We start from the raw sequence: 112175 nt of genomic DNA on the forward strand, positions 1-112175 counted from the left end.
GCTGCCACTGAGCGTCGGTCAGGTCGTGCCGCCTCGTCACCGCTAAGGTGGCCACGAGGTCTCCGGTATGAAGTTCTTGCTTGGTCGCAGAACCAGATACCGGAGACCTCTTCAGTTGTCGATCACCGCCACGCCGGGACCTTCATCGGCCACCACGACTTCTGAAACACGCCTTAGTCGGGTTCGGTGCGTGCCGCTCGTAGCGCGTGGGCGCGCCGACGGGTAGGGCTGGCGAACGCGGCGACGCCGGCGAGTAGGAACGCGATGCTGATGGCCCAGGACGTCGGCTCACTGTCGTGGCGGGCTAGCCAGTCCAGCGGGGGAAGGTCGGTGCCGGTGCCGGCGGCGACCAGCCCGGTGGTGAACAGGGTGGTGGGTATCGTCCAGCCCATGCTGAGGCGGAAGGCGGCGGCTCCAAGGAGGGAGTAGCCGAGCAGGCCGAGGTAGTTGCGTATTGCGCCGGGCTCGGTGATGGTGCCAGTAAGTGGCTGTGCTGCCCATGCGACCAGTCCGGTGCTGATCAGGACGGCCACGGTGAGGTAGAGCAGGTCGTAGAGGTCGATGCGGTGGACGGCGAGGCGCTCATCCAGGGGCAGTGCCGACCATGCCGCGGCGGTGGTGAGGTAGGCGGTGATCGCGGGCAGGACCGCCGCCCACGGTAGCGGGATCGGCTGGGTGGCGCCGATGAACAGGTACTGGCCTCCGAGTTCGCGGGAGGCAACCGCGACAGCGATGAGGGCCAGCAGCAGCGGTGCCACTCGTCGGGACTTCAGTAGTAGGCGGGGGCCGATCACGTGAATGACTGTGGGGTCAGGGAGCAGGTTCGCACGGCGTCGGCGTGGTCGGTGAGCCACTGATGCTGACTTGTCAGAGGCAGGTTGAAGAAACTGACCTTGGCCTGCTGGTGTCCGGGGTCGCGTGGTAGGAACAGCTTCTCGTCGGCGACGGCCCAGGCGACGAGGATCTGGGCCATAGCGTGAGCGGTTCTGTCACGTTGAGGGCCATGGCCACAGGAGTCGACGCCGAGAGCGGCGATGGCGATGTCGAGGCTTGCCCGGTCGTAGTGATCGGTGGTGGGTGTGTCGAGGGCGTACGCGATCGCGCCGGGCGTGGGCTGGCCGCCCACGCCTCGGGGCCGCTGCTCGACCCGGCTGATGGCAAACGGCGTGGAGGCCAAACGTTGGCTGATCGCCTGCGCCCGCTGACTGATCGGGGTGAGGCTGGTGGCGAAGGCAGGGTGGATACACACCTGGGGTGAGTTGCCCGAGCAGGACCATACGATGTGCCGGTTCACGTCGACGTAGCGGCCATTCTCGCCGATCACTATCGCTGCACCGCTGGCGGCCAGGGCCAGAGACGCTCCGATCGCCGGGATCACCACCCGAGCGGGGGAATGCACCTTCACGGCGACTAGCGCCAGGGCTAGAAGCCCCAGGCCGGTGAACCACAGCAACTGTCCCTGCATGGTCGGGGTGTGCGGTGTGCTGAATGGCAGGATCAGCTCGATAGTGAATGGAAACAACGCAAACCAGGTGCCGTACTGCCCTAGGTTCCAGGTCGCGGCCAGGTAGGTGAGCAGCGCAACGATGAACGGGGTGAACCGCCCTGGCAACAGCACGCCGACGCCATAGGCGACCGAGACGGTGGCTGCGAACCCGACCCCGGCCGAGATCAGCCACCACCAAAGGGGGCCGCCCCACGTGGCGACTGTGGCCGTGGGCAGCAGCGTCACCGCTGCGACTAGGGCGTACGCCACACCGGCACAGGCCACCAGCACGCCGGCCTCGACCAGAGGTGCCTGCGCAGGATTTCGTCCCGCCAACAGCCAGGCATGGCGTGCGCCGCGTCGCTGTGATCGGCCTCCCGCCCACGCGGCCGTGCCCACCGCCAGCGGGGCCATCAGCATAGGAGCGCTCGTTACCGCACCGGTGGCGTACGACCAGACCGTGTCTGTGTCCAACTGGGCGCGGGACATGAATACGCCGACCCCTACCAAGACAGGCAGGGTCCACAAGCCCGGCCCTCGGCGCAGCTCGATGCGGAGCGGGGTCACGCGGGCACCACTGGCTGTCGCAGCGCGGTGAGGTAGCCGCGCTCCAGATCACTATCCCCATCCACCCCCGGCTGGGCGAGGTCCTCCAGCCCGGCGACCGTCCCGGTGTACACCACCGCACCCTCGTTGAGAAGGATGATGGTATCCGCGACGTGCCGGGCATCGTCCACCACGTGCGTGCTGACCAGCACGGTGGCCGAGCCGGCGACCTTTCGCAGGACGCGCCGCAGCTCGATGCGCTGCTCGGGATCCAAGCCGGCCGCTGGCTCATCGAGAATGACCAGATCAGGCTCGTGCACGAGTGCCTGCGCGACACCGGCCCGGCGCAGCAACCCGCCGGACAGGCTACCCATCCGTGACTCGGCTCGGCCGGACAGGCTCATCACCCGCAGAGCCCGATCCACCTTCAGACTGATGTCTCGCTCCGGTACACCTTTGAGCCATGCGGCGTAGGAGACGGACTCCCGAACCGTGTAACCGGGATAGTGAGACACGACCTGCGGCAGGAAACCGATCCGCGCCGCGACAGCCCGAAGACCGCCGCGGCGCAGCACATCTCGGCCGAGAACGTGAAGGCTCCCCGCCTCGGGGCGCTTGAGGCCCACGATGGTGTGTAGCAGCGTTGTCTTCCCAGCGCCATTCGGCCCTAACAGAACCGTCACGCCAGCTGGGACGACGACATCGAGGCCGCGGAAAACACTCCGCTTCCCGTACTGCTGCGTCAATCCGTGTCCCATGATCGGATCGCCCATCGCGGTCTCCCGATTTGCGTCAGGTCAGCAGGTAGTTATCGTGATTTTTCCGGTGTCTTCGTAGGTGGGGTTGGACGTGAAGAATGATCGTCCATAGTATTTCGCGGACCTCCCACCGTCACAGCTATAGGTCTCAGCAAAGTACTGCGTGCCCGTCCAGTAGTCGTCGTAGCTCGAGACTACAGGGTCGGGCAGAGCGCTGACATCCCTCTTGATCTCGACACGGAAGGTGCGGGTCACGGCCGTGCCGCATGTGGCATCGTTCCACGCGTTCATGTAGCCAGAGCTGTGAGAAAACTCCGGGTTGCCCTGACTGCAACCTGTCGGGTTCGCCCATGCCGGACTTCCGACCGCGAGAGGGGACAGTCCCAGGACGACCGCAATCACGGCCGCCGTCGATCGTCTCATGCCATTCTCCGATCTCGTTGACGAAGCAACACACGCGTGGCGCTAACGATGACTAGTCGAGCTCACTCAATCATCCACAGTCGTGACCGTCAATATCGGAAAACATTTTTCCTGCCGTTCATACGCAGCGGGGAACGAGTTCAGCCAAGTCGTAGCGTTTGATCTTGATGGTTCGGTGGGACAGGATTCCCGCCGTGCGCTAAATGTTGAGCTTGGCTGATCGTGAAAAGAAATCCCGTGGCTTGGCTGAGGGCCTGCGATACAAGGAGATCGCCCGGCTGATCGACCGGAACCCGTCGGTGGTCTACCGGGATGTGGCCCGCCATGGTGGTCGTGCGCAGTACCGGGCCGTGACCGCCGACGAGTCGGCCGAGGCCGGCCGGCGACGCCCGAAGGCAAACGCGGTCGACCGGTCGCCACGGCTGGGGGCGGTGGTCAAGGAGCTACTCATGGGTGGCTGACCGCCCGCGTCGATCGCCGGCCGGTTGCCGCGACTACCGCGACGATCAGGCTGTACGGGTGTCTCACGAAGCGATCTACCAGTGGATCTACGCTCAGCCGGTGTCCACCCTGGCTCGGGAGCTGATTCAGCTGCGCACCGCCCCGCCCGGCCGCCGCTCGGGCCCGCGCCCTGCCCAGGCGCCTCGGATCCGGGAGCCTCGCTACCTCGACGAACGTCCCGCTGAGGTCGAGGGCCGGCAGGTGCCGGGCCACTGGGAGGGCGACCTCGTGATCGGCAAGGGCGGCAAGTCCGCGGTCGCGACGCTGGTCGAGCGGACCTCACGGATGCTGATCCTGGTCCCGCTGTCCGGCCGCGACGCGTTGACCGTGGGCGACGCGGTGGTCGCCGCCGCCGGGACGCTGCCGCCGCAGATCGCCCGCTCGCTGACCTGGAACTGCGGCTCACAGATGGCCGGCCACGCCCGGATCAACGCAGCCGGGCTGCCGGCGTACTTCGCCCGCCCGCACTCGCCGTGGCAGTGCGGCAGCAACGCGCGAACCACATCCTGCGCGAACACTTCCCGAAAGGCGTCCCGATCACGTCCGATCCGAAATATTTGGCGATGGTCGCTTCCGAGATCAACGACCGACCCCGTAAGATCCACAAGTGGAAGAAGCCCTCCGACGAATTCGCCGAAATCGTAGAGGCAAATGCTTCGATTGCTGCCGATCACCGTCCTGGGTGATGATCACCTGGTGGGTGCCTGTGACGTCTTCCTCTTGGCTGGTTGAGAAGCCGTCGTATCGGCTGAACCAGGCGCCCGAGTAGTCGTATCTTTCACTCATGCAATGCTTCCCCTTGGGCGCGTACCCGTTTGGAGGCTGCCAGCGCCTGAAATAGTTCCTCGAACTCGTCCGGGCGCAGCTGAGTCAAGTCGAAGCGCACTGTCTGCTCCCGGGCGTTGGCAGTCCACGCCGGCGATGCTTTGTCGTGAACGAGCTGCATGCGACCCTAACGTGCACCGATACGAGTCATCGTGGGTGGCGCGCTGAGGAACTGATAGCCGATCATCCGGTATCCACACTCTCTGTAGGTCACCACGCTGAAACGACCAACAGCGAGAAGGGTTTGCTGGTGATTGACAGATCACAGGGACGGCCTGGCTCACGCAGCGCTGGTCGGTTAGTGGGGTTGGCCGGGGCGGCGCTCCTGGTGGCCGGCCCCAAACACCCCGACGCCCTGAGCACCCGCCAAAACCAGGCAACCGTCCTGTTTCAACAGGGTCGTTACGACGAGGCAGCCGGCGAGTTTCAATCGGTGTTGGCCACTAAAGTCGAGGTACTCGGCCCCAATCACCGCGACACCCTGCGCACCCGCCGCAGCCTGGCCGCCGTGCTCCCCGTCCAGGACAGCAGCAGGTGACCCGGCCCGTCTGCGTCGACGTGGCTGCCGGCCGGTGGTCGCGCTGGTTAGGAGGCGCAGGTATTCAGCATGCTCTGCAGCGCGGACTTCTCCGCGGCCTGCAAATTGAGGCTCCAGCTGTACTTCACGGTGATCCATATTTTGCTGTAGGTGCACCGGTACGAGGACAGGGGCGGCTGCCAGGTAGAGGGGTCCTGGTCGCCCTTGGCCTGGTTGACGTTGTCCGTCACCGCGATCAGCTGCGGGCGGGTGAGGTCGTTGGCGAAGCTCTGCCGGCGGCTGGTGGTCCAGGAGTTGGCGCCGGAGCGCCACGCCTCGGCCAGGGGCACGACGTGGTCGATGTCGACGTCGGAGGCCGCCGTCCAGGTCGCCCCGTCATACGGGCTGTACCAGCGGCCCGAGGTGGCAGCGCAGGAGCTGTCGACGACGACGGAGGTGCCGTCGCGCTTGAGGACCTGCTCGCGGGTGTTGCAGCTACCGCTGACCGTGATCCAGTGCGGGAACAGGTCCCGGGAGTAGCCGCTGGTCGAGCCTTGTGACGCCACGGTCAGGGCGTTGAGCTGCGACTGCGCCGTCGCCTTCGACGGGATCCCGGGAGGCGTGGCGGAGGCCGGCTGTGCGGTCACGGCTGCCAGGCAGGTCCCCGCGAGGGCGGCGACCGCGAGGACGGCGACGCGGTGCATGACACGGGGGAGGAAAGTGCTACAGGACGCGATCGGCATGAGCGGCGACCTTTCGTCATCGGATGGACGGCAACCATCCCTGACGATCATGTCAATCGACAGTCATGCGCGTAAAGGATGCCAGACAGGTCATTGACCATCCGGCATCTCCTCGCGCCCGCACTCCTCAGGACCCATGACAGTCCTATCCAACGTTCTGCTCGCCCGTGTCGCTGTCGGTAGCGGCTGGTCATCGCTGGTCAGTGTTCGTCGGCCCCGACGGCCCAACCAGCCCGGGCCGAACCTTCGAGGCGTCACCGCCGAGCGCGTCATTGGGTGGCCGCAGGGCCTCTCAGAACTCCAGGGTTATGTCCGGTTGACTTGTCAGCACCCAGACAGAACTACCCGCAACACTCACGGTGCGCGAAATGTGCGGTGCGGCGATTTTGCGACGAGGCGAACAAGCTGATGCAAACCGCCGCCGACACATAGGCCGCACAACTACTCACGTCGATGGCGATCGTGATCCACTCCGCCGCCGCCGCCCGGGATCAGACCGGACGCCAAGGGAGCCACGTGGACGCAGCGGGACGGAGGGGATGCTCGTCGGACGAGCAGCCACCGAGCAGCCAAGCCTCCACAAGGGACAGTAAGCAAGAGAGCCGGACCCACGTTTCCGCAGGTCAGGCTCTCTTGATCTTGTGCGCCCGAAGGGACTCGAACCCCTAACCTTCTGATCCGTAGTCAGATGCTCTATCCATTGAGCTACGGGCGCTCGTGCTCAGCCAGTCTACACAACCAGCTTTCGCGCGGAGACTCCGGGATTCGAACCCGGGAGGGGCTTTAAGACCCCAACCGCATTAGCAGTGCGGCGCCATAGACCAGACTAGGCGAAGTCTCCCCGGTGATCCGCAGACCACCGCGCCCGAGGATACAGGTCGCCACCCGCCGGGAGCAAAACGACTTCCGGGGTACGCCGACCAGGGCCACCTCGCCTCCGTGTTTCAGCGGTGTGCGGCGGCGTGATCGGGACTACGCTCCATCGATATGCAGGAGCAGCCGCCCAGCGAGCCGACCCGTCGAGAGCCTGCTGAAAGAGCGCGCCGGCGCTCCCCGCGGCCCACCTTCACACCGCCGACCGCCGCTGAGCAGCCCGGAGAGACGGTGCCACCGCCGGCAGCCGCGCCGGTCAACCCGCGTCCTCGGCAGGCCAAGGCCGCCCCGGCGGTGCTCTTCCAGCCTCCGGAACCGGACCGCCCCCTGCCTCGGCAGCCGCTCCGCTCGTCCCCCGCACCGAGCGCACCGCCCGAGGACGCAGCACCCACCACCGACCCGGCCGGCCCACCCGCGAAGGCTCGGCGCGCCGCGGACCAAGCCACCCATTCCGCGAAGGCCCGGCCCAACCCGGACCAAGCCGACCCACCCGACAAAGCGGCACCCGCCGCCGACCAAGCCAGTCCACCCGCTTTAGCCGCACCCGCCGCCGACCAGGCCGGCCAACCGGGGAAGCCCACCGCGGACCAGACCGGCCAACCCGAGCCCGTGCCCGCCGCGAACCTGACCGGCCAACCCGAGCCCGCAGCGGCCGCTGACCAGGCCAACCCACCCGCAGGCGGCCGGCAATCACCCGCCGCGGCGTCGGTGCGCACGCCGACGGCTCGCGCCACCCCCCGTAAGACCAACGCCCGCAAGGCCACGAAACCGACCGCCACGGCCCCGGCCGTACCCGCCGCGGCCACCACGACCGACAGCCCGACCAGCCAGGCGCCAACCCCGGCCACGACGACCGCACCGCCCGAGAAGGCCACCCCGGCCAGCACGACGACCGCGCCGACCAAGAAAGCCACCCCGGCCAGCACGACGACCGCGCCAACCAGGAAAGCCGCCCCGGCCAGCAGGACGGCCGCGTCGCCCAGGAAAGCCACGCCCAGTAAGGCGGCCACCCCGACCACCCAACCCGCCACCCCCGCCAGACGAGCCGCCTCTCCGGCCAAGCGGGCGGCGACCCCACCCGAGAGCGCCCCACCCCAGAGCGCCCCACCCACCGAGGCCACCCCGGCATCGCAGCCCACGGCGACCCCGGCGCTGGTCGGTGACCTGGTGCCGGCCCTGGGGCGTACCCCGGAGTCGGAGCTGCGGGCGGTCGCCGCGCGCGTACTCGATCACCCGGGCTTCGCGCCGGAGCTGTTGGCGCTGGCCGCGGTACGGTCTCTCGGACCCGGCGCGGGCGAGTGGGCCGCGCGGCTGCGGGACAGGTATCCGGACGCTCCGGCGGACGGCCTGGCCCGGCTGGTGACCCGGCGGTACGTGCGGGCGGCGGGCGCGGGTGGGGCAACCGCGGCGCTTGCTGGTTTCTTCGCGCCGCTCGCCGAGCTGGCCTCGGTGCTGTGGACGCAGGCGAACCTGGTGTTGCACCTGGCGGCGGTGTACGGCAAGGATCCGGCGCATCCCGACCGGGCCGTCGAGCTGCTGGTGCTGACTCAGGTACACCCGGACGAGGCGAGCGCGCGGGAGGCCCTGACTGCCGCGCAGTCGACGGGCGACCCGGTCGAGGGGGCCTGGCCACGGGCGGCGGAGGCGGCCTGGCGGCTGGCCGCGCCGCTCACCGCGCAGGCCGGCGGTTGGGTGGCGTTGCGGCTGGTGGCTCGGCTGCTGCCCGGGGCGGCGGTGCTGGCGGCGGCGCTGGGGGACGCGGCGGCGGCCGATCGGCTCGCCGCACGGGCGGTGGCCGTCTACCGGCGCTGACCCGTCAGAGCCAGTCGAACCACTCCCGGGGCAGCGACGCGTAGCCCACGAAGGCGACCACGTCGAGCAGGGTGTGGGCGATGATCAGCGGCAGCACCCGCCGGGTACGCAGGTAGAAGAGGCTGAAGATCACGCCCATCACCGCGTTGCCGACGAACGCGCCGAAGCCCTGGTAGAGGTGGTACGAGCCGCGGAGCAGCGCACTGGCCGCGATGATCGCGGCGAGCCGCCACTGGAGCTGGCGCAGCCGGGTGACCAGGTAGCCGACCACGATCACCTCTTCCAGCACGGCGTTCTGCACGGCGGCGAGGATCAGCACGGGGATCGCCCACCAGACCGGCGGCAGCGCGGCCGGCACCAGCGTGGCGTTGAGGCCGAGCTGGGCCGCGACGAAGAACAGGGCAAGTCCGGGCAGGCCGATCAGCGCGGCCAGACCGGCGCCGCGGGCCAGGTCCTGGCCGGGCCGCCGGGCGTCGACGCCGAGGGCCCGCGCCGGGTCGCCGGGGTCGCGGCTGAGCAGGTGTACGGCGAGCAGCACCGGCAGCAGCGCGAACACGATGCCGAGCAACTGGTAGGTGAGGTCCAGCCACGGCCGGGCCGATGCCGAGGTGTTCAGTGAGGCGGTCTGTTTCGAGAGCGGACCCTCGGCGGTCAGCTTGGCGATGATCGAGACCACCGCGTAGACCGCCGACTGGCCGAGGGACAGGCCGAGGACCAGCAACGTTTCGGTGCCCAGCAGGCGGCGGGACACCGGTCGGGTCAGCTCAACTGTCACCGCACCACTCTGCCCGACGGGCGGCACCGGTGGCACGGCCGACCGGTCAGCATGAGCCGATCGCACATTCTGTGCGACCAGTGGACACTCTCCGTGGAGATTCTATGGGCGCCCGATCCGCTGTCGACTGGAGGAGGAGCGCCCCGTGGACAACCTCGCACGGTTGCTGAAGGAGAGCTGGACCTTGGTCGAGGACGATCGGGCCCGACTGACCGAGCACTTCTACGCCCGGGTGTTCCTGCTCGACCCCGCCCTGCGGCACCTCTTCCCGGTGCAGATGACCGGCCAGGGCGACCGGCTGCTGGAAGCGATCATCAGGGCGATCCACACGGTCGACGACCCGGAGAGTTTCGCCGAGTTCCTCCGGGGGTTGGGTCGCGACCACCGGAAGTACCACGTCGACGAGAGGCACTACGCGACGATGGGCACCGCGTTGCTGGACGCACTGCGCCGGATCGCCGGCGACGGCTGGAACCTGGAGTACGACCAGGCGTGGCGGGAGGCGTACGAGGCGGTCACCGCCCTGATGGTCGCCGGGGCGGCGGATGACGACGGCCCGCCGTTCTGGCACGCCGAGGTGCTGACCCACGAGCGCTACGGTCCGGACACCGCCGTGTTGACCTGCCAGGCGTTACAGCACCCACTGCGTTGGCAGGCTGGGCAGTACGTCAGCCTGGAGGTGCCGCGCCACCACCCCCGGGAGTGGCGGAACTACTCGGTGGCGAACGCCCCCAACGACGACAGCGTGCTGGAGTTCCACGTGCGGTCGCCGGGAGCCGGTTGGGTGTCCGGTGCGTTGGTGCGTCGGGTGCGGCCGGGCGACCTGCTCCGCCTGGCGGCGCCGATGGGGTCGATGACCCTGGACCGCACCTCGGAGCGGGACATCCTCTGTGTGGCCGGCGGTGTCGGCCTGGCGCCGATCAAGGCGCTCGTGGAGGATCTCGCCACCTTCAACCGCACCCGGTGGGTGCACGTCTTCTACGGCGCCCAGCAGGCAGCGGACCTGTACGGCCTGGCCGGGTTGCAGGAGTTGGTCGCCGTACACCCGTGGTTGTCGGTGACCGCGGCGTGCAGCGACGACCCGGACTTCGACGGTGAGCTGGGCGACATCCCGGAGGTGGTGGCCCGGTACGGCCCGTGGACCGCGCACGACTGCTACGTCTCCGGCTCGGCCCGGATGGTCCGGTCCACGCTGCGGGTGCTCGCCGCGGACGAGGTGCCGCCGCCGCGCATCCGCTACGACACCTTCGGTGACCTCTAGACGTTCCTCCCCCCACACCGGGGCGCGTGCCCCTGCCCCCTGGGGCACGCGCCCCGGTCCCCTCGCCTGTCAGTAGCGCCAGGGGTGCCCGGTCTCGCGGTATTCCTCGACCGGCACCAGCGGCACGCCCGGTGCCATCCGGTCGACGTAGAGCCGGCCCTCCAGGTGGTCGATCTCGTGGGCCACCAGCCGGGCCATGCCGAACTCGAACGAGGTGATGATCCGGCTGCCGTCCCACTGGGCGTGTTCCACGTCCAGGCGCAGCGGCCGGGACACCAGACCTCGGTGATCGAAGAAGGACAGGCAGCCCTCGTACTGCTCGTCGGTCTCCGGGTCGGCGTCGACCACCCGGGGGTTGAGCAGTACGACCGGCTCCGCCGACCGGTCGGGGGGCCGCACCACGGCAGCCGCGCGGCCGATGCCGAACTGCGGCGCGGCGACGCCCACCCCCTTGCTGAACGGGTGCAGCTCGTCGAGCCGGGCCAGGGCCATGGTGAGCCGGTCGACCACATCCCGGGCGACGTGTTCCTCGCCGGGCAGGTCGAACGGGCGGGCGCGTTGCCGGAGCAGGTCGTCCCCGCGTTGCACGATGCCGAGGCCGCGCATCCGGTCGCTGGGTCGGACCCGGGTGCCACCGGGGCCGATGTCCGGTTCGGTGTCCGGGCGGGCGCGGAACCGCCACTGCATCCGGTAGCGCGCGTTCAGCGGGGGGTCGTCGGTCTGCCAGTCGTAGATCACCCGGTCGCCCTCGTCGTGGCGTTGCGGCGCCGTCCGCAGCGGGCCCTCCTCCGCGCTGAGCGAGGTCTCCACGCCCCAGACCTGCGGGTCGAGCGCCACGGGCAGGTCCAGGCGTACGGCGAGCTGCCGGGTGGGCAGTCGGACGGCTCGTTGGAACCAGGGACCCCACTTCTCGTGCCCGACGCTGTAGGCGTACTCGATGGTGGCCCGGTCGCCCGGGTAGAGGGGGAAACGTCGCTCCCCGTTCTCGAAGAGCAGCCAGATCTCCTTGAACGCGTCCCGATCGTGCTTGGCTCGCCAGTGCATCGGCTCCGGGTCGCCGCCGCCGTCGTCTCGGCGGGCCTGTAGTTGCAGCTCGGCGAAGGTGAGCGGGTGTTCCCGATGGTGCCGGTTGGAGCGGCCGGGGTCGTTCGGGAAGCGGTCGACGGCGACCCGGACCAGGTAGCGGGTGACCGGCTCGGTACCGGCGTTGTACAGCTCACGGTGGATGACGCAGCGGTAGCCGTCGTCGGTGTGGGTGAGGGTGGCCAGCTCCCGTTCCACGACCAGGCCGGTGCCGGGTGGCAGCCACTGGCCGGGCAGGTGCGACTCGCGGTGCGGCTGACCTGCCCGGGCGTGCCGCAGGTCGTCGTACTCCCGGAAGCGCTGCCAGATCGCGCCGCTGGCCTCCAGGACGGCCTCCGCGCGGCGGGCGAAGTCCTCGGTCGGGCGGTGCCGACGCCCCTCGACGTGGCTCACGTAGGACGGGTCGAACCCCATCAGGACGGCCAGTTGCTTCTTGGACAGCCCGCGCCCGGTCCGTTGCCTGGCGAGTTCGGCCGCGAAGGAGTCGGCAGCCCGTTCGAGGGGTGAGGTCGTCATCGGCTTCCTCGTGGCCGGGGCTATAAGTTTCACGTTCCGTACGCGAGCACACACGCAACTGGCATCTTTTCGACACTCTGCTTGACAATCCACCGATGGTCATCGATCGTGCGGCGGTGTTTCCCAGCACTGACTCCGGGTAGTACGCGAAGCGCTACTCCCGTCGAATACGGATTGACCTGGGCGTCTGGGATGTGACCAAGGTGAGGCTTCCCTTACGGTCAGGGGCTTGGTTAGGCTAGCCTTAGCTCAGGACGGCACTGGTTCGTCCGCCGGGGCGCACTCCTCGGTCACACAGACAGGGGACGACTCAGGTGACAGCGGTGATGCCACGGCGAGAGGTCTCCACCACGCCGCTCGCCCCCGTCACCGCGGCGCTCCGGGCCATGTTCGGCACCGACGACGTTCCCGGGCTCGCCCGGGGCCTCGTCGTCGACGACGAGTTCGGCTGGGCGCCCGCCACCACCCTGATCGACGGCAGTCGGCTGCCGGAGTTGCTGCGCGGCGCCGCCGTCCGCTGGGGTGGCACCCCGCACGCGTGTGCGGCGCTGGCCTGGAAGTCGTACAGCTACTGGACGGCGCTGCCGGTCGTGCTCGGTTGGGCCTCCGCCCGCCGGGTGCCGCTCGTCGATCCGGCCGACGTGCTGATCCACTTCGAGGACCACCGGCAGCTGCTCACCATGGGTCTACGTCGTGGGACCACCGTCGCGGTGCTGCCGAACGACCCGTTGGCTCTCGCCGGCCTGCCGGAGGTGCGGGTCGTCGCCGACGAGACGGAGCTGCTGGCCGCGCTGCGCGCGGCACTGCTCGACGCGCACCTCGCACCGCTCATCACGGCGATCCAGTCGGAGGTCCGGGTGGGCACCCGGACGCTGCTCGGCTCGGTCGCCTCCGGCATCGCCCACGGCATCCTGCGGGCCGCCGACGGGCTGCCCGGCTCGACGGTGCAGAGCATCGACACGCTGCTCGGCGCGCTCGACCTGGCCGACCTGATCGAGCTGGTGCCGGGGCCGACCGGCGAGCCGAGCGTGCAGCGGCGCACCTGCTGCCTCGCGTTCACCCTGCCCCGCCCCAAGGTCTGCCAGGGCTGCTGCGTCCGCTAGGCCGGAGCTGGGCCGCACTGCTCAATCAGTCGGTCAGCGACCGGACGTCCCACACCCACACGTCCCCGGTACGGACCGGCTGGATCCCGGTCAGCTCGGTCATCCCCCGACGCAGCGCGGTCTCGTGCTCGTGCGGCCCGAGGATGACCACCCCGGCCCGCCAGAAGCGCAGATCGTCGACCGCTCGGACCCGTGCCTGCGGGGTGATCGGCGGCACCGCCCCGGTACGCCTGATGGTGGCGAAGAAGCTGCTGGTGGGGCGGGGCGTGGCACCGAACAACGCGACGCGCGGCGGGTCGGCGCTCGGGCGGGTGTCCGGACCGAGGAAGTAGCCACGGGCCAGGGGCATGTCCAGCCGGGTCTCCGCAGCCCATCGCAGCGGCTCCGCGTAGGTGCTGTCCGGCAGCGGCAGGGTCACCACGCTGCGCCCACCTGTCACGTACGGACGCCAGGCCCCACTTGTCACGAACGTGGGAACCGGGTCGAGGTGGGTCACGGGTAGCGGAGTGGGGACGATCGGCAACAGCGCCATGGTGAGCACGGTTGCGGTGACGAAACGGACCTGCCCCCTGGCGGCCGGGTGCGAGCCGGCCAGCTCGCGGGCACGTTCGGCGCCGTAGGCGAGGAGCAGCCCGATGATCGGGGTGATCGCCAACGCCCACCGGGTCGGCACCACCGAGTGCAGGATGGGCAGGTTCTCCAGCGCCGCCCAGGGTCCCGGCACCCCCGTACCCCGGTTGTCGAAGCGGACCTCCCGACCCAGCGAGAGCACCGCGAAGAGCAGCCCGAGCGCGGCGAGCGCGAGCACCACGACCGAGCGCCGCAACCACCAGACCAGGGCGATCACCAACACCAGCAACGCCCAGCCGAAGAAGCTGTTCTCCTCGGTCGGGTTCTTGGCCAGACCGGCGGCGGTGCGCGGGCTGCCGGCGAGCGCCTCCCGGGAGTACGCGACGAACGACGCCAGGTCGCTGGAGTAGCCGCGGATCAGCCGGGACAGCCCGGAGTACGCGTCCGGTCCGAAGAACTGCACGTACAGGGGGTACGCCAGCAGCAGCGCGGCGAGGCCGGCCGCGACGGCGAGGCCGGCGAGGAAGGACCGGGTACGCGAGCGTAGTTCGGCACGACCGAGGGCGAGTACGCCGATGACCAGGCCCAGCCCGATCGCGGTCATCAGCAGGATCTCCAGGTTGAGGAAGGCCTGCCAGACGATCACGAGCGCGAGGAGGATCCCGTTGCGGAGCCAGCGGCCCGGTTCGCCGAGTCGCAGGGTCCGCCAGATGATCAACGGGACGACGAACTGGGACACGATGTTCGGGTGCCCGTTGGCGTGCGACACCATGGCCGGCGCGAACGCGCAGAAGCCACCACCCAGCCACGCCGGCCCGCGGCTGCCGATCAGGACCCGGGAGAGCAGGAAATACCAGGCGGTGGCGGTGGCAATCATGCCGACGGCGAGAAAGACCAGGAATGCCACTCTCGGCCCCAGCAGCAGGGTGACAGGCGTCAGTGGGAGCGAAACGGATAAGACGGACGTATTGGCCATCAGATTCACGCCGTCCGGGACGTTCATCTGATTGGAATGGAACGGATACGCAAAGTGCGTGACGACTCGCGCACCGTGGGCCATCATCCATTCGAACTGCGACTGATCGGACTGGTTGTCCCGTACGCCACTGCCGGGGTCCAACCAGAGCCGGGCGGTCACCCACAGGCCGAGAACCACGAAGCTCAGTACGGCGACCAGATCCGTCCACTTCCCCCTGCGGGGAGGCCGAGCGCGACCCGGCTCCCCCTGCACCGACGGCGCGACAGTCGGACCGTCGCTGTCGCTGGGCGCGTCCGGCTCAGGAGTAGTCATGACAATTCTCAGAGTAGTCAGGGCATGGCGCTGCCGTGACATGTTTCGGGGTACTGCCGTACTATGTGCCGGGTTCGCCGACCGCCGATCACGAACCCACCCCCGACCATAATTCGGCCACCCCCGATGCCCCGATTCTTCTGCCGTCCCAGCGGATGATTCACTCTGTCGGTCCAGGCACGGGTCGAGTTCATATCGTGAGGAATCGACGCATGGCAGAAATCACTGGGGATCAGCGCGTTCAGTCCGAGGTGTTGGAAGGCCTGGCGACCGCTGTCAACCACCGTCGCTGGTTCATCGAGCTGGCCCTGCCGTACCTCGGCGACGACCCGATCGAGATCGGCAGCGGCCTCGGTGACTACGCGCTGGAGTGGTCCGAGCTGCTGCCCCGGTTCACCGCGACCGAGGCCGACCCGGACCGGCTGGTGCAGCTCAAGGAGCGCCTCGCCGACCGGCCGAACATCGACGTCCGGCAGATGCTGCTGCCCCACAACGACCGGGGCGACTACAGCGCCGCGGTCTCGTACAACGTCCTGGAGCACATCGAGGACCACGTGGGCGCGCTGAGCAGCATGCGCGACCTGGTCCGACCCGGCGGCGCCGTGATCATCATCGTGCCGGCGTTCCAGTTCGCGATGGGCCCGGCCGACGTCGCCACCGGGCACGTCCGCCGCTACACGAAGAAGACGCTCGGTGCGGCGATGACCGAGGCCGGGCTGACCATCGAGAAGATGCACTACGCCAACGCGCTGGGGCTGATCGGCTACTTCATGGCCACCAAGGTCTTCCGGCTGATGCCGAAGGAGGGCCCGATGGTCAAGGTGTACGACACGCTCGTCCTGCCCGCCACCAAGGCCGCCGAGCAGCTCGTCCGCCCTCCGTTCGGCCAGTCGGTCTTCGCGGTGGCCCGCGTCCCCTCCTGACCCGCCCACCCCCGTCGCGTCGGGGCAGACGGGGCACCTCATGCGGCAGCCCGCCTGGCGTGTGCGCGACGCCCCGTCGGAGCGGTGCCACTCCGGTGAGCGGTATACCTCTGGGGTATGAATATGACTCCTTGGTATACGGCTCACCAGCAACACGCCCAGCCCAGGAGGCACCAAGGCCGCCACACCCCGGCGGGCGGGTCGAGGAGCAGCAGCGACACCTGACGCGACGTGCCGCTCACCCGTCCTCCCGCGATCTTGCACCTCGGTCACCCTCACATCCCGTGCGGCGGAAATGTCGGGTTAGAGAAGTGCAAGATCACGGGGGCGGAGGGTTACTCCTTGATCTGGTACGTCGGGCGGATCACCGCTCTTGCCAGGGTGTGGAACGTGAGGTTGAAGCCGACGTAGGCGGGGCTGGCGTCCGGGGTCAGGTCCAGCCGGTCGACGTCCACGGCGTGCACCGCGAAGACGTACCGGTGCGGGCGGTCGCCGGCCGGCGGGGCCGCACCGCCGTAACCCTGCTCGCCGTAGTCGTTGCGGACCGAGAACGCCCCACCGAGGTCGGTGCCGGCCGCGCCACCGGCGCCGCTGGGCAACTGCGTGACCTCGACCGGCACGTTCACGAGCACCCAGTGCCAGAAACCGCTGCCGGTCGGTGCGTCGGGGTCGTAGCAGGTCACCGCGAAACTCTTCGTCTCGGCCGGGAAATCCGACCAGGCGAGCTGCGGCGAGACGTTGTCACCCCCGGTGCTGCCATGCGCGTGCCGGGCATCCATCGGCTCACCGTTCTGCACGTCGTCACTTGTCAGCGTGAACGAAGGCAGGGTCGGCAGCAGCTCGTACGGGTCCGGGGCGATCGGTCGTTCCAGGGTCATCAGAACGCGTCCTTCCGGTGTGCGGAGATATCAGCCCCTTCTTACCCCGTTCCAGGGCCGCCAACGACCGGTTGGGGCACTGTCGGGACCACCCGCGCGGATACGATCATCGCCGCAACGTCCACGGGGGAACTTCTTGAGCATCTGGCGTGACTTCCTGGTCGCCGTCGTCACCGCGCTCCGCAAGCCGGACGAGCAGTCACTTGCCCGGGAACGCCGACGCGCGGTCGAACGACTGGCCGAAGAGACCATCCGCGAGGATCGACGGGCCGCAGACCCGCCGGAGTGACCGGGGTGCCGGGTGCCGGACTCACCACCGGGCAACCGGTGAAGATGACCCGATGGGGTGGATCGTCCGGTCGCGGCCGGTAGTCACGTCGGAGACACACCGCCCGACGCTGTTCGAGGTCTTCTTCGACCTGGTGCTGGTCTTTGGCCTCATCCGGGTCACCACGTTCATGAGTGAGCGGCCCTCGTCGGTGGCCCTGGCGCAGGGACTGCCCGTCCTCGTGCTGCTGTGGAACTCCTGGTTGGTCTACGCCTGGCTGGGCAACTACGTCCGGCTCGACGTCGGGCTGATCCGGGGCGGCATCGCCGTGGCGATGGCAGCCGTCTTCCTCATCGGGCTGGTGCTCCCCGAAGTCTGGGAAACCGGCCCGGGTACAGGGACACCCCGGCTGATCCTGGTACTGGCGTACGTCGTGGTGCGGTCGACCCAGTTCGCCCTCTTCTACTGGGTGTCGGTGGACGACCCCCGGCGACTCAGAACCGTTCGGCTCTACGCCCTCACCACCGCGCTGTCCGGGATTCCGCTCGTCCTCGGTGCGGTATTCGGCGGCACCGCGCAGATCCTGCTCTGGGCGGCGGCGCTCATCATCGACATGGGCGGTGGTGTGCTCGCCCTGCTGCTGGGCGGGTGGCCGGTACGTAGCCCCGGCCACTTCGCGGAGCGGCACGGCCTGGTGGTGATCATCGCTCTCGGAGAGTCCCTGATCTCGGTCGGCGCCGGGGTCGGAACCCGGATGGTCCACTGGCCGACCCTGGCGGCGGCGCTGCTCACCCTGACCGTCACGGGTTGCCTGTACTGGCTGTACTCCCCAAGCGCGGCGAGCGCCGGGAACGCACTGACGACGGATTCCGGGCTGCGTGGACCAGGCGATCCGCGACGTAGATGATCCACTCGGGTTCAGTGGCGTCGGGGCATCCCTGAGCATGGGACACCCCGACATCCTGAAACCCGAGTGGATCACGCTCGGCGTCCGGGTTGGCGGAGGGTGTGGGATTCGAACCCACGAAGACATCGCTGCCTTACCGGTTTTCAAGACCAGCGCCATCGGCCACTAGGCGAACCCTCCTGGGCCGCCACCCGCGGGCGTACGGCCACGCACAGTCTGCCACGGCTCCCGCCGGACGGCCCGGCGTCCCTCCCCGAACGCGGCGACCAGCCCGTCCGGGCCGTCCACTGTGGCCTTGCGGTTGCGCCTGCGACACCGGCGGAGATCGGGAAGACTGGGTTCATGCGAGCCATCACCATTCCGCAGCCCGGTGGACCCGACGCGCTGGTCTGGACCGAGGTGCCCGACCCGGAGCCGGGCCCCGACGAGGTGATCGTGGATGTGCGGGCCAGCGGGGTCAACCGCGCTGACCTGCTGCAACGGCAGGGGCACTACCCGCCGCCGGCGGGCGCGTCCGCGTACCCCGGGTTGGAATGCTCCGGGGTGATCACGGAGGTCGGGTCGGAGGTCGCCGGGTGGGCGGTCGGGCAGCAGGTGTGCGCGCTGCTGGCCGGCGGGGGGTACGCCGAGCGGGTCGCGGTCCCCGCCGGGCAGTTGCTGCCGGTGCCGGCCTGCGACCCGGTGGACGCCGGGGCGCTGCCGGAGGTGGCCTGTACGGTCTGGTCGAACCTGATCCAGGTGGGTCGGCTCGGCGCGGGTGACACGCTGCTGGTGCACGGCGGGGGCAGTGGAATCGGCACCTTCGCGGTCCAGTTCGGGGCGGCCCTCGGCGCGACGGTCCTGACCACCGCCCGGGAGGCCAAGCACTCCCGGCTGCGTGAGCTGGGCGCGTCCCACACGATCGACTACCGGGAGCAGGACTTCGTCGAGGAGGTCCGGCAGGCGACCGACGGTCGGGGCGCGGACGTCATCCTGGACATCATGGGCGCGTCCTACCTGGGCCGGAACGTCTCCGCGCTGGCCAGCGGCGGCCGGCTGGTGGTGATCGGAATGCAGGGTGGACGCAAGGCCGAGTTGGATCTCGGCGCGCTGGTGGCGAAGCGGGCCAGTGTCGCCGCGACGTCGCTGCGCTCCCGACCGCCTGCCGAGAAGGCGGAGATCGTCCAGGGCGTACGGGACGAGGTGTGGCCGTTGATCGAGGCCGGCACGGTCCGACCGATCGTGGACCGGCGGGTGCCGATGAGCGAGGCGGCGACGGCGCACCGGCTGGTCGAGTCGAGCGACCACTTCGGCAAGGTGCTGCTCACGCGCGGATGACGCGGCGAGCACCCGCCGAGCGGCGGGCCGGGCCGAGCAGCCGCCGAGCGCACCGACGGTCAGACGAGCGTGTCGTCCGTCGGTCGGGGCAGCATCAGGCGGGCGCCCGGCCCCTCGCCGGCCAGCGCGTCACCCGGGTTGTTGAGCGTGCAGCGTTGCAGGGACAGGCAGCCACAGCCGATGCAGCCGTCCAGGTCGTCGCGGAGGTTGGTGAGCAGGCGGATCTTCTCGTCCAACCGGCCCCGCCAGCTCGCGGAGAGCCGCGCCCAGTCCTGCGGGCTGGGCGTGCGGGCCTCGGGGAGTGACTCCAACGCCGCCCGGATCTCGTCGAGCGAGACGCCGACCTGCTGGGAGATCCGGATGAAGGCGACCCGGCGCAGCTCGGCGCGGGCGTAGCGGCGCTGGTTGCCGCCAGTGCGGTCGGCGCGGATCAGCCCGAGCCGCTCGTAGTAGCGCAGCGCCGACGGCGCCACGCCGGAGCGGGCGGACAACTCGCCGATCGTCAGCAGATCCTGCATCACCAGGTCCTTGAGTTGAAGTGCACTTCAAGTCACACAGTAGTGGCATGACCACCACACTGCCCACCGACACCGGGTCCCGGCTCCCCGGGCTCATCCGACGGCTGACCGGCGACGAGAAGCACGCACCCAGTGCGCACTCCACCATCGACGTACTCCAGGTGCTCTACGACCGGGTGCTGCGGGTCACCCCCGACACCGTCGACGACCCGGATCGGGACCGGTTCCTGCTCTCCAAGGGGCACGGGCCGGCCGCCTACTACGCGGTGCTCGCCGCGCACGGCTTCATCCCGGACGCCTGGCTCGACGACCTGGCCGGGCCGCACAGCCGGCTCGGCCACCACCCGGACCGACTGCTGGTGCCCGGGGTCGAGATCGGCTCCGGCTCGCTCGGCCACGGCCTCGGGCTGGCCGTCGGCACCGCCCTCGGCCTGCGGGCCCAAGGGCTGCACACACCCCGGGTGTACGTGCTGCTCGGCGACGCCGAACTGGACGAGGGTTCCAACCACGAGGCGATCGCGTACGCGGGAGCGACCGGCCTGGATCGCCTCACCGCGATCGTGGTCGACAACTCGTCGGCAACCCACGGCTGGTCGGGTGGCATCGCCAGCCGTTTCACGGTCAACGGCTGGACCGCCGACACCGTCGACGGCCGGGACCACACCGCCCTCTACCGGGCGCTGACCGGGCACCGCCCACAACGGCCACACCTGGTGGTCGCCCGCATCGAGAGCAAGGGATGACCGCCATGCGCGCCGCCTTCATCGACAGCACCGACACGCTCCTCGACGAGGATCCGCGTACCGCACTCGTCGTGGCCGACATCTCGGCCAGCCAGTTCGCTCCGGCCGCTCGACGGCACCCGGATCGGGTGCTCAACGTCGGCATCCGGGAGCAGCTCATGATCGGCGTGGCCGGCGGGCTCGCCCTGACCGGGCTCCGCCCGATCGTGCACTCGTACGCGACGTTCCTGGTGGACCGGGCGTACGAGCAGATCAAGTTGGATCTGGACCACCAAGGCGTGGGCGCGGTCCTGGTCAGCATCGGCGCGTCGTACGACGGCTCGGCCGAGGGCCGGACCCACCAGTCACCGGGGGACGTGGCCCTCTTCGACTCTCTTGGCGACGGCTGGACGGTGCGGGTGCCCGGCCACCCGGACGAGGTCGCCCCACTGCTCCGGCACGCCACGGCCAGTGACGACCCGGTCTACCTGCGGCTCAGTGAGCAGCGCAACGCCGAGGCGCACCCGAACGCGGACCGGTTGCGGGTGCTGCGGCAGGGCGGGACGAACGCGCCGCTGGTGGTGGCCGTCGGGCCGATGCTCGATGCCACGTTGGCGGCGACCGAGGCGATGGACGTGACCGTCGCGTACACCCACACGCCCCGGCCGTTCGACACCCAAGGGCTGCGGGCGCTCGCCGGGACCGAGGTGGTGCTCGTCGAGCCGTACCTGGCGGGCACGTCGAGCGCGGTCGTCAGCCGGGCGATGGCGGACGTGCCGCACCGGCTGCTCGCGCTCGGGGTGGGTCAGACCGACCTGCGGCGCTACGGAAGCCCGGCCGACCACACCCGGTGGCACGGCCTGGACGCCGCCGGTCTGCGGCTGTCGATCAGCGCGTTCCTGGGCTCAACGCGCGGCTGAGGTGGCGGGACGGCGGCGTGCGCGCTCGCGACCGAGGATCCAGATCGCCTCGACGCCGTCCTTCCAGGTGATCTTCTTGCCCTCTTCCCGGCCACGTGCCCGGTAGCTGATCGGCACCTCGTACGGCCGGATCCGCTGGCGCAGCAGCTTGCCGGTCACCTCGGCCTCCATGCCGAAGCCGCGCGAGCGCACGTCCAGCGACCGGTAGAGCGCCACCGGCATCAGCTTGAAGCAGGTCTCCAGGTCACCGATGTACGAGTTGAACAGCACGTTGGCCGCCATCGTGACGCCCTTGTTGCCCATCACGTACCAGAAGCTGTAGGCGCTGTGGCTGCCGAAGGTGCGGTTGCCGTAGACCACCTCGGCCCGCCCGTCGAGCACCGGGTCGAGCAGCTTGGGGATGTCCTGCGGGTCGTACTCCAGGTCGGCGTCGAGGATGACCATGTAGTCGCCCTCCGCGCTGTCGACGGCCGTCTTGATGGCGGCACCCTTGCCGGCGTTGCGCTGGTGGGTGATGACCCGAAGGCGTGCGTCGTCGGCGCGACCGAGCACCTCACCGGTGCCGTCCCGGCTCCCGTCGTCCACGACGACCAGCTCGATCTCGCAGGGGTAGTCCACCGCCAATGCCTGCTTGAGGGCATCCGCGATGCGTTCTTCCTCGTTGAAGACCGGCATCAGGATCGAGAGCTTCACGGGAATCTCCACGGTGGCGACGACACGTCGGGCATAGCCTAGCCTGGCTGGTCAGCACAACGTTGGCCGCCACCGCCGGGCAGTCGACGTGGCGGTCCCAGACCGATGGTGTTTACTTCCCGCCATGTCGGCTGCCGGCTCCCTGCTCGCGGTGGTGCCCGCCGCCGCGGTGCTCCTGCTCAGTGTCGCGACGAGGCCGCGCAGGTCCGCCGGGCTGGCGCCGCTGCGGCTCGCGGTGGTGCGCGCCGCCCTGGTCAGCGGGGCGTACGCGGTGCTTGTCGTCGAGGTGTTCGGCGCGGCCCACGCGCTGACCCGACCGGCGTTCGTCGCCGCCTGGCTGCTCTTCCTGCTCGCCTGCGCGACGGCGGCGTGGCGGCGTCGGCGCCGGGACGCCATCCCCGCGCACCAGCCCGCCACGGCGCTCCGGCCGGTACCGGTCGGCGCGGCGGTGTCCGCCGGCACCGGCCCGGGGCTGCCCGCGCCAATCGCCGACGACAGCCGGGCCGGATCCGAACACCGGCCGGTCCAGGCCGATCGGGTACGCGGCGGCCTGCTCGCCAGGGCTGTCGACACCTGGCGGACGGCGGGTCGGGGCGAGCGCCTGCTCGCCGGCACGGTCGGCGGCCTGGTCCTGGTGGAGTTGCTCGTCGCGCTGCTGGCCGAGCCGAACAACTTCGACTCGCAGACGTACCACCTGCCGAAGGTGGAGCACTGGGTGGCCCAGGGCGATCTGGACTTCTGGCCGACAGCCATCCACCGGCAGGTGACCATCCCGCCCGGAGCCGAGTACCTGCTCCTGCACCTACGCCTGCTGACCGGCGGGGACCACCTGTACAACCTGGTGCAGTGGGCCGCCGGGGTGCTCTGCCTGCTGGTGGCCGCACGGATCACGGCGCAGCTCGGCGGTGGCCGCCGGGCTCAGTTGATCACCGTGTTCGTACTGACGACCACGCCGATGGTGGTGCTCCAGGCGACGAGCACCCAGACCGACCTGGTCTGTGCGGCATGGGTGGCCTGCGCGGCGACGCTGGTGCTGGACGGGCTGCGCCGGCGGACCGGCTGGGGCACCCTGCTCGGGTTGGGTGCGGCCGCCGGGCTGACCGCGGTGACGAAGACCAGCGGCCTGATCGCGGTGGGTCCGTTGCTGGTGCTCTGGGGGTTGGCGCAGCTCCGGCTGGCCCTGGCCGCCCGGGCACCGGCCGGCGAGGTGGCCACGTCCCGGTCGGTTGCCCAGGTGGCGCGCGTCGTCTGTGGTTCGGTGCTGATCGTGCTGGTGGCGGCCGTGGTCGTCGGCCCGTTCCTGGCTCGGGTGACGGCCGAGTTCGGGCATCCGCTGGGTCCGCCCCGGTTACGGGAGTCGATCCCGATGGAGCGCCACGATCCACCGTCGATCCTGATCAACGCGCTGCGGATCGGGCACACGGCGTTCGACACGCCACTGGCACCGCTGCGTCAGCTCGGCGGGAAGGCGATCATCGGCGGGGCGGACGCGATCGGCGTCGACCCCCAGGACCGGGCGATCACCTTCGGCCGGGAGCGCTTCCCGGAACCCGCCTGGTACCCGGACGAGGACCGGGTGGCGTTCCCGGTCGCCGGGGCGTTGGCGTTGATCGGCGCGGTGGTCGCGCTGGCCCGGCCGCGTCGGATCGACAGCGGGCAGGTCGGGCCGCTGCGCGCGTACGCGGTGGTGGTGTTGGCCACCGTCCTGCTGCACACCTCGATGATCAAGTGGCAGCCGTGGGGCAACCGGCTGCTGCTCTACGCGCTGGTGCTCGCCGTGCCACTGGCCGGGCTGTGGCTGGACGCGCTGCTGCGCCGCCGGGCCAGCCGCGCAACCGGCACGGCCAGCGGTCGGCGGCGTTCGGTGGCCACTCTCGCGGTGGCCGTCGTGTTGGCCACCTCCGCGCTGGCCGGGGTGCTCGCCCTGTCGTACGGCTTCCCGCGCCGGCTCGTCGGCTCCGGCTCGGTCTTCACCACCTCGGACTGGGACACCCGGTTCCTGCGCCGCCCACAGTGGGCCGACGAGTTCCGTTGGGCCGCGGCGGCGGTCCGCGACAGCGGTGCCCAGCGGATCGGGCTGGTGGAGCAGAACGACAACTGGGAGTACCCGTGGTGGTTGGTGCTGCGCCAGCCGGACGGCCGCTCGCCGGATCTGGTGTCGTTGCAGTCGGTCCTGCCCGATCGGCCGCCGGCCGATCCCACCTCGGTGGACGCGATCGTCTGCACCGGCAGTCGGCCGGCCTGCGCCAAGCTGGTTCCGGCCGGTTGGCGGTTGGAGTTCCGCGGCTACGTCGGCTACGCGCTGCCACCCGGCCGGTGACCGCGCGCCCGGATCGTCCGATCCGGGCGGTTCGGCAGCCTGCGCGCAAGGATCCGAGGCGCATTCACATCCATTGATTCGCACGTTACCGTCTGGTAACTCAGTCGACGTCCCGCGACTGGGCCGAAAGGAGTGCGTCGATGCCTGCAATCCCCGCCAGGCCCGAACGCGCGACCCGACGACGGGCCAGCACCATCGCCGTCGCCGTCGCCGCTCTCGTCCTACCGATGCTCGCCGGACCAGCCACCCCCGCCGCCGCCGCCGACCGGCCCGCCGTCCAGCCGCTCCCCGCCAACCTCGAAGCCGTCCGGGCCGCCGAAGCCACAGCCCTCTACGGCAGCCCCGCGATCCGTCCGATCGAGCAACGTCGCACCGCGCTGATCACCATGGGCGACAGCGAGATCTCCGGCGAGGGAGTCGGCAACTACGTCCCCGGCACCCACCAGGACGGCAACTGGTGCGACCGCTCGTACGACCAGGCGGTCTTCCGGACCGGCATCCCGTCGGACGCGCAGTACAACCTGGCCTGTTCCGGTGCCACCCCGTGGAACCTCATCGCCGGCGGGCCGACCCAGCACAACGAGCTGAACCAGGGCGACCACCTGGGCATCAAGGCGCGCAACACGCACGTGAAGCTGATCTGGGTGGTGGTCGGCGCGAACGGCGACGGCACCATCCAGTTCGGTCCGGTCGCCACCGACTGCGCCGTCCGTCGGGTCCTCTTCCAGGGGGCCTGCTACCCCACCTACACCGACCAGTGGACGATCCGCACCGACGGCAGCCGGCAGGCCGTGACCGACGCGCTCACCGACATCCGGCAGACCATGACCGACGCCGGCTACCTGCGCTCGGACTACGAGCTGGTGCTCATGTCGTACCCGAGCCCGGGTAGCCCGGACGTGGAGGACAACCCGAACTTCCCCGGCTGGTACTCCGGTGGCTGCCTGCTCTACCTGGCCGACGCGGCGTTCGCCCGGAACAAGGCCGTGCCGCTGTTCGAGTCGGCGCTGCGGACAGCCGCCGCGAACACCGGCACCCGCTACCTGGACGCCAGCCGACTCTTCCACGGCCACGAGGTGTGCACCGACAACACCTCGGTCCGCGGCCTCTTCATCGAGGTCGGGATCTGGAACGAGAACGCCGCCCGGCAGTCGTTCCACCCCAACGCCCGGGGGCACGGCATGTTCGCCCAGTGCATCACCCAGTTCTGGAACTCCGGCCAGGAGCGGGCGAGCTGTGTCGACCCGGCCAGCACCGGCGGCGGCGTGCTCTACCCCGGGCTGCTGGAGTTCAGGCAACTGCGCAACCTGGCCACCGGCACCTGCGTCGACGGCAGGGGCTACGACTCCCGCAACGGCACCGTGCAGCAGCCGCACGCCTGTCACGGTGGGCGTAACCAGGGCTTCTGGTACGACTCGACCCGACGGTCACTGCACTCGGAGCTGTCCCACGACCGCTGCCTGGACGTCTCGAACAGCTCGATGACCTCGGGCACGGCGGTCAACATCTACGACTGCAACGGCACGGGCGCCCAGCAGTTCGTCTTCGTCGGCAACCAGCTCCGGCCGGCGGCGGCGAGCAACCTCTGCGTGGCGTTCGACAACCCGTTGCTGGGCAGTTCCCGCCTGCGGTTGGCGAGTTGTTCCAGCAGCACCCGACAGCAGTGGTCGTTCGAGGCCCGTACCGCCGCCAACCCGGTCGGCTACGGTCACGACGACTTCATCGGCTCCCGCGTCTACTGAGGGAAGGGGCCTCGAGTGAGGCCCCTTCCGCTCACTTGGCGCCGGGGATGAGGATCAGCCGGGCCACTCCCCTGTCGCCGTCCCTGGCGCCGGCGACACCGACCGTCGCGCCGACCTTCACCTCGCTCGGCTGCACGGTGGCGCGGCGCTCGACGACCCGCAGATCGTCGCCGAAGCTCCAGGTCAGGGTGAAGCCGTCGGTGGACTTGACGGTCATCGAGTCGCCGTCGATCGCGGTCACCTCGCCGCGCTGGACGGCGACGGTCTGCGTACCGCCGTCCTTCACCTTCACCACCGCCTCACCGTGCAGCGTGTTCTTGCGCAGCAGCACGCGGGCCTGGCGGCGCTTGCGCCACTCCTCACCGCGCTTCTCCCGGGCCTTGTCCTTGGCGGTGGGGGAGGCACCCGGCGTCGGGGTGGCCGGCGCGGCGACGGTCCGCACGTCCAACTCGTCGGGGTCGAAGCCCATCGCGGTCAGCGCCTGACCCTCCACCCCCAGGGCGGCGGCGACGTCGACGGCGGCGTCCCGGGCGGGCTGGCTGGCCACCTCGGCCGCACCGCAGCCGGTGACCCCGAGCGCGACCGCCGCGAGCAGTGCCGTGGTGCCGGTGGCGAATCCCCAACGTGGCATGACGTTCCCTCTCGTCCGTGGAGTCCTCAGCATTCCGGCCAAGGACGAGCGGAGCGTCAGGCCGACGTTCGAGTCAGGTAAGGATCACCGGGCAGCCGGACCGTGAAGGCCGCGCCGCCCTCCGGCGCGTGTCCCGCGGCGATCTCCCCGCCCAGCCGACGGACCAGGCCGGCGGCCAGCGCCAACCCCAGCCCGCTGCCCACCTTGCGCACCCCCCGGTACCGCTCGTGCAGCGCACCGCGTTCGAACGCCACCGCCAGGTCGTCGTCGGTGAAGCCGGGTCCGCCGTCCCGGACCTCCAGCTCACCGCCGGAGGCCGGGTCCGCGCCGGCCGGCCGGACCGCGAGCACCACCGGCGACCCCGGGGGTACGACCCGCAGGGCGTTCTCCAACAACCCGTCCAGCACCTGTCGGATCCGCCCCGGATCGGTGTACGCGGGCACCGGCCGACCGGGCGTCTCCAACCGGAACGGCACGCCCACCGCCGCACACCGACCGGCCCAGGTCGGCTCCGCGTGCACGGCCAGTTCGGTCAGGTCCACCGGCACCGGTTCCAGCGGGAAGTCGGCGGCCTCCAACCGGGCCAGCGCCAACAGGTCCCCGATCAGCCGGTCCAGGTGTTGGGCCTCGGTCAGCATGGTCCGACCGGTGACCACCGTGTCGTCCGCGCCGAGCACCCCGTCGGCGAGCGCCTCGGCGTACCCCCGGATCGCGGTCAGCGGGGTGCGCAACTCGTGCGAGACGGAGAGCAGGAACTCCCGCTGCCGGCCCTCGCTGGTGGCCAGTGCGCCGGCCAGACCGTTCAACGCCTCGGCCAGGTCGGCGACCTCGTCCGGTGACTCGACAGGTATCCGCACAGCGCGGTCGCCGGCGCGTAGCCGGGCGGCGGCGGTGGCCGCCACCCGGATCGGCCGAGCCAACCGGCGGGCCAGCAGCAGCCCGGCCACCACACCGGCGGCCAACCCGGCCAGCAGCGGCAACCAGAGGCTCAGCAGCACCTGCGCCCACAGCCCGGGTGACGCCGCACGGGAGAGCACCACCCCGTTGCCGTTGGGTAGCGCCCGGCCCTCGACCAGGGCACGCTCCCCGTTGACGATGCGCCGCACCGACACGTTGCGGCCCTGTTCGATCCGCTGCACCACCCTGGGTGGCAGCCCCGGCCGGTCGACCGTCCCGCGCCGGATCAGGTACGCGCCGATGCCCTGGTTGCGGAGCTGCTGGATGAGCCGCTCCTCGTCGGCGCTGCGACCCCGGTCCAGGCGGGTCCGCAGCACCTCGGCCGCGAGCCGGGCCTGGGCGGCGAGCGCGTCCTGATCGCGTCGCTCCGCGCCACGGATCGCCAACGGCACCGCGACGATTGCGGTGACCAGCACCGACACCAGCGCCACCGCGCAGGTGACGAGCACCGCGCGGGCGGTCAGCGTACGGCCGAGTCGGCCTCGCCGAGGTGCGGCGGGCGGGCCGGCGCCGACCACCGGCAGGGTCATGGTCGGCGACCCGACGCGCCCGGAGTGGTCAGGCATCGACCGCGTACCCGACGCCACGGTGGGTCTTGATGACGCTGGCCGGGCCGAGCTTCGCCCGCACCTGGGCGACGTGCACGTCGACCGTGCGGGTGCCCGCGTGCGCCGCGTAACCCCAGACCCCGGCCAGCAGCTCCTCCCGGGTGAAGACCCGACCGGGCCGGGCCATCAGGTGCGCCAGCAGGTCGAACTCGGTGGAGGTGAGCTGCACCGGCGCGCCCGCGGCGGTGACCGTGCGCCGGGCCGGGTCGAGCGTCACCGGGCCAACGACCCGCGGCCGGTCCGCGCCCTCCGGGCCACCGGCGGAACGCCGCAGCACCGCGCGCACCCGGGCGACCAGCTCCCGGGGGCTGAACGGCTTGGTGACGTAGTCGTCGGCGCCCAACTCCAGGCCGACGATCCGGTCCACCTCGTCGTCGCGGGCGGTGAGGAAGATGACCGGAGTCCAGTCGCCGGCCTCGCGTAGCCGGCGGCAGATCTCGGTGCCGGGCAGGCCCGGCAGCGCGATGTCCAGGACGCAGGCCACCGGGCGCAACCGGCGAGCCGCGTGCAGACCGGCCTCGCCGTCGCGTTCCAGGTGGACGCCGAATCCGTCCCGGGCGAGGTAGAGCCGGACCAGGTCGGCGATGGCCGGCTCGTCCTCGACCACGAGGACGAGCCCGCGGTGCGGCGGTTCGACGGTCACCGGCCCATGATTGCCGACGGCGAGGCTCGGCGCGATCGGCGCATGTTCGAGTTCGGTAAAGGCGTCGCGAAGGTCGGGTGTCAGCTCACCAGGATGGAGCGAACATGCCGGGCCGCGCGCCGGCCGGGGCGTCACCGATGCTGGCGACGACCCGCGCGCCGGGCGGGCGCAGGCGGGTCCGGAACGCCTGGTTGAGCAGCGCGTCGAGCTGCCAGACCTGCTTGGGGTGGCTGGTGCGGATCAGGAACCGCTCACGGATCCCGTCGATCGCGGTGGCCGCCATCTCGACCGAGTGCAGTCGGGGGTCCGGGCTCCAGGTCACGTTGCTCAGCTCGCGCAGCTCGGTGTTGAGGTGCAGGCGCAGCCGGTGCAGGAGACGGGTCTGCTGGGTCACCACCAGCCGACGGTGCGTGAGCAGTAGGAGGTAGTCGCCGGTGACCGGGCGGTCGGGGCGGCTGCAACGGGTGACCAGGATGGTGGCGTCACCGGAGCCGACGCAGCGTCGGAAGACCGGCATGTGCCGGCTCACCGTCTGCACGGCCAGGCCAGCCTCGGCGGCGGCCGGAAGGAACGTTCGGGAGAAGACGTCCATGACCTGCCCAACGACGCCACCAGCGGGGTGACGTGGGTCACGCCGTTTTTTTGGAAGTTCCACGCCGCGCGTCGCACTGCCTGTCCGACTTCCGACTCGGACGGATCATGGTCAGGAGTTGGGCCGAATCGGGCTGGCGGCGAACAGCTCCGGCAGCCAACCGGGGACCGCGGCGGCGTACTCGGACCGTGACTCCTCGGTGGTGTCCAGGGCTCGACGCCAGGAGAGCGACCGGCTCACCGGCCCCAGGGTGATCGCCAGGTCGGCGGCCTCCAGGAGAGTCCGCCGGTCGTACCGGTCGGTCCACGCCTCCAGGTAGGCGTCCCGCAACCGGGCCAGCCCGGCGTCGTCGACCGCCAACTCGTCGTTGTATCGGATGGAACGCAGGGTCACCAGCAGCGTGCCGAACGGGTGCGCCACCGAGGCGTCCCCCCAGTCGAAGTAGCGGTACCCGTCCGGGCCGGCGAAGACATTGTCGTCGTGCAGGTCGTCGTGCTGGACCGTGGCCGGGATGCCGAACTCGGCGAGCCGACGGCACCGCTCGGCGTACGACGGCACCTCCGCCCGCAGCCGGTCGTACATCTCGGGGTCGAGCCCCTCCTCCGTACCGAGCAGCAGCGACGCGCGGTCGTCGAGCAGCTCGACGAACAGGTCGGCGAGCACCTCGGGCCGATGGTCCGGTACGCCGGAGGCGACCAACTCGTCGGCCTGCGCCGCGGTGGCCAGTTGGAGGGCGGCGTACCCGGGCAGCGCCCGCTCCCAGTGCGTCAGGTCCGGGTCGCGGCCCAGCAGGCCACGCAGTGACTCGCCGCCGTCGGGCAGCAACGACCAGCCCCGCTCCGGGTCCACCGCGATCGGGGTGAGCACCCGTTCCGGCGTGAGCCGGGCCAGCGTCGCGATCAGGGCGGCCTCGTGCGCCGTGCCCGGATTGTTGGCCTTGAACCAGACCGGACCACCGTCGGTGGGCACCCGCCACACCAGCGACCACGGACGGACCCGCGGCTCCACCGGCCCGGTCACCCGCCGACCCGCGCGGGTCAACTGCTCGTCGACCCAGGACCGGGCCTGTGTCCGCCACTGCTCTCCGGACCAGTCCGGGGCACGCTCGATCGTCGTCACGCTGGGCACCCTAGGCCGCCGTCCGGGAGTTGGGGACCACTTTTCCGGCGCCGGCACGGCACGGCGTCCCACCGGAGGCCGCGACATCCGCCGACTGCGCAATCTGCGAGATGCGCCAAGAAAGCTCTGAGCGACATCATCGCTGCGCAAAGTCACCATGCTCGAATCGGCCCGGGGAGTAGAGCTATGACGGGAACGCCAACCACAGCCACCCGAGACTTCGTGCGCCCCTCGGTCGAGCGCCCCCAACGCAACGGCGTCATCATCGCTTTCAGCGTGGCGGCCGGAGTCCTGCTGGCGGTGCTCTGGTCCTACGAGTTCGTCGACTCGGTCATCGGTGACAGCGTCGCCAGCGGACTCCTCGGTCACGACGCGAAGGCGACGGCGATCTCCGGTACCGCCGCCGGGCTGGTGTTCGCGTTCGTGTCCGGTCTCGCCGGCACGTTCACCGCGTGCAACATCGCGATGCTCGCGTCCATCGGGCCGCTCGGCGCGGCAAGCTCTGGCACCGGTGACCGGCTCCGGCTGCTGCTACGGCCGGTCGGCTACCTCACCCTGGGCATGGTCGCCGTCGCCGCGGTGTACGGGTTCGTCGGAGTCCTGCTGGGTGACCGGCTCCCCCAGCTGTCCACCGACACCGCCGGTGGGGTGCCGGTACGCATCATCCAGTCGTCGGTGGTGTTCGGCGTCATCGGACTGGCCCTCATCTACCTCGGGCTGGCCGCGATCCGGGCGGTGCCGGACGTGTTCGCCGACCGGCCGGTCGCACGGGTGATCACCCTCGGCGCGCTCATCGGCGGCTTCCTCATCGGCCGGCCGTACCCATTGTTCAACAAGCTGTTCCACTGGGCGGTCGACAGCGGCAACCCGCTGTACGGTTCGGCCGCGTTCGTGCTGCAGTCCCTCGGCAACATCGTCGTGGTCACCGCGCTGTTCGCCCTGCTGATCATGGTCACCCGTGGCCGGTTCATCAGCTGGCTCGCCGCCGACGTACGACGCAGCATGGTCCTCAGCGGCGCGCTGCTCATCGCGCTGGGCGTCTTCACAGTCGTGTACTGGGACGTCCGGGTGCCCTCGATCTTCGGCTTCGGCTGGTTCCCCACCATGTTCTACAACCACTGACACCGATCCGGATCTGCCACCGTCGGAGCACACGGCACGTCCGAAGATGTCCCCGGCATGGTGGGCGATCGATGCTATGGGGATGACTGGCGTGGCAGATCCGGACCGATGGAGTGTGGCCAACACGGCACTGCGGACGGCGACCGACAGGTTCACCGACCTGGTGGCCGCAGCACCCTCGCCCACCGTCATGGCGACGGCCGACTGGACCGTGGCCGACACCCTCGCGCACGTGGTGTCGATCGCGGTGCTGTACGAGTCGAGACTGGAGGGCACCGAGGTCCCCATCCGCGTGCCAGGGCTGGAGAACATGCTGGCCATCACGAACGTGGACACGGTGGCCGACGTCAACGCCCACGTGCTCGCCCACTTCGACGAGCGCGACCCGGAGGTGCTGCTGACGCAGCTGAACGCCGTGGTCAGCCGCCTCCTGACCACGTCGGCTGATCCGCACTCGACGGTGAGTTGGCTGGGCAACGCGCGGGTGACGGTCGGCGGCCTGTTCGCCCATCTGACAAACGAACTGCTCGTGCACGGCTGGGACATCGCGCGGGCGCTCCGCCGGCCGTGGCCGATGCCGGACGAGCACGCCGCGCTCTACTGGGACCTGTTCATGTTCGACATGATGCGCGACACGTACGGGGTGCTGCTCAACACCGAGCTGCCGATGCCCCGGCACCCCGTGTCGGTGCAGTTCCGCTCGCGGTACGCGACGACGACGACGCTGACCCTGGGCGACCGCCGGGTGTGGATCGCGCCACCCGACGCCCCGTTCGACGCGAGCGTGACGTTCCGCCCCGCCCGGTTCAACCTGATGATGTTCGGCCGGATCAGCATCGCGCAGGCGGTGCTGCGGCGCGACGTCGTCATCGGCGGGCCGAGGCCGTGGCGGCTACCCGCGTTCCTCCGGGTCGTGCACATGCCCAACGGCCGGCTCGCGCCCCCACCAGCAGCCGGGCGCCCGCGAAGGTGAGCATCGCCCGGACGTGTAGGCGGAGGTGTCCTCAGATCAGCTCGACGATCGTGGCGTTGGCCATGCCGCCGCCCTCGCACATGGTCTGCAGGCCGTAGCGGATCCCGTTGTCCCGCATGTGCTGGAGCATGGTGGTCATGATCCGGGCGCCGGAGCCACCGAGCGGGTGACCGAGGGCGATCGCCCCGCCGCGCGGGTTGAGCCGCTCCGGGTCGGCCTCGGTCTCCGCCAGCCACGCCAGCGGGACCGGGGCGAACGCCTCGTTCACCTCGTACACCCCGATCTCCTCGATGCCCAGCCCCGCGCGGCGCAGCGCCTTCGCGGTGGCTGGGATGGGCGCGGTGAGCATGGTGACCGGGTCGTCGGCGGCGACCACGGCGGTGTGGATCCGGGCAAGCGGGCGCAGGCCGTGCCGGCTGGCCCAGTCGGAGGTGGTCACGGCGAGCGCCGCCGCGCCGTCGGAGATCTGGGACGCGGACCCGGCGGTCACCACCCCGTCGGCGCGGAACGGGGTGGCCAACTCGCCCAGCTTCTCCAAGGAGGTCTCCCGGCGGATGCCCTCGTCGGCGGCGAACTTGCCCCCGTCGCCCAGCGGCACCGGAGTCAGCTCCGGATCGAACGCCCCGGCGTCCTGTGCGGCGGCGGCCTTCTCGTGGCTGGCCAACGCGAACTCGTCCAGTTGGGTGCGCGAGAGGCGCCACCGCTGGGCGATCAGCTCGGCCCCGACCCCCTGGTTGAACGGCAGCGGCGCGTCGTCGGCGAAGCCCTCGACGCCCCGGTAGCGGGCGCGCAACTGGTCGCTGAACGGCATCCCGCCGGCCACGCTGGAGCCCATCGGCACCCGGGTCATCGACTCGACACCACCGGCCACCACCAGGTCGGCCTGGCCGGAGAGCACAGTCGCGGCGGCGAAGTGCAGGGCCTGCTGACTGGAGCCGCACTGCCGGTCCAGGGTCGTGCCGGGCACCGTCTCGGGCCAGCCGGCGGCGAGCACGCCGTTGCGGGCGATGTTCCACGATTGCTCGCCGACCTGGGACACGCAGCCCCAGAAGACGTCGTCGACCTGCTCCGGGTCGATCCCGGTGCGCTCGGCGAGGGCGCGCAGCACGTGCGCCGAGAGATCTACCGGGTGGACGTCGGCGAGGCTGCCCCGCCGCCGTCCGACCGGGGTGCGCACCGCGCCGACGATGACCGCGTCACTCATGTTTACTCCCCGGTAACCTGGGCTGCCCCGATCCTACGTCCTCGCTGGAGCGGCTGACTGCCCCCGGGGTTCGCTCTCCCTCTGCCGGCACTCCGGTGCGCCCGCGCCGGTGGTGCGGGGGACCCGCGGACCGGGCCGGGACTGCCGGGCCGGCGGGACCCGCGGACCGGGCCGGGACCCGCGGACCGGGCCGGCACTGCCGGGCCGGGCCGGGACTGCCGGGCCGGGCCGGGACTGCCGGGCCGGGCCGGGACTGCCGGGCCGGGCCGGGCCGGGACTGCCGGGCCGGGCCGGGACTGCCGGGCCGGGACCCGCGGACCGGGCCGGCACTGCCGGTAGCCGGCAGCCGCTGGCATGCTGGGCGGGTGGATGACATCTCCCCGGTCCGGCAGTGGCGAGTGCCGGCGAGCCTACCGGCGGCGAAGCTGGCCGGTGGGGTCCTGCTGGTCGCGCTCGGGCTGCTCTTCGCCGACGGCGACCCGGTGCGGTTGGTGCTGGCCGTCCTGGCCGCCGCCGCGCTGGCCGTTTGGGCGGTACGCGACCTGATCGCACCGGTCCGATTGACGGTGGATCAGGCAGGGCTGACCGTCATTCGCGGGTTCGCTGGTCGCCGACTGCTGCCCTGGGCGGCGATCGAGGCGATCGCCGTGGACCGGCGACCGCGGTTGGGGCTCACGTCCGAGGTCCTGGAGATCGACGCGGGCGAGTCACTGCACCTCTTCGGCCGATACGACCTGGGCGCCACACCGGAAGAGGTCGCCGCCGCGCTACGCGTCGCCCGCCGCTCCTGACACGGAGATCTTGGAAGGAAACCGCCCCTCCAGGGGCACCTTCCTTCCAAGATCTCGATCGAGAGGTCAACCGAGCAGGGCGGCGGTGCGGAAGAGGACCAGGCCCAGCAGGATCAGCAGGATGATCGCGCCGCCGACGACCTGCACAAGCGTGCGTCGACCACGCGGCGCGTACGCGAGCACCAGCGCCATCAGCGCGCCGACCACCAGGCCACCCAGGTGCCCGGGGATCGAGATGCCCGGAACGGCGAAGGTGAAGACCAGGTTGATGACGAGGATCGGCACAATCGCCGAGGTGTTGTGGCCGAGACGTCGCATGATCACAAAGATCGCGGCGAAGAGCCCGAAGGTGGCCGTCGACGCGCCTACGGTTGGCGACTGGTTGGCGGCGCTGAACAGGAAGACCGCGACGTTGCCGCCCAGGCCGGCGATCAGGTAGAGGGCGAGGAAACGCACTCGACCCAGCACCGCCTCCAACTCGCGGCCGAGCACCCACAGCGCCCACATGTTCAGCAGCAGGTGCAGCAACCCGTAGTGCAGGAACATGGCGGTGACCAGGCGGTACCACTCACCTGCCGCGACCCCGTGCACCGGGCCGAAGGGAACGTAGGAGGCGTAGCCGAGCACGCCGCCCCAGAGGGTGAGCGGTGTCTCGCCGCCGGCCAACCCGCCGAAGCCGGAACCGCCCGCTGCCGCGTCCCCACCCCGGTCGGAGGCGATGGACAGCAGCATGAGCAGCACGTTCAGCGCGATGAGCGCCTTGGTGACGTAGCCGTGCCGGCCGGCGGCACCGCCACCGAAGGCGGTACGCGCCGGCCGGACACTGCGACGTCCCTCGTTGACGCACTCCGGGCACTGGTGCCCGACGGACGCCTCCCGCATGCAGTCCGGGCAGATCGGCCGGTCGCAGCGGGTGCACCGGACATAGGTCTCCCGGCCGGGGTGCCGGTAGCAGACCGGGGTGGTCGGCGGAGACTCGCTCACCGGGCCGACCCTCCGTCAACCGCCGCGCGATCCACCGACTCCGGCCGGTGCGGTGCTCCGGAGCGCTCAATCATGCGAGCAAAGGTACCTCGCGAATCGCTCAGGAAGCAGACTGCTCGATCTCGACCCGCTCGATGACGACGTCCTGGAGGGGACGGTCGCTCGGGCCGGTCGGGGTGCTGGCGATCGAGTCGACGACCTTCACCGACTGCTCGTCGGCAACCTGGCCGAAGATCGTGTGCCGGTTGTTGAGGTGCGGCGTCGGGGACACGGTGATGAAGAACTGCGAACCGTTGGTGCCCGGTCCGGCGTTCGCCATCGCCAGCAGGTAGGGACGGTCGAACCGCAGTTCCGGGTGGAACTCGTCGGCGAACTTGTAGCCCGGTCCGCCCCGACCGGTGCCGGTCGGGTCGCCCATCTGGACCATGAAACCGCTGATCACCCGGTGCGAGATGGTGCCGTCGTAGTACGGCCCACTGCCCGGCTGACCGGTGCGCGGGTCGGTGTACTCACGGTTGCCCTCGGCCAGGTCGACGAAGTTGCGGACGGTCTTCGGCGCGTGGTTGGGGAAGAGCTCCAGCCGGATCGGGCCAGCGTTGGTGTGCAGGGTGGCGTAGACAGCCTCGGCCACGGGTACTCCTCACTCGTTGGTCAGTTCCATGCGGATCCTCCCATGTGCCCGATCTGGCATCGCGGAGGCATCCGAAGGTGGAGGATGACGAAGGAACAACTCCCAGGAGGTAGGACCGTGTTTGGATTCGGGCGGCGTAAGTCCCAGGGGCAGTTGGCCAAGGCCGAGCTGAACCAGAGCATCAGCCACCTGATGCAGGCAGCCAACCACGCCGCGAAGGGTGCTGGCGCGACCGTCGGTCCGCGGGTCCAGGTGGCCCGGGGCTACGTCGGGCCGGCTGCGGCGAGGGTTCGCGACCAGGCGTCGACCGGCTGGGGGACGACACTCACCACGCTGGCACCGCTGGCCGCGGCGGCCCGTGACGGCGCCGCGCAGGCAGGGCCGCTGACCAGGAAGGCCAAGTCGAAGACCATGCGGATCACCGGTAAGAAGAAGCAGCCGCGCCGTCGCGGCTCGATGATGACCGGCCTGCTGGCCGCGGGTGTCGTCGCCGGCCTGGCCGGCGCAGTGGCGATGCGCCGCCGCCGGGAGCAGCAGGAGTGGGCCGAGTACGACCCGACGCGCAACCTCGAGCCGATGCGCGACGAGGTCGACTCGATCGAGGTGCGCACGCCGTCCGCCTCCAAGGGGACCGACGGGGCGGCCATGACCGGCGCGGCGGGGATGACCGGCGCGGGCAGCTCGGCGGTGGCCGGCGGCAGCAGCGCCAGCACCACCGCCCCGGCGAAGCAGACCGGGATCCGCCCGACCGACAAGGTCCCCTCGGTCTCCGAGGGCGCCACGGACGTCACCGGTCGGCCGACGGACGACCTCACCAAGGCACTGGGCAAGGACACGGCCCGCACCAACGGCCGCCGCTGACCAGCGACAACGCGTTCAGGTGCCGACGAGCGGGCTGCCCCCGCTCGTCGGCGCTTCCGCGCGAGCAGCGCCGTGCGGTCAGAGCCAGCCGTTGCGGCGGAACCAGCGGTAGAGGGCCAGTGAGACGCCGAGCATGAGGGCCAGGGCCACCGGATAGCCGTACGTCATCTTCAGCTCGGGCATGTTGTCGAAGTTCATGCCCTCGACGCCGGCGATGGAGGTCCAGACCGCGGCGATCGCCGCCCAGGCCGCGATCTTGCGCATGTCGTTGTTCTGGTCGACGGTGACCTGGGCCAGCCGCGCCTGGAGGATCGAGTTGAGCAGGTCGTCGTAGGAGTTCACCTGCTCCACGGTGCGGCTAAGGTGGTCCTGCACGTCCCGGAAGTACTTGCGGATCTCCTTGGGCACGTCCCGGTTGACCTGGGAGGTCAGCGTCATCAGCGGCCGTTGCAACGGCACCACCGCACGCTTGAACTCCACCAACTCCCGCTTCATCTGGTAGATCCGCTGGATCCGCCCGTGGCCCTGCCGGTCGAAGACCTCCGCCTCCAGCACGTCGAGGTCGTCCTCGATCTGCTCGGCCACCTCCAGATAGAGGTCGACCACCCGGTCGGTCACCCCGTACGCCACCGCCCACGGGCCGTGCAGCAGCAGATCGTGCTTGGTCTCCAGGTCGGCGCGGATCGGGGCGAGCCGGCAGGCATCCCCGTGCCGGACGCTGATCACGAAGTTCGGGCCGATGAAGAGCATCACCTGGCCGGTCTCCACGACCTCGGAGTTCTCGGTCAACTCGGCGTGCTCGCAGTACCGCGCCGTACGCAGCACCAGGAAGACGACGTCGCCGAACCGCTCCAGCTTCGGGCGCTGCTCGGCCTTCACCGCGTCCTCGACGGCCAGCTCGTGCAGACCGTAGGTCTCCGCGATGGCGGTCATCTCGGCCAACTCGGGTTGGTGCAGACCGAGCCACACGAAGCCGTGTTCCTCGCGGCGGGCCGCGGTCAGCGCGTCGGCGTACGTCCAGTCGCCGGGTTGCCGCTTGCCGTCGACGTAGAGCGCGCAGTCGACCACGGCGCTGCGGTCGGTGCCCGTGGGCGTCGGCACGGGCGGCGAGCCGTCGGCGTTGAGGATCCGGGTCATCGCCCGGACCGGGGAGGGCCACGCCCGGGGCCGCAGCACCCGACCCGTGGTCGGCGGTGCCGTCCGGTCCCGCTCTGTGCGATCCGTCATCGCGTCACCTCCCACGCTCGGCTGCGGCTTGCAGGCTACGCCGACCGCGGTCCGGGTCACGTGTGACGGCGGTCGCGTGGGGCGGCGCCGGGCGGGCCGGGCCGCATCGGGGGGTGTGCGGGGACGACACGGCCCACCCGGCACCTGTGGGGGCGGGAGGTTGTGCTGCCGCGGCACCCAGGTCGCCGCCGGTCCGAAGGTCGCGACTGACCTCCGTCACAGCTGATGGGTGACGCTCGCAGCATTGTGGGCCGCCGACCGCCCCGGGCGGGAGCCCCGAGGCGGCCGGCGTCGTCGTTCTGTCGGGAACCCGACAGCTCAGCTACGGATCGCCTCGACGGCCTGGGCGAGCCGGCGGACACCCTCGTCGATCTTGTCGGCGGTCACCGCCGAGAAGGCCAACCGAAGGGCGTGCCGGCCACCTTCCAGCACGAAGTCGCTGCCCTTGACCACGGCGACCCCACGCTCGGCCGCGGCCGGGGCGAGCCGATCGACAAGCACGTCCTCCGGGAACTCCACCCAGAGGAAGTAGCCGCCGTCGGGCTCCACGAACCGCGCCTGCGGCAGGTGCCGGCGCAGCGACTCGGCGAGCACCCGGGCCCGCTCGCCCAGCGCCGCCCGGACCGTCTCGATCGAGCGGTCGATGTCACCGGAGACGCAGAACTGGTGCACGATCGCCTGCGACACCATGCCCGGCGAGATGTAGAGGCTCGTCGCGTTCTTGGCGATGTCGGCGATCAGGTCCGCCGGGCCGACCAGGTAACCGACCCGCACACCGGGGCAGACCGTCTTGGTGAAGCTCGACGCGTGCACCACCACGTTGCGGGTGTCCAGCGAGAGCATCGACGGCAACGCCTCGCCACGGAACCGGACGTCCGCGTACGGGTCGTCCTCGAAGATCGTGAACTCGTACTCGGCGGCCAGGTCGAGCAACTCCCGACGCTTCTCCAGCGAGAGCGTCATGCCGGCCGGGTTCTGGTAGTTCGGGATGACGTGCGCGAGCCGGGGCCGCACCCCGGACTCCAGCAGCTTGCGCAGCTCGGCGGTGTCCAGGCCATCCGGCTGGACGGCGATGCCGTGCAGCTCACTGCCCATGCGCTGGAGGTTGAGCAGCGTCCGGTCGTACGTCGGGCGTTCCACGACCACCGCGTCGCCGGGGCGGACCAGGTGGTCGAAGAGGAACGCGTCGGCCTGGAGCGACCCGTTGGTGACCAGCACCTGGTCGGCCTGGACGCCGTGCTTGTCGGCGATCCACTTCCGCAGCGGAAGGTAGCCGACGGAGGTGCCGTACGCCGTGACCCCAGCGGGGTCGGCGTCGAAGGCGCGGACGGCGGCGGCCTTGAGCCCCTCGACATCGACGATGTCCAGCGAGGGAGCCCCACGGGCAAAGGAGATCAATTGCTCGGCGGTCATGGATGTTGAGCGTACGGGCGGCGACGGGGCACGCGCGGACGGCACGGCGATGTCCGCATCCTGAGCCACCGGGACGGGTGACCCGACCCCACCGGTCGGCGACAGATCAGACCGGAAGTGCGAGCGCGTCGTGGTGCGCCACCCGGGAAAGTCCCTCAAACTGCACGCCGAGCGCGTCGAGGAGCTGGCTCCAGTCGAAGTAGGAACGCCAGGCGGTGATCTGACCATGACGAGCCCGGACCACGTCGGCCACCTCCCAGCTCACCAGCCGGCCGGTGGGGGCGACGGTGCCGTACGGCGAGTGCAGCGTGCCGGTGTGGGTGCCGGTCAGGCGCAGCTCGACGGCCGCCCCACCGCCCGTACGGACCGCGCCGATCGGGTCCACCCGCAGGTCCGGGAAGGCACCGGTCCAGGTACGCAGCAGCGCGGGCAACTCGATCGGGCGGACCGTCACACCCGGCATGGCGTAGAACGCCTCCGGGGCGTAGAGGTCAGGTAGACGGGCCACGTCCCGCGACAGGAGCATGGCGTACTGCTGCTCGACAAGGCGCTCCGCGTCACGCATCGGGCCCTCCCTCGCGGGCCACGGCACCTCCGCGCCCGCAGGGGATCCTTACCCGTCGATCCGGCCCGCCACACCTGCGCGGCTCAGGTCGTGGCCCCCACCTGACTCTCCGACCAGACCCGCATGATGTCCCGCACGGAGATCACCCCGGCGACCTCGCGGCCGTCCAGCACCACCAGGTGCCGGAATCCACCACGGGCCATGGCGGCGGCCGCCTCGGCCACCGTCCATTCCGGCCCCGCGTAGACCACGTCCCAGGTCAGATGAGCCCCGGTGCGTTCCACGTCGCAGTCCAGGCCAGCGCCGATGGCCTTCAACACGTCTCGTTCGGTCATGATCCCGACCCCCTCGGAGTCCGGGTCGATCACGACGGCCGACCCGACACCGCGGGCCGACATCATCCGGGCCGCCTGGCGGAGCGTGTGCTCCGGACCGACGACGAGTACCTGGCTGGACATGGCATCCCGTACCTGCATCACACATCACTCCTTTGGGACGGTGGCCTCCGGTACGGACATGGTCGTCCGTGGATGTTTCCGGGACAAGACCGAACATCGCCGTACCAGCGGGCGCTCGCTACTGTCGGAGCGTGTCAACCGAGCCCCTGCGCTGCGCCGGCGCGCTGATCGTCGACCACGACGGTCGCATCTTCTTCCAGCGCCGCTCACCGCACCGACGCCTCTTCCCCGACTGCTGGGACATCGTCGGTGGCCACCTCGAACCAGGCGAGGACATCGACGAGGCGCTGCGCCGGGAGATCACCGAGGAGACCGGCTGGGCCCTCTCGCACGTCCTGGGCCAGGTGGGCGAGTACAGCTACGTCGGTGACGACGGCCTGGCCCGGACCGAGTACGACTTCCTGGTCCGGGTCGACGGTGACCTGGACCGCCCGACGTTGGAGGTCGGCAAGCACACCGAGTTCCGCTGGCTGGCCGAGCACGAGGTGGCCGTACTGGACGAGCACCGCGACATCAACGACGGGCTGATCCGACGGATCGCGGAGGAGGGCTTCGCCGTCCTGCGGTCGATCGGTCTGTGAACACCGTCGAGTTGGCGCCGCACCGCGTCGCCGGGCTGCTCGCCCCGGCCGTGGACCGGGTCTTCCGCGCCGGCATGCTGGCCGGCCGCGACTGCGGAGGCGCCGAGCTGAGCCAGCGCTACGGCGGAGTGACGGCGACCGGTTTCCTTGTCGACCTGCGTACCCGGCTGGCCGCACCCGGTGGCACGGTCGACGGGGCCGGGTTCGCGGCGATCACCCGGTACCACGACCCGGTCGTCTGCCGGCGGACCGTCGACAAGCAGGTGGCGCACGGGATGCTCCACCGCCGCCCGGACGGCGCGCTTTCCGCCACCGAGCGGGGCGCGGCCTTCCTCACCGAGCTGTACCAGGTGCACGCGGAGGTCACCGAGGAGCTGTGGGCCGGGCACGACGAGCGGGTGTCCCGGCTGGTCGCGCTGCTCGGCCGGCTGCTGTCGTACGCCCTGGTGCTGGCCGACACCGACGGCGACCGGGGCGGCTCGGCCTTCGCCGCGCTGGCACCCCCCTACGAACCGGACGGCACCCCTCCGGGTGTGCTGCTGCTCAACCGGCTCGGCACGCTGCGCTACCACCGCGCCGACGCGCACGCCGACGCCTGGGCCGCCGCCGGGCACACCGCGTCCAGCATCGCCGCCCTGCCGTCCGGCCCCGAACGGCTCGCCATCGAGCTGGAAACCGACCGACGGGCCGCCGGCCCGTACTCCGTGCTCAGCGCGGAAGAGCGGTTGACCATGCTCGCCGACCTGGCCGCGCTGCCCGGCTGACCCGGTTGGCCGGAGCGGCGAGGCCGGCCGGCGCTATCCTCCAGCGGTGACGGGGAGCAGGACGAGGGAGGATGTCGCGATGATCGGAATGGTGCTCGCGGCCGGAGCGGGACGACGGCTGCGTCCGTACACCGACACCCTGCCCAAGGCGTTGGTGCCGGTGGACGGCGAGACGACGATCCTGGACATCGCGCTGGGCAACCTGGCCGAGGTCGGGCTCACCGACATCGTGATCGTGGTCGGCTACGCCGCGGACGCGGTCCGCGAGCGGCAGGCCGACCTGGAGAAGAAGTACGGGGTCACGCTCACCCTCGTGCACAACGACAAGGCCGAGGAGTGGAACAACGCCTACTCGCTCTGGCTGGCCCGGGAGTACTTCGCGCGCGGAGTGCTGCTGGTCAACGGGGACACCGTGCACCCGGTGAGCATCGAGAAGACCCTGCTGGCCGAGCGCGGTCCGGGCATCCTGCTCGCGGTGGACACCCTCAAGCCGCTGGCCGAGGAGGAGATGAAGACCACCTTCGACGCCGCCGGCCAGCTCACCCGCATCACCAAGCTGATGGACCCGGGCGAGGCGTACGGGGAGTACATCGGCGCGACGCTCATCGAGCCGCAGGTCGCCGACGCCCTCGCCGACGCGCTGGAGGCGACCTGGCGGCGGGACCCGAACCTCTACTACGAGGACGGCTACCAGGAGTTCTCCGACCGGGGCGGGGAGGTGCGGGCGGCGCCGATCGGTGACGTCCCGTGGGTCGAGGTCGACAACCACGCCGACCTGGCCCGCGCGCGGGAGATCGCGTGCCGCTACTAGCTCGGAGCGTCCTCACCCCACTGCACATCGACGTGCGGCGGGGGGCGGTGGCCGACCTGGGCGCGATCCTGGCCGACGGGCGGATCTCCGCCGGTGGGGACGTCGCGGTCGTGGTCGGACCCGGTCAGGGCACCCAGATCGCGGAGCTGATCCGACCGTCACTGCGGACGGCGGACGTCTTCACCGTCTCCGGGGGGACGCTGGACGCCGCCGACGACCTGGGCGGCAAACTGCGCGCCCGGTCGTACGACGCGGTCGTCGGGATCGGTGGCGGCAAGACCATCGACGTGGCCAAGTACGCGGCGACCCGCCGGGGCCTCCCGATGGTGTCGGTGGCGACGAGTCTCGCCAACGACGGGATCGCCTCCCCGGTGGCCAGCCTCATCACCGACGGGCTCAAGGGCTCCTACGGCGTGCACATCCCGATCGCGGTGATCGTCGACCTGGACTTCGTGGAGAGCGGCCCGGACCGGCACAACCGGGCCGGCATCGGCGACGTGATCAGCAACATCAGCGCGCTCGCCGACTGGGAACTGGCCCGCCGGGTACGCGTCGAACCGTTCGACGGGCTCGCCGCCTCGCTGTCGCGGGCAGGTGCCGAAGCGGTGCTCAACCACCCCGGCGACATGGCCGACGACGCTTTCGTCACCGTGCTGGCCGAGGCGTTGATCTCCAGCGGCCTGGCGATGGCCATCGAAGGCACCAGCCGCCCGTGCAGTGGCGGCTGCCACGAGATCATGCACGCCATCGACGCGCTCTTCCCCGGCACCGCCTCACACGGTGAGTTGGCCGGGCTGGGCGCGCTGTTCTGCACCTGGCTGCGCGGGGACCTGCGCCGCTTCGGGGAGATGTCGGCCTGCCTGGCCCGGCACGGTCTGCCCCGGCTCCCCGCCGAGGTGGGGCTCAGCGACGACCAGTTCGTGGAGGCGGTGCAGTTCGCGCCGCGTACCCGACCGGACCGGTACACCATCCTGGAACACCTGGCGCTGTCGCCTACCGAGACCCGGGAGCGGCTGGCAGACTACGCCGGTGCAATCCGCGACCAGCTTGGCTGACCCCCGTCCCACCGTCGCCGACTTCCACCGGGTGAACCGGGGCGGCGGCCTGTTCAGCGAGTCGATCAGCCAGTGGCTGGGCGCCGTCTTCGCACTCGTCGCCCAGCGTCTCGGCCTGCGTCCCACGGCGCTGACGATCACCAACCTGGTGCTCGGACTGGCCACCTCGGTCACCGTGGTGGCACTCGCCGGTCCGGTCGCCGCCGGCGACACACCGGCCTGGGTGGTCGGCCTGCTCGCGCTGGTCGGCTGGCAGGTGGCGTACTCCCTGGACTGCGCCGACGGGCAGCTCGCCCGGGTGACCGGCCAGGGCAGCGCGGCCGGCGCCCGCGTCGACGTGCTCTGCGACGTGGCCGCGCAGATCGCCCTGGTCGCCGCGCTGGCCGCCACCGCCGTGGCGCAGGAACCGTCCACCCCGACCTGGCTGGTGGCGACGTTCGCGGGCACCTGGATGGTCAACCTGGTCACCTCGGTGATGCAGGCCGGCCCGAACGCCGCCAGCATGGTCACCTCGACCTCACTGCCGGTACGCCTCGTGAAGCTGGTCCGCGACTACGGCGCGGTGGTCTTCGTGGCCGCCCTGGTGCTCGCCGTGGCCCCCGCGCTGGTCCTCTGGGTGATCGTCGCGTTCACGATCGTCAACGGCGGCTTCCTGCTGGCCAGCATCGCCTTCTCCGCCCGCGCCTCCCTGTAAGGACCCTGTGGCACGTCGACGGTCGGGCTGACCGGTGGCGTTGCCGCTTGCCTCAGCACTCGCAGTTCTCGCCTAGATTGCGCCGAGCGCCCTTAGCAGGTGATGCATGCCGGAGGACGGGTTGTCGTCGGGAAAATTGCTGTCATTGTTTTTGTGACGCTTTTCTAGTTGCTCGGAGCGGCGGGCCGCCTGCTTTCGGAGCGGCAGGTAGACGCTACTGTCGATGCTTTTTCCAGCGCGGCCGTCAAGGCTGCGGCTCAAACTTTCCGCTTCGGCCGTGCTGATGAACCGGGTGTACCCACGGTTATGCAGAATGAGCCACAACTCAAAGCACGGATTCGAGATCACCAGCCTCACACCCTTGCCCTGAGCGAGCTGCTTGGCGCGAAGCAGGTTGGGGTGGTTCTTCGGCCATTCCACATCAAAGATGCACCAGCATTCGTCCACCTCCGGGTCGGCAAGACGTTCGGCCGCCATCTGCACAAGTGTGAGCGGGACGCCCTGTTCGGGGTGGATTTCGAGGTTCAGAGCGGTGTTGTCCGCGATTTCGGGCAGCTTCTTCAGCCCGTTGATGTAGTCGGGCTCGGAGTTCTTGCCCTCGCAGAATACGACGACCGTCCGCAACTCTGGACGTCGAGCGACAGTGCGCCTGAGGGCTTTCGTCTCCCGGCGGCGTGGCCTCATCGTATTCCTCAGCCGATCAGACCGAGCGCCCGCAGGAACTCTGTCTGGTCAACCTGGGGGAGCGCTCCGAACCGGCCGTGCAGGTAGGCACTCTCGAGGTTCTGCGATTTCCGCACCCGCTCACCGGCGAACTCGGCGAGCGCGCCGAGCCGGGTGGAGCCGTCGAGCTGCTTTTCCGTGAGCCAGACCTCGTCCCGGTTCAGGTGGTTGAGCAGGCTGGTGTCATGTGAGGTGAAGATGAGCTGAGCGCCGTGGGGGTTGGTGACCGGGCTCTGAAATACCCGCAGTAGTTCTGCGGACAACGTCGGGTGCAGACTCGCGTCCAGCTCGTCAAAGATGACGATCGACCCTGCCTGTAGTGCTGTCAGCACCGCCCCGATCAGGCCGAACCACGTTCTCGTTCCTTCCGATTCAGCAGAGAAATCGAGCGGTGCGGAGTCGTTTCCGGACCTGTGCAGAAGACGTAGGCGACGTTGGGTCATGGTCTCGCCGGTGCCGGAGACAACTTCCTGCCTGTCGATGACGACATCTTCGATACCCAGGTCGGCAAGGCGTAGCAGCGCCAAGGCCTGTTGCCGTCTACTCAGGGTCGACCATTCTTTGCGCTCATCACCGAGGACAACCTCTCCCTCGCTGAAGAGGGAGAACAGCAATGGCTGGTCATTCTCTGGACCATCGAACCACCGGGTCGTGTCAGCCCTGCCAGAGTATCGCGGCCTAAACCTGTTGTAGAACACTCCTGAACGGCCCCGGCGCGGCAGTTGGCCGAGTACCTGAATGCGCAGGATATCCCTGGCGAAATTCGTGACGAGCGGTTCGTCGAAACGTCGCGCGCCGGACAGGGCGAGTGTCCGTTCCGTCAGCAACTCGCGAGTGCCGGACAGTGCGCCCAGGCCACGCTGAAGCTTAAGCTCGGAACCTTCTCGCTCAAAGATCCGGCGACGCTTCTTCTCGGGATAGTGGAAAAGCCCTTCATAGATGATATGGCGGGCGTCGAGTTCGACGATGTACTCGAAGCGCACGCCGTCAACCGTAGTTTCTATGACGAATTCGCTGGAATCGGCCAACCCCGAGCCGAAGGCGAAAGGCTCCAGCGGAATCTCGTCCTCCCACAGGCGAAGCGAGTCTTCGACCGCGTCACGCAGCCAGGCGAGCGCACCGACGACGTTCGACTTACCGGACGCGTTCGGCCCGTAGATTGCGGCTCGGGTCAGCAGACTCTCGCCGAGATGGGGTGCGTCCCGGGCTGCCTCGCGGTCGCGGTCCACCGCCACCATCGACAACTCGACACCCTCGGCGATCGACCGGTAGTTGCCGGCTTCGAACCTGATAAGCACATGTGCACGCTACCGCAGGCCAGGCGCAATCATCGCTGACATTTCGCAGGACTTTGACAAAAAACGGCATGTTCCTGCATCCGAGGCGCTGCTGAAGCTCCGCACTCCCGTAGAGCGGGTGAGGTGGCTCAGCGGGGCGGATCAGGGGCGGGTGACCCCGGCATAGATGTCGAGGAGGCGCTTGGTGACCACGTCGGGGTGGAAATTCTGCTCGTACCGCAGCCGGGCCGATGCGGAGAGCGCGGCGGCACCGGCCCGCGCGACCGGGAGCGCGGCGGCCAACGCGGCCGGGTCCGGCGGGACCACCCAGCCGGCGGTGCCGGTGACCAGGCCGGCCGGCACCGCAGGCGGACCTGCCGGCGGCGGGGGATGGCCGGCGACGGCCGAGGCGACGGCGGCCGGGCCGGTGCCGGCGGGCTCGTGCGGGGCGTCGGCCCCGACCAGGTACGGAATGCCGCCCAACGCCGTGCCGAGCACCGGCCGGCCGTTCGCCAACGCCTCGATGATCACGGTAGGCAGCACGTCGTGCCACATGGAGGCGGCGATCACCACCGCGCTCGCCTCGACGGCCGCCCGCACCCCCGCCCGGTCGAGCTGACCGAGGTAGACCACGTCGGGTCGCTCGGCGGCGGCGGCCTCCACCAGCGGGCGCAGCTCCCCGTCGCCCGCCACGCGCAGCGTGCCCAGGGCACCCACCGGGTGCCGGCGCCACGCGTCCAGCAGCAGGTCGACGCCCTTCTCCGGCGAAAGCCGGGCCATATAGAGGAAACCGTCACCCAGCGGTGCCGGCCGACCCGGGTCGGGGACGGAGTTCGGCTTCACCACGATGCGTTCGTCCGGAATGCCGTAGTCGCGGAGGTGATCGGCGATCGCCGAGGTGAGCGCGACGTACCGGTCCACCGAGCGCCAGGTGCCCCGGTGCACGGCCAGGGTGGTCGCCATCAGGGCGCTCTGCGCCGCCGAGTCGCGGTAACAGCGGTGCTTGATCGCCGGCACCCCCAACACACGACCCTTGCAGTCCTGACAGATCACGCCGTCACGGAAGTAGATCCCCGACGAGCAGACCTGCCGGTAGTTGTGCACCGTCTGCACCACCGGCACGCCGTGCCGGTGCGCGGTCCGCACCACCCAGGGCGACAACAGGGGGTACGGGTTGTGCAGGTGCAGAACGTCCGGTCGGTGCTCGGTGAGCAGCCGGCTCAGGTCGTGCTGGGCGCGCGGCGCCCAGATCGGCGAGATTGGCAGGAGTGCCTTCGCCGCCTTCGACATCGACGGGATCTCGTCCGAACTGCGGATGAAGGGCAGCACCTCGACGCCAGCGGCGGTGAGCTGAGCGATCTCCGAGTCGACGATGGTGTTCTCGCCGGACGGTTGGGCTTCCCGATACCGGTTGTGCGCCACCACGATTCTCACGGGAAGAAAGGCTACCGTTGACTGGTGCCCGAACTACCGGAGGTTGAGGCGCTCGCGGGTTATCTGCGACAGCGCGCGGTGGGCCGGCGCGTCGATCGGCTGGAGATCGCCGCGATCAGCGCCCTGAAGACGTACGAACCGGCACCGACCGAGGTCGCCGGCCGGGCGGTGGTCGACGCCAGCCGGCACGGCAAGTTCCTCGACGTGCTCTTCGAAGGTGACCTGCACCTCGTGGTGCACCTGGCCCGGGCGGGCTGGCTGCACTACCGGGAGGCGTTCCCAGCCACCACGCCGCTGCGTCCCGGCAAGGGTCCGATCGCGGTCCGGGTACGCCTGGACGACGGCTCCGGCTTCGACCTCACCGAGGCGGGCACCCAGAAGAAGCTGGCCGCGTACCTGGTCACCGACCTGGCGGCGGTGCCCGGGGTGGTCAAGCTGGGTCCGGACGCGCTCGCCGCCGACCTGCCCACCTTCGCCGAGCGACTGCGCAGCCGGCGGGGGCAGGTCAAGGGGGTCCTGACCGACCAGTCGGTGCTGTCCGGGGTGGGCAACGCGTACTCCGACGAGATCCTGCACGCCGCGAAGCTGTCCCCGTTCGCGATCACCGATCGGCTCACCGACGCCCAGATCGCCACCCTGCACGCGGCCACCCGGCAGGTCCTCGGCGACGCGGTCGATCGGTCCCTCGGTCAGCGGGCCGCGGAGCTGAAGGGCGAGAAGCGCTCCGGGCTGAAGGTGCACGCCCGCACCGGGCTGCCCTGCCCGGTGTGCGGGGACACCGTGCGGGAGGTGTCCTTCGCCGACTCCAGCCTCCAGTACTGCGCGACGTGTCAGACCGGTGGCAAACCGCTCGCTGACCGACGGTTGTCCAAACTCGTACGGTGAGTAATTCCACTCGGCGACTACGCAGCGGAATCGCCCACGGTGAGCGGAACCTCCGGTCCGCCGTTCTGGCCACGCGCGCATCCATCGGTATAGTGGCCCGGTCCCCGGCTTCTGAAATGGTGCGGAGCCGGCCAGATCGCACCGGCACCAGCGCTCGCCAATCTCCTTCGGGGCGGCGACCGGTCGGAGCCCGCGTGGGAGACTGGGACGGTGGGCGACCCGGGTCCTCACTCCGAGTGAGCGGCCCGTGTCATGCGGGAGGACATGGGTGAGGTGACGGCAAGCCTCCAGCGCCCGGTAACCAACGAAGGCCGGAGCAGACTCGTGCGGCACGTCGACAGCTTCGAGATCCAGCCGCCGACGCCGACGTCTCACAACGGCGTCCCTCGGTCGGCGTGGACGAGGTCGCGTCGCCGGGTCTCCCGCTGGCACCGCCCCTACATCGCCGTCCTGCTGCTGCTCGACTTCGGCGCGGCGGCGTTCGCGAGTTGGATCGCGATCCAACTCTTCGACCAGGCCGCCTCCGGGTTCTCCGGCACCCAGCAGGACCCGACCTGGTTCCACACCGTCTCCTACCTGCTGCTGCCGCTCGGCTGGGTGACCATTCTCTGGAGCAACCGGGGGTACGACCGGCGCTACCTGGGGCTGGGTCCGGACGAGTTCAAACGGGTGATCCGGGCCGGGGTGACGGTCGCCGCGAGTGTCTCGTTCCTCGCCTTCGCCACCAAGACCGAGTTGTCCCGCTGGACGGTCGGCACGGCCCTGCTCGGGGCGCTGCTGTTGATCCTGTGGGGCCGTTTTGTGGCCCGGTGGGCGCTGCACTACATCCGGCGGCGGGCCGGCCAGGCCGCCCACCGGATGGTGCTGGTCGGCACCCTGCCCGAGTGCCTGGAGGTCTACGCGGCTGTCACCCGCAGCCCGGCCGCCGGGCTGATGCCCGTCGCCATCCACATCACCGACGGGTACGCGGCGGCCCGAGGCATGCCCACGCCGGTCCCGGTGTACGCCGGACGCGACGTCCTTGCTCTCGTCCGTGAGGTCGGCGGGGACACCATCGCCGTCTGCGGGTCGGCCAGCGCGGAGCCGGGTGAGCTGCGCCGACTGGCCTGGCAGTTGGAGGGCTCCGGCGTCGATCTGGTGGTCGCCCCGCAGTTGACCGACATCGCCGGCCCCCGGGTGCACATCCGCCCGATCGAGGGTCTGCCGCTGCTGCACGTCGAGGAACCGACCCTCTCCGGGCCGGCGCTGCTGGCCAAGAACCTGATGGACCGGGTCGCCGCCGGCCTCGGCCTGCTGGTGCTGGCCCCGCTCTTCCTGGCCATCGCCCTGGCGATCCGAATCTCCGATCCCGGGCCGGTCTTCTTCCGCCAGCCCCGGGTGGGGCACGAGGGGCGCACGTTCCGGGTGTGGAAGTTCCGGACCATGTACGTCGATGCCGAGGACCGGCTGGCCAGCCTGGTCGACCGCAACGAGACCGACGGCATGCTGTTCAAGATGAAGCAGGATCCCCGGGTCTTCCCGGTGGGCCGCTTCCTGCGGGCCTCCTCGCTGGACGAGCTACCGCAGTTGATCAACGTGCTCTGGGGTGAGATGTCGCTGGTCGGGCCACGCCCGCTGCCGGCCGACGACGGCGACTTCCTCGGTGACGTACGCCGACGGCTGCTGGTCCGCCCCGGCATGACCGGCCTGTGGCAGGTCTCGGGCCGCTCCGACCTGTCCTGGGACGAGTCGGTCCGGCTGGACCTCTACTACGTCGACAACTGGTCGTTGGCGTACGACCTGAGCATCCTGTGGCGCACGGTCGGCGTGGTGCTCGCCCGCAAGGGCGCCTACTAGGGGCTTGGCGCGCAGGCCCGCAGGGGCAAGGATCACTGCGTGGGCGCCAACCTCTCCGCCGTGGTCGGCGTCGTCTCGCTCGTCACCGCGCTGACCGCCGCCCTGTTGGCGGTGCTGCGGCTGCGGGCCCGCCGGGGCATCGCCACCGCCACCCAGCGAGCCACCTACGAGGTGCTGCACACCGCCGGCCTGGCCGCCGAGCCGCTGCGGGCGGGGCTGAGCGCGGCGGGCGCGGCGAAGGCCGTACGTCATCTGCGTGCCCTGGTGGGCGCGGTCGGGCTGGCCCTCACCGACGTCGACCGGCTGCTGGCCCTCGACGGGCGGGGCACGCACCACGGCGACCAACTGCTCGCGGCGGCCCGGCGGACGGTGGACACCGGGCGGTCGACGGTGCTCGGCGAGCAGGAACTGCACTGCGACCGGGTCGACTGCCCGATCCGCGGTGCGGTGGTCGCGCCGTTGCAGGGGGCGGACGGCCGGGTGGTGGGCGCGCTGGTGGCCATCGCCGACAGCCCGCCCCCGCCCGGGTTGGTGCAGGCCACCCTGGAGACCGCGCACTGGGCCGGCAACCAGCTCGCCCTGGCCGAGCTGGACTCGTCGCGGGAGCGGCTGGCCCGCGCCGAGATCCGCGCGTTACGGGCGCAGATCAGCCCGCACTTCATCTACAACGCGCTGACCGCCATCGGTTCGTTCGTCCGCACCGACCCGGAGCGGGCCCGGGAGCTGATCCTGGAGTTCGCGGAGTTCACCAGGTACTCGTTCCGGGCACACGGGGAGTTCACCACCCTCGCCGAGGAGCTGCGCTCGATCGACCGGTACCTGACGATCGAGCGGGCTCGATTCGGTGACCGGTTGCAGGTGCGGTTGCAGATCGCCCCGGAGGTGCTGCCGGTGACGCTGCCGTTCCTCTGCCTGCAACCGCTCGTGGAGAACGCGGTTCGCCACGGGTTGTCCCGCAAGCCGGGCACGGGCATGGTGAGCATCGAGGCCCGGGACGCGGGCGCCGAATGCCACATCACGGTGGAGGACGACGGAGTGGGAATGGACCCGTCCACGCTGACCGCCGGCATCGCCGAGCTGGCCCGGGGCGCCGGCGACCCGGGCGACGACCCGGGTCAGCACGTCGGCCTCTCCAACGTCGACGAGCGGCTGCGGTCGGTCTTCGGGGACCGGTTCGGCCTGGTGGTGGAGACCGGGCTGGGCTCGGGTACGAAGGTGAGCATGCGGATCCCGAAGTTCCACCCGGGCGTACGGGCAGGCTCGTGACTACTGGCTTTCTCCGGGTCCTCGCGGTGGACGACGAGCCGCCCGCGCTCGACGAGTTGGCGTACCACCTGCGGGCCGACCCCCGGGTGGCCCGGCTGCACACCGCTGGGGACGCCACCGAGGCGCTGCGGCTCCTGCGCGACGGTGACGTGGACGTGGTCTTCCTGGACATCCGGATGCCGGGTCTGGACGGGATGGAGTTGGCCCGGGTGCTGCGCCGCTTCGCCCGGCCACCGGCGATCGTGTTCGTCACCGCGTACGACGACGGCGCGGTGGACGCCTTCGACCTCGGTGCCACCGACTACGTGCGGAAACCGGTGCGCGCCGAACGGCTGGCCGAGTCGCTGCGGCGGGTGATCGGGTCGCGGGTGGTGCCGTCGCATCCGGCGGCGCTGGCCCGCACCGAGGAGGACCCGACAATTCCCATCGAGTTGGCCGGCACCACCCGGATGCTGCCCCGCTCGGCGGTGCGGTGGGTGGAGGCGCAGGGCGACTACGCCCGGCTGCACACGGCGGACGGGTCGCACCTGGTGCGGGTGTCGCTGGCCACGTTGGCGGAGCGGTGGGCCGACGCCGGCTTCGTCCGGGTGCACCGGTCGTACCTGGTGCAGCTGAAGCTGATCGCGGAGCTGCGGCTGGTCAACTCCGGCTATGTCGTGGTGATCGACGCCACCGAGCTGCCGGTGAGCCGGCGGCACACCCGGGAGTTGAAGGACAAGCTGGTCCGGGCGGCGAAGCAGGACTGGGGCCGCTGACCGGCTCTCTTCTCGTTGCGGCGGGAATAAGCGCGCCTGTCCGTACGTTGTACGGTACGTTGCTTACGACGAACGGAGCTGCCCGTGTTCGACGCCGCCACCGAGTTCGACAGTCAACTCGACCGCCTGGTGCACCTTGGCTACCCCGCGCTTGCGGGGCTGTCCGAGAGCGCCTTCCGTAACCTGGTCGCACCGCTGCGGGCCAGGGCGATCGAGGGCACCGTCGACCTACCCGCCCCCACCGACGCCCGGGTGCCGTTCCTGCTGGTGATCACCCGGGACCTGATCGGGGTGCCGGAACGAGTCAGCCGCACCACCCTGGCCGGCAAGCGCAAGCCCGGCGTCGTCGACCGCAACTACGCCGACGACGACCTGCCGCGCTTCGACCCGATCAAGGAGTTGGAGGTGCCGGCCGGGTCGGCCTACCTGCTCTTCGACATCGACCGGGGTGAGGAGTACCGCAGCCTGCCTCCGATCACCGCCATGGAGGGGATCACCGCCCAGGGCCGGCTGCCGCTCACCATCGACGAGGGTCTCGCCTTCGTCACACTGCACCCGGCCGCGCTGGCGAGCAACAGGTGCTTCTCGCTGGTCGGCTCCCGCTGCGGCGACAAGCGGGTGCCGGCGATCTGGATCAGCCAGGGGGCACCGAAGCTGGGTTGGTGCTGGTACGGCAACCCGCACACCTGGCTCGGCTCCGCCTCGGCCCGCCCGGAGCGCGTCGGCCTGGAGTGACAGTCCGCTGAGGAGGGATGACCGGCCGTGCGGATCCGTCCGACCGGCCCTGCCGGCGGATATCGCCGGTGACCTATCCTCCTGCTACCGATTCCCGTACGGGGCGCAGGGTCGGTGTGGGCGAAGCCTGCTCAGGTCGCCCCACCACCCTCACATTGGGACATCGATGCAGCTAACCACAGCTCGCCGCGCCCTGCTGGCCGGTGCCCTCGTGGCGGCACTCGTGCTGCCCGGCGCCACCCCGGCTCAGGCCGCGGCAACCGGTGCGGTCAGCGGACGCCTGAGCACCAGCACCGGCGCCGCCGCCGCCGAGGTCCTGGTGCAGGTCTACGAGTCGGAGAGTTACGACTACGTCCGCAACGCCAGCACCGACGCCGACGGCAACTACACAATCGCCGGGCTGCCCGCCGGCTCCTACCTGGTGGGCTACTTCCCACTCGAGCAGCCCGGGCAGTACTACCGCCAGCAGGCGACGATCTGGAACGCCAACCCGGTGACCGTCACCGCCGGTGGCACCGCCAAGGCCGACGACCAGCTCTTCGCCGTCGGCACCCTCACCGGTCAGATCGTCAACACCGCGGGCGACCCGATGCCGAACCTGTTCATCAACGCCCGCGAGGTCGACACCGGCGCCGTGACCGGGGGCCAGACCGACGACCAGGGTCGGTACACCTTCGCCACCCGGCCGGGCCGCTACGTGCTGAGCCTCCAGCCGATCGAGGGCGTCGACCAGGTGCAGTACGTGCCCGGGAAGCTCGACCAGGAGAGCGCCACCGTCTTCGAGGTCAAGGCGGACGAGGCGACAGTGGTAAACGAGACCGCGCTGCCGGCGGGCACCCTCAGCGGTCGGTTCACCACAGCCGCCGGTGCCCCGCTCACCGACGCGCAGGTCAGCATCAGCACCGGCGGCGGCGCCAGCGGGGCGTACACGGAGACCGACGCGAACGGTGAGTTCACCGTGCAGCTACTGCCGGCCTCCTACCTCGTCGGCCTGTACGCGGGTGATCGCCAGCAGTACTACCGCGGCAAGTTGACCTACGAGGACGCCGACCGCGTCGAGGTACGCGGCGGGCAGCAGACGAGGATCACGGACAGCCTGCTCGGCACCGGTTCGGTCACCGTGCGGGCGGTCGACTCGGTCAGCGGGGCCCCAATCGCCAACTTCTGCGCCCAGTCGGTCTGCAGCAACGGCACCGGCACGGTGACCGTCACCGGCCTGCCGCAGGGCAGCCACACCATCTACCTGGACGCGGAGGACCGGCTCCACTTCAACCGCGAGGTGACCGGGGTACGGGTGAAGGCGGACCGCGACACCAAGCTGACCGTGAAGATGCGGCCCGGCGCGCTCATCAGCACCACCGTCGTCGACCGGCAGACCGGCACGCCCGTGCCGGACATCTGCCTGGACACGTTCCTGCCGAAGCAGGCGAAGCTCTCGGACGGCTACGGCTACTGCAGCGACCAGACCGGCAAGATCACGGTGGGGCCGTTCGCCGCCGGCAGCTACAAGCTCTTCGCGGTGCCGCGGGACGACAACTACGGCCGCCAGTGGGTAGGCGTCGACGGCGGCAGCGGCGACGAGCGGGAGGCAGCGGTCGTCACCGCGACCGTCGGCCAGATCGCCACCGGGCCGCAGATCAGGCTGGACCGGGCCGGCACGGTCACCGGCACGGTCACCGACCCGGCCGGCAAGCCGGTGCAGAACGCCGACGTGTCGGTGCTGACCGCCCACCCCGGGGTCGGTGCGGAGGACGCCAGCACCGACGAGCACGGCGTCTACACCCTCGAACGGCTCGGCCCGTACGCCTGGCCGGTGGTGGTCGGCGCCAACCCGTACGCGAGCGTGTGGTCCGGCGACAAGCCGAGCCGGTTCACCGCCACTCCGGTGCCGGTGACCGCCGGGGCGGCCGCCACCCACAACGTCCAGCTCGACCAGGGCGTCCAACTGACCGGCACCTTCCGTACGCCCGACGGCACCCCCTTCACCAGTGGGTTCGTCATCGCCCGCAACGTCGACACCGGTGACATCGCGGGCAGCACCTGGCTGACCGACGGGCGGTACAGCATCCGCCTCAAGGGTCCGCAGCGGATCTTCTTCACCTACAACGTCTCGCTCGGGGAGAAGCAGTTCGACGGTCGCTACCTGGCGACCCAGCCGGACGGCACCCGGAAGCTGGCCCGGTTCACCGTCCCGGCCAGCGGCAGCATGTCCGTGGATCTGGTCGTCCCGACCAGCTGACGGTTCGACGAAGCGGGGCCGGTGGCACCACGCCACCGGCCCCGCTTCGTACCCGCGCTCAGTCCGGGAGTGGTAGGCGCGTCCAGGCGGTGCCGTCGCGGGTCAACTGCACGTGGTCCGCGCCGCCAACCGTCAGGTCGTCCCGGCCGTAGAGCCAGGCGTATCCGGGCGCGGCACCGACGCTCCCGTCGCGTCGGTCGTACTCGCGGACCGTCTTGAAGTGTCGCCCGGCATCCAGGCTGATCATGGCCGTGGATCTGTTGCCGGTGGGCTGCCGGTTTCCGGTCTCGACGAGCAGCAGGGACCCGTCCGAGCCGACGACCAGGAACCGGTTCTCCAACGAGTTGGGCAGGTTGGTGCCCACATCCGCCCAGGTTCGCCCCCCGTCCGTGGTACGCAGCAGCTGCGCCGTGCCCTCGACCCTCGTCGGCTGGGCACCGGCCGACGCTGGCGGCCCGATCAACAGGTACGCCTCCTGCGCGCTGACCCCGGCTAACGCGATCACGTCCGCCCCCTCGGGCGGCTGCCAGGTGGTCCAGGAAGCTCCCCGGTCCACGCTCCGGGCCACCACCATGACGCCGAGGTCACCCGGCCAGTAGGTCGCCCAGATGGTGCCGTCCGTGCTCGGATAGATGATCGCGGGTGGATAGGGCGACGGCTGCTTGCCTCCGAGCCGGTAGACCGTCCCCGTCGACGAGACCGCCAACGGTTCACGTAGCGCCCCGCAGCCCTGGCCCCACTGACAGAAGACCGGCTGCGCACTCGCCGGGAAGGCCGGCACCGTCACCATGGCCTGCTCGGCGTCCCGCCAGGTGCGGCCGTAGTCGGTGGAGAGCCGGAGCTGGTCACCATCCCGGACCAGGTAGGAACGCTCGCTCAGCACCGAGAGCTCCGGGTGGGCCAGCGGATTTCCCTCTGCATCAAGTCCGCACTGGTTGGTGGTGCGGTACCGGGTCATCTCGTCATCGGTCCAGCTCCGCCCGCCGTCGTCGGTGTGCCGGAACCGCACCGTGAAGCAACCCTCGTCGGCGTCCCACATCCCCGCGACGACTGCCGACTCCGGCCCGGTCAGGAAGAGCTGGCCACTGCGGTCCGGCTTGACCGGCGGCTGGTCCGGACCGGTCCATCCACCCCGGCCGGTGTTGCCGACCAGTGGCAGCATCACCACGCCGGCCAGGGCGACAACCAGAACGAGCGCCACCCCATTGGTACGCCGCCGACGCCGGGCCCGCGCCGCCGTCCGCATGTCGTCCAGGGGTGGCTGGCGCACCGCGTCGGCGATGGTGTCGACGTCGAAGCCGGTGAACTCAGGTTTGGACATCGATCCTCCCGATGTTCATGCTCTCGCTGATCTCTGAGTCGGTGAGCAGCGCCTTCAACGTCTGCCGGCCCCGGGACAACCGGGACTTCACCGTGCCCGGCGAAACGCCGAGGGTCGCCGCCACCTCGTCGATCGGCAGGTCGACCAGGTAGTGCAGGGCCAGCGCGTGCCGCTGCCCCCGGGGCAGTTCACGCATCGCGGCGAGCAACGCCAGGTGCTCGGGCGAGCGGTCGGCGACCGCCGGCGGCGGGCCGATCCGACGCAGCAGTCCGTCCAGCACCCGCCGCCGCCGGTGACGACTACGGGAGACGTTCACCGCGACCCGACGTAACCACGCCTCCGGGTTGTCGAGGCGGGTGAGCCGGCCAGGTGCCGCCAGCGCCCGGGTGAACGCCTCCTGGACCGCCTCCTGCGCCTCGCACAGATCGCCGGTCACCGCGTAGAGCTGGACCACCAGGCGTCGGAAACAGCCGGCGTAGAGCTCGGCAACCAGATCACCGTCGGACACCCTCACCACCCCCCTTCACCTGTCCCACTCGTGGGCGGAGGGAAAGGTTCCGGGCGATGGTCAGAAGATGTCGGCCAGCGGCAGGGCGAGGGGGAACGGCTGCTCGGTGCGGTAGACCTCATCGACCGGGAGAACGGCCTGCTCGCGGTAACCACCCGCGCCGTTCGCCAGCACGGTCAGAGTCTGCTTACGGGGCTCGACCAGCCAGTAGAGGGGAATGCCGACGGCCGCGTACTCGTGACGTTTCAGCACCAGGTCTCGGCCCGCGTTGCTCGGTGAGATCACCTCGACGACGAGGAGCACGTCGGCCGGGTCGAGCGCGGCACCGCCGCTGTCCAGTGCGCTCTCACCGGCGACGAAGAGATCCGGCACGAAGTACGACGAGCGCTTGGCACTGACACCGATGTCCTGACCGACGAGCACACCGGCCGGGGCCTGCCGGTCGAGGATCCGGCGGAGGCGATTGGCGACGGCGCCGTGGAAGACGTCCGCATGGGGGGACACGAGCAGACTCCCGTCGAAGATCTCATAGACCTGGTCGTCCTCGGGGAGGCTCTGGAGGTCGTCCACCGTCCAGGCGTCGCCCCAGCCGGGCCGGGCGGGGTTCGTCACCGTCACACCTCCTCTCTACCGGACCACCCTGACAGCTCATCCGGTCGTCCACAACGAGCCTCGGGAGTTCACCCACGCCAGCCGGCACGGTCACGGAGTTATCCACAGGCGTGAACGGTTCTCCACAGGTTGTTCACAATGCAACCCACTGATCTCCACGGGGGCTCCCTACAGTCGTCACCCATGAGGGAACGCCGGATACTGGTCGTCGAGGACGAACGGACCATCGCCGACTCCATCGCCGCCCGTCTGCGGGCCGAGGGTTTCGCGGTGCAGGTCGCGGCGGACGGACCCAGCGCCGTCGAGCGGTTCCGCACCGGTCAGCCGGATCTCGTCGTCCTCGACGTGATGCTGCCCGGCTTCGACGGCCTGGAGGTGTGCCGCCGGATCCAGGCCGACCGGCCGGTGCCGGTGCTGATGCTCACGGCCCGGGACGACGAGACCGACCTGCTGGTCGGGCTCGCGGTCGGCGCGGACGACTACCTCACCAAGCCCTTCTCGATGCGTGAGCTGGCCGCCCGGGTGCACGTCCTGCTGCGGCGGGTGGAGCGGGCCGCGGCGCCGACGCCGCCCGCGATCCGCCTGGGCGACATCGAGATCAACGAGGCCGAGCGGCGGGTTCGCCGGAACGGTGCCGACGTGCACCTCACCCCCACGGAGTTCGATCTCCTCCTCCACCTCGCCGGGCGGCCCCGCACGGTACTCCCGCGGGAACGGCTGCTCGCCGACGTGTGGGGATGGGCCGACGGGAGTGGCACCCGCACGGTGGACAGCCACATCAAGGCGCTGCGCCGCAAGCTCGGCGCCGACCTGATCCGGACCGTGCACGGCGTCGGGTACGCCCTGGAGGTGCCCGCGTGACCGGTCGGCTGCTGGACTGGCTGGAGCGGGCGTTACCCCGTCCACTGGACCCGGTCCGCTCGATCAAGATGAAGCTCGGCGTGCTGCTGGTCGCCGCCTGGGCGGTGGCCATCGGTTACTTCTGGTACGGCATCGGATGGCTCCCGCCCGGCACGGCGGTCACCAGCATCTGCATCGCGCTTGTCACCTCGCAGGTGCTCGCCCACGGAATGACCTCGCCGCTGCGCGAGATGACGGCGGCCGCCGGTGCGATGGCCCGTGGCGACTACACCCGGCGGGTACGCGCAACCTCCCGCGACGAGGTCGGCGAGCTGGCTCAGGCGTTCAACAAGATGGCCGAGGATCTGCACGCAGCGGACCAGCGCCGACGTGAGTTGATCGCCAACGTCTCGCACGAGCTGCGGACGCCGATCACCGCGTTGCAGGGCGTGCTGGAGAACATGGTGGACGGGGTGGCCGACCCCGAACCGGCGGCGCTGCGCTCGGCGCTGTCGCAGACCGAGCGGCTCGGGCACCTCGTCGCCGACCTGCTCGACCTGTCCCGCCTCGACGCCGGGGTGGTGCCGCTGCGCCGGGTACGCATCGACGTCAACGACTTCCTTGATGAGGCGGTGGAGCACGCCACCGCCAGCGCGTCCGGAGCGGCGCTGGACGTGCGCTTCGAGCTCCGCGAGCTGCCGGCGCCGCTGACCGTCCACGCGGACCCGTGGCGGCTGCACCAGGTCTTCGCGAACCTGCTCGACAACGCGGCGCGGCACAGCCCACCGGGGGGCACGGTGCGGCTGAGCGCCGAGGAACACGCCGACCAGCTCCGCTTCGAGGTCAGCGACGAAGGCCAGGGCATTTCACCTGGCGAACGGTCCCGGGTCTTCGAACGGTTCACCCGCGGCGACCGGTCCGCCGGTGGCGGGACCGGGCTCGGCCTGGCCATCGCCCGCTGGGTCGTCGAACTGCACGGTGGTCGGATCGCTGTCCTCGACCCCGTCAAACCGCACCGGGTCGATCGGCCCGGCTGCCGCATCCAGGTCACCATCCCGAGCGACGGGCCACATCGGAAAGAGGTCGCATGACCAGCCCTGGCACCACCCCGCTTCCGGCCACCGGACCGACCGGACCGCAGGTACTCCCGCCGCCGGTCAGACCGGGTCCGGCCGCCGCACCGGCCGCCGGTCAGCCCCAACCATGGCCGGCCGCGCCGGTCGCACCCAGGCCACCGTCGGCGATCGCGCGGCGTTGGCCGGGGCCGTCCGGCTCCGTCCGTCCGCTGGTCCTGGCGGCGTTGACGGCGGCGGCGGTCGTCGGCGCGGCCACGCTCACGATGGTTCGTCCTGGCCTCGGCTGGCTGGTGGCCACGCTGGCCGGCACCGCCGCCCTGGTCACCGCCGCGGTCGTACGTCCCAGGTCAACGCTCCCGCCGGTGGGCGGCACCGCGCCCAGCCCCGCAGCGGTCGGGCCGACGACGCCGACCGCCACCGCCACGGCGGCCCCCGTCACCACGCCAGCACCGACCACCACCGGGCCGGCACAGCCAACCGGCAACACGCCGGCACGACCGACCGGGAGCACGCCACCGCCGAGCACCACACCGGCGGCGACGGCGACCACTCCGGCACGGCCGACGGCGACCACTCCGGCACGGCCGACTGCGGGGGCGGCCACCCGTCCCGGTGCCACGGGGGCACCGGGACGGGCGGCACAGATCGCCTGGGCCGTCGCGACGATCGCGTTGGTCGCCGTCGGCACGGTCCGCGCGGCCGGCTGGCTGTTCGCGCTCTGCCTGGTCGCGGCCGCGGCAACCGGGACGTTCGCGGTGACCGGCGGGCGAAGCCCGCTCGGGATGCTGGTCGCCGCGACGCTGCCGCCGGCCGCGACGGTACGGGCCCTCCCCTGGGCGGTACGCGGACTGCACGACACCCGCCCAGCCGGGGCGGGGATCGGGCTCGGGCGCGTCCTGAAGAGCGTGGCGATCTCCGCTGGTCTGTTGCTGCTGTTCGGTCTGCTCTTCTCCTCCGCCGACGCGGTCTTCGCCGACCTGGTCACGGGTCTCCTGCCCGACATCTCGCTGGACGGTGTCGTCGGCTGGTTGCTGCGTCTGGCGCTGATCGGCGGTGGCCTGCTGGGTGCCGCGTACCTGGTCAGTCGCCCACCCGACCTGGAAGGTCTGCGGCCGGGGCCGGCCCGACCGGCCCACCGGCTGGAGTGGACCCTGCCGTTGGTGTTGCTCGACACCCTGTTCGCCGCGTTCGTGCTGGTCCAGCTCACGGTGTTCTTCGGCGGGGCGGGGCACGTGCTGCGGACGGCCGGGCTCACCTACGCCCAGTACGCCCGTGGCGGCTTCTGGCAGTTGCTCGCCGTCACCGCGCTCACCCTGCTGGTCATCGCGATCGCAGCCCGCCGGGCACCGAACGCCACCCGGGCCGATCGACTGCTGGTCCGCGTACTGCTCGGCACGCTCGCCGCGCTCAGCCTGGTGGTGGTCGCCTCGGCGCTCTACCGGATGCAGGTCTACACCGACGCGTACGGCGCCACCCGCCTCCGGCTCTTCGTGACGACGATCGAACTCTGGCTCGGGCTGCTCTTCGTCCTGGTCGGGGTGGCGGTGGTGCGGCTGCGGGCGGCCTGGCTGCCCCGGTTGGTGGTCGGCACGGCGGTGCTGGCGCTGCTCGGGTTGGCCATGGTCAACCCGGACCGGTTGATCGCCGAACGGAACGTCGACAGGTACCTGGAGACCGGCCGGTTGGACGTCAGCTACCTGTCCGGGCTGTCGGCGGACGCCGTACCGGCCCTGACCCGGCTGCCCGAGCCGATGCGGGCGTGTGCGCTGGGGCAGATCGCCGCCGAGTTGCCCCGGGACGGGCTCTGGGCGACGAACCTCGGCCGGGAGAGGGCACGCCGGGACCTTGCCGCGATCCCGACGACCACCGGGGTGACGGACTGCCTCGTTGCGCGAGGCTGGTGAGCGCCACCGCTTGACAATCGCGCGCGGCGGGCAAGACTGCCGGGGTGGCCAAGCAACTCCCTGACGTGGGGTCGGGCAGTGCGGTACCGCCGCCCCGGCGGGCCCGGATCGTGCTGGCCGAGATCAGCCGGCAGGACACCCGTGCCGAGCGGACCCGCGCCGAGCTGGCCCAGCAGACCCAGGTCGGCGAGGCGCTGGTCCGCGGCCTGGTCCGGGCCCAACTGGCGCTGGCGCTGCGGCTCTCGCTGGTGGTGGCCATCGGGCTGGGTGGGCTGCCCCTGCTGTTCGCCATCGCACCGTCGCTGGGCCGGACCACCGTGGCCGACGTCAACCTGCCGTGGCTGCTGCTCGGGGTGGCGTCGTTCCCGTTCCTGATCGGGGTGGGCTGGGCGTACGTGCGGTTGGCCGAGCGCAACGAGCAGGACTTCACCGATCTGGTGCAGCGGCCGGAGCGCTGAGTGGGCAACGACTTCGTGGTCCCGGCCATCGTCGCGGTCACCCTGGTCACCGTCGGGATCGGCTTCTACGGGCTGCGGTTGGCCCGGACGACGTCGGACTTCCTGGTGGCGTCCCGGGCGATCAGTCCGACGTGGAACGCCGCCGCCATCGGCGGGGAGTACCTGTCGGCGGCGAGCTTCCTCGGCATCGCCGGTCTGGTCCTCAAGTACGGCGTGGACGTGCTCTGGTATCCGGTCGGTTTCGCCGCCGGCTACCTGGCCCTGCTGCTCTTCGTGGCGGCGCCGCTGCGCCGCTCCGGCGCGTTCACCCTGCCCGACTTCTGCGAGCTGCGGCTGGGGTCCCGTCGGCTGCGCATCCTGGCCACCGCGTTCGTGATCTTCATCGGTTGGCTGTACCTGGTGCCGCAACTCCAGGGCGCGGGGCTGACCCTGGCCACGGTCGCCGGCTCCCCGTACCCGGTCGGTGCCCTGCTGGTGGCCGCCGTGGTCACCGCCAACGTGGCGCTGGGCGGGATGCGGGCCATCACCTTCGTGCAGGCGTTCCAGTACTGGCTCAAGTTGACCGCGCTCGCCGTACCGGTGATCTTCCTGGCGTTGCAGTGGCAGGCCGACGGCCGCCCGGCGGTGACGCCGCCGGACGGGCCGACGTTCCGGACCGCGACCACCGTCGTGGTCGAGCACCGCGCGACCCTCACCCTGCCCGACGGTGACATCCGCGAGGTACGCCCCGGCGACGAGCTGACCTTCGCGGCCGGCGACCCGGTGCCGGACGTGTCCGGGGTGGCCACCGCCGCCAACGACTGGCTGCTGCCCAGCGCCGCGGGCAACGACGACCGGGGACTGTTCGCCACGTACTCGCTGATCCTGGCCACGTTCCTGGGCACCATGGGCCTGCCGCACGTGCTGGTCCGCTTCTACACCAACCCGGACGGCGCGGCGGCCCGCCGGACCACCCTTGTCGTGCTTGCCCTGGTCGGCGTCTTCTACCTGCTGCCCACCCTGTACGGGGTGCTCGGCCGGATCTACACGCCGCAGTTGCTGGTCAGCGGGCAGACCGACGCGGTGGTGGTGTTGCTGCCCGGTGCGGCCCTCGGCGACGGGACAGCCGGGCGAATGCTCGCCGCGCTGGTCTCGGCGGGCGCGTTCGCGGCCTTCCTCTCCACCTCGTCCGGGCTGCTGACGAGCGTCGCCGGGGTGATCTCGACGGATGTGCTCGGCCGGGGCTCGGTACGCGGCTTCCGGATGGCGACGGTGATCGCCGGAGCGGTGCCTACGCTGCTGGCGCTGCACGTGTCCGGACTGGACGTGTCGCAGGTGGTCGGGCTGGCGTTCGCGGTCGCCGCGTCGAGCTTCTGCCCGCTGCTGGTGCTCGGCATCTGGTGGCGTGGGCTGACCGACGTGGGCGCCGCCGCCGGTGTGGTGGTGGGCGGTGGTGCGGCGATCGGGGCGGTGCTGGTCACCGTGCTCGGGCCGCCGCTGTCCGGCTGGCCGGGCACGCTCACCACCCAGCCGGCCGCCTGGACGGTGCCGCTGGCCTTCACCGTGATGGTCGTGGTGTCGATGGCCACCCGACGGCGGGCACCGGCCGACGTCGCGGCCACCATGCTCCGCCTGCACACCCCCGAAACCGTCCGCCTCTAGACGAGTAATTCCTGGCCCAGGATGGGGTGGCGGCGCAGCCGACAGCCGGCGGTGACAGTCGGTCACCTCCGCGGGGGGCGAATGCGGTAATGAGCGGTATACCTCAGAGTCATATTCATACCTCTGAGGTATACCGCTCACCAGCACATCGGCATGGCGGGCAGCCACAGCGGAAGGCGGACACCCATGTGCTCGACATCTTCCGGCGGCAAGAACCGCACCCACGGCAGCACGGTCGGCAAACATCAGCACCAGGTCAGGCGCGGCGTGTCCACCTTCAGGATGGTCGCTTATCCGCCTGCCGCTGGACGGCGAGACTGGCGATCGACGGATAACGTCAGCGCATGACTGTTGCGCACCCCGCGCTCGCACTGCGTGGCCTGGCCAAACGCTTCGACGGCACGATCGCGGTGGCCGGCGTCGACCTGGACGTCCCCGCCGGCTCCTTCTACGGCCTGCTCGGCCCGAACGGCGCTGGCAAGACCACCACCCTGTCGATGGCGGTCGGGCTGTTGCGACCGGACGCCGGCTCGGCGTGGGTGCTCGGGCACGACGTCTGGCAGGACCCGGTGACCGCCAAGCGGTTGCTCGGCGTCATGCCCGACGGGGTTCGCCTGTTCGACCGGCTGACCGGGGCGGAGTTGCTGGCGTACAACGGGTTGTTGCGGGGGATGGACCCGACGGTGGTCGACCAGCGGGCCGCGGAGTTGCTTGACGTGTTGGCGCTCGGCGATGCCGGCCGGACGCTTGTGGTGGACTACTCGGCGGGCATGAAGAAGAAGATCGGCCTGGCCTGCGCGCTGCTGCACGGCCCTCGGGTGCTGGTGCTGGACGAGCCGTTCGAGGCCGTCGACCCGGTCTCCGCCGCGCTGATCCGGGACATCCTCACCCGTTACGCGAGCGGTGGCGGCACGGTGATCTTCTCCAGTCACGTGATGGAGGTCGTCGAGCGGCTCTGCTCGCACGTGGCGATCCTGGCCGGCGGCACCATCAAGCGGGTCGGCACACTTTCCGAGGTACGCGGGGACCGCTCGTTGGAGCAGGTCTTCGTCGAGGTGGTCGGCGGTCGCACCGCGACCGGTGAGGAGCTGTCGTGGCTCTCCCAGTGAGCGCCGCCGCCGAGCCGTCCGCGCCGGTGCGGCAGGTCTCGGCCCGGCACTTCGCGCGGCTCAAGCTGCGGGTGATGGGCAACAGCTTCCGGGGCCAGGGCTGGCGGATCGCCCTGTTCATCGGTGGTGCGGTGGTCGGGCTCTGGTTCGCCGTCAGCGGCTTCTTCCTCTTCGCCGCGCCCGGCCTGGCCGGCGACGGCACGTACGCGGTGCTCATCGCGGCGGCGGGCGGCGGGCTGCTGGTGCTCGGTTGGCTCCTCCTACCGCTTGTCTTCTTCGGTGTGGACGAAACCCTGGACCCGGCCCGGTTCGCGCTGCTGCCACTGCCCAGCCGGACGTTGGTGACCGGCCTGTTCGTCGCGGCCCTGATCAGCGTGCCGGTGCTGGCGGTGCTGGTCGCTTCGTTCGGGCTGGTGCTCACCGCCCTGTCCCTGGGCGGTTGGTCGGCCGGTTTGGTCGCCATCGTCGGCGTGCTCGCCGGCCTGCTGCTCTGCGTGGCCGCCAGTCGGGCGGTGACCAGCGCATTCGCCAGCATGTTGCGGTCCCGTCGGGTCCGTGACCTGGCGGCCGTGCTGCTGGCGGTGACCGCCGCGCTGCTCGGGCCGTTACAGGTGTTCGGTCTCGCGGCGCTGCGCGAGGCGGACTGGGACCGGCTGAACGGGGTGGCGACGGTCATCGGCTGGACTCCGCTCGGGGCGCCCTGGACCGCCGGCATCGACGTGGCCCAGGGACGGGTCTGGGCCGCACCGGTCAAGTTGCTGATCACGGCGGTGGCGATCGCTGCCCTGCTGCTCTGGTGGTCCCGGTCGCTGGAGTCGGCGATGGTGGGTGCGGTGAGCGCCGGCAAGGCGCCGGTGCGTCGCGAAGCCACCGGCGGCGCGGTCGAGCAACTGTTCCCCAAGTTCGCCGGCTGGGCGCGGCGGGACCGGTTCGGTGCGCTGGTCGCCAGGGAGGCCCGCTACTGGTGGCGGGACGCCCGCCGCCGAGCCAACCTGATCACGATCGCGGTGGTCGGCATCTTCGTACCCGTGTTGATCAACGTGACCGGCGGGGACTTCGCGGTCGAGAGTGACGCGGGGTTCACCTCGGCTGCCGCCGACAGCTCACCGGTCGTGGTCACCATCTCCATGCTCCTCGTGGGCGTGCTCGCCTCGGTCACCCTGGCCAACCAGTTCGGCTTCGACGGCAGCGCGTACGCGGCGAACGTGGTGGCCGGCGTGCCCGGCCGGGTGGAGCTGCGCGCCCGCATGGTGGCCTTCTCGCTGTACGTGCTGCCGATGCTGGGGTTCGTCGCGGTGGTGCTGTCGGCACTGCTCCGCCGACCGGAGTGGATCGGGCTCACCATCGGCGGCCTGGTCGCCACCTACGGTGCCGGGCTGGCGGTGAACAGCCTGATCTCGGTGCTCGGGGCGTACTCGCTGCCGGAGACGAGCAACCCGTTCGCGATGAACAGCGGTGCCGGCGTGGCGAAGGGGCTGCTCACCCTGGTGGCCATGCTCGCCTCGGTGGTCGCGGCGGTGCCGATGGTGGCCGCTGCGGCACTGCTCGGCGACGCCTGGCTCTGGCTGGCACTGCCGGTGGGGGCGGCGTACGGGTTGGGGGCGGCGCTGCTGGGCGCGTACCTGGCCGGCGACGTGCTGGACCGCCGTCAGCCCGAGTTGCTGGCCACGGTCACGCCGCGCCGTTAGCCGACGCGCCGGCCGGAGGCCTGAGAGGTGTCGGCGACGAAGCCACGCCAGGCGGCCGGCGCGAAGGTGAGGGTCGGCCCGGAGCGATCCGCCCCGGTGGGCGAACGGTTGCCGCTGGTTGCGGATGCCGCCGGGAAGGGTGTCATCACCACGAGCGGTATACCTCTGTGTCATAAATATGCCCCAGAGGTATACCGATTGTTCGGGCATCGCCCTCCGGCCGGCGGACCGCGCCGCAGCCGGTGGGCACCACCGCCGCGCCGGGACGGAGCGCTGAGGTGACCCGGCGGCACCTGCCGATGCGCCCGCTCTGGCGGTGTCGCGGCTGCGGCGCGCTCTGGCCGTGCCAGCCGGCGCGCTCTGGCCGTGCCAGCCGCGCGGCTGACGCTGCTCGCCGAGTACCGGCACGACCGCGTGGCGCTGCTGATCTACCTGGGTGCCCTGATGACGGAGGCGGGTGATCAGCTCGCCCGGCTCGGTGGCCGACCCACCGACCTGCACGAGCGCTTCGTGGGCTGGGCACGCGGTCGGGGCGGCACAATGTTTCACGTGAATCAAGAACCGGGTGCCGAGATCCATTCCACCGACCCGTTCGCGGTGCCGAGCGGGCAGCGGTCGCCGGTCCGCCGACTGCGCGGTCGCCTCGCCTCGCCGGTGACGCTCTGGACGGCGCCCGGCCCGGCCGGACTGACGGTGTCGTCCACGCTTGTCGCCGAGGGAGAACCGGACCGGCTGCTCGGGCTGATCGACCGGGAGTCCGACCTCTGGGCGGCGGTGGACGAGGCAGGCCGGTTCGCGGTCACGCCGCTCGGCCCGCCGCACCGGCAGCTCGCGGACCGGTTCGCGGGCCTCTTCCCCGCTCCGGGCGGGCTGTTCGCCAACGGTGCGTGGATCGACACGCCGTTCGGGCCGGTGCCGGGGGACGCCGGCGGCTGGGCCGGATGCCGGCTGGACAACGCCCGGGAGTACGGCTGGGGCCTGCTGGTGGAGGCCACCATCGAGACGGTCGAGCTGACCGGGGAGGCGTCTCCGCTGCTGCACTACCGCGGTCGGTATCACGACCTGCCGGTCTAACGGACGCTCAACCCGACCGACCGGTCACCGGGGTGATCTGGGTCACTTGGCGCAAGCAATCAACCGCTCGGCGCACTCGTCTACCGGTGTCGATCTCAGCCTTCCCTGCCGGGGAGCGCGCTCTTTACGGTGCGCGAAACTCCTCTGACGCCTGTGAAGGTGGTGATCCACAGATGTCCACGGACACACCCACTCCGGCCGCTTCCCAGTCGGACAAGTACCTGGCCGTACAACGGTCGGACGAGTTCGCCGGGCTGCGGCGTGCGCTGCGCGGCTTCGTCTTCCCGATGACCGTCGCTTTCTTCCTGTGGTATGCGCTCTACGTCATTCTCTCCGCGTACGCCCGGGACTTCATGGGCACGAAGCTGTTCGGCAGCAACATCAACGTCGCGCTGGTCTTCGGCCTGCTCCAGTTCGTCTCCACGTTTCTGATCGCCTGGCTCTACTCCCGGTACGCGGACCGGAAGATCGACCCCATCGCGGACCGGATCCGCGCCGAGATCGGGGAGGTGACCCATGAAGACGGTCCACGCGGTTGAGACGTTCCTCGCGGCTGAGGCGGGCAACCACACTGCCCGCAACCTGACCATCACGCTCTTCCTGGTCTTCGTCGCGGTGACCCTGGGCATCACCATCTGGGCCAGCCGGCAGACCAAGACGGCGACCGACTTCTACGCCGGCGGCCGGTCGTTCTCCGGCTTCCAGAACGGCATGGCGATCGGCGGCGACTACATGTCGGCCGCCTCGTTCCTCGGCATCGCCGGCATCATCGCGCTCTACGGCTACGACGGCTTCCTCTACTCGATCGGCTTCCTCGTCGCCTGGCTGGTGGCCCTGCTGCTGGTCGCGGAGCTGCTGCGGAACTCTGGCCGGTACACGATGGCGGACGTGCTGGCCTTCCGGATGCGTCAGCGTCCGGTGCGGACGGCGGCGGCGGTCTCCACCATCACGGTGTCGATCTTCTACCTGCTCGCGCAGATGGTGGGTGCCGGCGCGCTCGTCGCGTTGCTGCTCGGCATCAAGCCGGGGACGACCTTCCTCGGCATGGACGCGTCCACCGCGAAGATCGCCACCATCATCATGGTCGGCGCGCTGATGATCATCTATGTCACCGTGGGCGGCATGAAGGGCACCACCTACGTGCAGATCGTCAAGGCGTTCCTGCTCATGGGCGGCGCGCTGTTGATGACGATCCTGGTGCTGGCGAAGTTCAACTTCAACCTGTCGGCACTGCTGGGCCAGGCGGCCGAGGCATCCGGCAAGGGCGGCGCGTTCCTCGAACCCGGGTTGCGGTACGGCGTCGAGGTCGCCGGCAACTCGACACAGACCTTCTACAACAAGGTGGATCTGCTGTCCCTGGGTATCGCCCTGGTGCTCGGCACCGCCGGTCTGCCGCACATCCTGATCCGCTTCTACACGGTGCCGACCGCGAAGGCCGCCCGCAAGAGCGTGCTCTGGGCGATCGGCATCATCGGCACCTTCTACCTGCTCACCCTGGCCCTCGGCTTCGGTGCGGCGGCGCTGGTGGGCAGCCAGGCGATCACGGCGCAGGACAAGGCGGGCAACACCGCCGCGCCGCAGTTGGCCGAAGCGCTCGGCATCGACTTCTTCGGCGGCGAACTGGGAGGTGCAGCCCTGCTGGCGATCATCGCGGCGGTCGCCTTCGCCACCATTCTCGCGGTGGTCGCCGGGTTGACGCTGGCCTCGTCGTCCAGCCTGGCGCACGACTTCTACGCGAACGTGCTGAAGAAGGGTGAGACGTCGGAGCGGCAGGAGGTACGGGTCGCCCGGATCTCCGCCCTGGTGATCGGCGCGGTCTCCATCCTCCTGTCGATCTACGCGCAGAACCTCAACGTGGCGTTCCTGGTGGCGTTGGCCTTCGCGGTCGCCGCCTCGGGCAACCTGCCGGCGATCCTCTACAGCCTCTTCTGGCGGCGGTTCAACACCTCCGGCGCGGTGTGGGCGATCTACGGCGGTCTACTCTCGGCCGTCCTGCTGGTGTTCTTCTCGCCGGTGGTCTCCGGCGCGGCGACCTCGATGTTCCCGGATCACGACTGGCAGTGGTTCCCACTGTCCAACCCGGGCATCCTCTCCATCCCGTTCGGTTTCCTGTGCGGGTGGATCGGCACGGTCATCTCCAAGGAGCACGACGAGGACAAGTACGCGGAGCTGGAGGTGCGCGCCCTCACCGGCGCAGGCGCCCACTGATCCACGCACCGAGAGGCCCCCTGTTGACGCCACGCGTCGGCAGGGGGCCCCTCGCCGTAATCGGGGGTCGGTAGGCTGACCAGCATGAAGGTTGCTGAGCGCTTCGGTTCCGGTCACCGCGTTCTCGTCACCGGCGGCGCCGGTTTCGTCCCATCGCACCTGGTGGATGCCCTCATCGCCCGTGGGTGCACGGTGGTGGCGCTCGACAACTTCGTGACCGGCTCCAAGGAGAACGTCGCTCACCTGCTGGACCGGCCGACCTTCACGCTCGTCGAGGCGGACATCTCCGAGGGTCTGCCGACCCACCACCCGGCGCTGGCCGAGCGGTTCGACGCGATCCTGCACATGGCCTCGCCGGCCAGCCCCACCGACTTCGCCCTGCTGCCGGTGGAGATCCTCCGGGTCGGCTCGGTGGGCACCCTGCACCTGCTGGAGCGCGCGGTCGCTGACGGCGCCCGGTTCCTGATGGCCTCCACCTCCGAGGCGTACGGGGACCCGAAGGAGCACCCGCAGCGCGAGACCTACTGGGGCAACGTCAACCCGATCGGCGTCCGCAGTGTCTACGACGAGGCGAAGCGCTTCTCCGAGGCCGCGACGATGGCGTACCACCGCTACCGCGGGCTCGACGCGGCCATCGTCCGGATCTTCAACACGTACGGCCCCCGGATGCGCCCGGACGACGGCCGCGCCATCCCCACCTTCATCTCCCAGGCGCTGCGCGGCGAGCCGATCACCGTGCACGGCACCGGCAACCAGACCCGCTCAATCTGCTTCGTCGAGGACCTGGTGCGGGGCATCCTGCTGCTGCTCGACTCGACCGAGACCGGCCCGGTCAACTGCGGCACCGAGCACGAGATGTCCATGCGGCAACTCGCCGAGTTGATCGTGTCGCTCTCCGACAGCACCTCGTCGGTGACCTACGTCACTCGCAGTTCGGACGACCCGGAGATGCGTCGACCCGATCTCACGCTCGCCCGCGAGCTGCTCGGCTACGAGCCGACGGTGGCGCCCGAAGATGGCCTGGGACGCACGATCGCGTACTTCCGGGAGCGGCTGGGATAACCAGATCGTCGACGCCACCGGTCTCTGAGTGTCGGCTGAAGGCGGCGGTGGCTTGCGCTACGTACCCTGAGTGACATGTCTGCGACCTCGTCAGCCGGCGTCCCGCACCCGCACCTGCACCGCAGCGCCGGGCGCGCGTCGGTCCCCGGCCCCGACCGGGGCGCCTCCGGGCGCGCCCGTCCGACCGAGGCGCGCTTCTACCCGCCGTACGACGAGGAGCAGCCCAGGCCCGGCGGCCCGGCGGGGCCACGGGGACCCGGCGGGCCGGGCGGCCCCGGCGGGTCGGGGCGGCGTGGGCCGCGCCCCCGGTGGGGTCGGATCGCCCTCGTGTCCGGGGTCGCGGTGCTGGTGCTGGCGCTGCTCGGCAGCGTGGGCGCCTGGTTGTACGCCCGCAACCTCGACAACGACCTGGCCCGCACGGACCCGTTCGCGGAGATCACCGGTGGCCGTCCGGCCAAGACGGTGGATGGCGCGCTGAACATCCTGCTGGTCGGCAGCGACTCACGGGACCCGGACGCGCCGGTCGACAGCAAGAGCCAGTGGCGCGCCGACACGGTCATCGTGATGCACATCCCGGCCGACCACCAGGAGGCGTACCTGGTCTCCATCCCGCGTGACCTCTACGTGCCGATTCCGGAGAGCGCCGGTGCGGCCTGCGACTCGGGGCAGCGCGCGAAGATCAACGCTGCGTTCGCGTTCGGCGGGCTGCCGCTGGCGGTTCGCACGGTGGAGTGCTTCACCGACGTCCGGATCGACCACGTGATGGCGATCGACTTCGGCGGGTTCAAGGAGGTCACCGATGCCCTGGGCGGGGTGGATCTGAAGGTGGAGCGGACCATCACCTCGATCCACAAGCCGTACCGGACGTTCACCAAGGGCACCAACCACATGGACGGCGCGGAGGCGCTGGACTGGATCCGCCAGCGCAAGCAGTTCCCGGACGGGGACTTCGCCCGGATGCGGCACCAGCAGGAGTTCCTCCGCGCACTGATGGACAAGGCGGCGAGCACCGGCACGCTGGCGAACCCGGGGAAGCTCAACAACTTCCTCAAGTCGGTGACCGCGGCCGTAACCGTCGACCAGGATTTCTCGGTTACTGATATGGCGTTGCAGTTCCGCAACCTGCGCGGCCAGAACCTCACCTTCGTGACCAGCCCGAACTCGGGCAGCGACACGATCAACGGCGAGTCGGTGGTGGTCTCGGACCGGGAGAAGGCACTCGCGATGTACCAGGCCATGACTGCGGACACGATGGCGGAGTGGGTCAAGGCCAACCCGCCGAAGGGCAAGGACGGCGGCTGACCGCACCCGGTCGGCCGGTGGTACGCCGGGCCGACGGTCACCCACCGATCGGGTCATCGAGGCGCACCGATCGACCTGATTCGTGTGAATCGGCGTCGGGATTGACCCAGGATGAACTCGCCAAGACGATTTGATGTACGTACAGTGGTGCCGCCCCCTCCTGATCACGAGCTGGAGCACGCATGCCGGTTCAGGCCAGTCGCCGCCCTCCTACCCCCGGGTCCGCCGCCCCCAGCGGCCGCGTCTCTGCGGCCATACCGGCGCAGGCACACCCCTCGCGTGGTGGGCCGGGCGGTCGCCCGCCCGGCAGCGGCGACGGTGGCCGGGTGGGTGGCGGAGGGTCGGCGAGCAAGCGGACCAAGCGCAAGGACCCGCTGTGGGCCCGGCTGACCGTGGTGTTCGGGGCGGTGCTGATGCTGAGCAGCGGCGTGGGCATCGTCGGCGGCAAGGTGCTGATCGGCCAGGCCACCGGTGACATCGCGCAACGCAACCTGCTCGGCGACGCGAGCAAGTCCGACGCCGAGGGCGGGGCCAGCCTGGACGGCCCGATCGACATGCTGCTGCTCGGTGTGGACGCCCGGGAGCGCTGGGCCGCCGACAACGTCCGCTCGGACAGCATCATCATCCTGCACATCCCGGCCACGCACGATCAGGCGTACCTGATCTCCATCCCGCGGGACACCGAGGCGCAGATTCCGGCGTTCCCGAAGAGTCGTTACGCCGGCGGCACCGAGAAGATCAATGCCGCGTTCGAGGTCGGCGCCCGCAACGGCGGCGGCTGGGAGGGCGGCGCCCAGTTGATGGCCCAGACGATCAAGGGTCTCACCGGCATCAGCTTCGACGGTGCGGCGATCATCAACTTCGGCGGCTTCAAGAACGTCATCGACACCCTCGGCACCGTGCGGATCTGTGTGAGTCACGAGGTCAAGTCGAAGCACATGTCGATCGTCGACGGTAAGCCGATGTGGAACGCCGACGCCAAGAAGACCGGCAAGCCCCGCACCGTCGTGGTGCACAAGAAGGGCTGCCAGCAGATGGAGGGCTGGGCGGCGCTGGACTACTCCCGGCAGCGCTACGGGTTGCCCGGTGGCGACTACGACCGGCAGCAGAACCAGCAGCAGCTGATCAAGGCGATGGCGAAGAAGGCCACCGATGGCGGGATGTTGACCAACCCGACCAAGCTCCAGCAGCTGATCAAGGCGGCCGGCAAGGCGTTCGTGCTGGACACCGGCGGCGCGTCGATCGAGAACTTCATCTTCACCATGCGCGGGGTGACCGCGAACGAGCTGACCATGCTCAAGACCAACAACGGCACGTACAACGGCGCCGGCAACGGCACCGAGGCGTTGAACGACGTGACGAAGGAAATGTTCCGGGCGGTCAAGCAGGACAAGCTCGCCGAGTTCGTCTTCAACCACCCCGAGGTGATCTCCACCCGCAAGTGAGGGACGCTTGCCGAAAGTCCCGGAAAGCCGGCGACCATCCGGTCACCGCCCGTAGCCTGACGTGAGCAGGTTTCACGTATCGGCTGCGGGGAGGCGGTCACGTCCAGGTGGGGACGGAACGTGGCGGGCCGGGCCGGAGCGGCCCCGCCCAGCCGAGCACGCCGCGCCCGAGGGTCGCGGATCATGCTGGGCATCGGCCTGGCCCTCGTCCTGCTGGCCGGGCTCGCCGTGGTCGGGCTCAAGACGCTCACCAACCGGTACGACCGCACGGTGACCAAGGAACAGTTGCTCGACCCCGACGCCCGCACCGACCGCACCGACCTGGACGGGCCGCTCAACTATCTCCTGGTCGGCTCCGACCGCCGACCCGGCGGCAGCGGACCGGACCAACGCTCCGACACCATCCTCATCGTGCACGTGCCGGCCGGCCAGCGGGAGGCGTACCTGGTCTCCGTCCCGCGTGACCTACTGGTCGCCATCCCGCCCGCGAACGGCTTCGGCGGCGGTCAAGACAAGATCAATTCGGCGTACGAGCACGGCGGTGGCGGGCAGGCCGGCACCCAACTGCTCTCCGCCACCCTCAACCGGCTCACCGGAATCCGGTTCGACGGCGCCGCGCTCATCGACTTCTCCGGCTTCCGGAAGGTCATCGACCTCCTCGGCGGGGTGCAGATGTGCGTGGACACCGAGGTCCGATCCATCCACACCAACCGCGTCTTCCCCGTGGGCTGCCAACAGATGGACGGAGCGCAGGCCCTGGACTACGTCCGGCAGCGCTACGACCTGCCCGGGGGCGACTACGACCGGCAGCACCACCAGCAGCAACTGCTCCGGGCGATGCTGGACAGCGCCGGCAGGGCCGATCTGCGGAGCAACCCGGTCAAGTTGGACCAGGTGCTCCGGGCGGTGGGCGGCTCGTTGACCGTCGACACGAACGGCGTACCCCTGGCGGACCTCCTCCTCGCGCTCCGCGCGCTGCCGCCCGACGGGATGCGCGGCGTCCAGGTGCCGTCGTCCCCACAAACAATCGACGAGGTCTCGTACGTGGTGCTGGACAACGGGGGCAACGGGCTGTTCGAGGCTGTTCGCGGCCGCCAGATGCCGTCCTGGGCGCAGGCCAACCCGCGCTGGGTGACCCGGTTGTGACGGTGCCGACGGCCAGGTCGGTGCGGAACCGGTCGACGAGGATCTAGTGTTGCTTCCTGTGTTCGGACCCCAGGTTCCCACCGTGCCCGTGACCGAGATCGCCGACGACACCTACCTGCTGGATGTGCGGGAGGCCGACGAATGGGCGGCCGGCCATGCGCCCACCGCCCACCACCTGCCGATGATGGAACTGCCGGCCCGGCTGGCCGAGGTGCCCACCGACCGGGAGGTGGCAGTCATCTGCCGCTCCGGGGGGCGTTCCGCCCAGGTCGTCGCCTACCTGGCCAACAACGGCTGGGAGCAGGTGCGTAACGCCGACGGCGGAATGCGCCAGTGGGCTGCCGTCGGCCGCCCGGTGGTCGACGCGAACGGGCAGCCCGGCCAGGTCATCTGAGGCGGCCGCGATGGGTGGTCCACTTGTCTTCGCGCACCGCGGTGCCTCGTACGACCTGCCCGAGCACACCCTCGCCGCGTACCTGCGGGCTCTCGACGAGGGCGCCGACGGCCTGGAGTGCGACGTCCGGCTGACCCGGGACGGGCACCTGGTCTGCGTGCACGACCGACGGCTCGACCGCACCAGCAACGGTCGCGGTCTGGTCAGCGCGCGCACCCTCGCCGAGCTGGAGGCGCTGGACTTCGGCTCGTGGCATCCGGGCAGCGCGCCGGACGGGGACGTACCGCCGGACGACTCGCACACCCGGCTGCTGACCCTGACCCGGCTGCTGGACGCGGTGCTCGCCGCCGGGCGGCCGGTCCGGTTGCTGGTGGAGACGAAGCACCCGTCCCGCTACGGCTCGAACGTGGAGCGGCGACTGATCACCCTGCTGCGCCGGTACGGGCTGGCCGACCCGGCACCGGACGACCCGGTGCAGGTCACCGTCATGTCGTTCTCGCCGCTGGCGGTCCGCCGGGTGCACGAACTCGCTCCGAAGCTGCCCACGGTGCTGCTGCTCGAGGTGTTGCCACGCTGGCCGCGGTTGGGTCGGCTGCCGTTCGGCACCCGGATCGCGGGGCCGGGCATCGGCCTGGTCCGGGCCCGCCCGCAGCTGCTGCCGGCACTGCGCACGGCCGGCAACCAGGTGTACGTCTGGACGGTCAACGATCCGACCGACCTCGAGTTGGTGCTGGCGGCCGGCGCGGACGGGATCATCACCGACCGGCCTGGGTACGCCCTCGCCCGACTGAACCGCTGACCTGGCCGAGGTGCCAAATCCCGGTCGGCGGGGCAGACTCGGCACATGCCGGAGCGTATCGATTTCCCCGCTCTCCTCACCGGTCACACGATCATCATCGAGATGATCAACTCCGGGGAGGCGGGCCTTCCGGTCCTCACCCAACTGCTCCGGGTGGCCCAGCCGGCCCTCGGTGCGACCGGGATGGCCTTCGTCGAGTTCGGTCCGACAGGTGGTCGGGTGATCGCCGCGACCGGCGCGGCGGCATGGGCGCTCGGCCGTCCGCTGGCGGTCGACGACCCGGACACGGTCTGCCTGCTCAACGGGCCACGGGTACGCAACGTGCTGGTGGACCACCTGAACGGCAAGTTGGCCGGGGAACTGGCCGGCAGTGACCTGCGCTGGATGGTGGTCTCGCGCGCCGAGATCGGCGGCCACACCGTCGGCAGCCTGCACGCGCTCTACCTCGGCGACGACGAGCCGGACGCCGAGCGGCAGGGGGTGGTCGCCTACCTCGCGTCCTGCGTCGCCCACATGTACGGCGACCAGAGCGGCCTGCCGGTGCACGGTGACGGGCCGGTGGTGGCGGCCCTCGCCGACGGGCTGGCCGTGGTCGACCGGGACGGGCACGTCCGACTCTGGAACCCGGCCGCCGCCCAGGTCACCGGTCGCCCGGTCGAGCAGGCGCTGAGCCGTCCACTGCCGTTTCCGCTGCCGCCCTCCGGTCAGGTCCGGGACCACCGGATGCCGGACGGCCGCTGGCTGCGGATCACCTCCGGCGAGTTGCCCGGTCCGGGCGCGCTGCGGGTGGTCACCTTCCGCGACATCACCGACCAGCAGCGCCGCGACCATGACCGGGAGCTGTTCGTCGCGGTGACCAGCCACGAACTCCGTACCCCGGTCACCGTGATCAAGGGGTACGCGGACACCCTCACCGACCACTGGGACTCGCTGACCGAGGTCGACCGGCGGCAGGCGGCCCGGGTGATCGGGCAACGCGCCAACGAGCTGGCCCGGTTGGTCGACCGTCTCCTCAGCTCGGCGGCCGAGGCCGGGCCGGGCGACGATCCGCCCACCCCGTTCGACCTCGGCGAGGCGCTGCGCTCCGCCGTCCTGGACCTGCCGACGGACCTGCGTCGCCGGTTGGTGCTCCGCCTCCCGGCCGACCTGCCCAAGGCGCTCGGCCACCGGCCCAGCCTGGCCACCGTGCTGACCGAGCTGACGACCAACGCCGGCAAGTACTCCCCACCGGAGTCGCCGATCGAGATCGCCGCCGCAGTGGACGGTCAACTGGTGGCGTTCCGGGTCAGTGACCGGGGCATCGGCATCCGACCGGAGCACGTGGAGCGGGCGTTCGACAGGTTCTGGCAGGGCGAGTCCGGCGACCGGCGCGGCTACCCGGGGGCCGGGCTCGGCCTCTATCTCGTCCGCCGGATCGTTGAACAACAGAATGGATGGGTATCCCTACGTCCGAGGACCGACGGCGGTACGGTCGCAGAGGTGCGGCTACCGCGCGGTTGACCCAGGTGGCGCGACGTGGAGGCGACGGTGGCAACGGCAGCGGCGGCGAGGGATCAGGCGTGGTGCGTGGTGGTGCCCCACCACCCGGCCGGGGCACGGCTGGCCCGGCACCGGCTCGCCGGTGAGCTGGCGGGCGTCGTACCCCCGATGCTCCTCGCGGACCTGATCGCGGTGCTCGCGGAACTGGTGGGCAACGCGGTGCGGCACGCCAGGCCACTGCCCGGCGGAGTGGTCCGCGTGGCCTGGCGGTTGCGGCCCTCGACCCAGGGTCCACTGATCCAGCTCGGAGTCACCGACGGCGGCGCGAACACCGCGCCACGGATCCGGACGGCCAGCGCGGACGCGGCGGACGGGCGGGGGCTGCACATCGTGGCCGGTCTGGCCACCCGCTGGGGTGTCGAGCAGGACGGCATGGGCCAGCGCGTCTGGGCGGAGTTCGCGCCCGCGCCGGCACCCCGATCCGACCTGGTGCCGGCGGGCTGAGCCGGGCTCGGGCGGGTCCGGCCCACGGTGGGCCGGCCGGGGCTCTAGGCTGTGACGCCGTGAGCAAGCGTCGAAAGAGCCAGCGCACCACCACCGACACCGCCCCCCGCCGCGACAAGGTACGCGACGTCTTCGTGCCGCGTCCGTTCGACGGGCTGGTCGACGAGGCCGAATGGATTGCGCTGCGCGAGTTGGTGCCCGCCGCCTCCGCGCCGCTGCGGCTGGCACCCGCCCTGGTCGAGGAGTTCGGGGACCGGTCGGCGACGCTGGCCACGGTGCTGCCGATGGCCGCTCCGGCGATCACCAAGCCGGACGGTCGGGTGCTCATCGGCCTCCAACGCCACCAGCAGTCCGGTGACGTCTCCCGGGATCTGGCCGAGGCACTGCTCTGCGCGCTGCGGACCGAACCGGGTGGCCAGGTGGCCGTGCCGCCGCTGCCCGGCCCCGGACCTCGTCTGCAGGACATCCTCGTGGACGGGCCACTGGACATCACCATGCACGAGGGCTTCGAGTTCTGGCTCGACCCCGGTGCCGCCGACGATCCGACCGTCCAGGCGTCACTGGAACGGGCGAACGCGGCCATCTACCCGACGGTGCGGCTGACCGCGGCGAAGGCCGCGTACTGGTGTCAGGTCCCGGAGAAGGCACACGTGCGTTGGGTGCTGCCGGACGACGAGGACGCCGCCCTGGACGCTCTGGCCCGCCTCGGTGCGGCCGGCTCGCTGACGCTCGGCGAGCAGACCAAGTTCGCCGGCATGTTCCGCGCGCACGGTCGGCTGGTGCCGGTCTGGGACCTGCCGGAGGCCGCTCCGGCGGCCGACTGGGAGGAGCCGGTGGCGCAGTTCGCCAAGCGGTACGCCGAGGCGCTGACCGCCACCGATCCGCTCGACGCCGCCGGCCGGCGCTCCCGCCAGGGGCTGCTCGGCCGGCAGCTCACCCTGCGCTGAGCTGCGTTTGGGCGCCTTCTCCCGGAGAGGGCGCCCATTCTCACAACGGATCGCGGGTGATCGGGCAGGACATGCAGCGCGGCCCACCCCGGCCGGAGCCCAACTCGGAGCCGGCGATCGGGATCACCTCGATGCCGGCGCGCTCCAACTGGGCGTTGGTCTCGGTGTTGCGCTCGTAACCGACGCAGAGCCGGGGTGCCAACGCGAGGGTGTTGTTGCCGTCGTCCCACTGTTCGCGTTCCGCGGTCACCGGGTCCAGTCCGGTGTCGATGACCCGCAGCAGGTCGAGGTCCATCGCGTCGGCGGCCGCCCGCAGGAAGGGCGCGGGACCGTCCACCCGCGGGTCCTCGCCGTCCGCGCCGGCGATCACCGTGTACGCGGACAGCGTGCTCGCGATGTTGGGATACATCAGTACGGCGTCCACGTCGACCATCGTGCAGACCGTGTCGAGGTGCATGGTGGCGCGCTTCTGGGCGATCGGCACCACCAGCATGGTGTGCGCCAGGCCGGCGGCGAAGACCTGCCGGCCGAGTCGTTCGGCACCGGCCGGTGTGGTCCGCTCACCCACCCCGACCGCCAGCACCCCGGGCGCGAGCAGCAGCACGTCCCCGCCCTCCAGGTGCTCCAGGTTCGGGCGGTAGACGAACTCGGTGCCGGCGAAGCGTGGGTGGTGGCGGTAGATGGCGTCGGTCAGGGTGGTCTCGCGGCTGCGGGCCGGCATGGCCAGGCTGGTGACACCGACCCGGTCGCCGATCCACAGCGACGAGTCGCGGGTGAACAGCAGGTTCGGCAACGGGTCGATGACGAAGTCGTGTCGGTCCATCAGTGTGTAGACCAGCCCGCCCGGCCGCTCCGAGCTGATCCGCAGCTCCTCGTGGGCCAACCCGGCGGTGAGCACGTCGGCCAGGGCGGCCGGGTCGAGGTAGGCGAGGTGGTCGGCGACGCGGGCCCGCAGGGTGTCGCCGAGCCGCCGGGAGCGCAGCACCTGCTCGGTCAACTCGGCCCGGGCGTCCGCGACGGCAAGCGTCTCGGTCAGCAGGGTGGCCAGGTAGAGCACCTCGACTCCACGGTCGCGCAGGGCGGCGGCGAACGCGTCGTGCTCCTCCTGGGCTCGTCCGACCCAGGGGATCGCGTCGAACAGGAGTGAGTCGTTGTTGCGTGGGGTGAGCCGGGCCAGTTCGGGGCCGGGCCGGTGCAGCAGTACAGTGCCGAGCCGGCCGACTTCACTGTCGACGTAGTGGGTCACTCCCGCAGCGTAGGGCAGGGTTTGGCGGCATCCGAGAAAAGAACTGTGGATGAATATGGCATTCATCCGTAGTCACTCCGGCGCTCCGGCTTGCCGAACACCGGTAGTGGCAACGTAGGGTAGTGAGGACATAACTTCGAGGGACCTTTTGCCGGAGGTCGCGATGACTGTCTTTCCCGCACGACGAGCCGTACCGTCCGCTCGGGCACTGCCGCCCGTCGCGGTGCCACACCCCCGCGTCGAGTCGCCCGGGGTTCTCGAACCGGTCCGTCCGACACCGCTCGAATGGGCGCGCCGACGTCGCGCCGAGCGGGGTGCGCGCCGCCTGGAGGCGGCCGGAGCGCGGGCACTGGGTCAACTCGACCACCTCGGGCCTGCCTGGCACGTCATCGAGTGGCCGCGCACCGACGTCACCGACGTCCTCGACCGCGGTCAGGACGAACGCGCCGGGTTCCTCGCCATCGGGCCGAGCGGCCTGTTCGCCGTGACCATCGCCGACCACGGCCGGGCCAGGGTGCTCGTCGCCGGGGACGTCGTGCAGATCAACGGCAAGCGTCCGCCGTACGTGGCGGAGTCCCGCCGGGACGCCAAGCGGGCCAGTAAGGCCCTCTCCGACGCGGTGGGGCTGCCCGTCCCGGTCACGCCGGTGCTGACCTTCGTCGGCTCCGGCGTGATCAGTGTCTACGGCCTTCCGAAGGACTGTCTGATGGCCACCCACCGAGAGCTGGACCGGCTCCTCGTGGCCGGTGGCAGCCGGATCAGCCCGGCCACCGCCGAAAAGCTTTCCCGGGTCGCACAGCACCCCGGCACCTGGCTGAACGGCACGTACCGTCCACCAGCCGACTACCGGTGGTACGACGAGGGCCGAACGGCCGCTGACAAGCCGGCCCGCCGCCGGTAACGTCACCGACGACGCCACGCGGCTCCGGCCCCCCTTCGACCTCACCGGTTTCCGCGCCGTCACCGACCGCCCCGGTTCACGCTGCGCGGCTCGGTGACCCGGTGCGCTCGGTGATTCCGTCGGCGACCCGCTAGCGTGGACAGTCGATCGGTGCACATAGGAGGCGCGGTGGCCCACGTCGAACTTTCGCTCTCAGAAGCGTTCGTGCCGGCGGCGCGGGCCTTGACAGAGCCGGAGTCCGGCAACGTCGGCCAGTGGTCCTCGACGGTCTCCCGGGCCGACGAGCCGTGCCTGCTGATCGACGCCGACACCCTGGTGGTGGCGATCTCCACCGCCGGCTGCGAGCTGCTCTGCCTGGGCGAGCCGGACGGCCTGATCGGGCGACCGCTGCTCGACGGCGGGCTGCGCCTCCTCGACTTCACCGCCAACCGGGGCGAGCTGACCGAGGCCGAGATCGACAAGATCCCGCCGTTGCTGGCGCTGTCCTCCGGTCGACTCGCCCGCGGGTTACTCCGGGTGCAGGCCGCCTCGGCGAACAGCTCCGACGCGACAGTCGACGCGATCTCCACCCCGGTGCTCACCGACGGGGCCGTGGCCGGCTCGCTCACCTTCTTCTCCGAGGTCTGACCAGCGACAAAGCGCACACGGCGTTGCTGGCTCAACCGTGCGCGAGTAGGCCGTAAGGTGCCCTCATGCTCGATATCGCCGTGCTGCCAGGGGAATACGCGGTGTGCCGGCTGACCGCCGGCACCGCCCTGCCGTACGCGTTGTCGAGCGGGCTGGGCGGCACCGACGTGGTCACGGTGAGCTGGACCTCCGACGGGATCTCGGTGATCTGCCCAGCAGATCGGGTGCCGGCGCAGGCCGTGATGGAAACCGTCTGGCGCTGCCTACGGGTCACCGCCCCGGTGCAGTTGGCAAGCACCGGCAGCCTGGCCGCGCTCGTCGACCCGCTCGCCGAGGCACGGGTCAGCGTGCTCACCTTCTCCACCTTCGACACCGACTATCTGCTGGTGCCGACCGTCCGGCTGACCGAGGGCACGGCCGCCCTCCAGCGCGCCGGGCACCGCGTCACCGGCTGACCTTCACCCGATCAGTCACTGACCCTACGATGAGGCTCGGCCACCCCGGCCGCGACGAATTCTCCGATGTCCCGAGGATCGGCCCGTGCCGTTCGCCCCGCTCCGCCCTCCGTCTCCCCCACCACGGGCGACGTCCCACCTCCCACCGGCGCCTCGCGACCGGGCGTCCGATCACGCCCCCGCGCGGCCCACGGTCCAGGTCCGACCGATCGCGCTCGCGGTGCTCGCCGTCGCGGTGCTCGCCGGCTGTGGCGCCCCACCCGGGTTGTCCGAGCCGACGGCCGCGCCCACCCGCACCGCAGCCCCGACGGCATCCGGCCCGAGCACCCCACCCACCACCCCGCCGGCCAGCGCACCGCCACCCGGCGTGGTCACGCCCACTCCGGACGCCGGTCTGGTCGCGACGGCCTGCCGGAACGGCCCGACCGGTCAGCGGGTGGTGCAACTGCTGCGGGGCCGGGCCGGAGTGCTTCCGGCCAACGTCCGGGTCCAGGTCCGCACCGGGCCGCTCTGCGCCGGCGAGTGGCAGTACACCGTCCTGGAGGTGACCGGACACGAGGAACTCCAGGTGGTCACCCGCGGCCAGGCCACCGCGCCGACCCTCGTCACCGCCGGCACCGACGTCTGCACCATCGAGGTACGCGCCACCGGCCCGGTCGGAATCCGAGCCCTCGCCTGCGACGCCGGTCCAGCCGTGCGGCCGAGTGCGTAGGCTGACCGACATGCCGGGAACACCGCCGACACGCTTCGTCTACCTCGGGCCGGAGGGCACCTTCGCCGAGCAGGCTCTGCGCACACTCCCCGCCGCCGAGCGCGGCACCCGTACTCCTGCCCGCAGCGTCGGGGAGGCGCTGGACAGCGTCCGGATCGGCGACGCCGACGCGGCGCTGGTGCCGCTGGAAAACTCGATCGGCGGCGCGGTGGGCGTCACCCTGGACGAGATGGCCGAGGGCGAGCCGTTGGTGATCACCCGCGAGGTGATCCTGCCGGTGGAGTTCGTGCTCGGTGCTCGGCCCGACACTCCGCTGACCTCGATCCGCTCCGTGGCAGCCCATCCGCAGGCCTCCACCCAGTGCCGGGGCTGGCTGCGCGATCACCTGCCGGACGCCGTGGTGATCGACGTGCTCTCCAACGGTGCCGCCGCGGCGGGCGCCGGTGCCGGCGAGTACGACGCGGCCATCTGCGCGCCGATCGGGGCGGCTCGGCACCGGCTCGCGACACTCGCCGACAAGATCGCCGATCACCCGGACGCGGTGACCCGGTTCGCGCTGGTGTCCCGTCCCGGTCCACCCCCGCCGTCGACCGGCGACGACCTCACCTCGCTCGCCGTCTACATCGCCCACGACCGGGTCGGCGCGCTGTTGTCCGTGCTGATGGAGTTGGCCGTCCGGGGCATCAACCTGACCCGGATCGAGTCGCGCCCCACCGGCGAGGCGCTCGGCCGGTACGTCTTCTTCCTGGACTGCACCGGGCACGTGGCCGACGTACGACTGGGCGAGGCGTTGCAGGGGCTGCGCCGGGTCTGCGCGGACGTTCGCTTCCTGGGCTCGTACCCCCGGCACCGGTGGGCCGAGGCAGCGGGCGATCGGCCGGTGCCCGCGCCGGCGGGCCTCTCCGACTTCGACTACGTCGACGCGGCGGCCTGGCTGGCCCGACTGCGCACGGGCGAGCTGACCTGACCGGTGCGGGCGCCCTCCACGTGGGGGCCGCCCGCACCGAAGTGGTCAGCTCAGCAGGTGGTCAGCTCAGCAGACCGCCGAGCAGACCGCCCTCCTGCTGCTGCTGGCCGCTGCCCATGATCGGCGGCTCCTCGGACGGCTGCACCACCACGAAGCCCTGGCCGGCGAAGCTCATCGTGAACGACTCGCCGGTGCGTCGGCCCAGCAGCGTGCCGAGGCCCAACTGCTCGGCACGGTGGTAGCCGGTCTGGAGGTTTGCCGACCAGCAGACCGCGGCCTGCGGGTCGACGTACGTGGGGGCGTCCACGTTGAGCACGACCGGGGTGCCCTTGGTGGTGATGGCGATCCGTCCGTGGCCGCTGAACACACAGTTGAACAGCCCGGACGACGAGGCCATCCCGGCGCCGCCGACCATCCTGATGTCGTACTGGAGGGTCGAGTCGAAGGCGAGCACGCTGGAGCCGTTGATGGAGAGGGCGTCGCCCGGCTCCAGGTCGATGATGTGCACGTCCTTGGCGAGTTCGGCGAGGAAGACGTCACCGTGGCCGGAGACCTTCATCAGCGGGACGCCCTCGCCGGTGAGCTTCTGCTTGAGGAACTTGCCGAGCCCGCCCGAGCCCAGCGCCTGGAACTGCACGTTGCCCTGGTAGGCGACCATCGACCCGACCCGGGCCATCGCCTCGCCGTTGAGTTCGATCTTCAACATCTTGGAGTTCTGCAGCCGCATGCCGGGCTGCGCGGACTCCTTCTCCAGGTTCTCGGCGGAGAACAGCTCACTGCGCATGAAAGGGTGCCTCCTGACAGGGTTGCGTTCGCTGCACCGAAGGTAGGCGACCAGGGCAACCACGGGCCATCGGCCAAGCGGCGACGCGCCGCCGCCGGCGGGCTCAGCCCCAGCCCAGCGCGTGCAGCCGTTCGTCGTCGATGCCGAAGTGGTGGGCGATCTCGTGCACGACGGTCACCGCGACCTCGTCGACGACGTCGTCGTCGTTGTCGCAGATCCGCAGGATCGGGCGCCGGTAGATGAAGATCCGGTCCGGCAACACCCCGGAGTAGTCCCAGCCGCGGCTGGTGAGGGCGTGGCCCTCGTAGAGGCCGAGCAGGTCCGCCTCGCCCTGCGGCGGGTCGTCCTCGACGAGGATGACCACGTTGCTCATCAGGCCGAGCAGTTCCTCGGGCACCTCGTCGAGGGCGTCGCCAACCAGCTCCTCGAAGCGCTCACGGGTCATCTCCACCGGCACGTCACCCATTCTGCCCGATGCCGGACCCGGCTGGTCCCTCGTGACGTACCGCTGGCCGGCCCCGCAGGCTCACGGAGAGAGCACACCACCCAGCGGTGGGCGGATGCTCTGTCCGTGAACGAGCGGTTGTGGGTCGACCGGGCTGTTCGTGGGTCGACCGCTCAGGAGGCCAGGCGCGCGCTGAGGGTGATCTCGGCACCCGGCGAGAGCAGGCGGGAGATCGGGCAGTTGGCCTTGGCGGCCTCGGCGAGCTTCTGGAACTCCGCGTCGTCGATGCCCGGGACCTGGCCGACGGTCTCCAGGTCGATCCGGGTAACGGTCATGCCGGCGTCGGTCTTGTCCAGGTGGACCTTGGCGGTGGTCTCGACCGACGTGGCCGTCGAGCCGGCGTCGGCGAGCGCCTTCGAGAACGCCATCGAGAAGCAGCCGGCGTGCGCAGCGGCGATCAGCTCCTCGGGGTTGGTGCCCTCGCCCTCCTCGAAGCGCGACTTGAAGGAGTAGTTGCCGGACAGGCCGCCCTTACCGGTGCGGACGGTGCCGGCACCCTCGGTGAGATTGCCCTGCCATTGTGCTGAAGCGGTACGGATAGGCATGAGGAGAACGCTAGCGGAAAGGTGACCGCCGAGCGACCGACCGGCACGGACGCCTACTGTGCGATCCCGGTCACCACGGGCTGGCTGTGTCATGATGCGACCAGGTCCGTGACCGGCGGAAGGATGGCCGATGCCCGACGAGCTTCCGATCCCGCGGCAGGGCGACCGGTCCGACGGGCCGGCCGTGATCGAGTGGGGTGCCGTCGACCCGGCTCCACGACGCCGGTTCGGCCTGTCCCTGGGCGGCCTCGCGCAGGATCCTCGGCTGCCCCTGCTGCTCGCCGCTCTGGGCGCGGTGGCCGGGGTCGCCTCGCTTGTCGGCGAGTGGCTGGTGATGAGCCTGCCGAACAGCGGGCCGGACGGTGAGAGCACGATCGAGGTGCCGGTCGGGGTGTCCGAGGTCGGTGGCTTCGGCGTCGGCTACCTGGTCGGGCTCCTCGGTCTCGTCTGCACCGTGGCGCTGGCCCTGCGGGGCACGGCGGCCGTGCGGCCGAACGCCCGGCTCGCCGGTCTCACCCTCGCCGGTGCCCTGCTGGCGCTGCTGGTCGCCGCCGCGGCCACCCTCGACAACCCCGCTCAGCGCAGCTTCTTCTACGCGCCGCAGGATGGATTCCGGGCCGAGTACGGCCGCGGTGTGGTGATGGCGTTCGCCGCGTGCGTGCTGTTCGCGGTTGCCCTCCGACTGGCGCCGGCCGCATCCCCTGGCGCGTTGGCCGGGCCACCGGACGAGGACCGGCCCGCCGACGCGCCGGCATCGCGACCCTGGCGCCGCCGCCGCACCCCCGACCCGGCCGAGTACGGCCCACCCGCCCCGGCCGACCTGACAGTCACCCCGGCCGCCCCCTTCGCCCATCCCGACGCCCAGCCCTGACCCCCGCCCCCAGCGGAGGGCGGGGGCGGTTGTTCGCGTTCGATTCGCCTGGAAGCCAGAGATGCGGCCCGTTCCGCGAGGTACGGTTGCTGCCCGCCACGACGCCAGGGTCTCCTCACCAGAAGGGGACGGCAGGCGCGACGGCGGTGGGCGAAGGAGGAACGATGACCCGCCCGGGACTACCCAAGCTGATCGCGACCGACCTCGACGGGACGCTGGTCCGCAGCGATGACACCGTCTCCGCGTACACCCATGGGGTGCTCGACCGGGTGCGGGCCGCCGGAATTCCGGTGGTCGGCGCGACCGGTCGCGGCCCTCGGCTGGCCGAGTTGACCCGCAACGACATCCGGGCCGCCGACTTCCTGGTGATGGCCGGCGGCGGTCGGGTGGTCGACCAGAGCGACCCGGCCGGCCCCGTGGTGCTCCGCGACGAGCGGCTGCCCGCCGAGGTGCTGGCCCGGCTGCTCGCCGACCTGGAGGCCGAGGTCGGCCCGCTGACGGTGATGGTCGAGGCGTCCGACGAGCACGACGCCCCGCTGTGGGGCGACTATCACGAGAGCTGGCCCTACCAGGACCGGTTCGAGGCCCGCACTCGCGACGAGTGCCTCGCCTGCGACGTGATCAAGGCGTTCGCCCGGACCGCCGACCACCACGTGGACGAACTGCTGGCGGTGGCCCGGCGGATCATCTCGCCGCAGGTGGCCACGCTCACCCAGGCCGGGCTCGGCTTCATCGAGATCTGCCCGCCGGGCGTGGACAAGGCGACCGGGCTGACGGTGGTGGCACAGAGTCTCGGGGTGGACCCGGCCGACGTCCTGGTCTTCGGTGACATGCCCAACGACCTGCCGATGTTCGAGTGGGCCGGTTGGTCCCGGGTGGCGGTGGCCAACGCCCACCCCGCCCTGCGCGCCGCCGCCGACGAGGTGACCCTGCGCAATGACGACGACGGGGTGGCGGTGTATCTGGACCGGCTACTGTCCCGGTAATGGGAGACACACCCCGCCTCATCGCCACCGACATCGACGGCACGCTGATCCGCGACGACCACACCGTCAGCCCACGCACCGCCGACCTGCTCGCGCGGATCTCCACGCGGGGCACGCCTGTCGTCCTGGTCACCGGACGTCCGGTCCGCTGGCTCAAGATGGTGTACGACCAGCTCGCCCGACCGCTGCCGGCGGTCTGCGCCAACGGCGCGGTGGTCTACGACCCGTTCGAGGACGAGGTGGTGCGGGCTGACCCGCTCGCCCCGCACCACCTGGCCGAGGTGGCCCGCAGGCTACGGGCCGAGGTGCCCGGGATCAGCTTCGCCGTGGAGATCCTGGACAGCCGGGAGATGCGGCACGAGGCGCACTACCCGCTGCGCTGGGACGCCGACGCCAACGGCATCCGGCCGATCGAGACGCCGGAGGAGTTGCTCTCGGTCCCGGCGGTGAAGCTCCTCGCCCGAGCCGGCGAGCAGGACCCGGATGCCTTCGCCGAGCTGATCGCCACGGCGGTGGCGGGGTTGGCCGAGGCCACCCACTCGTCGTCCTCCGGGCTGGTGGAGATCTCGGCGGCCGGGGTGACCAAGGCGGCCGGGCTCGCCTGGTACTGCGACCAGCTCGGGGTGGCCGCGGCGGACGTGCTGGCCTTCGGCGACATGCCCAACGACGTGCCGATGCTGACCTGGGCCGGGCGTGGTGTGGCGGTGGCCAACGCGCACCGCGCCGTCCTGGCGGTCGCCGACGACGTGACGACGGCGAACACCGAGGACGGCGTGGCGGCGTACCTGGAGAAGATCTTCGGGGTGGACTGAGCCGGTCAGAGGTACTGGCCGGTGTTGTGGCCCTCGCCGCCGCCCGGCTGGCCGATGCCCGACATCCCGGGGACGATTCCGCCGGGACCGCTGGGCAGCGCCTGCCGGCCGCCGCGCATCTGCTCCAGTTGGACCCGGGCGGCCATCTGCTGGGCCACCAGGGCCGCCTGGATGCCGTGGAACAGGCCCTCCAGCCAACCGACGAGCTGGGCGTGCGCGATCCGCAACTCGCCCTCGCTGGGGGCCTTGTCCTCGGCGAAGGGCAGCGAGATGCGCTCCAACTCGTCGCGCAGCTCGGGGGCGAGGCCCTCCTTGAGCTCGACGATCGACCGCTCGTGGATCTCCCGCATCCGGTTGCGGCTGGCGTCGTCGAGAGGTGCGGCTTTCACCTCCTCCAGCAACTGCTTGATCATGCTGCCGATCCGCATCACCTTGGCCGGCTGTTCGACCAGGCGGGTCGGGTCCTCACCCTGGCCCTCGTCGGTCTGCATCGTCCCGATCGGCCGGCCGTCCGGACCGACCACCACGACAGTGCCGGAGTGGCCGGAGTCGTCGGTGCCCGGCTCGTCGTCGTGTCCCGCTGAGCGCGCTTCGGTCATGGGGTCCATCTTTACCCAGCGGACGGGACCCATGGCATCCGGGACCGACTACCGGGCCCGAACCACCCGCGCGAGCGCGCTACCGTCGCGCCATGCCTGCCGACCCGCGCGCCGTGTTGACCCGGCCCGCACCGGAGCCCGACCGGACCGTGGCGTACGGCGACCACCCGGACCAGGTGGCCGACCTGCGGTTCCCGGCGGGAGCTGTCGCGGCGGCACCGCTTGTCGTCGTCCTGCACGGCGGTTTCTGGCGGGACGAGTACGACCGGCGGCACACCGATCCGCTGGCTGCCGCACTCGCCGCGGGTGGCTACCCGGTGGCGCAGCTGGAGTACCGGCGGACGGGGCAGCCGGGGGGTGGTTGGCCGGGCACGTTCACCGACGTGCTGACCGGGGTGGCCGAGCTGCCCCTACTGGCCGCCGAGGCGTTGCCCGGCCGGGTGAGTGGGGACGCGCCGATTCTGGTCGGGCACTCCGCCGGCGGCCACCTGGCGCTGTACGTGGCGGCCACCGCCACGGCGACGGTGGGTGGGGTGCTCGCCCTGGCCCCGGTGGCCGACCTGGTCGAGGCGTACCGGCGGGACCTGGACGCGGGCGCGGTGGCCGTGTTGCTCGGCGGTGGCCCGACCGAGGTTCCGGACCGGTACGCGGTGACGGATCCACGAATGTTGGTACCCACGCGAACACGCACAGTAGTTCTGCACGGCTCTGAGGATCAGCAGGTTCCGGTGGAGGTGAGCCGGGGATTCGTGGCGGCAGCAACCGCCGCAGGATCCGATATCTCCCTTCTGGAACTGCCCGGATGCGAGCATTTCGGTCTGATCGACCCGGAGTCCGCCGCGTGGCCTCAGGTCCTTGATTCGTTGCGGTCCCTGCACGTTGATCACTAGCCATTGACGCAGCGTCGCGGACCAGGTAGAACGCCGGAGGGGCGGAGTTCAGCCCTGCAACGCTCCTTGGAAGGAACTCGGTGTCACAGATGAATCGCAGGCGCGCGCTCCAACTGTTGGCCGCGCTCGGTACCACCGGGTTCGTCGCGGGGTGTGGCTCCGACACAGACGCCCAGCCGACCGTCAACCGCGGCCCGATCAAGATCGGACTGATCACGCCCCAGGCCGGCGGCCTCAAGAGCATCGGCGATGACATCACCAACGGCTTCCAGCTCTTCCTCGACCTGCACGACAAGCGGCTGGGCGGCCACCCGGTGGAGCTGCTGACCGCCGACGAGGGCGACACCGCGAAGACCGGCAAGGCCGCCGTCGACGGGCTGCTCAAGCAGGGCGTGCTGGCGCTCACCGGCGTGGTCAACTCGGCGGTGATGGTCGGCATCCGCGACACCGTCGAGCAGGCCAAGGTCCCGCTGATCGGCTCCAACGCCTCGCCGAGCAGCCTGCAGAGCGTCTTCTACATCTGGCGGACGTCGTACGTGCTGGACGAGGCCGGCAAGGCGCTGGGCCGCTACCTGCGTGAACAGCTCCCGACCAACGGTCGCGTCGCGATCATCATGCCGGAGAACGTCGGCAGCCCGGACGTGGTGCGTGGCTTCCGGCAGGAGTTCGGCCTCACCGACCCGCGCATCAGCGACCCGGTCACCTACACCAGCGCCAACCCCAACCCCGGCAAGACCACCTACACCGCAGACATCACCAGGGCGCTGGCCAAGGAGCCCTCGGCGGTCTTCTGCTTCTTCGCCGGCGCGGCCGCGGTGGAGTTCATCAAGCAGTTGCGGGAGAAGTTCCGTGGGCCGGTCTACGCGCCCGGCTTCCTCACCGAGGGCAACGTGCTGGAAAGCCTCAAGGACAACGCGCTGGGCATCCAGACCGCGCTGAACTACTCGGCCGACCTGAACAACACGTCGAACCGGGTCTTCGCCTCGGCATACCGCAAGAAGTACCAGGTCACCCCCACCACGTACGCGATGGCGTCGTACGACGCGGCGCAGGTGCTCGACCAGGCGATCCAGCTGACCGGCGGGGCACCCAACCCGCAGCAGGTCAACCTGGCGCTCGGCCGGATCGGCCAGATCGACAGCCCGCGCGGCATCTGGCAGTTCAACCAGCCGCGCACCCCCCAGCAGAAGTGGTACCTGCGGGAGGTGCAGCGCGACGGCCAGGTCATGTCGAACGTGCTGATCAACGAGCTGGCGACGCTGGGCTGAACGCCCACCCGCGGCACGACTCGGGGCCGGTCTCCCACTGGGAGGCCGGCCCCGGACCATTCACGGATCAGTGCCGCAGCTCGGCGATGCAGCACTTCACGCTGCCGCCGCCCTTCTTCAGCTCGGCCAGCTCGACGGGGACCGGGGTGTAACCGGCTGCCTTCAACTTGCCGGCCAACCGGGTGGCCTCGCTGTTGAGCACCACGTTCGCCCCGTCGCTGACCAGGTTCAGCCCGAAGGCCAGAGCGTCCTCGTCGTCGGCGATCACCGCCTCCGGAAAGAGCTGGGTGAGCACCCGCTGGCTGGCCGCCGAGAACGCGCCGGGGAAGTAGACGACGTTCGAGTCGTCGATGGCCGCCAGCGCCACGTCCAGGTGGTAGAAGCGGGGGTCGACCAGCCGCAGCGACACCACCGGGCGGCCCAGCGCCTCCTGCGCCTCGGCGTGCGCCGGCAGTTCGGTGCGGAAGCCGTGCCCGGCCAGGATCAGGCCGCCGTGCGCCTCCGGCACGTACGCGAAGTCACCCTCGCCCTCGTTGGTCTCGCTCGGCGCGACGAACCGCCAGCCCTGCGACTCGTAGAAGGCGTGGTGAACCGCGGCCTCGGCGGCCCGCTGCTCGTGCTTGAACCGGGCGCCGTAAACGCCGCCGTCCACCACGAAGGCGCCGTTGGCGGCGTAGACCATGTCCGGCAGGCCCTGCTCCGGCGTCAGCAGGTGCACCTCGTGGCCGAGGCTGACAAGCGTCTCGCGCAGCCGGTCCCACTGTTTGACGGCCAGGTCCCGGTCGACCGGGGTGGTCACGTCCATCCACGGGTTGATCGCGTACTCGACCGCGAACTGCGCGGGCGGGCACATGAGATATGTCCGCTTTCGCGGGACTCGCTGCTGGTTCACGGTCACCAACAGTAGGTACCGTGGAACTTTGGTAACAGCCACAACCGTTGCTTCTCAGAGGCGGAACGTTGCAGATAGACGCGGTAGACCAGCGGATCATTGCGTTACTCGTCGCGGACGCTCGGGCGTCGTACGCCGACATCGGCACCCGCGTTTCACTCTCCGCCCCGGCCGTCAAGCGTCGCGTCGACCGACTACGGGCCACCGGAGTGATCAGGGGATTCACGGCCGTCGTTGACCCGGCCGCCGTCGGCTGGACCACTGAGGCGTTCGTCGAGCTGTTCTGCGCCGGCCGGACCACCCCGGCGCAGATCGGCGTGGCCGCCCGGCGGCACCCGGAGGTGGTCGGCGCGTACACCGTCTCCGGGGAGGCGGACGCGCTCGTGCACCTGCGCGCCGCCGACATCGCCCACCTGGAGGCGGCGCTGGAACGGTTGCGCGCCGAGTCCTTCGTGACCTCGACCCGCAGCACGATCGTGCTGTCCCGCCTGGTCGAGTCCCCCGGCGTCGGCCCGTCCCCCCGCACCGCTTGACCTCAACCCTGGTTGAGGAGGTGGAGTGGTCGGAAGCGTGGGCGTGCCGCCCACCGCAGCCGAGGGGGATGGAATGCGGGCGGTCTGGTTACGTGAGTTCGGTGGACCCGAGGTGCTGGTGCCCGGCCCCGCGACCGACCCGACGCCCGGCCCCGGCCAGGTGCTGATCGACGTCGCGCACGCGAACATCACATTCGTCGAGACGCAACAACGTTCCGGCCGCCCCGGGCCGTTTGCGATCACCCCACCCCTGATTCCCGGCAACGGCGTGGGCGGGGTGATCGCCGCCGTCGGCCCGGACGTCGACCCGGCACTGATCGGGCGGCCGGTGGTCAGCGCCACCGGCGGCTCCGGCGGATACGCCGAACGCGCGGCGGTGGACGCCACCGCGCCGATCGAGGTGCCCGACGGGTTGGCCGTGGACGAGGCGGTGGCACTGCTGGCCGACGGGCGTACCGCCAGCATGCTGATCGAGGCCGTCGGCGTCCGCCCCGGCGACCGCGTGCTGGTGGAAGCCGCCGCAGGTGGCGTCGGCAGCCTGTTGGTGCAGCTCGCCGCCCGGGCCGGCGCCCTGGTGATCGGCGTCGCCGGTGGGCCGCGCAAGGTGGGCCTGCTGCCCGGCCTCGGCGCCGACCATGCCGTCGACTACCTCCAACCCGACTGGGCCGACCGCATCCGGGCCACGACCGGCGGTGTCGACGTGGTGCTCGACGGGGTCGGCGGGGCGGTGGCCCGAGCGTCCTTCGACCTGCTGGACCCCGGCGGCCGCATGACCAGCTACGGCTTGGCGAGCGGGGAGTGGTCCTCGGTGTCGGCGGACGCCGCCACGGCACGGCAGGTCACCCTGGTCCGGCCGAACACGTCGCCCGAGCGGCTGCGGGCGTACACCCGGCAGGTCCTGGCGGACGCCGCGGCCGGCCGCCTACGACCGCTGATCGGCCAGCGGTTCCCACTGGAACGCGCCGCCGACGCGCACGCCGCCATCGAGGCGCGCGCGACGGTCGGCAAGACCCTGCTGGATCTCTAGAGATACATTCCCGTGCGGTGCTCCGACTCGTCGCGCCGAACCGGCTTGTCGCCCTCACCGAAGAACCGCTTGCCGCCGAACTCGCCGTGCAGCCGGTCGTCCAACTCGTCGGCCAGACCGGTCATCACCTGCACCGCCAGCATCAGGTGCGTGGCCTGGAAGTTGCGGCCGAAGACCGGGATGGACGCCCAGACCGTGTCGTCGGCGCAGTAGAGGCGGCCGATCGGCATCCGGTTCGTCAACTCGGAGAGCCTGACGTAGAGCCGCTCGGTCGGCTCCACCTCGGTGAGCACCGGCGAGAACACATCCACCAGCGGCGGATTGTCCCGTACCCGCACGAAGACCATCGCCGAGCCGGCCCGGATGGTGATGTCGCCGTCCGAGTCGACCTGCAACCGGTCCGTGTCCGACTTCAGCATCGTGGAGACCACGGTCCGGACCCGATCGGCCAGGTCGAGCACGTCTTCCCGCTCGATCTGCGCGGAGGCCGCCTCGGCCAGCGCCTCCTCCAGGTCGGCCTCGACGTCGGCGTCCGGGCCGAACTCGCTGCGCGCCGTGCCCAACGGGTCCACGGCCAACGGCTCACCCTCGCCGTCCTGCACCAGGTAGACGAGGAACGCCGGGTGCGGAGCGCCGTAGACGTCCCGCAGCGTCCGGGAGAGCAGCGCGGCGATCCGGGTCGACTCGCTCGTCCGGTCGTCCAACCCGAAGAAGCCGCCGGAGCCGGCGACCACCCCGGGCGGCGACCAGCCGAGCGCGACCATCTCCGCCACCGCACCGCGGTCCAGCCGGTAACCCGCCGGCAGCGTGGCGTTCCCGACCGCCCGCGCGGACAACCCGCCGCCGTCGCGTACGTCCACGCTTACCGAGTAGACGGCGTCCCCGGTGCCGGAGGCGGTCGGGTCCAGGGTCACCTCCAGGTGCGCGCCGACGGGAAGCTCCCGCAGCCGGAGGGCGAGCGCACGGGCGAACTCCTGCCAGGCCTCGGTCACCTTCGCCCGCAGATCGGTCGTGCTGGGTTCGTCGAGCAGGATCGATTCCGCCGGCTCAGTCGTAGCGCCAGATAGGTCATCGAGCGGCGCCGAGGGGTGGTCAGCCGTCATGATCGCCTCCGTCCGTCACGATCACCCTACCCACGCCGCTTGAGTGCCCCGTCAGCCCGGACCGGGATCGGACAACGGCGGTCAGGGGGCCGTCGGATTCGCGGGATCCGCGCCCAGGTCGACCGGCCAGGTGCCGGCCAGGGCGCTGAGCCGGGCCGCGGCGTCCGCCGGGTCGGCACCCCGGCCGACCGCAAGGCCCAGCAGGTACGCGGTGACCGGCGCGCCCGGCCGCAGCACCTGGTGGGCGACGTCGCGAGCCAGATCCAGCACCGCCTGCACGGGCACCCCGGCGGGGTCCAGCTCCAGCTCGGTGCACGCCGCCGTCACCCAGTCGTCCATCACCGTCATCGCGTCCACTCCTCCGCCCGGCGTACGTCCTCGTCAGTGTCGCAGTCGAACCACGGCGGTGGGCCGTCGCCGGACCAGGGGACCTCCCGCACGACGAGTCCGGCCAGCAGCGCCCGGACCGGGGCTCCGGACAGGCCGCCCCGCTCGGCGGCCAGTCGGTCCAACGCGGCTCGCAGCGCCGCGACCCGCCAGACACCACAGAGCGACTGCCGCCGCCCGTTCTCGTCGACGAAGCACGCCCCGTCGGGCTGCCGCCCGCTCCCGACGAGGCCGATACCGGCCGTCGGCGCCGCGTCGGGCCTCGCCGGGGCGGGATGGCCGGGGCTTTCCTCGGCGAGGTGGGTCAGCAGCTCGCCGATCGCGGCGCGGGTGAGCAGCGGCAGGTCGGCGGCGAGCAGCGCGACAACTGCGGTGTCCGGATCGAGCAGCGCCAGCCCGGCAGCCGCCGCGGCGACCGGACCTCCGCCCGGCGGGTCCTCCCGGGTGACCCGCACACCCTCCGGAACGACGTCGGCCGGACCGACGAGCACCCGTGGGCTGGCGTCGCTGACGGCGGCCAGCACCCGGGCGCGCATCGGCCGGCCACCGACCGGGAGCGCGGGCTTGTCCACCCCGCCCATCCGTCGGGCGGACCCACCTGCGAGCACCACTGCGGCATACGTGACCACCCCGTCACGGTAGCCGTGGGGACGCCCGTTGGCATCGCGTCGGGTGCGGGCTGCCCGGTGGCCGTGCGGGCGTGCCGGCGGGAGGTGGAGGATGACGGGATGGGACGGGCAACAGATCGGCGGGGCGTACTTCGGATCGACCTGGACGCGGCGACCGTCGGGCGCGGGTCCATCCGTCGACAGGACACACTCGCGGTGGAGGAACCGCTGGAGATCCGGGTCGGCGCGGCCGGCCCGGGCCGGCGAAAGCCCCTCGCCGTGACCATGCGTACCCCCGGTGACGACCTCGATCTGGCCATCGGGTTCCTGCTGACCGAGGGGCTGATCCGGTCGACCGACGACGTGTTGACCGCGCAGCTCTGTGCTGGCGCGGAGACACCGAACACGTACAACGTGGTGGACGTGACCCTCGCCCCCGGCGTGCCGGAACCGACCACCGACCCGTCCCGGAACTTCTACACGACAAGTTCCTGCGGCGTCTGCGGCAAGGCCAGCATCGACGCGATCCGCACCCGGTCCCTGTTCCCGGTCGCCGCCGATCCGCTCAGCGTGCCGGCCACGCTCCTCGCCGAACTGCCCGACCGACTGCGTGCCGCCCAGCGTGGCTTCGACCGCACCGGCGGGCTGCACGCGGCCGGTCTGTTCACCCCCGACGGAGAGCTGGTGGTGCTGCGGGAGGACGTGGGCCGGCACAACGCGGTGGACAAGGTGATCGGCTGGGCGGTGCGCGAACGTCGGCTGCCACTGGCCGGGCACCTGCTGCTGGTCTCCGGACGGGCCAGCTTCGAGCTGACCCAGAAGGCATGGATGGCCGGGTTGCCGCTGCTGGCGGCGGTGTCCGCACCGAGCACGCTCGCCGCCGAACTGGCCGACGAGGCGGGGATGACACTCGTCGGTTTCCTGCGCGGCCGGACCATGAACGTCTACACCGGGCCGCACCGGATCACCCTGGAACAGCCGGCCTGACGAGGGCAGGACCGCAGGCCGCACGCGCGAGGACCATCGGGCCTCACGCGTGCGGCCCTCAGCGACCGATCAGGTCGATCAGCTCCAGCCGCGCGGCGGCGTCCCGGGCGATCAGGAAGCCGGCGATGCCGAGGATCCAGCCCAACGCGCCGCCCGCCTTCGAGACGATCCAGGTGTTCAGCCGGGCCAGCACCGGCTCGACCATCGCCGGACGGGCCAACCGGGCACCCAGCAACACCACCGCCGGCAGCACCATGACCAGGCAGTATCCGGCGAGCAGCGCCACCACGGTCGCCGACCCGACCCCCGAGGTGGCCAACAGCCCCACCGCGCCGAGGTACGGAAGCATGGTCGCCACCTCGGCGAGCGCGGCCAGCAACGCGAGCCCGACCAACCAGCGGGCCGAGGAGTCGCCGGCGGTGGCCCGGTCCCGCCAGCGCAGCACACCACCGCCACGGGGCCGCCGTTTGCCGTCGTAGCGGAAGCTCAGCACCAGCATCGCCACGCCGAGGACGAGTTGCGCCCAGAGCACTCCCCGGTTGTCCAGAGCACCGCCCAGCGCGTCGCCCAACCGGCTGCCGCCCCAGACCAGCAGCAGCCCCACCGCGAGATAGAACACCGCGATGGTGGCGAGGTAGCCCAGGATCCGCCGGGCGTTGACCGGCCCGGGGGCGAGCAGCAGCCAGACCGGGATGAAGAGAGTGCCGATGCTGGTGCTGTCCACCAACGCCAGCCCGGCCAGCGAAAGCAGAAGTTCGGGGGTCACTCGATCATTGTCGGCTGGCGCGCGACCCGCCGAGTCGGCCGCGATCAGGAGAAACGCGTACATCGTTCGACGGAGGCCGTGCGTGCGGGACCCTCCCCGGGCGATCGACCTCGGGGGACGAGGGATCAGCGCCGGGGCGGGGAGCGTTGCGGCTGGCGCTCGGTACCGTTGGCTAGACCTCGCCCCGTCGCGGACTCGTCGCGGCACCCACTGACCGTGATCGACTCGGGTTTGCTGATCCCGGGGTGTCCGGGTAGCGGGGATACCCCGACTTTCAGGAAGCCGAGTCGATCGTCGATCTATCGACAAGCCGCCGGCTATGCGGCGACGATCTCGACGACGCCGCGGGAGATCTTGACGTCGAACTCCATGCCGGTGCCCTTGGAAAGCCTGACGAGGGTCGAGATCGACGGTGGCTGGTCGCCTGATTCCAGTCGCGCGATGACCGACTGGGTCATCCCCACCTTGCGAGCGAGCGCGGTCTGGGTCAGCTGGTTCTCGGCGCGGTACCCCACGATGCGGAGCGCGACCTCGCGCGCGAATGCTGTCCGATCCCACTCTGCGCGGAACACCGGGTCCTGACGGCTGGCATCGCCGATGACCTGCTGCGAGGTGTTGAGCTCGGAACGTTTCATCACTCCGCCTCCACGTCCATGATCCTTCGGCCTGCGGTTGCGACGGCCCGGGCGAAGTTCCGCGGACGGGTATGGCTCGCAGCTCGGTTACGGCCTCCGGGTGGAAGAGAACTGACCAGGGCCGACTATAGCAAAATTGCGATTCGGCGGCTGGGGAGTCTCCGGCAGTCCGGCGGCGACCGGAGGCCGGCTCGTCAGCGGCGGCCACGTCGCCTCCGCTTACGCGGACGGACGACCCCCGGCATCCCGACCGACGGCCAGCCGTCCAGCTCGGACGGGGGCACCCCACGCCGAAGCATGTCGTCCAGCAGCACGGCGAGCGAGTAGTCCGGGTGCAGGCTCAGCGTGCGCTCCAGCGCCACCGCCGCCAACGCCCCCTGGCCAGCGCGCCAGGCCGCGAACGCCAGCAGCGCGCCGGGCGCGGCGGCCAACTTCGGCTCGGCCCGGCGCAGCACGTCGGTCCAGAGGGCGATGTCCCGGTCCCGACCGTCGGTGCGTTCCCAGGCGTGATCGCGAATCGGCAGGTGGACCATCAGAAGGCTCAACCAGGCCACCTCGTCGTCGTCGAGCCCCTCACCGCGGCGCTGCCGACGCTGGGCCTCGCGGACCGCCGCGACCCCGGCGGCGCACATCGTCCGGCTGCCGAGCAGATCGCTCGAGGGCGCCTGCTCCAGCAGCTCGGCCAGGCGCAGCTCGGCGCGGGCAGTGGCCGCCCGCAGAGCGTCCCGGGCCGGGCCGTCCACCGGTGCCACCTGCGCCACGAGGGCGGCCCGGTCGGGGAGCGCGACCTGGCCGGCGAAGACCGCCGAGGCGGTCACCGGGTTGGCGGACGGGTCGTAGCGCCGGCCCTCGGGCGGGCAGCAGTCGGGCTCGGTGCAGAGGTAGGACCACCAGCGGCCCTCGGTCACCCGCAGCGCGTCGAGCACCCCCAACCCGGCGGCGGTCAGTGCGGCGCGCACCGCGTCCACGGTCGGCGTCACCCGATCGGGTGGCCCGTAACCGACCACGGTGGCGGCCTCCGCGCCCTGCCGACTGATCACGCCGACCAGGTGCCGGGCCCGCTCGACCAGATCAGCCGACGGGTCGGGGAGGTCCGCGCGAGCGGCGAAGATGATCTGCCGCCCGCGCAACGCCACCGCGACCACGCTGTCGGTGGGATGGAAGCCGAGCAGGTACGGCACAGCGGCGATCAGGTCGGCGGGCGAGCGGACGGCGAGCTGGGGGCGGTCGGTCGAGGTCATGTCGGAAGCCTGCGGCGGGTCTACCGGCCTCAACAGCCCCTGTGGATGACACGCGGCTTATCCACAGTTACTGAACGTGTTTAGGCTGCTCACCGCTTATCCACGAGTGCCGAAAGAGGCCCGATCTCATCGGGCGGCACCGTGGCGTCACAGGGAACGGTTACCGTGCGCTGATGGACCTGGCGTACCTGCGCGCGCACCCGGCACACCTGCCGACCTTCCGGACCCACCAGCGGATCCGGGAGACGCCGGTCGCCGGTGGGCACATCTGCGCCGCCGCCCGCCTCACCCTCGACGACGGCCACTCCGTCTTCGCCAAGTCCTGGCCGGAGGGGTCCGGCCGGCAGGCGCCGGAGGGCTTCTTCGCCGCCGAGGCGGCCGGGCTGCGCTGGCTGCGGGAGGCCGGGGCGATCGGCGTACCCGAGGTGATCGTGGCATTGCCGGGCCTGCTCGCGCTCGACTGGGTGGAGCCCGGCGAGCCGACGCCGGAGGCCGCGGACCGCTTCGGCCGGGAGTTGGCCGACCTGCACCGGGCGGGAGCACCCACCTTCGGTGCGGCCTGGCCGGGTTTCATCGGGTCGCTCCCCCAGGACAACACCCCCACCGACGGGCCGTGGTCGACGTGGTTCGCCGAGCGACGCCTCGTCCCCTACCTGCGACGCTCGGTCGACGGTGGCGCGCTGACCAACGCCGACGCCACCCTGGTTGAGCAGGTGATCGATCGGCTCGACGGGCTCGGCGGCGACGAGCCACCGGCGCGCGTCCACGGCGACCTGTGGCCGGGCAACGTGCTCTGGGGTGCCGCCGACCGGGCCTGGCTGATCGACCCGGCGGCGCACGGCGGGCATCGGGAGACGGATCTGGCCCAGCTCGCCCTCTTCGGCGGCATCCCCTACCTGGACCGGACGCTGGCCGCCTATCAAGAGAGCTGGCCGCTGCCGGACGGATGGCGCGACCGGGTCCCGCTGCATCAACTGCATCTGCTGCTCGTGCACACCGCGCTCTTCGGCGGCGGCTACCGAGACGCGGTCCTCCAGGCCGCCCGCGCCGTCCCGGGCCGGGTCGAACGCGCTACGGTCGACAGGTGAGCGTCGCCCCGGGGACCGATGGCGTCCTCGTCGACCGGTACGGCCGCGTCGCCCGTGACCTGCGCGTGTCCCTCACCGACAAGTGCAACCTGCGCTGCACCTACTGCATGCCTGCGGAAGGGCTGCCCTGGCTGTCCGGCCCGGATCTACTGACCGACGAGGAGATCGTCCGGCTGGTCCGGGTGGCCGTGGAGCGGCTCGGTGTGACCGAGGTGCGGTTCACCGGTGGCGAGCCGCTGATCCGGCCCGGCCTGGTCGGCATCGTGGCCGCGGTGGCGGCGTTGCAGCCCCGCCCCCGGGTCTCGCTGACCACCAACGGCATCGGGCTCGACCGGCTGGCCCCGGCGCTGGGCACGGCCGGCCTGGACCGGGTGAACGTCTCACTGGACACCCTGGATCCGGACCGGTTCACCCGACTCACCCGCCGTCCCCGCCTCGACGCGGTGCTGGCCGGGCTCGCCGGGGCGGCCGCCGCCGGGCTCAAACCCGTGAAGATCAATTCTGTGCTGATGCGCGGTGTCAACGAGGACGAGGCGCCCGCCCTGCTCCGCTTCGCCGTCGATCACGACTACCAGTTGCGGATCATCGAGCAGATGCCGTTGGACGCTCAGCACGGCTGGGACCGTGACACCATGGTCACAGCCGAGGAGATCCTGGCCTCTCTGCGTACCGTCTTCGATCTCAGCCCCGACCCGACCGAGCGCGGCGCGGCACCGGCGGAGACCTGGCTTGTCGACGGAGGTCCCGCCCGGGTTGGCGTGATCGCCAGCGTCACGCGACCGTTCTGCGGCGACTGCGACCGCACCCGGCTGACGGCGGACGGCCAGGTCCGCGCCTGCCTCTTCGCCACCGAGGAGTCCGACCTGCGGGCGGCGCTGCGCACCGGCGCGGACGACGACGAGTTGGCCCGACGCTGGCGCGTCGCGATGTGGGGCAAGCGCGCCGGGCACGGCATCGACGACCCGACCTTCCTTCAACCGACCCGGCCGATGTCCGCGATCGGGGGTTGAGGCGTGACCCCACTGACCGTCCGCTACTTCGCGGGTGCCCGCGCCGCTGTCGGGCACGCCGAGGAGGTCCTGCCCGCCGGCCGGTCGCTCGACGACCTCAACGCCGAGCTGGTGCGGCGACACGGCGATCGGCTCGCCGCCGTGCTGCGAGCGGCGAGTTTCCTGGTAAATGGCGTCACCTGTCATGATCGTGATGCACCCCTGCCGGCCGGGGCCACGATCGACGTTCTGCCCCCGTTCGCGGGCGGCTGAGGAGGCGCACATGTTGGCGGTTCTGGGATTCGTGGGCGTCCTGGCGCTGACCACCGGTCTCATCCACCTCTACCTGTGGAAGCGGCTCGTTCGGGACACCACCAAGCCGGGCCGTTGGCGGCGGGTCGGCGGGATCGCCGCCCTGGTGCTGGCGCTGCTCGTGCCGGCCACCCTCATCGGGACGCAGGCCGGGCTCTACTGGCTCGCCTGGCCGGGTTACCTGTGGCTCGCCCTGATGTTCTACCTGCTCGTGGTGCTCGCCGTCCTCGAAGTCCCGATGCTCGTCACCCGTCTCGCGCTGCGCCGCCGGCTCGTCACCGCCGAGCCGACCACCGCCGCGCCCGAGCCGGTGCTCGTCGGCGCCGCCGGGCCGCCCGAGCCGCCCGCGACCGACGCCGTCACGGCCCCGGACCACGACCCGGCCCGCCGGCTGCTGCTGTCCCGTGGGGCGGCCATCTTCGCCGGCCTCACCGCAACGGGCATCACCGGGTACGGCGTGCGAACCGCCCTCGGCCCGCCCCGCCTCGACCGGGTGCAGATCCCCCTCGCCAAGCTCCCCCGCAGCATGGACGGCCTGCGCATCGCTACCGTCTCCGACATCCACCTCGGTCCGCTGCGCGGCCGGGCACATACCGAGCGGATCGTCGCCGCGATCAACCGGCTCGACGCCGACCTGGTCGCGGTGGTCGGCGACCTGGTCGACGGCTCGGTCGCCGAACTCGGCCCGGCCGCCGCGCCGCTGCGTGACCTGCGCTCCCGGTACGGCAGTTTCTTCGTCACCGGCAACCACGAGTACTACTCCGGCGTGGAGGAGTGGGTCCAGGAGGTCGACCGGCTCGGCCTGCGGGTGCTCCAGAACCAGCGGCAGGAGATCCGTGCCCGGGGCGGCGTGCTCGACCTGGCCGGCGTGAACGACCTGGACGCCACCGGAAGCAGCGGCCTCGCCGCCGGTCCCGACTTCGCCGCCGCCCTCGGTGACCGCGACCCGAGCCGTCCGGTGGTGCTGCTCGCCCACCAACCGCTGGCAGCGGTCGAAGCCGCCCGGTACGACGTCGACCTGCAACTGTCCGGGCACACCCACGGTGGGCAGGTGGTGCCGTTCAACCTGGTCGTCCGGCTGGCGCAGCCGGTGGTCAGTGGCCTCGGCGAGGTCGACGGCACCAAGGTCTACGTGACGAACGGCGCCGGCTTCTGGGGGCCGCCGGTCCGGGTCGGGGCGGAGCCGCAGATCAGTCTCGTGGAGTTGCGCTCGGCATAGCGGACGTCACGTCCGCGCGTGGCGGCCGGCGACCGGCGCGGCGGGCGTGACAGGATGCGGCGTGCCCCCGTTCAGTGCCGTACCCTCCGGTGGCCTCTCGCCATTCGTCGCGGACCTGCACATCCACTCGAAATACTCGCGCGCGTGCAGCCGCGACCTCACGCTGCCGAACCTCGGGTGGTGGGCGCGTCGGAAGGGCATCGGTCTGCTCGGCACCGGCGACTTCACCCACCCCGCCTGGTACGACCACCTGCGGGAGACCCTGCGCCCGGCGGAGCCGGGGCTGTACCGGCTCGACGCCGAGGCGGAGCGGGACATCGCCCGGCGGCTGCCGCCCCGTCTCGCCGGCGCGGCGGAGGCGGACCCGGTCCGGTTCATGCTCAGCGTGGAGATCTCCACGATCTACAAGCGGGACGACCGGACCCGCAAGGTGCATCACCTGATCTACCTGCCGGATCTGGACGCGGTGGCCCGGTTCAACACCGCCCTCGGCCGGATCGGCAACCTCGGCTCGGACGGCCGGCCGATCCTCGGTCTGGACTCCCGCGACCTGCTGGAGATCACCCTGGAGGCCAGCCCGGACGGCTACCTGGTGCCGGCGCACATCTGGACGCCGTGGTTCTCCGCGCTGGGCTCGAAGTCCGGCTTCGACGCGATCGCGGACTGCTACGCCGACCTGGCCGACCACATCTTCGCCGTGGAGACCGGCCTCTCCTCCGACCCGGCGATGAACTGGCGGGTCGGCAGCCTCGACGGCTACCAACTGGTGTCCAACTCGGACGCGCACTCGCCACCGGCACTGGGCCGGGAGGCGACAGTACTGACCGTGGAACGGGACTACTTCGCCGTCCGGGAGGCGCTGCGGACCGGTGACGGTCTGGCCGGCACCATCGAGTTCTTCCCGGAGGAGGGCAAGTACCACGCGGACGGGCACCGGCTCTGTGGGGTCAACTGGTCCCCGGAGCGCACTCGCGCGGCCGGCGGGCGCTGCCCCGAGTGCGGCAAGCCGCTCACGGTGGGCGTCCTCAGCCGGATCGAGGAGCTGGCCGACCGGCCGGCGGGGCACCGGCCGGCACAGGCCCGGGACGTCACGCACCTGGTCCCGCTGGCCGAGATCCTCGGTGAGATCAACAAGGTGGGTGCCCGCTCGAAGAAGGTCGAGGGGCGACTCAACGAGTTGCTCGCCGCGCTCGGGCCGGAGCTGGAGATCCTGACCACGACGCCGCTCGCCGACATCGCGCAGGCCGGTGGGGAGCTGCTCGCCGAGGGCATCGGGCGGCTGCGACGAGGCGACGTGCGCCGGGTGCCGGGCTACGACGGCGAGTACGGGGTGATCACGCTCTTCGACCCGGCGGAGCTGGGCGGCGAGGGCTCGGCACAGGAGACGCTGTTCGACGTACCGGTGCCGGCGCAGCGCCGACCCCCGGAGCCGGCGGCCCGATCGACGGCCAAGCGCCCGGCGGCGAAGGCGGAGCCGAAGCGTAAGCCGGTCCCGGCGCCCGCACCGCCGATCGCGTCGCCGCCGTCTCCGCACGAGCCGTTCGAGCCGATGCTCTCCGGCATGGAGGAGGTCGGCACCGGCCTGCTGGACCGGCTGGACGCGATGCAGCGGGTGGCTGCCTCCGCGCCGGGAGGGCCGCTGCTGATCGTGGCCGGGCCGGGCACCGGCAAGACCAGGACGCTCACGCACCGGATCGCGTACCTCTGCGCGGAACTGAACGTCTTTCCCGAGCACTGCCTCGCGATCACGTTCACCCGCCGGGCCGCCGAGGAGCTGCGGCACCGCCTCGACGGCCTGCTCGGCCCGGTCGCCGAGGACGTCACCGTCGGTACGTTCCACGCGCTGGGGATGACCATCCTGCGGGAGAACGCGGACGCGGCGGGTCTGCCGGCCGACTTCCGCATCGCCGACGACGCCGAGCGGGCAGCGGCCCGTTCCGCGGCCGGCGACGACAGCGCCAGCTACACGGCGCTGTTGCGCAAGCAGGATCTGGTGGACCTGGACGAGCTGGTGAGCTTGCCGGTGGAGGTGCTGCGAGCCGACCGGAAGCTTGTCGAACGCTACCGGGACCGCTGGCGGTGGATCTTCGTCGACGAGTACCAGGACGTGGACGAGACGCAGTACGAGCTGCTGCGGCTGCTCAGCCCGGCGGACGGCAACCTCTGCGCGATCGGTGACCCGGACCAGGCGATCTACTCGTTCCGGGGCGCCGACGTCGGCTACTTCCTGCGTTTCTCCGCGGACTTCACGGACGCCCGCTTGGTGCGGCTCAACCGCAACTACCGCTCGTCCGCGCCGATCCTGGCCGCCGCCGTGCAGGCCATCGCGCCGTCCTCGCTGGTTCGGGGCCGGCGACTTGACCCGGCCCGACTCGACCCGGAGGCCCCGCTGGTCGGGCGTTATCCGGCGGGGTCGGTCGTCGAGGAAGCCGACTTCGTGGTGCGGACGGTCGACGACCTGGTCGGCGGGCTGTCCCACCGGTCGCTGGACTCGGGCCGGATCGACGGCCGGTCCACTTCGCTGTCCTTCTCCGACATCGCCGTGCTGTACCGCACCGACGCGCAGGCCGCGCCGATCGTCGACGCCCTGACCAGGGCCAACATCCCGGTGCAGAAGCGGTCCCACGACCGGCTGCGGGACCGGCCCGGGGTGGCGGCCATCGCCCGCGAGCTGCGGCACGCCGACGGGTTGGCCGGCTCACTGGCCGCCCGGGTGCGGTTGGCCGGGCAGGTGGTCGCCGAGCGGTTCGCGGTGCCCACCCTGGATGGCACCGGTACGGTCCGCCCGGAGGACGTCCGCTCGGCCGTGGACCTGCTGACCCCACTGGCCCGGCGCTGCGGCGACGACCTGGAGGCGTTCCTGTCGCAGTTGGCCACCGGCGCGGAGGTGGACGCGCTCGACCCGCGCGCGGAGGCGGTCACGCTGCTCACCCTGCACGCCGCGAAGGGCCTGGAGTTCCCGGTGGTCTTCCTGGTCGGCGTCGAGGACGGGTTGCTGCCGCTGCGCTGGCCCGGCTCGACGCCCGACGAGGACGCGGTCGCCGAGGAGCGCCGGCTCTTCTTCGTCGGCCTGACCCGTGCCCAGGACCGGCTGTACGTCAGTCACGCCGCTCGTCGCTCCCGCCACGGCACCGAGCGCGACTGCGCCCCCTCGCCCTTCCTCGGCACCATCGACCCCGGCCTCTTCGAACGCTTCGGCGAAGCCGAGCCCCGCCGACCCAAGGACCGCCAACTCCGCCTGATCTGATCGGAGTCGGCGGCGGCCGACCTGGGCGCGGCGGCCGACCGCTACGCACGGTGAGGTAGCCGATCAGTCGAGTAGGCAGGCGAGCCAGGCACCCACCAGCAGGGCCGGGCCGAGTGGCAGCAGGGTGTGCCGACGGACCCGCCGCGCGGCAAGGAGACCGAGCACCAGACCGCCGTGCAGCACGTGCGGCAGGAGCAGCCCGGTGAGCAGGGCATCCCGGCCCAGCCAGCCGAGCGGCAGGCCGAGGACGGCGGCGAGTTTCACGTCCCCGAAGCCCAGTCGTGAGCCGGGCAGCAGGGCCAGCAGCACGTGCGCCGCGCCCGCGACCGCCGCACCTCCCAGCGCGCCGAGCAGCCGGCCAGGAGTGCCGGACAGCAGCGCCGCCGCGGTCAGCCCGCCGAGGGCCAGCAACCCGGCGACGAGGACCAGCGGGTCGGGCAGCCGCAGGCAGGCCAGGTCCACCCGCGCCAGCACCAGACCGACGGCCGCGACCGCGAGGAAGACCGGCAGCGCCGGGTCGTCACCCACAGCGACGGCAAGGCCGACAAAGACGCTGGCCGCCACCATCGGATCGACCCAGGGCCGTCGGACCGGCTGCGGCCCTGGACACGCCCACGGCCGGGCGTCCGCCGTGGCGAAGCGCCGCGACACCAGCGGTACGACGAGGCCGACCAGCGCGCCGAGCAGCGCGATCGACACCAGCGCGGCGGCCGACATGGGCCGGACGTTACTGGCGGTCGCGCACCGGCGTGTCCCCCGATCGTGATCCCGTGCCCACCCGGCGCGGCCGTTCGGTGCTCACCACCAGAGCGACGCCGGCGACGATCACCGCACCGCCGAGCAGCACCTGCGCGGTGATCGGCTCGGCTACCAGCAGCGCGCCGAGCGCGACCGCGACCGCCGGGTTGACGTAGGCGTACGTCGACACCAGCGAGATGGGCGCGTTGTGCAGCAGCCAGACGTACGCGGTGAAGGCCACCAGCGAGCCGGCCACCATGAGGTAGCCCAACGCCAGCCAGGACCGGGTGCTCACCGCCGCCGGGTGGAAGTCGGCCAGCTCGCCCCGACCGGCGGCGACGACGGCCAGCACCAGCGCGCCGGCCAACATCTCGTACACCGTGGCCACGAACGGGTCGGCGGGCATCCGGATCCGGCCGGACAGGAACGACCCGACCGACCAGGCGACGGCCCCCACGACCACTGTCAATGCCCCGACCAGCGGCACCGCGTCCGCGCTGCCGGCGGGCAGCACCAGCAGGATCAGGCCGACGAAGCCCAGGGTGACCCCGGCGAACGTCCAGATCGGCGGCCGGTCCCCGGTGCCGGTGCGCAGCAGCACCACGAGCAGTGGCACGGTCGCCACCAGCAGTGCGGCGATCCCGGACGGCACCGCCACTCCGGGCGGCCCGGATTCGGCGAGCACCACCAGGCCGTTGCCGCCGGCGAGCAGGAGCACCCCGACGAACGCCGCCGAGCCGAGTTGCCGCAGGTCCACACGCAGTGCGCCGGGGCCTCGGCGCAGCCGCAGCACCACCGCCAGGATCAGGCCGGCGACGGCGAACCGCAGTGCGGCCGACAGCAACGCCGGCAGCGTCTCCACGGCGATCCGAATGGCCAGGTAGGTGGATCCCCAGAGCAGGTAGACCACGATCAACGCGGTCCAGATCAGGGTCGGCGCGACATGTGCGCGGCGGCCGACGACGCCTGCCGCGCTCGGTGGAGGTGAGCTCATCAGTGGACCACGCTACGGTGACGTCGGAGTCGGCGTCGCGTACCGGTGGCGGGACTCACCACTCGTGCAGGAGGGCGGCATGACCAACTACGGACCACCCGGGGGCGGCAACCCGGGACCGTGGCGCGGGCAGCGACCGGACGAGACGCCGGGCCGGCCGGCGCAGCAGCCCTACCCGCCGGCACCCGAGCCGTATCCGCCGGCGGTCCCGTCGTACCCGCCGCCGGGTCCGCCGTACCCCCAGGCGCCCCAGGGACGACCCGGGCCGTACGGCCCACCGACCGCGCCGCACGGAGGCGGTCCGGGTACTCCCTACGGCGGTGCCCCCGGCGCGCCCTACGGCGGCGCGTACCAACCCACCGGGGCGCCTCCCGGGTACGACCGGCCGCCGTACCGGACCGACGAGACCCCGTACGGCCCGGACCCCACACCGGCACCGGGCCGGCGCGGTCGGGGGCCGCTGATCGCCGTGCTGGCGGTGGTACTGCTGCTGGTGGTGGCTGCCGGTGGTGCGTTCTGGTTCCTTCGCGGGCAGGACGACCTGGCTCCGGTGACGGCACCGGCCAACTCGACCACCGCCGCGGAGCCCAGCGCGGACGCTGACGGGGCCGAGCCGCCACCGAGCGCCCCGGCCCCGGAGTCGTCGGCTGATCCCCGGTTCGCCAAGGTCGGTCAGTGCGTCCGCAATGACGCCGCGGCGGGTGGCAAGCCCAAGCTGCTGATCACCGAGTGCGCCGCGAAGTCGTACGAGGTGTTGAGCCGGATCGACGGCGCGACCAGTGGTGAACGCGATGCCGAGGCCAAGTGCGACAAGGTCCCCGGTTACACCAACTGGTACTTCTTCGACAGTGAGTTGGACACTCTCGACTTCGTCCTCTGCCTGAAGCAACGCTGAGACCACCCACCCCGGGAATGACATGACGACCTACGGATCGGCGGGCTCCGGTCAGCCGGACGACCCGTACCAGCGCCCGCCCGGCGAGGATCCGACCAGGCAGCAGTGGGGTCCGCCGCCATCCGACGCGGAGCCGCCGACCGTGCCGATGTGGGCACCGCCGCCGGCTTCGGGCCCGGGCTACCCGCCGCCCGGGCCGTTTCCGCCGGCTGGACCGACGCCGGGTCAGCCGCCCGCACCGTGGGGCCAGCCGCCTGGCGGGTACGGGATGCCACCCGTCGCGCCGGTGAAGAGGACCGGCCGCACGGTCGCCCTCATCGTCGTGCTCGTGGTGCTGCTGGTGCTCTGTCCGTGCCTCGGCCTGGCCGGTTGGGCGGTCTGGAGGGTCGCCGGCGCCGACAACGACGTCCGTACGCCGGCAACGAGCGCGCCGGTCGTCCCACCGGTCCTGCCCAGCGACGTGCCGAGTTCGGCCGTGCCGAGTTCGGCCGCGCCGACGCCCGACAGCGAGTTCGCCACCGGCGACTGCCTGGTGAACGATGGCACCGAGGACGCCGCGGAGCTGCGCAAGGTGCCGTGCGGCCCGAACACCTATCAGGTGTTGCTGCGGATCCCGGCGACCACCGACTCGGCCCGGTGTGACGCGCTGCCACCCCCGATCAGCGCGACCTACGTGCACGACAACGCCGTGGACCTGCTCGACTACGTGCTCTGCCTACGGAAGCGGTAGCTCCGATTGCCAAAACTAAGGCTGTCTAGCATGGACGCTAGACAGCCCTAGTTTCTTGTCGACGACTCAGACACGCCGGTAGCCCCATCTATCCATCTCTAGCCTCGCAGCTAGACGGCCCGATACTCTGCGATGCGTGGATCCGGTCCGCAACCCGTACGCGCCGGGCGCCGGCCAGCGTCCGCCCGAACTCGCCGGGCGGGGGCGGGAGCTGGACGTCTTCGACATCGTGCTCGAACGCATCGCACGGGGACGACCCGAACGCAGCCTGATGCTCACCGGGCTGCGTGGCGTCGGCAAGACGGTTCTGCTCAACACCCTCCGGTCGCAGGCGATCAACCATCTCTGGGGCAGCGGCAAGATCGAGGCGCGACCGGATCAGTCGTTGCGCCGTCCGGTTGCCGCCGCGCTGCACATGGCGGTCCGGGAGCTGGCCCCCCGCCACCGCGCACCCGACCGGATCGACGCGTTCCTCGGCGTTCTCAAGGCGTTCGCCCAACGGTCCGCCCCGACCGGCCGGGCCGGTGCCGCCCCGAAGCTGCGCGACAGGTGGCAACCCGGCATCGACGTGCCAGCCGCGAGCGGCCGGGCCGACTCCGGCGACATCGAGATCGACCTGGTCGAGTTGCTCAGTGACGCCGCCGCGGTGGCCAGTGACGTCGGCACCGGCATCGCCATCTTCATCGACGAGATGCAGGATCTCGGCCCGGAGGACGTGTCGGCGCTCTGCGCGGCCTGCCATGAGCTGTCCCAACTCGGCGCGCCGCTGATCGTCGTCGGCGCCGGCCTCCCGCACCTGCCGGCGGTGCTCAGCGCGGCCAAGTCGTACTCCGAACGGCTGTTCCGCTACCAGCGCATCGACCGGCTCGACCGGATCGCCGCCGACCAGGCGCTCTGCGCGCCGGCCGAACGCGAGGACGTCGAGTACGAGCAGAAGGCCCTCGACCTGCTCTACGAGAAGTCCGGTGGCTATCCCTACTTCGTCCAGGCGTACGGCAAGGCGACCTGGGACCACGCGCCGCGCTCGCCGATCACCGCCGCGGACGTGCGCGTCGCCGCACCCGAGGCGGAGGCCGAGCTGGCGGTCGGGTTCTTCGGCTCCCGGTTCGAGCGAGCCACCCCCGCCGAACGCGAGTACATGCGGGCGATGGCCATGATGTCCGCGGTCGGGGACGAGTCCGGGGCGGTGACCCGCGACGACATGGACGCCGCGGTGCCCACGGCCGAGATCGCCCGGGCACTCGGCCGCAAGCCCGCCAGCCTCTCCCCGGCGCGGGACGCGCTGATCAAGAAGGGGCTGATCTACTCCGGCGAGCGGGGCACCGTCGCCTTCACGGTGCCGCACTTCGGCAGATACCTGCGCACCCAGCCGGCCTGACCGCCGATCGGGGTGACGGTGCCGTCAGACCTTCGACCAGGGCGGCGGAAAGAGCACCTCGCCGCGCGGTGGGGGGCCTTCCTCGCTCGTCGACGGCGGCAGCACCAACGCCTGCCAGGGCTCACCGAGACCGGCCCACGGGCTGGTCAGGCCCAGCTCCGTCGCGGGGCTGAAGCCGAACCGGTGGTAGAAGGCCGGGTCGCCGAGGACCACGACCAGCCGCTCACCCAGCTCGGTGGACGCGTCCAGGGCCGCCTGCACGACCGCCGTGCCGTGCCCGACGCGCTGTCGGTGTGGCGCGACCGCCACCGGACCGAGCGCCAGGGCGGGCACGTCCGAGCCCTGATCCGGCCGCACCCGCACCCGGGTGAGCAGTGCGTACCCGACCACCTCGCCGCCGTACTCGGCGATCATTGCCAGCCGCGGCAGCCAGGCGGCCGTGCCGCGCAGCTCGTCGACCAGGCTCACCTCCGGCGGCGTCGCCACGTCGGGGCGGGCGAAGGCGGTGGCCAGCACGCGGCGTACCGGACCGGCGTCGGCCGGGTCCTCGGGGCGTAGCCGCAGCGTGGTCACCCGCGCGACGTTACCCGCCGAGG

The 112175-nt window shown here is 71.1% G+C and carries 113 protein-coding genes, 3 tRNA genes and 1 pseudogene; 69 read left to right on the forward strand and 48 right to left on the reverse strand.

The window, feature by feature from the left end; translation table 11 throughout:
- Positions 1 to 173: 173 nt before the first annotated feature.
- The 4 genes from AB0C25_RS28310 to AB0C25_RS28325 form a co-directional block, all read right to left on the reverse strand.
- On the reverse strand, positions 174 to 794 hold the full coding sequence (locus tag AB0C25_RS28310) for a hypothetical protein (protein ID WP_357309901.1): 621 nt from the start codon (positions 792 to 794) through the stop codon (positions 174 to 176).
- On the reverse strand, positions 791 to 1906 hold the full coding sequence (locus AB0C25_RS28315; protein WP_357309899.1) for a hypothetical protein: 1116 nt from the start codon (positions 1904 to 1906) through the stop codon (positions 791 to 793). The genes AB0C25_RS28310 and AB0C25_RS28315 overlap by 4 nt, the downstream gene beginning before the upstream one ends.
- 143 nt (positions 1907 to 2049) lie before the next feature.
- Complete coding sequence (locus tag AB0C25_RS28320) at positions 2050 to 2805, reverse strand: ATP-binding cassette domain-containing protein (RefSeq protein WP_357309897.1); 756 nt, start codon at positions 2803 to 2805, stop codon at positions 2050 to 2052.
- A 24-nt stretch (positions 2806 to 2829) separates the two neighbouring features.
- Positions 2830 to 3213, reverse strand: coding sequence for a hypothetical protein (locus tag AB0C25_RS28325; RefSeq protein WP_357309895.1), 384 nt, complete (start codon positions 3211 to 3213; stop codon positions 2830 to 2832).
- A 203-nt stretch (positions 3214 to 3416) separates the two neighbouring features.
- Here AB0C25_RS28325 and AB0C25_RS28330 point away from each other — a divergent pair, with 203 nt between their 5' ends.
- The 3 genes from AB0C25_RS28330 to AB0C25_RS28340 all read left to right on the forward strand — a co-directional run bounded on the left by AB0C25_RS28330 (position 3417) and on the right by AB0C25_RS28340 (position 5077).
- The gene (locus AB0C25_RS28330; RefSeq protein ID WP_357309893.1) at positions 3417 to 3674 is read left to right on the forward strand and encodes a helix-turn-helix domain-containing protein; all 258 of its coding nucleotides are present in this window, start codon (positions 3417 to 3419) and stop codon (positions 3672 to 3674) included.
- Positions 3667 to 4359, forward strand: a complete 693-nt coding sequence (locus AB0C25_RS28335) for an IS30 family transposase (protein ID WP_357309890.1) — start codon at positions 3667 to 3669, stop codon at positions 4357 to 4359. The genes AB0C25_RS28330 and AB0C25_RS28335 overlap by 8 nt, the downstream gene beginning before the upstream one ends.
- A 286-nt stretch (positions 4360 to 4645) precedes the next feature.
- A complete protein-coding gene (locus tag AB0C25_RS28340; RefSeq protein ID WP_357377156.1) occupies positions 4646 to 5077 on the forward strand; it encodes a tetratricopeptide repeat protein in 432 nt (143 codons plus the stop codon).
- A gap of 47 nt (positions 5078 to 5124) precedes the next feature.
- Here AB0C25_RS28340 and AB0C25_RS28345 read toward each other — a convergent pair whose 3' ends face one another.
- From AB0C25_RS28345 to AB0C25_RS28355, 3 genes are all read right to left on the reverse strand, one after another.
- Positions 5125 to 5760, reverse strand: a complete 636-nt coding sequence (locus AB0C25_RS28345) for an HNH endonuclease family protein (protein WP_357309883.1) — start codon at positions 5758 to 5760, stop codon at positions 5125 to 5127.
- A gap of 681 nt (positions 5761 to 6441) precedes the next feature.
- Positions 6442 to 6514, reverse strand: a tRNA-Arg gene (locus AB0C25_RS28350).
- 35 nt (positions 6515 to 6549) lie between these two features.
- Positions 6550 to 6640, reverse strand: a tRNA-Ser gene (locus tag AB0C25_RS28355).
- A gap of 263 nt (positions 6641 to 6903) precedes the next feature.
- Here AB0C25_RS28355 and AB0C25_RS28360 point away from each other — a divergent pair.
- Positions 6904 to 8484, forward strand: a complete 1581-nt coding sequence (locus AB0C25_RS28360; protein WP_357377157.1) for a hypothetical protein — start codon at positions 6904 to 6906, stop codon at positions 8482 to 8484.
- A 4-nt stretch (positions 8485 to 8488) separates the two neighbouring features.
- Here AB0C25_RS28360 and AB0C25_RS28365 read toward each other — a convergent pair whose 3' ends face one another.
- Complete coding sequence (locus tag AB0C25_RS28365) at positions 8489 to 9259, reverse strand: CPBP family intramembrane glutamic endopeptidase (protein ID WP_357377158.1); 771 nt, start codon at positions 9257 to 9259, stop codon at positions 8489 to 8491.
- A 145-nt stretch (positions 9260 to 9404) separates the two neighbouring features.
- Between AB0C25_RS28365 and AB0C25_RS28370 the strand changes: the two genes are divergently transcribed.
- The gene (locus tag AB0C25_RS28370) at positions 9405 to 10520 is read left to right on the forward strand and encodes a globin domain-containing protein (RefSeq protein WP_357377159.1); all 1116 of its coding nucleotides are present in this window, start codon (positions 9405 to 9407) and stop codon (positions 10518 to 10520) included.
- 69 nt (positions 10521 to 10589) lie between these two features.
- Here AB0C25_RS28370 and AB0C25_RS28375 read toward each other — a convergent pair whose 3' ends face one another.
- Positions 10590 to 12119: a peptide deformylase gene (locus AB0C25_RS28375; RefSeq protein WP_357377160.1), complete on the reverse strand. Its 1530-nt coding sequence runs from the start codon at positions 12117 to 12119 to the stop codon at positions 10590 to 10592.
- A 326-nt stretch (positions 12120 to 12445) separates the two neighbouring features.
- Here AB0C25_RS28375 and AB0C25_RS28380 point away from each other — a divergent pair, with 326 nt between their 5' ends.
- The gene (locus AB0C25_RS28380; protein ID WP_357377161.1) at positions 12446 to 13222 is read left to right on the forward strand and encodes a hypothetical protein; all 777 of its coding nucleotides are present in this window, start codon (positions 12446 to 12448) and stop codon (positions 13220 to 13222) included.
- 25 nt (positions 13223 to 13247) lie between these two features.
- Here AB0C25_RS28380 and AB0C25_RS28385 read toward each other — a convergent pair whose 3' ends face one another.
- Positions 13248 to 15083, reverse strand: a complete 1836-nt coding sequence (locus tag AB0C25_RS28385; protein ID WP_357377162.1) for a hypothetical protein — start codon at positions 15081 to 15083, stop codon at positions 13248 to 13250.
- Between the two features lie 212 nt (positions 15084 to 15295).
- On the opposite strand from AB0C25_RS28385, the gene AB0C25_RS28390 reads away from it, so the two are divergent.
- A complete protein-coding gene (locus AB0C25_RS28390) occupies positions 15296 to 16006 on the forward strand; it encodes a class I SAM-dependent methyltransferase (RefSeq protein ID WP_357377163.1) in 711 nt (236 codons plus the stop codon).
- A 335-nt stretch (positions 16007 to 16341) separates the two neighbouring features.
- Here AB0C25_RS28390 and AB0C25_RS28395 read toward each other — a convergent pair whose 3' ends face one another.
- The gene (locus AB0C25_RS28395) at positions 16342 to 16884 is read right to left on the reverse strand and encodes a YbhB/YbcL family Raf kinase inhibitor-like protein (RefSeq protein ID WP_357377164.1); all 543 of its coding nucleotides are present in this window, start codon (positions 16882 to 16884) and stop codon (positions 16342 to 16344) included.
- 136 nt (positions 16885 to 17020) lie between these two features.
- Here AB0C25_RS28395 and AB0C25_RS28400 point away from each other — a divergent pair, with 136 nt between their 5' ends.
- Both AB0C25_RS28400 and AB0C25_RS28405 read left to right on the forward strand, forming a co-directional pair.
- The gene (locus AB0C25_RS28400; RefSeq protein ID WP_357377165.1) at positions 17021 to 17173 is read left to right on the forward strand and encodes a hypothetical protein; all 153 of its coding nucleotides are present in this window, start codon (positions 17021 to 17023) and stop codon (positions 17171 to 17173) included.
- 52 nt (positions 17174 to 17225) lie between these two features.
- Entirely contained in the window at positions 17226 to 18059 is an 834-nt protein-coding gene (locus AB0C25_RS28405) for a low temperature requirement protein A (RefSeq protein WP_357377166.1), read from the forward strand.
- 90 nt (positions 18060 to 18149) lie between these two features.
- On the opposite strand, the gene AB0C25_RS28410 is transcribed toward AB0C25_RS28405, so the two are convergent.
- Positions 18150 to 18239: transfer RNA gene (locus AB0C25_RS28410), tRNA-Ser, on the reverse strand.
- Between the two features lie 162 nt (positions 18240 to 18401).
- Between AB0C25_RS28410 and AB0C25_RS28415 the strand changes: the two genes are divergently transcribed.
- Complete coding sequence (locus tag AB0C25_RS28415) at positions 18402 to 19376, forward strand: NAD(P)H-quinone oxidoreductase (protein ID WP_357377167.1); 975 nt, start codon at positions 18402 to 18404, stop codon at positions 19374 to 19376.
- A 59-nt stretch (positions 19377 to 19435) separates the two neighbouring features.
- Here AB0C25_RS28415 and soxR read toward each other — a convergent pair whose 3' ends face one another.
- Positions 19436 to 19894 (reverse strand): redox-sensitive transcriptional activator SoxR, encoded by a 459-nt coding sequence (gene soxR / locus AB0C25_RS28420; protein ID WP_357242641.1) that lies wholly within the window; start codon positions 19892 to 19894, stop codon positions 19436 to 19438.
- A 47-nt stretch (positions 19895 to 19941) separates the two neighbouring features.
- Here soxR and AB0C25_RS28425 point away from each other — a divergent pair, with 47 nt between their 5' ends.
- Both AB0C25_RS28425 and AB0C25_RS28430 read left to right on the forward strand, forming a co-directional pair.
- Positions 19942 to 20637, forward strand: coding sequence for a transketolase (locus tag AB0C25_RS28425; protein WP_357377168.1), 696 nt, complete (start codon positions 19942 to 19944; stop codon positions 20635 to 20637).
- 5 nt (positions 20638 to 20642) lie between these two features.
- Positions 20643 to 21536 (forward strand): transketolase, encoded by an 894-nt coding sequence (locus tag AB0C25_RS28430; RefSeq protein ID WP_357377263.1) that lies wholly within the window; start codon positions 20643 to 20645, stop codon positions 21534 to 21536.
- Here the strand turns inward: AB0C25_RS28430 and AB0C25_RS28435 are convergent.
- Positions 21522 to 22229, reverse strand: coding sequence for a glycosyltransferase family 2 protein (locus AB0C25_RS28435; RefSeq protein ID WP_357377169.1), 708 nt, complete (start codon positions 22227 to 22229; stop codon positions 21522 to 21524). The genes AB0C25_RS28430 and AB0C25_RS28435 overlap by 15 nt on opposite strands.
- A 124-nt stretch (positions 22230 to 22353) precedes the next feature.
- On the opposite strand from AB0C25_RS28435, the gene AB0C25_RS28440 reads away from it, so the two are divergent.
- Positions 22354 to 24549 carry a glycosyltransferase family 39 protein gene (locus tag AB0C25_RS28440; RefSeq protein ID WP_357377170.1) on the forward strand — a complete coding sequence of 732 codons (2196 nt, stop codon included), beginning with the start codon at positions 22354 to 22356 and terminating at the stop codon, positions 24547 to 24549.
- A gap of 140 nt (positions 24550 to 24689) precedes the next feature.
- Entirely contained in the window at positions 24690 to 26291 is a 1602-nt protein-coding gene (locus AB0C25_RS28445) for a ricin-type beta-trefoil lectin domain protein (RefSeq protein WP_357377171.1), read from the forward strand.
- 31 nt (positions 26292 to 26322) lie between these two features.
- Here the strand turns inward: AB0C25_RS28445 and AB0C25_RS28450 are convergent, their stop codons facing one another.
- The 5 genes from AB0C25_RS28450 to AB0C25_RS28470 all read right to left on the reverse strand — a co-directional run bounded on the left by AB0C25_RS28450 (position 26323) and on the right by AB0C25_RS28470 (position 30841).
- Positions 26323 to 26922, reverse strand: a complete 600-nt coding sequence (locus tag AB0C25_RS28450; RefSeq protein ID WP_357377172.1) for a hypothetical protein — start codon at positions 26920 to 26922, stop codon at positions 26323 to 26325.
- Positions 26923 to 26978: 56 nt separating this feature from the next.
- Positions 26979 to 28445, reverse strand: a complete 1467-nt coding sequence (locus AB0C25_RS28455; RefSeq protein ID WP_357377173.1) for a HAMP domain-containing sensor histidine kinase — start codon at positions 28443 to 28445, stop codon at positions 26979 to 26981.
- Positions 28438 to 29130 (reverse strand): response regulator transcription factor, encoded by a 693-nt coding sequence (locus tag AB0C25_RS28460; protein WP_357242664.1) that lies wholly within the window; start codon positions 29128 to 29130, stop codon positions 28438 to 28440. Before AB0C25_RS28460 ends, AB0C25_RS28455 begins: the two co-directional genes overlap by 8 nt.
- 85 nt (positions 29131 to 29215) lie before the next feature.
- Positions 29216 to 29722 carry a hypothetical protein gene (locus AB0C25_RS28465; RefSeq protein ID WP_357377174.1) on the reverse strand — a complete coding sequence of 169 codons (507 nt, stop codon included), beginning with the start codon at positions 29720 to 29722 and terminating at the stop codon, positions 29216 to 29218.
- A gap of 111 nt (positions 29723 to 29833) precedes the next feature.
- Positions 29834 to 30841 (reverse strand): aminoglycoside phosphotransferase family protein, encoded by a 1008-nt coding sequence (locus AB0C25_RS28470; protein ID WP_357377175.1) that lies wholly within the window; start codon positions 30839 to 30841, stop codon positions 29834 to 29836.
- 186 nt (positions 30842 to 31027) lie between these two features.
- On the opposite strand from AB0C25_RS28470, the gene AB0C25_RS28475 reads away from it, so the two are divergent.
- Entirely contained in the window at positions 31028 to 31963 is a 936-nt protein-coding gene (locus AB0C25_RS28475; protein WP_357377176.1) for a hypothetical protein, read from the forward strand.
- Positions 31964 to 32054: 91 nt separating this feature from the next.
- Positions 32055 to 32936, forward strand: coding sequence for a maleylpyruvate isomerase family mycothiol-dependent enzyme (locus AB0C25_RS28480; protein ID WP_357377177.1), 882 nt, complete (start codon positions 32055 to 32057; stop codon positions 32934 to 32936).
- A 31-nt stretch (positions 32937 to 32967) separates the two neighbouring features.
- Here AB0C25_RS28480 and AB0C25_RS28485 read toward each other — a convergent pair whose 3' ends face one another.
- Positions 32968 to 34140, reverse strand: coding sequence for an acetyl-CoA C-acyltransferase (locus tag AB0C25_RS28485; protein WP_357377178.1), 1173 nt, complete (start codon positions 34138 to 34140; stop codon positions 32968 to 32970).
- A gap of 365 nt (positions 34141 to 34505) precedes the next feature.
- On the opposite strand from AB0C25_RS28485, the gene AB0C25_RS28490 reads away from it, so the two are divergent.
- Positions 34506 to 34931 carry a PH domain-containing protein gene (locus AB0C25_RS28490; protein WP_357377179.1) on the forward strand — a complete coding sequence of 142 codons (426 nt, stop codon included), beginning with the start codon at positions 34506 to 34508 and terminating at the stop codon, positions 34929 to 34931.
- A gap of 66 nt (positions 34932 to 34997) precedes the next feature.
- Here AB0C25_RS28490 and AB0C25_RS28495 read toward each other — a convergent pair whose 3' ends face one another.
- Positions 34998 to 35915 carry a rhomboid family intramembrane serine protease gene (locus AB0C25_RS28495; RefSeq protein ID WP_357377180.1) on the reverse strand — a complete coding sequence of 306 codons (918 nt, stop codon included), beginning with the start codon at positions 35913 to 35915 and terminating at the stop codon, positions 34998 to 35000.
- A gap of 100 nt (positions 35916 to 36015) precedes the next feature.
- Entirely contained in the window at positions 36016 to 36546 is a 531-nt protein-coding gene (locus tag AB0C25_RS28500; protein WP_357377181.1) for a peptidylprolyl isomerase, read from the reverse strand.
- A gap of 84 nt (positions 36547 to 36630) precedes the next feature.
- Here AB0C25_RS28500 and AB0C25_RS28505 point away from each other — a divergent pair, with 84 nt between their 5' ends.
- Positions 36631 to 37407, forward strand: coding sequence for a hypothetical protein (locus AB0C25_RS28505; RefSeq protein WP_357377182.1), 777 nt, complete (start codon positions 36631 to 36633; stop codon positions 37405 to 37407).
- Between the two features lie 78 nt (positions 37408 to 37485).
- Here the strand turns inward: AB0C25_RS28505 and corA are convergent, their stop codons facing one another.
- The 4 genes from corA to AB0C25_RS28525 form a co-directional block, all read right to left on the reverse strand.
- Positions 37486 to 38634 carry a magnesium/cobalt transporter CorA gene (corA, locus tag AB0C25_RS28510; RefSeq protein ID WP_357377183.1) on the reverse strand — a complete coding sequence of 383 codons (1149 nt, stop codon included), beginning with the start codon at positions 38632 to 38634 and terminating at the stop codon, positions 37486 to 37488.
- Positions 38635 to 38952: 318 nt separating this feature from the next.
- Positions 38953 to 40047, reverse strand: a complete 1095-nt coding sequence (locus AB0C25_RS28515; RefSeq protein WP_357377184.1) for a PLP-dependent aminotransferase family protein — start codon at positions 40045 to 40047, stop codon at positions 38953 to 38955.
- Between the two features lie 106 nt (positions 40048 to 40153).
- Positions 40154 to 40612 carry an ester cyclase gene (locus AB0C25_RS28520; protein ID WP_357377185.1) on the reverse strand — a complete coding sequence of 153 codons (459 nt, stop codon included), beginning with the start codon at positions 40610 to 40612 and terminating at the stop codon, positions 40154 to 40156.
- 83 nt (positions 40613 to 40695) lie between these two features.
- Positions 40696 to 41088 carry a CBS domain-containing protein gene (locus tag AB0C25_RS28525; RefSeq protein ID WP_357377186.1) on the reverse strand — a complete coding sequence of 131 codons (393 nt, stop codon included), beginning with the start codon at positions 41086 to 41088 and terminating at the stop codon, positions 40696 to 40698.
- Between the two features lie 113 nt (positions 41089 to 41201).
- Here AB0C25_RS28525 and AB0C25_RS28530 point away from each other — a divergent pair, with 113 nt between their 5' ends.
- The 5 genes from AB0C25_RS28530 (at position 41202) to AB0C25_RS28550 (ending at position 44975) form a co-directional block, all read left to right on the forward strand.
- Entirely contained in the window at positions 41202 to 41651 is a 450-nt protein-coding gene (locus tag AB0C25_RS28530) for an NUDIX domain-containing protein (protein WP_357377187.1), read from the forward strand.
- Positions 41648 to 42415 carry a hypothetical protein gene (locus tag AB0C25_RS28535; protein WP_357377188.1) on the forward strand — a complete coding sequence of 256 codons (768 nt, stop codon included), beginning with the start codon at positions 41648 to 41650 and terminating at the stop codon, positions 42413 to 42415. The genes AB0C25_RS28530 and AB0C25_RS28535 overlap by 4 nt, the downstream gene beginning before the upstream one ends.
- Before the next feature lie 79 nt (positions 42416 to 42494).
- The gene (locus AB0C25_RS28540) at positions 42495 to 43226 is read left to right on the forward strand and encodes a phosphocholine cytidylyltransferase family protein (protein ID WP_357242706.1); all 732 of its coding nucleotides are present in this window, start codon (positions 42495 to 42497) and stop codon (positions 43224 to 43226) included.
- A complete protein-coding gene (locus AB0C25_RS28545; protein WP_357242710.1) occupies positions 43214 to 44281 on the forward strand; it encodes an iron-containing alcohol dehydrogenase family protein in 1068 nt (355 codons plus the stop codon). Before AB0C25_RS28540 ends, AB0C25_RS28545 begins: the two co-directional genes overlap by 13 nt.
- Positions 44256 to 44975 carry a CDP-alcohol phosphatidyltransferase family protein gene (locus AB0C25_RS28550; protein ID WP_357377189.1) on the forward strand — a complete coding sequence of 240 codons (720 nt, stop codon included), beginning with the start codon at positions 44256 to 44258 and terminating at the stop codon, positions 44973 to 44975. The genes AB0C25_RS28545 and AB0C25_RS28550 overlap by 26 nt, the downstream gene beginning before the upstream one ends.
- 72 nt (positions 44976 to 45047) lie before the next feature.
- On the opposite strand, the gene AB0C25_RS28555 is transcribed toward AB0C25_RS28550, so the two are convergent.
- The 3 genes from AB0C25_RS28555 to AB0C25_RS28565 form a co-directional block, all read right to left on the reverse strand.
- Positions 45048 to 45599 carry an RloB family protein gene (locus AB0C25_RS28555; RefSeq protein ID WP_357377190.1) on the reverse strand — a complete coding sequence of 184 codons (552 nt, stop codon included), beginning with the start codon at positions 45597 to 45599 and terminating at the stop codon, positions 45048 to 45050.
- Between the two features lie 68 nt (positions 45600 to 45667).
- Positions 45668 to 46996, reverse strand: a complete 1329-nt coding sequence (locus AB0C25_RS28560; protein WP_357377191.1) for an ATP-binding protein — start codon at positions 46994 to 46996, stop codon at positions 45668 to 45670.
- Positions 46997 to 47137: 141 nt separating this feature from the next.
- A complete protein-coding gene (locus tag AB0C25_RS28565) occupies positions 47138 to 48409 on the reverse strand; it encodes a glycosyltransferase (protein WP_357377192.1) in 1272 nt (423 codons plus the stop codon).
- A gap of 24 nt (positions 48410 to 48433) precedes the next feature.
- On the opposite strand from AB0C25_RS28565, the gene AB0C25_RS28570 reads away from it, so the two are divergent.
- The 6 genes from AB0C25_RS28570 to AB0C25_RS28595 all read left to right on the forward strand — a co-directional run bounded on the left by AB0C25_RS28570 (position 48434) and on the right by AB0C25_RS28595 (position 56125).
- Positions 48434 to 49294, forward strand: coding sequence for a DNA-formamidopyrimidine glycosylase family protein (locus AB0C25_RS28570; protein WP_357377193.1), 861 nt, complete (start codon positions 48434 to 48436; stop codon positions 49292 to 49294).
- Between the two features lie 264 nt (positions 49295 to 49558).
- Positions 49559 to 51130, forward strand: a complete 1572-nt coding sequence (locus AB0C25_RS28575) for a sugar transferase (RefSeq protein ID WP_357377264.1) — start codon at positions 49559 to 49561, stop codon at positions 51128 to 51130.
- A 39-nt stretch (positions 51131 to 51169) separates the two neighbouring features.
- Positions 51170 to 52396, forward strand: a complete 1227-nt coding sequence (locus tag AB0C25_RS28580) for a histidine kinase (protein WP_357377194.1) — start codon at positions 51170 to 51172, stop codon at positions 52394 to 52396.
- Positions 52393 to 53151 (forward strand): LytTR family DNA-binding domain-containing protein, encoded by a 759-nt coding sequence (locus AB0C25_RS28585; RefSeq protein WP_357377195.1) that lies wholly within the window; start codon positions 52393 to 52395, stop codon positions 53149 to 53151. Before AB0C25_RS28580 ends, AB0C25_RS28585 begins: the two co-directional genes overlap by 4 nt.
- Positions 53152 to 53235: 84 nt before the next feature.
- Complete coding sequence (locus AB0C25_RS28590; protein WP_357377196.1) at positions 53236 to 53886, forward strand: DUF5701 family protein; 651 nt, start codon at positions 53236 to 53238, stop codon at positions 53884 to 53886.
- A gap of 166 nt (positions 53887 to 54052) precedes the next feature.
- A complete protein-coding gene (locus AB0C25_RS28595) occupies positions 54053 to 56125 on the forward strand; it encodes a carboxypeptidase regulatory-like domain-containing protein (RefSeq protein ID WP_357377197.1) in 2073 nt (690 codons plus the stop codon).
- 58 nt (positions 56126 to 56183) lie between these two features.
- Here the strand turns inward: AB0C25_RS28595 and AB0C25_RS28600 are convergent, their stop codons facing one another.
- From AB0C25_RS28600 to AB0C25_RS28610, 3 genes are read right to left on the reverse strand one after another with little or no spacing between them, the layout of a single operon-like run.
- Complete coding sequence (locus tag AB0C25_RS28600; protein WP_357377198.1) at positions 56184 to 57446, reverse strand: hypothetical protein; 1263 nt, start codon at positions 57444 to 57446, stop codon at positions 56184 to 56186.
- Positions 57433 to 57954 carry a sigma-70 family RNA polymerase sigma factor gene (locus tag AB0C25_RS28605; protein WP_357377199.1) on the reverse strand — a complete coding sequence of 174 codons (522 nt, stop codon included), beginning with the start codon at positions 57952 to 57954 and terminating at the stop codon, positions 57433 to 57435. The genes AB0C25_RS28600 and AB0C25_RS28605 overlap by 14 nt, the downstream gene beginning before the upstream one ends.
- 60 nt (positions 57955 to 58014) lie before the next feature.
- Positions 58015 to 58566 (reverse strand): Uma2 family endonuclease, encoded by a 552-nt coding sequence (locus tag AB0C25_RS28610; protein ID WP_357242733.1) that lies wholly within the window; start codon positions 58564 to 58566, stop codon positions 58015 to 58017.
- A gap of 183 nt (positions 58567 to 58749) precedes the next feature.
- On the opposite strand from AB0C25_RS28610, the gene AB0C25_RS28615 reads away from it, so the two are divergent.
- Positions 58750 to 59427: a response regulator transcription factor gene (locus AB0C25_RS28615; RefSeq protein WP_357377200.1), complete on the forward strand. Its 678-nt coding sequence runs from the start codon at positions 58750 to 58752 to the stop codon at positions 59425 to 59427.
- A gap of 68 nt (positions 59428 to 59495) precedes the next feature.
- Positions 59496 to 60497 carry a HAMP domain-containing sensor histidine kinase gene (locus AB0C25_RS28620; protein ID WP_357377265.1) on the forward strand — a complete coding sequence of 334 codons (1002 nt, stop codon included), beginning with the start codon at positions 59496 to 59498 and terminating at the stop codon, positions 60495 to 60497.
- A 100-nt stretch (positions 60498 to 60597) separates the two neighbouring features.
- Here the strand turns inward: AB0C25_RS28620 and AB0C25_RS28625 are convergent, their stop codons facing one another.
- Positions 60598 to 61101 carry a hypothetical protein gene (locus AB0C25_RS28625; protein WP_357377201.1) on the reverse strand — a complete coding sequence of 168 codons (504 nt, stop codon included), beginning with the start codon at positions 61099 to 61101 and terminating at the stop codon, positions 60598 to 60600.
- A 52-nt stretch (positions 61102 to 61153) separates the two neighbouring features.
- On the opposite strand from AB0C25_RS28625, the gene AB0C25_RS28630 reads away from it, so the two are divergent.
- The 17 genes from AB0C25_RS28630 to AB0C25_RS28710 all read left to right on the forward strand — a co-directional run bounded on the left by AB0C25_RS28630 (position 61154) and on the right by AB0C25_RS28710 (position 79642).
- On the forward strand, positions 61154 to 62386 hold the full coding sequence (locus AB0C25_RS28630; protein WP_357377202.1) for a DUF4173 domain-containing protein: 1233 nt from the start codon (positions 61154 to 61156) through the stop codon (positions 62384 to 62386).
- 44 nt (positions 62387 to 62430) lie between these two features.
- Positions 62431 to 62844, forward strand: coding sequence for a hypothetical protein (locus AB0C25_RS28635; protein WP_357242746.1), 414 nt, complete (start codon positions 62431 to 62433; stop codon positions 62842 to 62844).
- Entirely contained in the window at positions 62845 to 64485 is a 1641-nt protein-coding gene (locus AB0C25_RS28640; protein ID WP_357377203.1) for a cation acetate symporter, read from the forward strand.
- A gap of 344 nt (positions 64486 to 64829) precedes the next feature.
- Complete coding sequence (locus AB0C25_RS28645; protein WP_357377204.1) at positions 64830 to 65594, forward strand: ABC transporter ATP-binding protein; 765 nt, start codon at positions 64830 to 64832, stop codon at positions 65592 to 65594.
- Positions 65579 to 67282: an ABC transporter permease gene (locus AB0C25_RS28650; RefSeq protein WP_357377205.1), complete on the forward strand. Its 1704-nt coding sequence runs from the start codon at positions 65579 to 65581 to the stop codon at positions 67280 to 67282. The genes AB0C25_RS28645 and AB0C25_RS28650 overlap by 16 nt, the downstream gene beginning before the upstream one ends.
- Positions 67283 to 67726: 444 nt before the next feature.
- On the forward strand, positions 67727 to 68356 hold the full coding sequence (locus AB0C25_RS28655) for a flavin reductase family protein (protein WP_357377266.1): 630 nt from the start codon (positions 67727 to 67729) through the stop codon (positions 68354 to 68356).
- Between the two features lie 173 nt (positions 68357 to 68529).
- Entirely contained in the window at positions 68530 to 68895 is a 366-nt protein-coding gene (locus AB0C25_RS28660) for a DUF485 domain-containing protein (RefSeq protein ID WP_357377206.1), read from the forward strand.
- Entirely contained in the window at positions 68873 to 70564 is a 1692-nt protein-coding gene (locus AB0C25_RS28665) for a cation acetate symporter (RefSeq protein WP_357377207.1), read from the forward strand. The genes AB0C25_RS28660 and AB0C25_RS28665 overlap by 23 nt, the downstream gene beginning before the upstream one ends.
- A gap of 84 nt (positions 70565 to 70648) precedes the next feature.
- A complete protein-coding gene (locus tag AB0C25_RS28670) occupies positions 70649 to 71626 on the forward strand; it encodes an NAD-dependent epimerase/dehydratase family protein (protein ID WP_357377208.1) in 978 nt (325 codons plus the stop codon).
- A 75-nt stretch (positions 71627 to 71701) separates the two neighbouring features.
- The gene (locus tag AB0C25_RS28675; RefSeq protein WP_357377209.1) at positions 71702 to 72928 is read left to right on the forward strand and encodes an LCP family protein; all 1227 of its coding nucleotides are present in this window, start codon (positions 71702 to 71704) and stop codon (positions 72926 to 72928) included.
- 326 nt (positions 72929 to 73254) lie between these two features.
- Positions 73255 to 74373, forward strand: a complete 1119-nt coding sequence (locus tag AB0C25_RS28680) for an LCP family protein (RefSeq protein ID WP_357377210.1) — start codon at positions 73255 to 73257, stop codon at positions 74371 to 74373.
- A 183-nt stretch (positions 74374 to 74556) separates the two neighbouring features.
- Complete coding sequence (locus AB0C25_RS28685) at positions 74557 to 75519, forward strand: LCP family protein (protein WP_357377211.1); 963 nt, start codon at positions 74557 to 74559, stop codon at positions 75517 to 75519.
- A 58-nt stretch (positions 75520 to 75577) separates the two neighbouring features.
- Positions 75578 to 75913 (forward strand): rhodanese-like domain-containing protein, encoded by a 336-nt coding sequence (locus tag AB0C25_RS28690; protein WP_357242780.1) that lies wholly within the window; start codon positions 75578 to 75580, stop codon positions 75911 to 75913.
- A 10-nt stretch (positions 75914 to 75923) separates the two neighbouring features.
- Positions 75924 to 76712 carry a glycerophosphodiester phosphodiesterase family protein gene (locus AB0C25_RS28695; RefSeq protein ID WP_357377212.1) on the forward strand — a complete coding sequence of 263 codons (789 nt, stop codon included), beginning with the start codon at positions 75924 to 75926 and terminating at the stop codon, positions 76710 to 76712.
- 45 nt (positions 76713 to 76757) lie between these two features.
- A complete protein-coding gene (locus AB0C25_RS28700) occupies positions 76758 to 78212 on the forward strand; it encodes a PAS domain-containing sensor histidine kinase (protein WP_357377213.1) in 1455 nt (484 codons plus the stop codon).
- Between the two features lie 27 nt (positions 78213 to 78239).
- Positions 78240 to 78695: an ATP-binding protein gene (locus AB0C25_RS28705; protein WP_357377214.1), complete on the forward strand. Its 456-nt coding sequence runs from the start codon at positions 78240 to 78242 to the stop codon at positions 78693 to 78695.
- 59 nt (positions 78696 to 78754) lie between these two features.
- Positions 78755 to 79642 (forward strand): DUF5926 family protein, encoded by an 888-nt coding sequence (locus tag AB0C25_RS28710; RefSeq protein WP_357377215.1) that lies wholly within the window; start codon positions 78755 to 78757, stop codon positions 79640 to 79642.
- Between the two features lie 40 nt (positions 79643 to 79682).
- Here the strand turns inward: AB0C25_RS28710 and AB0C25_RS28715 are convergent, their stop codons facing one another.
- The gene (locus AB0C25_RS28715) at positions 79683 to 80888 is read right to left on the reverse strand and encodes an arginine deiminase (protein ID WP_357242792.1); all 1206 of its coding nucleotides are present in this window, start codon (positions 80886 to 80888) and stop codon (positions 79683 to 79685) included.
- 163 nt (positions 80889 to 81051) lie between these two features.
- Between AB0C25_RS28715 and AB0C25_RS28720 the strand changes: the two genes are divergently transcribed.
- The 5 genes from AB0C25_RS28720 (at position 81052) to pheA (ending at position 84550) form a co-directional block, all read left to right on the forward strand.
- Positions 81052 to 81789 carry a hypothetical protein gene (locus AB0C25_RS28720; RefSeq protein ID WP_357242795.1) on the forward strand — a complete coding sequence of 246 codons (738 nt, stop codon included), beginning with the start codon at positions 81052 to 81054 and terminating at the stop codon, positions 81787 to 81789.
- Positions 81790 to 81957: 168 nt separating this feature from the next.
- Positions 81958 to 82416 carry a hypothetical protein gene (locus tag AB0C25_RS28725; RefSeq protein ID WP_357377216.1) on the forward strand — a complete coding sequence of 153 codons (459 nt, stop codon included), beginning with the start codon at positions 81958 to 81960 and terminating at the stop codon, positions 82414 to 82416.
- Between the two features lie 65 nt (positions 82417 to 82481).
- Entirely contained in the window at positions 82482 to 82871 is a 390-nt protein-coding gene (locus tag AB0C25_RS28730) for an ACT domain-containing protein (RefSeq protein WP_357377217.1), read from the forward strand.
- Between the two features lie 208 nt (positions 82872 to 83079).
- A complete protein-coding gene (locus AB0C25_RS28735) occupies positions 83080 to 83583 on the forward strand; it encodes a hypothetical protein (protein ID WP_357377267.1) in 504 nt (167 codons plus the stop codon).
- 10 nt (positions 83584 to 83593) lie between these two features.
- Positions 83594 to 84550, forward strand: a complete 957-nt coding sequence (gene pheA, locus AB0C25_RS28740) for a prephenate dehydratase (protein ID WP_357377218.1) — start codon at positions 83594 to 83596, stop codon at positions 84548 to 84550.
- 61 nt (positions 84551 to 84611) lie between these two features.
- On the opposite strand, the gene AB0C25_RS28745 is transcribed toward pheA, so the two are convergent.
- From AB0C25_RS28745 to AB0C25_RS28755, 3 genes are all read right to left on the reverse strand, one after another.
- Positions 84612 to 85334 (reverse strand): AIM24 family protein, encoded by a 723-nt coding sequence (locus AB0C25_RS28745; RefSeq protein ID WP_357377219.1) that lies wholly within the window; start codon positions 85332 to 85334, stop codon positions 84612 to 84614.
- Positions 85335 to 85437: 103 nt separating this feature from the next.
- The gene (locus AB0C25_RS28750; protein ID WP_357244045.1) at positions 85438 to 85785 is read right to left on the reverse strand and encodes a metallopeptidase family protein; all 348 of its coding nucleotides are present in this window, start codon (positions 85783 to 85785) and stop codon (positions 85438 to 85440) included.
- 167 nt (positions 85786 to 85952) lie between these two features.
- Positions 85953 to 86384: an OsmC family protein gene (locus AB0C25_RS28755; protein WP_110564777.1), complete on the reverse strand. Its 432-nt coding sequence runs from the start codon at positions 86382 to 86384 to the stop codon at positions 85953 to 85955.
- Between the two features lie 130 nt (positions 86385 to 86514).
- Here AB0C25_RS28755 and AB0C25_RS28760 point away from each other — a divergent pair, with 130 nt between their 5' ends.
- The 3 genes from AB0C25_RS28760 to AB0C25_RS28770 all read left to right on the forward strand — a co-directional run bounded on the left by AB0C25_RS28760 (position 86515) and on the right by AB0C25_RS28770 (position 89053).
- Positions 86515 to 87255: a hypothetical protein gene (locus AB0C25_RS28760; RefSeq protein WP_357377220.1), complete on the forward strand. Its 741-nt coding sequence runs from the start codon at positions 86515 to 86517 to the stop codon at positions 87253 to 87255.
- Between the two features lie 164 nt (positions 87256 to 87419).
- Positions 87420 to 88241: an HAD family hydrolase gene (locus tag AB0C25_RS28765; protein WP_357377221.1), complete on the forward strand. Its 822-nt coding sequence runs from the start codon at positions 87420 to 87422 to the stop codon at positions 88239 to 88241.
- Positions 88241 to 89053, forward strand: a complete 813-nt coding sequence (locus AB0C25_RS28770; protein ID WP_357377222.1) for an HAD family hydrolase — start codon at positions 88241 to 88243, stop codon at positions 89051 to 89053. The genes AB0C25_RS28765 and AB0C25_RS28770 overlap by 1 nt, the downstream gene beginning before the upstream one ends.
- A 5-nt stretch (positions 89054 to 89058) precedes the next feature.
- Here AB0C25_RS28770 and AB0C25_RS28775 read toward each other — a convergent pair whose 3' ends face one another.
- Positions 89059 to 89661 carry a bacterial proteasome activator family protein gene (locus AB0C25_RS28775; protein ID WP_357377223.1) on the reverse strand — a complete coding sequence of 201 codons (603 nt, stop codon included), beginning with the start codon at positions 89659 to 89661 and terminating at the stop codon, positions 89059 to 89061.
- Positions 89662 to 89744: 83 nt separating this feature from the next.
- Between AB0C25_RS28775 and AB0C25_RS28780 the strand changes: the two genes are divergently transcribed.
- Both AB0C25_RS28780 and AB0C25_RS28785 read left to right on the forward strand, forming a co-directional pair.
- Entirely contained in the window at positions 89745 to 90542 is a 798-nt protein-coding gene (locus AB0C25_RS28780; protein WP_357377224.1) for an alpha/beta hydrolase, read from the forward strand.
- Positions 90543 to 90622: 80 nt separating this feature from the next.
- Positions 90623 to 91810, forward strand: a complete 1188-nt coding sequence (locus tag AB0C25_RS28785; protein ID WP_357377225.1) for an ABC transporter substrate-binding protein — start codon at positions 90623 to 90625, stop codon at positions 91808 to 91810.
- A gap of 67 nt (positions 91811 to 91877) precedes the next feature.
- Here AB0C25_RS28785 and ddaH read toward each other — a convergent pair whose 3' ends face one another.
- Complete coding sequence (gene ddaH / locus AB0C25_RS28790) at positions 91878 to 92711, reverse strand: dimethylargininase (protein WP_357377226.1); 834 nt, start codon at positions 92709 to 92711, stop codon at positions 91878 to 91880.
- Between the two features lie 59 nt (positions 92712 to 92770).
- Between ddaH and AB0C25_RS28795 the strand changes: the two genes are divergently transcribed.
- Together AB0C25_RS28795 and AB0C25_RS28800 are read left to right on the forward strand one after the other, a co-directional pair.
- On the forward strand, positions 92771 to 93235 hold the full coding sequence (locus tag AB0C25_RS28795; RefSeq protein ID WP_357377227.1) for an Lrp/AsnC family transcriptional regulator: 465 nt from the start codon (positions 92771 to 92773) through the stop codon (positions 93233 to 93235).
- A gap of 25 nt (positions 93236 to 93260) precedes the next feature.
- On the forward strand, positions 93261 to 94262 hold the full coding sequence (locus AB0C25_RS28800) for a zinc-binding dehydrogenase (protein ID WP_357377228.1): 1002 nt from the start codon (positions 93261 to 93263) through the stop codon (positions 94260 to 94262).
- Here AB0C25_RS28800 and AB0C25_RS28805 read toward each other — a convergent pair.
- From AB0C25_RS28805 to AB0C25_RS28815, 3 genes are all read right to left on the reverse strand, one after another.
- The gene (locus tag AB0C25_RS28805; RefSeq protein ID WP_357377229.1) at positions 94259 to 95365 is read right to left on the reverse strand and encodes a hypothetical protein; all 1107 of its coding nucleotides are present in this window, start codon (positions 95363 to 95365) and stop codon (positions 94259 to 94261) included. The genes AB0C25_RS28800 and AB0C25_RS28805 overlap by 4 nt on opposite strands.
- Before the next feature lie 81 nt (positions 95366 to 95446).
- Complete coding sequence (locus tag AB0C25_RS28810; protein ID WP_357377230.1) at positions 95447 to 95713, reverse strand: DUF6457 domain-containing protein; 267 nt, start codon at positions 95711 to 95713, stop codon at positions 95447 to 95449.
- Positions 95710 to 96381: an NTP transferase domain-containing protein gene (locus AB0C25_RS28815; protein WP_357377231.1), complete on the reverse strand. Its 672-nt coding sequence runs from the start codon at positions 96379 to 96381 to the stop codon at positions 95710 to 95712. Before AB0C25_RS28815 ends, AB0C25_RS28810 begins: the two co-directional genes overlap by 4 nt.
- A 99-nt stretch (positions 96382 to 96480) precedes the next feature.
- On the opposite strand from AB0C25_RS28815, the gene fdhD reads away from it, so the two are divergent.
- The gene (gene fdhD / locus AB0C25_RS28820; protein ID WP_357377232.1) at positions 96481 to 97347 is read left to right on the forward strand and encodes a formate dehydrogenase accessory sulfurtransferase FdhD; all 867 of its coding nucleotides are present in this window, start codon (positions 96481 to 96483) and stop codon (positions 97345 to 97347) included.
- Positions 97348 to 97405: 58 nt separating this feature from the next.
- Here fdhD and AB0C25_RS28825 read toward each other — a convergent pair whose 3' ends face one another.
- The 3 genes from AB0C25_RS28825 to AB0C25_RS28835 form a co-directional block, all read right to left on the reverse strand.
- Positions 97406 to 98113: a GAP family protein gene (locus AB0C25_RS28825; protein WP_357377233.1), complete on the reverse strand. Its 708-nt coding sequence runs from the start codon at positions 98111 to 98113 to the stop codon at positions 97406 to 97408.
- Positions 98114 to 98430: 317 nt separating this feature from the next.
- Entirely contained in the window at positions 98431 to 98748 is a 318-nt protein-coding gene (locus tag AB0C25_RS28830) for a helix-turn-helix transcriptional regulator (RefSeq protein WP_357377234.1), read from the reverse strand.
- Between the two features lie 194 nt (positions 98749 to 98942).
- A complete protein-coding gene (locus tag AB0C25_RS28835) occupies positions 98943 to 99989 on the reverse strand; it encodes a DUF4192 domain-containing protein (protein WP_357377235.1) in 1047 nt (348 codons plus the stop codon).
- A 173-nt stretch (positions 99990 to 100162) separates the two neighbouring features.
- On the opposite strand from AB0C25_RS28835, the gene AB0C25_RS28840 reads away from it, so the two are divergent.
- From AB0C25_RS28840 to AB0C25_RS28860, 5 genes are all read left to right on the forward strand, one after another.
- A complete protein-coding gene (locus AB0C25_RS28840) occupies positions 100163 to 101077 on the forward strand; it encodes a fructosamine kinase family protein (protein ID WP_357377236.1) in 915 nt (304 codons plus the stop codon).
- Complete coding sequence (gene moaA, locus AB0C25_RS28845) at positions 101074 to 102087, forward strand: GTP 3',8-cyclase MoaA (protein ID WP_357377237.1); 1014 nt, start codon at positions 101074 to 101076, stop codon at positions 102085 to 102087. The genes AB0C25_RS28840 and moaA overlap by 4 nt, the downstream gene beginning before the upstream one ends.
- Positions 102088 to 102090: 3 nt before the next feature.
- Positions 102091 to 102339, forward strand: a complete 249-nt coding sequence (locus tag AB0C25_RS28850; RefSeq protein WP_357377238.1) for a MoaD/ThiS family protein — start codon at positions 102091 to 102093, stop codon at positions 102337 to 102339.
- Positions 102340 to 102349: 10 nt separating this feature from the next.
- Positions 102350 to 103597 carry a metallophosphoesterase gene (locus AB0C25_RS28855; RefSeq protein ID WP_357377239.1) on the forward strand — a complete coding sequence of 416 codons (1248 nt, stop codon included), beginning with the start codon at positions 102350 to 102352 and terminating at the stop codon, positions 103595 to 103597.
- A gap of 61 nt (positions 103598 to 103658) precedes the next feature.
- Positions 103659 to 106844: a UvrD-helicase domain-containing protein gene (locus tag AB0C25_RS28860; protein WP_357377240.1), complete on the forward strand. Its 3186-nt coding sequence runs from the start codon at positions 103659 to 103661 to the stop codon at positions 106842 to 106844.
- A gap of 63 nt (positions 106845 to 106907) precedes the next feature.
- On the opposite strand, the gene AB0C25_RS28865 is transcribed toward AB0C25_RS28860, so the two are convergent.
- Both AB0C25_RS28865 and AB0C25_RS28870 read right to left on the reverse strand, forming a co-directional pair.
- A complete protein-coding gene (locus tag AB0C25_RS28865) occupies positions 106908 to 107561 on the reverse strand; it encodes a prepilin peptidase (RefSeq protein ID WP_357377241.1) in 654 nt (217 codons plus the stop codon).
- A 10-nt stretch (positions 107562 to 107571) separates the two neighbouring features.
- Positions 107572 to 108576 carry an EamA family transporter gene (locus AB0C25_RS28870; RefSeq protein ID WP_357377242.1) on the reverse strand — a complete coding sequence of 335 codons (1005 nt, stop codon included), beginning with the start codon at positions 108574 to 108576 and terminating at the stop codon, positions 107572 to 107574.
- Positions 108577 to 109006: 430 nt separating this feature from the next.
- Here AB0C25_RS28870 and AB0C25_RS28875 point away from each other — a divergent pair.
- The 3 genes and pseudogenes from AB0C25_RS28875 to AB0C25_RS28885 form a co-directional block, all read left to right on the forward strand.
- Positions 109007 to 109471: pseudogene (locus AB0C25_RS28875) on the forward strand (flagellar basal body protein FliL); the annotation flags it as partial.
- A gap of 268 nt (positions 109472 to 109739) precedes the next feature.
- Complete coding sequence (locus tag AB0C25_RS28880) at positions 109740 to 110201, forward strand: hypothetical protein (protein ID WP_357377268.1); 462 nt, start codon at positions 109740 to 109742, stop codon at positions 110199 to 110201.
- A 136-nt stretch (positions 110202 to 110337) separates the two neighbouring features.
- The gene (locus AB0C25_RS28885; protein ID WP_357242868.1) at positions 110338 to 111579 is read left to right on the forward strand and encodes an ATP-binding protein; all 1242 of its coding nucleotides are present in this window, start codon (positions 110338 to 110340) and stop codon (positions 111577 to 111579) included.
- Between the two features lie 24 nt (positions 111580 to 111603).
- Here the strand turns inward: AB0C25_RS28885 and AB0C25_RS28890 are convergent, their stop codons facing one another.
- Positions 111604 to 112152, reverse strand: a complete 549-nt coding sequence (locus AB0C25_RS28890) for an N-acetyltransferase (RefSeq protein ID WP_357242871.1) — start codon at positions 112150 to 112152, stop codon at positions 111604 to 111606.
- Positions 112153 to 112175 lie beyond the last annotated feature (23 nt).

Source organism: Micromonospora sp. NPDC048839 (assembly GCF_040649915.1).
Classification (GTDB): domain Bacteria; phylum Actinomycetota; class Actinomycetes; order Mycobacteriales; family Micromonosporaceae; genus Micromonospora.

What these genes read in the sequence shown, in the direction of transcription:
- AB0C25_RS28315 (WP_357309899.1), bottom strand. Translation starts at nt 1,906, where the DNA reads ATGCTGATGGCCCCGCTGGCGGTGGGCACGGCCGCGTGGGCGGGAGGC.
- AB0C25_RS28320 (WP_357309897.1), bottom strand. Translation starts at nt 2,805, where the DNA reads ATGGGCGATCCGATCATGGGACACGGATTGACGCAGCAGTACGGGAAG.
- AB0C25_RS28325 (WP_357309895.1), bottom strand. Translation starts at nt 3,213, where the DNA reads ATGAGACGATCGACGGCGGCCGTGATTGCGGTCGTCCTGGGACTGTCC.
- AB0C25_RS28330 (WP_357309893.1), top strand. Translation starts at nt 3,417, where the DNA reads ATGTTGAGCTTGGCTGATCGTGAAAAGAAATCCCGTGGCTTGGCTGAG.
- AB0C25_RS28345 (WP_357309883.1), bottom strand. Translation starts at nt 5,760, where the DNA reads ATGCACCGCGTCGCCGTCCTCGCGGTCGCCGCCCTCGCGGGGACCTGC.
- AB0C25_RS28375 (WP_357377160.1), bottom strand. Translation starts at nt 12,119, where the DNA reads ATGACGACCTCACCCCTCGAACGGGCTGCCGACTCCTTCGCGGCCGAA.
- AB0C25_RS28380 (WP_357377161.1), top strand. Translation starts at nt 12,446, where the DNA reads ATGCCACGGCGAGAGGTCTCCACCACGCCGCTCGCCCCCGTCACCGCG.
- AB0C25_RS28385 (WP_357377162.1), bottom strand. Translation starts at nt 15,083, where the DNA reads ATGACTACTCCTGAGCCGGACGCGCCCAGCGACAGCGACGGTCCGACT.
- AB0C25_RS28390 (WP_357377163.1), top strand. Translation starts at nt 15,296, where the DNA reads ATGGCAGAAATCACTGGGGATCAGCGCGTTCAGTCCGAGGTGTTGGAA.
- AB0C25_RS28395 (WP_357377164.1), bottom strand. Translation starts at nt 16,884, where the DNA reads ATGACCCTGGAACGACCGATCGCCCCGGACCCGTACGAGCTGCTGCCG.
- AB0C25_RS28405 (WP_357377166.1), top strand. Translation starts at nt 17,226, where the DNA reads ATGGGGTGGATCGTCCGGTCGCGGCCGGTAGTCACGTCGGAGACACAC.
- AB0C25_RS28415 (WP_357377167.1), top strand. Translation starts at nt 18,402, where the DNA reads ATGCGAGCCATCACCATTCCGCAGCCCGGTGGACCCGACGCGCTGGTC.
- soxR (WP_357242641.1), bottom strand. Translation starts at nt 19,894, where the DNA reads ATGCAGGATCTGCTGACGATCGGCGAGTTGTCCGCCCGCTCCGGCGTG.
- AB0C25_RS28425 (WP_357377168.1), top strand. Translation starts at nt 19,942, where the DNA reads ATGACCACCACACTGCCCACCGACACCGGGTCCCGGCTCCCCGGGCTC.
- AB0C25_RS28430 (WP_357377263.1), top strand. Translation starts at nt 20,643, where the DNA reads ATGCGCGCCGCCTTCATCGACAGCACCGACACGCTCCTCGACGAGGAT.
- AB0C25_RS28440 (WP_357377170.1), top strand. Translation starts at nt 22,354, where the DNA reads ATGTCGGCTGCCGGCTCCCTGCTCGCGGTGGTGCCCGCCGCCGCGGTG.
- AB0C25_RS28445 (WP_357377171.1), top strand. Translation starts at nt 24,690, where the DNA reads ATGCCTGCAATCCCCGCCAGGCCCGAACGCGCGACCCGACGACGGGCC.
- AB0C25_RS28450 (WP_357377172.1), bottom strand. Translation starts at nt 26,922, where the DNA reads ATGCCACGTTGGGGATTCGCCACCGGCACCACGGCACTGCTCGCGGCG.
- AB0C25_RS28455 (WP_357377173.1), bottom strand. Translation starts at nt 28,445, where the DNA reads ATGCCTGACCACTCCGGGCGCGTCGGGTCGCCGACCATGACCCTGCCG.
- AB0C25_RS28465 (WP_357377174.1), bottom strand. Translation starts at nt 29,722, where the DNA reads ATGGACGTCTTCTCCCGAACGTTCCTTCCGGCCGCCGCCGAGGCTGGC.
- AB0C25_RS28475 (WP_357377176.1), top strand. Translation starts at nt 31,028, where the DNA reads ATGACGGGAACGCCAACCACAGCCACCCGAGACTTCGTGCGCCCCTCG.
- AB0C25_RS28485 (WP_357377178.1), bottom strand. Translation starts at nt 34,140, where the DNA reads ATGAGTGACGCGGTCATCGTCGGCGCGGTGCGCACCCCGGTCGGACGG.
- AB0C25_RS28505 (WP_357377182.1), top strand. Translation starts at nt 36,631, where the DNA reads ATGACGAAGGAACAACTCCCAGGAGGTAGGACCGTGTTTGGATTCGGG.
- corA (WP_357377183.1), bottom strand. Translation starts at nt 38,634, where the DNA reads ATGACGGATCGCACAGAGCGGGACCGGACGGCACCGCCGACCACGGGT.
- AB0C25_RS28515 (WP_357377184.1), bottom strand. Translation starts at nt 40,047, where the DNA reads ATGACCGCCGAGCAATTGATCTCCTTTGCCCGTGGGGCTCCCTCGCTG.
- AB0C25_RS28520 (WP_357377185.1), bottom strand. Translation starts at nt 40,612, where the DNA reads ATGCGTGACGCGGAGCGCCTTGTCGAGCAGCAGTACGCCATGCTCCTG.
- AB0C25_RS28525 (WP_357377186.1), bottom strand. Translation starts at nt 41,088, where the DNA reads ATGCAGGTACGGGATGCCATGTCCAGCCAGGTACTCGTCGTCGGTCCG.
- AB0C25_RS28540 (WP_357242706.1), top strand. Translation starts at nt 42,495, where the DNA reads ATGATCGGAATGGTGCTCGCGGCCGGAGCGGGACGACGGCTGCGTCCG.
- AB0C25_RS28575 (WP_357377264.1), top strand. Translation starts at nt 49,559, where the DNA reads ATGGGTGAGGTGACGGCAAGCCTCCAGCGCCCGGTAACCAACGAAGGC.
- AB0C25_RS28595 (WP_357377197.1), top strand. Translation starts at nt 54,053, where the DNA reads ATGCAGCTAACCACAGCTCGCCGCGCCCTGCTGGCCGGTGCCCTCGTG.
- AB0C25_RS28600 (WP_357377198.1), bottom strand. Translation starts at nt 57,446, where the DNA reads ATGTCCAAACCTGAGTTCACCGGCTTCGACGTCGACACCATCGCCGAC.
- AB0C25_RS28615 (WP_357377200.1), top strand. Translation starts at nt 58,750, where the DNA reads ATGAGGGAACGCCGGATACTGGTCGTCGAGGACGAACGGACCATCGCC.
- AB0C25_RS28620 (WP_357377265.1), top strand. Translation starts at nt 59,496, where the DNA reads ATGAAGCTCGGCGTGCTGCTGGTCGCCGCCTGGGCGGTGGCCATCGGT.
- AB0C25_RS28645 (WP_357377204.1), top strand. Translation starts at nt 64,830, where the DNA reads ATGACTGTTGCGCACCCCGCGCTCGCACTGCGTGGCCTGGCCAAACGC.
- AB0C25_RS28655 (WP_357377266.1), top strand. Translation starts at nt 67,727, where the DNA reads ATGACGGAGGCGGGTGATCAGCTCGCCCGGCTCGGTGGCCGACCCACC.
- AB0C25_RS28660 (WP_357377206.1), top strand. Translation starts at nt 68,530, where the DNA reads ATGTCCACGGACACACCCACTCCGGCCGCTTCCCAGTCGGACAAGTAC.
- AB0C25_RS28665 (WP_357377207.1), top strand. Translation starts at nt 68,873, where the DNA reads ATGAAGACGGTCCACGCGGTTGAGACGTTCCTCGCGGCTGAGGCGGGC.
- AB0C25_RS28670 (WP_357377208.1), top strand. Translation starts at nt 70,649, where the DNA reads ATGAAGGTTGCTGAGCGCTTCGGTTCCGGTCACCGCGTTCTCGTCACC.
- AB0C25_RS28675 (WP_357377209.1), top strand. Translation starts at nt 71,702, where the DNA reads ATGTCTGCGACCTCGTCAGCCGGCGTCCCGCACCCGCACCTGCACCGC.
- AB0C25_RS28685 (WP_357377211.1), top strand. Translation starts at nt 74,557, where the DNA reads ATGCTGGGCATCGGCCTGGCCCTCGTCCTGCTGGCCGGGCTCGCCGTG.
- AB0C25_RS28695 (WP_357377212.1), top strand. Translation starts at nt 75,924, where the DNA reads ATGGGTGGTCCACTTGTCTTCGCGCACCGCGGTGCCTCGTACGACCTG.
- AB0C25_RS28700 (WP_357377213.1), top strand. Translation starts at nt 76,758, where the DNA reads ATGCCGGAGCGTATCGATTTCCCCGCTCTCCTCACCGGTCACACGATC.
- AB0C25_RS28720 (WP_357242795.1), top strand. Translation starts at nt 81,052, where the DNA reads ATGACTGTCTTTCCCGCACGACGAGCCGTACCGTCCGCTCGGGCACTG.
- AB0C25_RS28730 (WP_357377217.1), top strand. Translation starts at nt 82,482, where the DNA reads ATGCTCGATATCGCCGTGCTGCCAGGGGAATACGCGGTGTGCCGGCTG.
- pheA (WP_357377218.1), top strand. Translation starts at nt 83,594, where the DNA reads ATGCCGGGAACACCGCCGACACGCTTCGTCTACCTCGGGCCGGAGGGC.
- AB0C25_RS28745 (WP_357377219.1), bottom strand. Translation starts at nt 85,334, where the DNA reads ATGCGCAGTGAGCTGTTCTCCGCCGAGAACCTGGAGAAGGAGTCCGCG.
- AB0C25_RS28755 (WP_110564777.1), bottom strand. Translation starts at nt 86,384, where the DNA reads ATGCCTATCCGTACCGCTTCAGCACAATGGCAGGGCAATCTCACCGAG.
- AB0C25_RS28760 (WP_357377220.1), top strand. Translation starts at nt 86,515, where the DNA reads ATGCCCGACGAGCTTCCGATCCCGCGGCAGGGCGACCGGTCCGACGGG.
- AB0C25_RS28765 (WP_357377221.1), top strand. Translation starts at nt 87,420, where the DNA reads ATGACCCGCCCGGGACTACCCAAGCTGATCGCGACCGACCTCGACGGG.
- AB0C25_RS28770 (WP_357377222.1), top strand. Translation starts at nt 88,241, where the DNA reads ATGGGAGACACACCCCGCCTCATCGCCACCGACATCGACGGCACGCTG.
- AB0C25_RS28775 (WP_357377223.1), bottom strand. Translation starts at nt 89,661, where the DNA reads ATGGACCCCATGACCGAAGCGCGCTCAGCGGGACACGACGACGAGCCG.
- AB0C25_RS28780 (WP_357377224.1), top strand. Translation starts at nt 89,745, where the DNA reads ATGCCTGCCGACCCGCGCGCCGTGTTGACCCGGCCCGCACCGGAGCCC.
- AB0C25_RS28805 (WP_357377229.1), bottom strand. Translation starts at nt 95,365, where the DNA reads ATGACGGCTGACCACCCCTCGGCGCCGCTCGATGACCTATCTGGCGCT.
- AB0C25_RS28810 (WP_357377230.1), bottom strand. Translation starts at nt 95,713, where the DNA reads ATGACGGTGATGGACGACTGGGTGACGGCGGCGTGCACCGAGCTGGAG.
- fdhD (WP_357377232.1), top strand. Translation starts at nt 96,481, where the DNA reads ATGGGACGGGCAACAGATCGGCGGGGCGTACTTCGGATCGACCTGGAC.
- AB0C25_RS28830 (WP_357377234.1), bottom strand. Translation starts at nt 98,748, where the DNA reads ATGAAACGTTCCGAGCTCAACACCTCGCAGCAGGTCATCGGCGATGCC.
- AB0C25_RS28835 (WP_357377235.1), bottom strand. Translation starts at nt 99,989, where the DNA reads ATGACCTCGACCGACCGCCCCCAGCTCGCCGTCCGCTCGCCCGCCGAC.
- AB0C25_RS28840 (WP_357377236.1), top strand. Translation starts at nt 100,163, where the DNA reads ATGGACCTGGCGTACCTGCGCGCGCACCCGGCACACCTGCCGACCTTC.
- AB0C25_RS28855 (WP_357377239.1), top strand. Translation starts at nt 102,350, where the DNA reads ATGTTGGCGGTTCTGGGATTCGTGGGCGTCCTGGCGCTGACCACCGGT.
- AB0C25_RS28865 (WP_357377241.1), bottom strand. Translation starts at nt 107,561, where the DNA reads ATGTCGGCCGCCGCGCTGGTGTCGATCGCGCTGCTCGGCGCGCTGGTC.
- AB0C25_RS28870 (WP_357377242.1), bottom strand. Translation starts at nt 108,576, where the DNA reads ATGAGCTCACCTCCACCGAGCGCGGCAGGCGTCGTCGGCCGCCGCGCA.
- AB0C25_RS28880 (WP_357377268.1), top strand. Translation starts at nt 109,740, where the DNA reads ATGCCACCCGTCGCGCCGGTGAAGAGGACCGGCCGCACGGTCGCCCTC.